Annotated in this window: 104 protein-coding genes, 1 pseudogene and 1 riboswitch (2 of these 106 running past the window's edge); of the genes and pseudogenes, 75 read left to right on the top strand and 30 right to left on the bottom strand. The window is 63.4% G+C overall.

Annotation, left to right across the window (positions count from 1 at the left end; genetic code table 11):
• From rplX to FB466_RS02750, 13 genes are all read left to right on the top strand, one after another.
• Window positions 1–340, top strand: partial view of a 50S ribosomal protein L24 gene (rplX, locus tag FB466_RS02810; protein ID WP_141915663.1) — the 3' portion only. 20 nt of this gene lie to the left of the window's left edge; the window shows 340 of its 360 coding nt (coding positions 21–360); its start codon lies off the left edge, out of view; the stop codon is at window positions 338–340.
• Entirely contained in the window at window positions 340–930 is a 591-nt protein-coding gene (gene rplE / locus FB466_RS02805) for a 50S ribosomal protein L5 (RefSeq protein WP_141915661.1), read from the top strand. The genes rplX and rplE overlap by 1 nt, the downstream gene beginning before the upstream one ends.
• 183 nt (window positions 931–1,113) lie before the next feature.
• Window positions 1,114–1,512 (top strand): 30S ribosomal protein S8, encoded by a 399-nt coding sequence (gene rpsH, locus FB466_RS02800; RefSeq protein WP_141915659.1) that lies wholly within the window; start codon window positions 1,114–1,116, stop codon window positions 1,510–1,512.
• A gap of 7 nt (window positions 1,513–1,519) precedes the next feature.
• Window positions 1,520–2,056 (top strand): 50S ribosomal protein L6, encoded by a 537-nt coding sequence (gene rplF / locus FB466_RS02795; RefSeq protein WP_141915657.1) that lies wholly within the window; start codon window positions 1,520–1,522, stop codon window positions 2,054–2,056.
• A 2-nt stretch (window positions 2,057–2,058) separates the two neighbouring features.
• The gene (rplR, locus tag FB466_RS02790) at window positions 2,059–2,430 is read left to right on the top strand and encodes a 50S ribosomal protein L18 (protein ID WP_141915656.1); all 372 of its coding nucleotides are present in this window, start codon (window positions 2,059–2,061) and stop codon (window positions 2,428–2,430) included.
• Window positions 2,427–3,149 carry a 30S ribosomal protein S5 gene (gene rpsE, locus FB466_RS02785; RefSeq protein ID WP_141915654.1) on the top strand — a complete coding sequence of 241 codons (723 nt, stop codon included), beginning with the start codon at window positions 2,427–2,429 and terminating at the stop codon, window positions 3,147–3,149. Before rplR ends, rpsE begins: the two co-directional genes overlap by 4 nt.
• Window positions 3,149–3,331 carry a 50S ribosomal protein L30 gene (gene rpmD, locus FB466_RS02780; protein WP_141915653.1) on the top strand — a complete coding sequence of 61 codons (183 nt, stop codon included), beginning with the start codon at window positions 3,149–3,151 and terminating at the stop codon, window positions 3,329–3,331. Before rpsE ends, rpmD begins: the two co-directional genes overlap by 1 nt.
• Entirely contained in the window at window positions 3,331–3,978 is a 648-nt protein-coding gene (gene rplO, locus FB466_RS02775) for a 50S ribosomal protein L15 (protein WP_141915651.1), read from the top strand. Before rpmD ends, rplO begins: the two co-directional genes overlap by 1 nt.
• 185 nt (window positions 3,979–4,163) lie before the next feature.
• The gene (gene secY / locus FB466_RS02770) at window positions 4,164–5,486 is read left to right on the top strand and encodes a preprotein translocase subunit SecY (RefSeq protein WP_141915649.1); all 1,323 of its coding nucleotides are present in this window, start codon (window positions 4,164–4,166) and stop codon (window positions 5,484–5,486) included.
• Window positions 5,483–6,055 carry an adenylate kinase gene (locus FB466_RS02765; protein WP_141915648.1) on the top strand — a complete coding sequence of 191 codons (573 nt, stop codon included), beginning with the start codon at window positions 5,483–5,485 and terminating at the stop codon, window positions 6,053–6,055. Before secY ends, FB466_RS02765 begins: the two co-directional genes overlap by 4 nt.
• Window positions 6,056–6,092: 37 nt before the next feature.
• Window positions 6,093–6,926 carry a type I methionyl aminopeptidase gene (gene map, locus FB466_RS02760; protein ID WP_141915646.1) on the top strand — a complete coding sequence of 278 codons (834 nt, stop codon included), beginning with the start codon at window positions 6,093–6,095 and terminating at the stop codon, window positions 6,924–6,926.
• Between the two features lie 34 nt (window positions 6,927–6,960).
• Complete coding sequence (locus FB466_RS02755; protein WP_170205990.1) at window positions 6,961–7,638, top strand: DsbA family protein; 678 nt, start codon at window positions 6,961–6,963, stop codon at window positions 7,636–7,638.
• Between the two features lie 6 nt (window positions 7,639–7,644).
• Window positions 7,645–8,559 carry a polysaccharide deacetylase family protein gene (locus tag FB466_RS02750; RefSeq protein WP_141915643.1) on the top strand — a complete coding sequence of 305 codons (915 nt, stop codon included), beginning with the start codon at window positions 7,645–7,647 and terminating at the stop codon, window positions 8,557–8,559.
• A gap of 33 nt (window positions 8,560–8,592) precedes the next feature.
• Here the strand turns inward: FB466_RS02750 and FB466_RS02745 are convergent, their stop codons facing one another.
• A complete protein-coding gene (locus FB466_RS02745) occupies window positions 8,593–10,596 on the bottom strand; it encodes a BglG family transcription antiterminator (protein WP_141915641.1) in 2,004 nt (667 codons plus the stop codon).
• 212 nt (window positions 10,597–10,808) lie between these two features.
• On the opposite strand from FB466_RS02745, the gene FB466_RS02740 reads away from it, so the two are divergent.
• The 12 genes from FB466_RS02740 to rplQ all read left to right on the top strand — a co-directional run bounded on the left by FB466_RS02740 (window position 10,809) and on the right by rplQ (window position 19,567).
• A complete protein-coding gene (locus tag FB466_RS02740; protein WP_141915640.1) occupies window positions 10,809–11,210 on the top strand; it encodes a PTS sugar transporter in 402 nt (133 codons plus the stop codon).
• Entirely contained in the window at window positions 11,203–11,469 is a 267-nt protein-coding gene (locus tag FB466_RS02735) for an HPr family phosphocarrier protein (protein WP_141915638.1), read from the top strand. The genes FB466_RS02740 and FB466_RS02735 overlap by 8 nt, the downstream gene beginning before the upstream one ends.
• A 4-nt stretch (window positions 11,470–11,473) precedes the next feature.
• Window positions 11,474–13,177 carry a phosphoenolpyruvate--protein phosphotransferase gene (gene ptsP / locus FB466_RS02730; protein WP_141915637.1) on the top strand — a complete coding sequence of 568 codons (1,704 nt, stop codon included), beginning with the start codon at window positions 11,474–11,476 and terminating at the stop codon, window positions 13,175–13,177.
• Window positions 13,174–14,667 carry a PTS mannitol transporter subunit IIBC gene (locus FB466_RS02725; RefSeq protein WP_141915635.1) on the top strand — a complete coding sequence of 498 codons (1,494 nt, stop codon included), beginning with the start codon at window positions 13,174–13,176 and terminating at the stop codon, window positions 14,665–14,667. Before ptsP ends, FB466_RS02725 begins: the two co-directional genes overlap by 4 nt.
• Window positions 14,668–14,779: 112 nt before the next feature.
• Window positions 14,780–15,190 (top strand): PTS mannitol transporter subunit IIA, encoded by a 411-nt coding sequence (locus FB466_RS02720; protein WP_425460895.1) that lies wholly within the window; start codon window positions 14,780–14,782, stop codon window positions 15,188–15,190.
• Window positions 15,187–16,326: a mannitol-1-phosphate 5-dehydrogenase gene (locus FB466_RS02715; protein WP_141915632.1), complete on the top strand. Its 1,140-nt coding sequence runs from the start codon at window positions 15,187–15,189 to the stop codon at window positions 16,324–16,326. The genes FB466_RS02720 and FB466_RS02715 overlap by 4 nt, the downstream gene beginning before the upstream one ends.
• 167 nt (window positions 16,327–16,493) lie before the next feature.
• The gene (gene infA, locus FB466_RS02710; protein ID WP_141915630.1) at window positions 16,494–16,715 is read left to right on the top strand and encodes a translation initiation factor IF-1; all 222 of its coding nucleotides are present in this window, start codon (window positions 16,494–16,496) and stop codon (window positions 16,713–16,715) included.
• Between the two features lie 71 nt (window positions 16,716–16,786).
• Window positions 16,787–16,900, top strand: a complete 114-nt coding sequence (rpmJ, locus tag FB466_RS02705) for a 50S ribosomal protein L36 (RefSeq protein WP_011186712.1) — start codon at window positions 16,787–16,789, stop codon at window positions 16,898–16,900.
• A 182-nt stretch (window positions 16,901–17,082) separates the two neighbouring features.
• Window positions 17,083–17,457 (top strand): 30S ribosomal protein S13, encoded by a 375-nt coding sequence (gene rpsM / locus FB466_RS02700; RefSeq protein ID WP_141915628.1) that lies wholly within the window; start codon window positions 17,083–17,085, stop codon window positions 17,455–17,457.
• A gap of 44 nt (window positions 17,458–17,501) precedes the next feature.
• Window positions 17,502–17,900, top strand: coding sequence for a 30S ribosomal protein S11 (rpsK, locus tag FB466_RS02695; protein ID WP_141915627.1), 399 nt, complete (start codon window positions 17,502–17,504; stop codon window positions 17,898–17,900).
• Window positions 17,901–18,019: 119 nt separating this feature from the next.
• Window positions 18,020–19,009 (top strand): DNA-directed RNA polymerase subunit alpha, encoded by a 990-nt coding sequence (locus FB466_RS02690; RefSeq protein ID WP_141915625.1) that lies wholly within the window; start codon window positions 18,020–18,022, stop codon window positions 19,007–19,009.
• A 39-nt stretch (window positions 19,010–19,048) separates the two neighbouring features.
• Window positions 19,049–19,567, top strand: coding sequence for a 50S ribosomal protein L17 (rplQ, locus tag FB466_RS02685; protein WP_141915623.1), 519 nt, complete (start codon window positions 19,049–19,051; stop codon window positions 19,565–19,567).
• A 102-nt stretch (window positions 19,568–19,669) separates the two neighbouring features.
• On the opposite strand, the gene FB466_RS02680 is transcribed toward rplQ, so the two are convergent.
• Together FB466_RS02680 and FB466_RS02675 are read right to left on the bottom strand one after the other, a co-directional pair.
• The gene (locus FB466_RS02680; protein ID WP_141915621.1) at window positions 19,670–21,205 is read right to left on the bottom strand and encodes an RNA polymerase sigma factor; all 1,536 of its coding nucleotides are present in this window, start codon (window positions 21,203–21,205) and stop codon (window positions 19,670–19,672) included.
• A 74-nt stretch (window positions 21,206–21,279) separates the two neighbouring features.
• Window positions 21,280–23,253 carry an acyltransferase family protein gene (locus FB466_RS02675; RefSeq protein WP_141915620.1) on the bottom strand — a complete coding sequence of 658 codons (1,974 nt, stop codon included), beginning with the start codon at window positions 23,251–23,253 and terminating at the stop codon, window positions 21,280–21,282.
• Between the two features lie 79 nt (window positions 23,254–23,332).
• Here FB466_RS02675 and truA point away from each other — a divergent pair, with 79 nt between their 5' ends.
• The 4 genes from truA (at window position 23,333) to glmM (ending at window position 26,708) form a co-directional block, all read left to right on the top strand.
• On the top strand, window positions 23,333–24,202 hold the full coding sequence (gene truA / locus FB466_RS02670; protein ID WP_141915618.1) for a tRNA pseudouridine(38-40) synthase TruA: 870 nt from the start codon (window positions 23,333–23,335) through the stop codon (window positions 24,200–24,202).
• Window positions 24,203–24,359: 157 nt separating this feature from the next.
• A complete protein-coding gene (rplM, locus tag FB466_RS02665) occupies window positions 24,360–24,806 on the top strand; it encodes a 50S ribosomal protein L13 (RefSeq protein ID WP_141915616.1) in 447 nt (148 codons plus the stop codon).
• Window positions 24,807–24,850: 44 nt separating this feature from the next.
• Window positions 24,851–25,336 carry a 30S ribosomal protein S9 gene (gene rpsI / locus FB466_RS02660; RefSeq protein WP_141915614.1) on the top strand — a complete coding sequence of 162 codons (486 nt, stop codon included), beginning with the start codon at window positions 24,851–24,853 and terminating at the stop codon, window positions 25,334–25,336.
• Window positions 25,337–25,361: 25 nt separating this feature from the next.
• Window positions 25,362–26,708 carry a phosphoglucosamine mutase gene (glmM, locus tag FB466_RS02655; RefSeq protein ID WP_141915612.1) on the top strand — a complete coding sequence of 449 codons (1,347 nt, stop codon included), beginning with the start codon at window positions 25,362–25,364 and terminating at the stop codon, window positions 26,706–26,708.
• Window positions 26,709–26,787: 79 nt separating this feature from the next.
• Here the strand turns inward: glmM and coaA are convergent, their stop codons facing one another.
• Complete coding sequence (coaA, locus tag FB466_RS02650) at window positions 26,788–27,741, bottom strand: type I pantothenate kinase (protein ID WP_211344744.1); 954 nt, start codon at window positions 27,739–27,741, stop codon at window positions 26,788–26,790.
• 33 nt (window positions 27,742–27,774) lie between these two features.
• Between coaA and glmS the strand changes: the two genes are divergently transcribed.
• The 6 genes from glmS to tsaD all read left to right on the top strand — a co-directional run bounded on the left by glmS (window position 27,775) and on the right by tsaD (window position 33,903).
• Window positions 27,775–29,625: a glutamine--fructose-6-phosphate transaminase (isomerizing) gene (gene glmS / locus FB466_RS02645; protein WP_141915611.1), complete on the top strand. Its 1,851-nt coding sequence runs from the start codon at window positions 27,775–27,777 to the stop codon at window positions 29,623–29,625.
• A 33-nt stretch (window positions 29,626–29,658) separates the two neighbouring features.
• Window positions 29,659–30,027 carry a holo-ACP synthase gene (locus FB466_RS02640; RefSeq protein ID WP_141915609.1) on the top strand — a complete coding sequence of 123 codons (369 nt, stop codon included), beginning with the start codon at window positions 29,659–29,661 and terminating at the stop codon, window positions 30,025–30,027.
• 61 nt (window positions 30,028–30,088) lie between these two features.
• Window positions 30,089–31,192: an alanine racemase gene (gene alr / locus FB466_RS02635; RefSeq protein ID WP_141916785.1), complete on the top strand. Its 1,104-nt coding sequence runs from the start codon at window positions 30,089–30,091 to the stop codon at window positions 31,190–31,192.
• Window positions 31,189–31,710 (top strand): tRNA (adenosine(37)-N6)-threonylcarbamoyltransferase complex ATPase subunit type 1 TsaE, encoded by a 522-nt coding sequence (gene tsaE / locus FB466_RS02630; protein WP_211344743.1) that lies wholly within the window; start codon window positions 31,189–31,191, stop codon window positions 31,708–31,710. The genes alr and tsaE overlap by 4 nt, the downstream gene beginning before the upstream one ends.
• 37 nt (window positions 31,711–31,747) lie before the next feature.
• Window positions 31,748–32,359, top strand: coding sequence for a tRNA (adenosine(37)-N6)-threonylcarbamoyltransferase complex dimerization subunit type 1 TsaB (tsaB, locus tag FB466_RS02625; RefSeq protein WP_141915607.1), 612 nt, complete (start codon window positions 31,748–31,750; stop codon window positions 32,357–32,359).
• On the top strand, window positions 32,356–33,903 hold the full coding sequence (tsaD, locus tag FB466_RS02620; protein WP_141915605.1) for a tRNA (adenosine(37)-N6)-threonylcarbamoyltransferase complex transferase subunit TsaD: 1,548 nt from the start codon (window positions 32,356–32,358) through the stop codon (window positions 33,901–33,903). Before tsaB ends, tsaD begins: the two co-directional genes overlap by 4 nt.
• Before the next feature lie 126 nt (window positions 33,904–34,029).
• Here the strand turns inward: tsaD and FB466_RS02615 are convergent, their stop codons facing one another.
• Complete coding sequence (locus tag FB466_RS02615; RefSeq protein ID WP_141915603.1) at window positions 34,030–34,785, bottom strand: SDR family NAD(P)-dependent oxidoreductase; 756 nt, start codon at window positions 34,783–34,785, stop codon at window positions 34,030–34,032.
• Between the two features lie 108 nt (window positions 34,786–34,893).
• Here FB466_RS02615 and FB466_RS02610 point away from each other — a divergent pair, with 108 nt between their 5' ends.
• Complete coding sequence (locus FB466_RS02610; RefSeq protein WP_141915602.1) at window positions 34,894–35,511, top strand: TetR family transcriptional regulator; 618 nt, start codon at window positions 34,894–34,896, stop codon at window positions 35,509–35,511.
• A 259-nt stretch (window positions 35,512–35,770) separates the two neighbouring features.
• Here the strand turns inward: FB466_RS02610 and FB466_RS02605 are convergent, their stop codons facing one another.
• Window positions 35,771–37,042 (bottom strand): class I SAM-dependent methyltransferase, encoded by a 1,272-nt coding sequence (locus FB466_RS02605; protein WP_141915600.1) that lies wholly within the window; start codon window positions 37,040–37,042, stop codon window positions 35,771–35,773.
• Window positions 37,039–37,485: a DUF4190 domain-containing protein gene (locus tag FB466_RS02600; protein ID WP_211344742.1), complete on the bottom strand. Its 447-nt coding sequence runs from the start codon at window positions 37,483–37,485 to the stop codon at window positions 37,039–37,041. Before FB466_RS02600 ends, FB466_RS02605 begins: the two co-directional genes overlap by 4 nt.
• 187 nt (window positions 37,486–37,672) lie before the next feature.
• On the opposite strand from FB466_RS02600, the gene groES reads away from it, so the two are divergent.
• The 3 genes from groES (at window position 37,673) to guaB (ending at window position 40,625) form a co-directional block, all read left to right on the top strand.
• Window positions 37,673–37,969: a co-chaperone GroES gene (gene groES / locus FB466_RS02595; protein WP_141915596.1), complete on the top strand. Its 297-nt coding sequence runs from the start codon at window positions 37,673–37,675 to the stop codon at window positions 37,967–37,969.
• A gap of 93 nt (window positions 37,970–38,062) precedes the next feature.
• Window positions 38,063–38,962 (top strand): EamA family transporter RarD, encoded by a 900-nt coding sequence (rarD, locus tag FB466_RS02590; RefSeq protein WP_141915594.1) that lies wholly within the window; start codon window positions 38,063–38,065, stop codon window positions 38,960–38,962.
• A 160-nt stretch (window positions 38,963–39,122) separates the two neighbouring features.
• Window positions 39,123–40,625, top strand: coding sequence for an IMP dehydrogenase (gene guaB / locus FB466_RS02585; RefSeq protein WP_141915593.1), 1,503 nt, complete (start codon window positions 39,123–39,125; stop codon window positions 40,623–40,625).
• A 509-nt stretch (window positions 40,626–41,134) separates the two neighbouring features.
• Here guaB and FB466_RS02580 read toward each other — a convergent pair.
• Window positions 41,135–41,395 carry a hypothetical protein gene (locus FB466_RS02580; protein ID WP_141915591.1) on the bottom strand — a complete coding sequence of 87 codons (261 nt, stop codon included), beginning with the start codon at window positions 41,393–41,395 and terminating at the stop codon, window positions 41,135–41,137.
• A gap of 556 nt (window positions 41,396–41,951) precedes the next feature.
• Between FB466_RS02580 and FB466_RS02575 the strand changes: the two genes are divergently transcribed.
• The 8 genes from FB466_RS02575 to guaA all read left to right on the top strand — a co-directional run bounded on the left by FB466_RS02575 (window position 41,952) and on the right by guaA (window position 54,143).
• Complete coding sequence (locus FB466_RS02575; protein WP_141915589.1) at window positions 41,952–43,319, top strand: sigma-70 family RNA polymerase sigma factor; 1,368 nt, start codon at window positions 41,952–41,954, stop codon at window positions 43,317–43,319.
• 155 nt (window positions 43,320–43,474) lie between these two features.
• Window positions 43,475–47,863, top strand: coding sequence for a DUF7927 domain-containing protein (locus FB466_RS02570; RefSeq protein WP_141915587.1), 4,389 nt, complete (start codon window positions 43,475–43,477; stop codon window positions 47,861–47,863).
• A gap of 81 nt (window positions 47,864–47,944) precedes the next feature.
• Window positions 47,945–49,054 carry a GuaB3 family IMP dehydrogenase-related protein gene (locus FB466_RS02565; RefSeq protein ID WP_141915586.1) on the top strand — a complete coding sequence of 370 codons (1,110 nt, stop codon included), beginning with the start codon at window positions 47,945–47,947 and terminating at the stop codon, window positions 49,052–49,054.
• A 74-nt stretch (window positions 49,055–49,128) separates the two neighbouring features.
• A complete protein-coding gene (locus tag FB466_RS02560) occupies window positions 49,129–49,665 on the top strand; it encodes a cation:proton antiporter regulatory subunit (RefSeq protein WP_141915584.1) in 537 nt (178 codons plus the stop codon).
• Window positions 49,649–51,253: a cation:proton antiporter gene (locus tag FB466_RS02555; protein WP_425460886.1), complete on the top strand. Its 1,605-nt coding sequence runs from the start codon at window positions 49,649–49,651 to the stop codon at window positions 51,251–51,253. The genes FB466_RS02560 and FB466_RS02555 overlap by 17 nt, the downstream gene beginning before the upstream one ends.
• Window positions 51,216–52,076, top strand: a complete 861-nt coding sequence (locus FB466_RS02550) for an SURF1 family protein (protein ID WP_246054500.1) — start codon at window positions 51,216–51,218, stop codon at window positions 52,074–52,076. Before FB466_RS02555 ends, FB466_RS02550 begins: the two co-directional genes overlap by 38 nt.
• A 5-nt stretch (window positions 52,077–52,081) precedes the next feature.
• Window positions 52,082–52,561, top strand: coding sequence for a DUF3817 domain-containing protein (locus FB466_RS02545; RefSeq protein ID WP_141915582.1), 480 nt, complete (start codon window positions 52,082–52,084; stop codon window positions 52,559–52,561).
• Window positions 52,503–54,143, top strand: a complete 1,641-nt coding sequence (gene guaA / locus FB466_RS02540; RefSeq protein ID WP_141915581.1) for a glutamine-hydrolyzing GMP synthase — start codon at window positions 52,503–52,505, stop codon at window positions 54,141–54,143. The genes FB466_RS02545 and guaA overlap by 59 nt, the downstream gene beginning before the upstream one ends.
• Before the next feature lie 69 nt (window positions 54,144–54,212).
• Here guaA and FB466_RS02535 read toward each other — a convergent pair whose 3' ends face one another.
• Both FB466_RS02535 and FB466_RS02530 read right to left on the bottom strand, forming a co-directional pair.
• Window positions 54,213–56,450 carry a DUF4190 domain-containing protein gene (locus FB466_RS02535; RefSeq protein ID WP_141915579.1) on the bottom strand — a complete coding sequence of 746 codons (2,238 nt, stop codon included), beginning with the start codon at window positions 56,448–56,450 and terminating at the stop codon, window positions 54,213–54,215.
• 60 nt (window positions 56,451–56,510) lie between these two features.
• Window positions 56,511–57,377 carry a Bax inhibitor-1/YccA family protein gene (locus tag FB466_RS02530; RefSeq protein ID WP_141915578.1) on the bottom strand — a complete coding sequence of 289 codons (867 nt, stop codon included), beginning with the start codon at window positions 57,375–57,377 and terminating at the stop codon, window positions 56,511–56,513.
• A gap of 105 nt (window positions 57,378–57,482) precedes the next feature.
• Between FB466_RS02530 and FB466_RS02525 the strand changes: the two genes are divergently transcribed.
• Together FB466_RS02525 and FB466_RS02520 are read left to right on the top strand one after the other, a co-directional pair.
• Entirely contained in the window at window positions 57,483–58,508 is a 1,026-nt protein-coding gene (locus FB466_RS02525) for a glycerophosphodiester phosphodiesterase family protein (RefSeq protein WP_141915576.1), read from the top strand.
• A 57-nt stretch (window positions 58,509–58,565) separates the two neighbouring features.
• A complete protein-coding gene (locus FB466_RS02520) occupies window positions 58,566–61,166 on the top strand; it encodes an ATP-dependent helicase (protein WP_246054499.1) in 2,601 nt (866 codons plus the stop codon).
• A gap of 27 nt (window positions 61,167–61,193) precedes the next feature.
• Here FB466_RS02520 and FB466_RS02515 read toward each other — a convergent pair whose 3' ends face one another.
• On the bottom strand, window positions 61,194–62,408 hold the full coding sequence (locus FB466_RS02515) for a coiled-coil domain-containing protein (RefSeq protein ID WP_141915573.1): 1,215 nt from the start codon (window positions 62,406–62,408) through the stop codon (window positions 61,194–61,196).
• Between the two features lie 396 nt (window positions 62,409–62,804).
• Between FB466_RS02515 and sucC the strand changes: the two genes are divergently transcribed.
• The 7 genes from sucC to FB466_RS02480 all read left to right on the top strand — a co-directional run bounded on the left by sucC (window position 62,805) and on the right by FB466_RS02480 (window position 71,275).
• Window positions 62,805–63,968 (top strand): ADP-forming succinate--CoA ligase subunit beta, encoded by a 1,164-nt coding sequence (sucC, locus tag FB466_RS02510; RefSeq protein WP_141916779.1) that lies wholly within the window; start codon window positions 62,805–62,807, stop codon window positions 63,966–63,968.
• A 14-nt stretch (window positions 63,969–63,982) separates the two neighbouring features.
• Window positions 63,983–64,873, top strand: coding sequence for a succinate--CoA ligase subunit alpha (sucD, locus tag FB466_RS02505; protein WP_141915572.1), 891 nt, complete (start codon window positions 63,983–63,985; stop codon window positions 64,871–64,873).
• 255 nt (window positions 64,874–65,128) lie between these two features.
• The gene (locus FB466_RS02500) at window positions 65,129–66,259 is read left to right on the top strand and encodes a hypothetical protein (RefSeq protein ID WP_141915570.1); all 1,131 of its coding nucleotides are present in this window, start codon (window positions 65,129–65,131) and stop codon (window positions 66,257–66,259) included.
• Between the two features lie 123 nt (window positions 66,260–66,382).
• The gene (locus tag FB466_RS02495; RefSeq protein ID WP_141915568.1) at window positions 66,383–68,131 is read left to right on the top strand and encodes a cell division protein PerM; all 1,749 of its coding nucleotides are present in this window, start codon (window positions 66,383–66,385) and stop codon (window positions 68,129–68,131) included.
• 9 nt (window positions 68,132–68,140) lie between these two features.
• Window positions 68,141–68,731 carry a phosphoribosylglycinamide formyltransferase gene (gene purN / locus FB466_RS02490; RefSeq protein ID WP_141916777.1) on the top strand — a complete coding sequence of 197 codons (591 nt, stop codon included), beginning with the start codon at window positions 68,141–68,143 and terminating at the stop codon, window positions 68,729–68,731.
• Window positions 68,731–70,311 (top strand): bifunctional phosphoribosylaminoimidazolecarboxamide formyltransferase/IMP cyclohydrolase, encoded by a 1,581-nt coding sequence (purH, locus tag FB466_RS02485; protein ID WP_141915567.1) that lies wholly within the window; start codon window positions 68,731–68,733, stop codon window positions 70,309–70,311. The genes purN and purH overlap by 1 nt, the downstream gene beginning before the upstream one ends.
• Before the next feature lie 163 nt (window positions 70,312–70,474).
• On the top strand, window positions 70,475–71,275 hold the full coding sequence (locus tag FB466_RS02480; protein ID WP_141915565.1) for a VOC family protein: 801 nt from the start codon (window positions 70,475–70,477) through the stop codon (window positions 71,273–71,275).
• Here FB466_RS02480 and FB466_RS02475 read toward each other — a convergent pair.
• Together FB466_RS02475 and FB466_RS02470 are read right to left on the bottom strand one after the other, a co-directional pair.
• Window positions 71,272–71,586: an MGMT family protein gene (locus tag FB466_RS02475; protein WP_246054498.1), complete on the bottom strand. Its 315-nt coding sequence runs from the start codon at window positions 71,584–71,586 to the stop codon at window positions 71,272–71,274. The two genes, FB466_RS02480 and FB466_RS02475, sit on opposite strands and share 4 nt — an antisense overlap.
• Window positions 71,587–71,593: 7 nt before the next feature.
• Window positions 71,594–72,064, bottom strand: coding sequence for a GNAT family N-acetyltransferase (locus FB466_RS02470; protein ID WP_141915562.1), 471 nt, complete (start codon window positions 72,062–72,064; stop codon window positions 71,594–71,596).
• Between the two features lie 240 nt (window positions 72,065–72,304).
• On the opposite strand from FB466_RS02470, the gene FB466_RS02465 reads away from it, so the two are divergent.
• Window positions 72,305–73,519, top strand: a complete 1,215-nt coding sequence (locus FB466_RS02465) for an NADP-dependent isocitrate dehydrogenase (protein WP_141915560.1) — start codon at window positions 72,305–72,307, stop codon at window positions 73,517–73,519.
• Between the two features lie 172 nt (window positions 73,520–73,691).
• On the opposite strand, the gene FB466_RS02460 is transcribed toward FB466_RS02465, so the two are convergent.
• Window positions 73,692–74,648 (bottom strand): type IV toxin-antitoxin system AbiEi family antitoxin domain-containing protein, encoded by a 957-nt coding sequence (locus FB466_RS02460; RefSeq protein ID WP_141915559.1) that lies wholly within the window; start codon window positions 74,646–74,648, stop codon window positions 73,692–73,694.
• Between the two features lie 248 nt (window positions 74,649–74,896).
• Here FB466_RS02460 and FB466_RS02455 point away from each other — a divergent pair, with 248 nt between their 5' ends.
• From FB466_RS02455 to nagB, 7 genes are all read left to right on the top strand, one after another.
• Complete coding sequence (locus FB466_RS02455) at window positions 74,897–76,081, top strand: ROK family transcriptional regulator (RefSeq protein ID WP_141915557.1); 1,185 nt, start codon at window positions 74,897–74,899, stop codon at window positions 76,079–76,081.
• 66 nt (window positions 76,082–76,147) lie between these two features.
• Window positions 76,148–77,467: an extracellular solute-binding protein gene (locus FB466_RS02450; protein ID WP_141915556.1), complete on the top strand. Its 1,320-nt coding sequence runs from the start codon at window positions 76,148–76,150 to the stop codon at window positions 77,465–77,467.
• Window positions 77,468–77,595: 128 nt separating this feature from the next.
• Entirely contained in the window at window positions 77,596–78,543 is a 948-nt protein-coding gene (locus tag FB466_RS02445) for a carbohydrate ABC transporter permease (protein WP_141915555.1), read from the top strand.
• Window positions 78,543–79,430, top strand: coding sequence for a carbohydrate ABC transporter permease (locus FB466_RS02440; protein WP_141915553.1), 888 nt, complete (start codon window positions 78,543–78,545; stop codon window positions 79,428–79,430). Before FB466_RS02445 ends, FB466_RS02440 begins: the two co-directional genes overlap by 1 nt.
• Complete coding sequence (gene nagZ, locus FB466_RS02435) at window positions 79,427–80,971, top strand: beta-N-acetylhexosaminidase (RefSeq protein WP_141915551.1); 1,545 nt, start codon at window positions 79,427–79,429, stop codon at window positions 80,969–80,971. The genes FB466_RS02440 and nagZ overlap by 4 nt, the downstream gene beginning before the upstream one ends.
• Complete coding sequence (locus tag FB466_RS02430) at window positions 80,968–81,900, top strand: ROK family protein (protein ID WP_141915549.1); 933 nt, start codon at window positions 80,968–80,970, stop codon at window positions 81,898–81,900. Before nagZ ends, FB466_RS02430 begins: the two co-directional genes overlap by 4 nt.
• Window positions 81,888–82,670 carry a glucosamine-6-phosphate deaminase gene (gene nagB, locus FB466_RS02425; RefSeq protein ID WP_141915547.1) on the top strand — a complete coding sequence of 261 codons (783 nt, stop codon included), beginning with the start codon at window positions 81,888–81,890 and terminating at the stop codon, window positions 82,668–82,670. Before FB466_RS02430 ends, nagB begins: the two co-directional genes overlap by 13 nt.
• Before the next feature lie 70 nt (window positions 82,671–82,740).
• Here the strand turns inward: nagB and FB466_RS02420 are convergent, their stop codons facing one another.
• From FB466_RS02420 to purU, 6 genes and pseudogenes are all read right to left on the bottom strand, one after another.
• Window positions 82,741–83,100, bottom strand: a complete 360-nt coding sequence (locus FB466_RS02420; RefSeq protein ID WP_170205989.1) for a YrdB family protein — start codon at window positions 83,098–83,100, stop codon at window positions 82,741–82,743.
• Window positions 83,101–83,110: 10 nt separating this feature from the next.
• The gene (locus FB466_RS13360) at window positions 83,111–83,296 is read right to left on the bottom strand and encodes a hypothetical protein (RefSeq protein ID WP_170205988.1); all 186 of its coding nucleotides are present in this window, start codon (window positions 83,294–83,296) and stop codon (window positions 83,111–83,113) included.
• Window positions 83,297–83,313: 17 nt separating this feature from the next.
• Window positions 83,314–83,631 (bottom strand): annotated as a pseudogene (locus FB466_RS02415) (formyltransferase family protein); the annotation flags it as partial.
• Window positions 83,632–83,684: 53 nt separating this feature from the next.
• Window positions 83,685–84,077 (bottom strand): hypothetical protein, encoded by a 393-nt coding sequence (locus tag FB466_RS02410; RefSeq protein ID WP_141915543.1) that lies wholly within the window; start codon window positions 84,075–84,077, stop codon window positions 83,685–83,687.
• A 262-nt stretch (window positions 84,078–84,339) separates the two neighbouring features.
• Complete coding sequence (locus FB466_RS02405; RefSeq protein WP_141915542.1) at window positions 84,340–85,011, bottom strand: hypothetical protein; 672 nt, start codon at window positions 85,009–85,011, stop codon at window positions 84,340–84,342.
• A 379-nt stretch (window positions 85,012–85,390) separates the two neighbouring features.
• Window positions 85,391–86,275: a formyltetrahydrofolate deformylase gene (purU, locus tag FB466_RS02400; protein WP_141915540.1), complete on the bottom strand. Its 885-nt coding sequence runs from the start codon at window positions 86,273–86,275 to the stop codon at window positions 85,391–85,393.
• Window positions 86,276–86,360: 85 nt separating this feature from the next.
• Here purU and FB466_RS02395 point away from each other — a divergent pair, with 85 nt between their 5' ends.
• Genes FB466_RS02395 through FB466_RS02385 form a run of 3 tightly spaced genes read left to right on the top strand, consistent with a single transcriptional unit; the run spans window position 86,361 to window position 88,671 of the window.
• Window positions 86,361–87,596: an MFS transporter gene (locus tag FB466_RS02395; protein WP_141915538.1), complete on the top strand. Its 1,236-nt coding sequence runs from the start codon at window positions 86,361–86,363 to the stop codon at window positions 87,594–87,596.
• 19 nt (window positions 87,597–87,615) lie between these two features.
• Window positions 87,616–87,855, top strand: coding sequence for a hypothetical protein (locus FB466_RS02390; protein WP_141915536.1), 240 nt, complete (start codon window positions 87,616–87,618; stop codon window positions 87,853–87,855).
• A gap of 33 nt (window positions 87,856–87,888) precedes the next feature.
• Window positions 87,889–88,671 (top strand): hypothetical protein, encoded by a 783-nt coding sequence (locus FB466_RS02385; protein ID WP_141915535.1) that lies wholly within the window; start codon window positions 87,889–87,891, stop codon window positions 88,669–88,671.
• Here FB466_RS02385 and FB466_RS02380 read toward each other — a convergent pair.
• Together FB466_RS02380 and FB466_RS02375 are read right to left on the bottom strand one after the other, a co-directional pair.
• Window positions 88,668–90,677 (bottom strand): sigma-70 family RNA polymerase sigma factor, encoded by a 2,010-nt coding sequence (locus tag FB466_RS02380; protein ID WP_141915533.1) that lies wholly within the window; start codon window positions 90,675–90,677, stop codon window positions 88,668–88,670. The genes FB466_RS02385 and FB466_RS02380 overlap by 4 nt on opposite strands.
• Window positions 90,678–90,915: 238 nt before the next feature.
• Complete coding sequence (locus tag FB466_RS02375; protein ID WP_141915531.1) at window positions 90,916–91,629, bottom strand: DUF1345 domain-containing protein; 714 nt, start codon at window positions 91,627–91,629, stop codon at window positions 90,916–90,918.
• A gap of 656 nt (window positions 91,630–92,285) precedes the next feature.
• Window positions 92,286–92,367: riboswitch (ZMP/ZTP riboswitch) on the top strand.
• A 71-nt stretch (window positions 92,368–92,438) separates the two neighbouring features.
• Here FB466_RS02375 and glyA point away from each other — a divergent pair.
• Window positions 92,439–93,722 carry a serine hydroxymethyltransferase gene (gene glyA, locus FB466_RS02365; protein WP_141915529.1) on the top strand — a complete coding sequence of 428 codons (1,284 nt, stop codon included), beginning with the start codon at window positions 92,439–92,441 and terminating at the stop codon, window positions 93,720–93,722.
• A complete protein-coding gene (locus FB466_RS02360) occupies window positions 93,716–94,597 on the top strand; it encodes a bifunctional methylenetetrahydrofolate dehydrogenase/methenyltetrahydrofolate cyclohydrolase (protein ID WP_141915528.1) in 882 nt (293 codons plus the stop codon). The genes glyA and FB466_RS02360 overlap by 7 nt, the downstream gene beginning before the upstream one ends.
• 85 nt (window positions 94,598–94,682) lie before the next feature.
• Here the strand turns inward: FB466_RS02360 and FB466_RS02355 are convergent, their stop codons facing one another.
• The 7 genes from FB466_RS02355 to galT all read right to left on the bottom strand — a co-directional run bounded on the left by FB466_RS02355 (window position 94,683) and on the right by galT (window position 107,012).
• Window positions 94,683–96,293, bottom strand: coding sequence for a glycosyl hydrolase family 28-related protein (locus tag FB466_RS02355; RefSeq protein WP_141915526.1), 1,611 nt, complete (start codon window positions 96,291–96,293; stop codon window positions 94,683–94,685).
• Between the two features lie 44 nt (window positions 96,294–96,337).
• Complete coding sequence (locus FB466_RS02350; RefSeq protein WP_141915525.1) at window positions 96,338–98,728, bottom strand: glycosyl hydrolase family 28-related protein; 2,391 nt, start codon at window positions 98,726–98,728, stop codon at window positions 96,338–96,340.
• A 245-nt stretch (window positions 98,729–98,973) separates the two neighbouring features.
• Complete coding sequence (locus tag FB466_RS02345; protein WP_170205987.1) at window positions 98,974–100,623, bottom strand: glycosyl hydrolase family 28-related protein; 1,650 nt, start codon at window positions 100,621–100,623, stop codon at window positions 98,974–98,976.
• Between the two features lie 63 nt (window positions 100,624–100,686).
• Complete coding sequence (locus FB466_RS02340) at window positions 100,687–102,981, bottom strand: glycosyl hydrolase family 28-related protein (protein ID WP_211344741.1); 2,295 nt, start codon at window positions 102,979–102,981, stop codon at window positions 100,687–100,689.
• Window positions 102,982–103,475: 494 nt separating this feature from the next.
• Window positions 103,476–104,654, bottom strand: coding sequence for an N-acetylglucosamine-6-phosphate deacetylase (gene nagA / locus FB466_RS02335; protein WP_141915522.1), 1,179 nt, complete (start codon window positions 104,652–104,654; stop codon window positions 103,476–103,478).
• A 10-nt stretch (window positions 104,655–104,664) separates the two neighbouring features.
• Window positions 104,665–105,897 (bottom strand): galactokinase, encoded by a 1,233-nt coding sequence (gene galK / locus FB466_RS02330; protein ID WP_141915520.1) that lies wholly within the window; start codon window positions 105,895–105,897, stop codon window positions 104,665–104,667.
• On the bottom strand, window positions 105,894–107,012 hold the full coding sequence (galT, locus tag FB466_RS02325; RefSeq protein ID WP_141916774.1) for a galactose-1-phosphate uridylyltransferase: 1,119 nt from the start codon (window positions 107,010–107,012) through the stop codon (window positions 105,894–105,896). The genes galK and galT overlap by 4 nt, the downstream gene beginning before the upstream one ends.
• Before the next feature lie 297 nt (window positions 107,013–107,309).
• Between galT and FB466_RS02320 the strand changes: the two genes are divergently transcribed.
• The 6 genes from FB466_RS02320 (at window position 107,310) to FB466_RS02295 (ending at window position 114,915) form a co-directional block, all read left to right on the top strand.
• The gene (locus FB466_RS02320) at window positions 107,310–108,410 is read left to right on the top strand and encodes an aldose 1-epimerase family protein (RefSeq protein ID WP_246054497.1); all 1,101 of its coding nucleotides are present in this window, start codon (window positions 107,310–107,312) and stop codon (window positions 108,408–108,410) included.
• A 126-nt stretch (window positions 108,411–108,536) separates the two neighbouring features.
• The gene (locus FB466_RS13975; protein ID WP_425460885.1) at window positions 108,537–109,028 is read left to right on the top strand and encodes a peptidase inhibitor family I36 protein; all 492 of its coding nucleotides are present in this window, start codon (window positions 108,537–108,539) and stop codon (window positions 109,026–109,028) included.
• Window positions 109,029–109,094: 66 nt separating this feature from the next.
• Window positions 109,095–109,970: a hypothetical protein gene (locus FB466_RS02310; protein ID WP_141915518.1), complete on the top strand. Its 876-nt coding sequence runs from the start codon at window positions 109,095–109,097 to the stop codon at window positions 109,968–109,970.
• Between the two features lie 44 nt (window positions 109,971–110,014).
• Window positions 110,015–111,247: a peptidoglycan-binding domain-containing protein gene (locus FB466_RS02305; RefSeq protein WP_141915517.1), complete on the top strand. Its 1,233-nt coding sequence runs from the start codon at window positions 110,015–110,017 to the stop codon at window positions 111,245–111,247.
• Window positions 111,248–111,253: 6 nt separating this feature from the next.
• The gene (locus FB466_RS02300; RefSeq protein ID WP_141915516.1) at window positions 111,254–113,230 is read left to right on the top strand and encodes an ABC transporter ATP-binding protein/permease; all 1,977 of its coding nucleotides are present in this window, start codon (window positions 111,254–111,256) and stop codon (window positions 113,228–113,230) included.
• A gap of 209 nt (window positions 113,231–113,439) precedes the next feature.
• Complete coding sequence (locus tag FB466_RS02295; RefSeq protein WP_141915515.1) at window positions 113,440–114,915, top strand: SDR family NAD(P)-dependent oxidoreductase; 1,476 nt, start codon at window positions 113,440–113,442, stop codon at window positions 114,913–114,915.
• A gap of 18 nt (window positions 114,916–114,933) precedes the next feature.
• On the opposite strand, the gene FB466_RS02290 is transcribed toward FB466_RS02295, so the two are convergent.
• Window positions 114,934–115,343, bottom strand: partial view of a DUF58 domain-containing protein gene (locus tag FB466_RS02290; RefSeq protein ID WP_141915513.1) — the end only. 913 nt of this gene lie beyond the right edge of the window; 410 of the gene's 1,323 nt are visible here — the last part of the coding sequence; its start codon lies beyond the right edge, outside the window — the gene reads right to left on this strand; the stop codon is at window positions 114,934–114,936.

Here is a 115,343-nt window from a genome sequence, read left to right as displayed (position 1 = left end):
CGACCTGGTTGAGGTCATCAGCGGAGCCAAGCAGAGCCGTGGTGGATACCGCGGTAAGCAGGGCCGTGTTCTTGAGGTACTGACCGAAAAGAATCGCGTCATCGTTGAGGGCATCAACTACGTCACCAAGCACGTACGTGTGAGCCAGAGTAACCGCGGCAGCAAGGAGGGCGGTCTCGAACAACACGAGGCTCCCATCCACGTGTCGAACGTTGCTCTCGTTGACCCGAAGACCAAGAAGCCTACTCGCGTGGGTTACCGCGTCGAAGAGGTCGAGAAGAACGGTGCTACCAAGACCGTTCGTGTTCGCTACGCAAAGAAGTCAGGTAAGGACCTCTAATGACTGCAACCGAGACTGCCGCGACCGCTGGCAAAATCCAGCCGCGCCTGAAGCAGAAGTATAAGAACGAGATCATTGCTCAGCTCACCACGGACCTGGGGTACACCAATGTGCATCAGGTTCCTGGCCTGGTCAAGATCGTCGTCAACTCCGGTGTTGGTGAGGCTGCCCGCGATGGCAAGATCATCGATGGCGCGATTGCCGACCTCACCAAGATCACGGGTCAGAAGCCCAAGGTCACCAAGGCCCGCAAGTCCATTGCGCAGTTCAAGCTGCGTGAGGGTCAGGCTATTGGTGCGCACGTCACCCTCCGCGGTGATCGCGCGTGGGAGTTCCTCGACCGTCTGCTGTCACTGGCGCTGCCCCGTATCCGCGACTTCCGCGGATTGAGTGATCGTCAGTTCGATGGGAATGGAAACTACACGTTCGGTATTACCGAGCAGAGTGTTTTTCACGAAATCGACCAGGACAAGATCGACCGCGTGCGCGGTTTCGACATCACCGTCGTGACCACCGCGCAGACCGATGATGAGGGTCGCGCGCTGCTTAAGGCGCTCGGCTTCCCGTTCAAGGCGGCAGAGGCAAACTAGTCTGCCGGTGCCGGATTTCCGAAAGTGTGCGGGAATTTGGCAGCGAGCAACTAAGGTAGATCGGGTGGTCTTCGCGCGTGCGTGGGGGCCACCCGATCATCCACAACTCAATAACACATCTACCACCACAGGTCCTCCGTTGTGTAACGGCTGAGGAAACCAGGCGAGAAAGAAGACACACACATGACAATGACAGATCCGGTCGCAGACCTGCTGACCAGACTGCGCAACGCCAACTCGGCGTACCACGACCAGGTGTCGCTGCCCGGCAGCAAGCTGAAGTCACACATCGCAGAGATCCTCAAAAAAGAGGGTTATATCGCCGACTGGAAGGTGGAAGATGCCCGCGTCGGCACCACCCTCACTCTCACGCTCAAGTACGGTCCGAACCGTGAGCGTTCCATAGTCGGGATCAAGCGGGTGTCCAAGCCCGGTCTCCGCGTCTACGCAAAGTCCACCGAAATCCCCACGGTACTCGGCGGTCTCGGCGTTGCAATCCTGTCCACCTCCTCCGGTCTTCTGACAGACCGTCAGGCTGAGAAGAAGGGCGTGGGCGGAGAAGTTCTCGCCTACGTGTGGTAGCCAGAAGATGTCACGTATTGGAAGACTTCCTATTAGCATCCCTGCCGGGGTAGACGTTTCCGTCAGCGGCCAGGATGTCACCGTTAAAGGACCGAAGGGCCAGCTGTCACTGACGGTTTCGCAGCCTATCCAGGTCGTTATCGAAGACGGTCAGGTTCTCGTGAGCCGCCCGAACGACGAGCGCGAGTCGCGTTCGCTGCACGGTCTCACTCGTACCCTGATCAGCAACCAGATCGTCGGTGTGACCGAAGGATACTCCAAGGGCCTTGAGGTCGTTGGAACTGGTTACCGTGTTCAGGCCAAGGGTAGCGGAGTCGAGTTTGCGCTCGGGTTTTCGCACCCCGTCATTATCGAGCCGCCGGCAGGCATCACCTTTGAGGTGGAGGGCAACAACAAGCTCACTGTGCGCGGAATCGACAAGCAGGCTGTCGGTGAGGCAGCTGCTAACATCCGCAAGATCCGTAAGCCCGAACCCTACAAGGGTAAGGGCGTGCGGTACGCGGGAGAAGTTGTTCGCCGCAAGGCTGGAAAGGCTGGTAAGTAACCATGGCCGTTGTTAAGAGTGGCAAGAGCCGCACCGCGGCACGTTCACGTCGCCACACCCGCCTCCGCAAGAAGGTTGTTGGCACGGCAGTACGTCCCCGCCTGGTAGTCACCCGTTCGGCACGTCACGTGTTTGTTCAGGTTGTTGACGACGCACTGGGCCGTACCCTCGTATCCGCTTCAACTATGGAGGCAGATCTGCGCGCTCTTGACGGTGATAAAACCGCCAAGTCACGCAAGGTCGGCGAACTGGTTGCCGAGCGCGCTAAGAAGGCCGGTATTGAGGCCGTTGTATTTGACCGTGGTGGTAGCAAGTACGCGGGTCGCGTAGCTGCTATTGCTGAGGGAGCTCGAGAGGCTGGTTTGAGCCTGTGAGCAACGAAACGAAGGAGCAAGAGGTGACTGCAGAAGCAGCGACCACTGAGGTTGCTGAGGCGCAGACCGCTGCTGAGGCACCCGCGCAGGACAACCGTAACGAGCCCCGTGAGGCTCGCCGCGGTAGCCGTGAGCGTAACCCCAACCGTGGAGATCGCGGTAGCCGTGACAACGACAAGAGCCAGTTCCTGGAGCGCGTCGTGACCATCAACCGGGTATCGAAGGTTGTGAAGGGTGGACGTCGTTTCAGCTTCACCGCCCTCGTGGTTGTGGGAGACGGTAACGGAACTGTCGGCGTCGGCTACGGCAAGGCCAAGGAAGTTCCCCTCGCAATCTCTAAGGGTGTTGAGGAAGCGAAGAAGAACTTCTTCCGCGTTCCTCGCGTCCGCAAGACTATTCCTCACCCCGTACAGGGGGAGGCTGCTGCCGGAGTGGTTCTGCTTCGTCCCGCTGCTGCTGGTACCGGTGTTATTGCCGGTGGACCGGTGCGTGCGGTACTGGAGTGCGCTGGCATCCACGACGTCCTGAGCAAGTCACTGGGTTCGTCAAACACCATCAATATCGTGCACGCCACGGTTACGGCACTGAAGCAGCTCGAAGAGCCTCGCGCGGTTGCCGCACGTCGCGGACTTGATTTCGATCAGGTCGCACCGGCTCGCCTGGTTCGTGCCGAAGCAGATGCGGCAGCCGAGGCTGCCGCGGCAAAGGCAGGTGCCTAATGGCTCAGCTCCGGATTACGCAGATCAAGTCAAAAATTAGTGAGAAGCAGAACCAGCGCGACACGCTTCGCAGCCTGGGTCTTCGCAAGATCGGTCAGGTCACCGTTCGCGAAGACAACAGTGTGAACCGTGGATACGTGAAGACTGTTGCTCACCTGGTCAAGGTTGAGGAGATCGACTAATGGCTGAAGAGAAAAAAGCCGTAAAGACGGAGGCTGTGGCCCCCGCAGAGAAGGCCCCCGCTGCGAAGGCCGCTGACAAGGCAGCCCCCGCAGCTGAGGTGAAGAAGCCCGCAGCTAAGAAGGCAGTCGCCACCGCGGATGCCGAGACGGGCGTTGCCAAGAAGCCCGCAGCTAAGGCTGCGAAGAAGGCTGAGCCCGCCGAGAAGCGCGAGCAGGTGCTGAAGGTTCATCATCTTCGTCCGGCTCCCGGAGCCAAGACCGCACGCACGCGTGTCGGCCGTGGTGAGGGTTCGAAGGGTAAGACGGCTGGCCGCGGTACCAAGGGTACCAAGGCTCGCTATCAGGTTCGCGTTGGATTTGAGGGTGGGCAGATGCCGCTGCACATGCGCACCCCCAAACTGCGCGGATTTAAGAACCCGTTCCGTGTTGAGTATCAGGTTGTGAACCTGAACAAGCTTGCCGACCTGTATCCCGGAGGTGGCGATGTCACGACGAGTGACCTCGTGGCTAAGGGCGCAGTTCGCAAGAACGAGCGCGTCAAGGTCCTTGGTGACGGCGATATCTCGGTCAAGCTCAACGTGTCGGTGGACAAGGTTTCTGGCTCTGCAGAGCAGAAGATTGTTGCCGCTGGCGGTTCAGTAAACTAATAACCGATTGTATGGTGCGGTACCCATTCGGCCCGGTTGCATGAGAGTTATCTCATCACGGTGGGCGTCAGAGTTGGGTATCGCGCCATATAACCGCAATTATGAGGCCTACATACGTGTAGGCTCAATAATCGGTAACCTCACCTAGCCGTTGGGGATAACGGTACACAAAGCAGGAGGCTTTTTTGTTCAGCGCCATTGGCCGAATTTTTCGCACACCGGACCTTCGTCGCAAAATCGGGTTCACGCTCGGTATCGTTGCGATCTTCCGCCTGGGATCCTTTATCCCGGCACCCTTCGTGGACTTTGGAAATGTGCAGGCCTGTCTTAAGCTCAATCAGAGCACCTCTGGCCTCTACGAACTCGTCAACCTCTTCAGCGGTGGCGCCCTCCTGCAACTCTCTATCTTCGCGCTGGGAATTATGCCGTACATTACGGCGTCGATTATCACTCAGCTGCTTCGGGTGGTCATCCCTCACTTTGAGACTCTTCACAAGGAGGGGCAGGCCGGACAGGGTCGCCTGACCCAGTACACCCGATACCTCACCATTGCGTTGGCTGTTTTGCAATCAACCACGTTGATTACTGTTGCACGCAGCGGACTCCTCTTTGGCACGAACACCTCCACCGAGTGTGCAAACCTGCTGACCGATAACTCGTGGTATGCCATTCTGCTGATGGTGATCACCATGACCGCCGGTACCGGGCTCATCATGTGGATGGGTGAGCTCATCACAGAGCGCGGCGTGGGTAACGGAATGTCGCTCCTTATCTTTACCTCGATCTCGGCGCAGTTCCCCGGCTCGCTCGGGGCCATCCAGCAGGCCAAGGGGTGGAACGTGTTCTTCCTCGTGATCGCGGTGGGTATCGTGATCATCGGGCTTGTGGTCTTTGTGGAACAATCACAGCGACGTATCCCGGTGCAGTATGCCAAGCGGGTTGTGGGCCGACGCACGTACGGCGGAAACAACACCTATATACCCATCAAGGTCAACATGGCTGGTGTGGTTCCCGTCATCTTCGCCTCGTCGCTGCTCTACCTCCCCGCATTGATCGCGCAGTTTAACCAGCCCAAACCGGGTGAGGATGCTGCACCCTGGGTGACCTGGATCTCAAACTATCTCACGCAGGGCGATCAGCCCCTGTATATGCTGTTCTACTTCCTTCTGATCGTTGGTTTCACGTTCTTCTACGTCGCCATTACGTTCAACCCGGAAGAGGTTGCGGAGAACATGAAGAAGTATGGTGGGTTCATCCCCGGCATCCGGGCTGGACGGCCCACCGCCGAGTACCTCGACTACGTCCTTACCCGTATCACTTTCCCCGGCTCGCTCTACCTCGGATTTGTGGCGCTCATCCCGCTGCTCGCCCTGGCAATTGTGCAGGCCAACCAGAACTTCCCGTTCGGTGGAGCCTCGATCCTCATCATCGTTGGTGTGGGCCTCGAGACCGTGAAGCAGATTGACGCGCAGCTCCAGCAGCGTCACTATGAGGGATTGCTTAAATGACACACAGCCGGTTGTTGATCGTAGGACCCCCCGGAGCCGGTAAGGGAACACAGGCCGCTATCCTCGCGGATCGCCTGGGTATACCCGCAATTTCTACTGGCGATATCTTCCGTAGCAACATCTCGGCTGGCACGGAGCTCGGTCTTCAGGTGCAATCCATTGTGAGCAGCGGTGGGTACGTCCCCGACTCCCTGACCAACGCGATTGTGGAGGATCGCCTGGGCCAGGAGGACGCCCTCGAGGGTTTTCTTCTGGACGGATACCCCCGCACCCCCGAGCAGGTTGTTGAACTCGACCGTATCCTCTCCGCAACGAGTTCCCGGCTGGACGCTGTTGTCCTGCTGGAGGCTGACGCGGACGAGGTTGTGGCCCGACTGCTGAAGCGAGCACAGGAGCAGGGCCGCGCGGATGATACAGAAGACGTTATCCGCCACCGCCAGGACGTGTACCAGGAACAAACCGCTCCGCTGATCGAGACCTATGACGCCCGCAACCTGGTGGTCCGCGTTAACGGACTCGGCACGGTAGAAGAGGTTTCGGGCCGGATCGCATCCGTGCTCGGAATCTAACGACGCTGCTCTCGGGCGCGCATCAGTAGAGGACACAGTGGGTATCTTTCGTAAGTCGCTATATAAAACACCTGATCAGCTCCGCCAGATGGTGGAACCGGGGCTCGCGACCGCCGATTCGCTCGCTGCTGCCCGCGAACTCATCCGCGCAGGGGCCACCACTTTACGCATCAACGCCGCCGCGGAGGCCGCATTGGCTGCCCGTGGGGGCCACTCCAACTTCAAACTGGTCCCCGGCTACCGGCATATGGTGTGTGCCTCGGTGAACGATGACGTGGTACACGGCATTCCAAACTCTCGTGTGCTGGAGCCGGGGGATATCGTGTCCATCGACAGCGGTGCCGAGATAAACGGGTGGAACGGAGACGCGGCGATCACCGTTGTCATCCCGGATGACTCGCGGCCCGAGGTGGTGGCCGAGCGTCAGCGCCTGAGTGAGGTGACTGAGCAGTCGCTCTGGCACGGCATTGCGCGCCTGGCGAGGGCCACCCACCTCAATGAGGTGGGTGATGCTATCCAAACGTATATTGAGTCGCAGGGTGACTACGGTATCCTGACCGACTACATTGGTCACGGCATCGGCCGTGCCATGCACGAGGACCCGCCTGTGTTCAACTACCGAGTGCGCGAGCGGGGCCCCGCGGTGAAGCCCGGCCTGGTTGTCGCTATTGAGCCGATGGTGGTCACCGGATCTATTGAGACGTTCATCCAGGATGACGATTGGACCGTGACCACGATGGACGGGGGTATGGCTTCACACTGGGAGCACAGCGTTGCCGTGCATACTGGTGGAATCTGGGTTCTCACGGCCCATGATGGCGGTGCGTCCGCGTTGGAACCGCTCGGGATCACCCCGGTTCCGATTCCCTAGCACCGCCACAGATTTCCCGGAGCAAAGGTTGGATATGTCCTCTCTCACGTCACGTTTTATGGGTGCGGTTCTTGCCGGTGCTCTGATTGTTCTCCTGGGAGGTTGTGCACCCGCGACCTCGGAGACGCAATCCACAGACACCGGTGCCGCACCGGCGATTGCGGTGGACGGTGGTTTAGCCGTTGGTGAGGGGTCCGACCGTATCGACATCTGGGTTGATTTCCAGTGCGGGCACTGCAACTCTTTTGAAAATGCCAACGGTGCGTACCTGGCGGGGATGGTCGAGGACGGTGAGGCGACTCTGGTGGTGCATCCGCTGCACTTTATGGACACCGGAAGCGGCAAAACACGTTCGCTCACCGCAGCGAACACCCTGGCCTGTGCGGCAGAGGCCAAACCGGAATCTGTGACCGACCTCATCGCGCTCATCTTTGCCAAGCAGGGTACCGATTGGACCGCAGACGACATGATTGCCCTGGGCGAGAAGGCCGGGGCAGGTGACCTGAGTGACTGTGTTAACGGCGGAACCTTTGTCACCTGGGTGAAGGATTCCCAGGAAGCCGTTTTTGGTGGCGAGATGCCCAAGGGCAGTGAATTGGAGAAGGTGACCGGGACGCCGACCGTGCTGGTGAACGGTGCACTTTACGAGGGTGACCCACGGGACAACGCGGAGTTTAAGCGTTTTGTTAACGGGCAGCTGACCAGTAAATAGGTTGTCGTGTCAGACCAGGGCGCAGGCCTGCGCCGCCGCGACCTGCTGGGTGGGGTGGGCGGAGGGCTAGCTCTTCTGGGCCTGAGCGCGTGTGCCGCCCGGCCGGACCCGACGGCTCAGGTCTCCGTATCGCCGTCGGCTGTGCTGACATCTCCCGGGCCGGTGAGCGCGTCACCGACCCCGGCGATACCCGTGCCGAATATTGACCCCAACGCGGTTTCAGCCCGCTTCGAAGGCCGCGTGCCGACCGAGTGGGGTCTCACCGTGACGGGGGTGGTGACAAGCCTGGCGGTCCCAACAGATGCGACCGGTCGGGAGCGGGTCGCGCTGACCCTCGACGCGTGCGGTGGACCGCACGGCAGCGAGGTGGACTCGGAGTTACTCGCGCTCCTTGACCGGCTGGCGGTGCCCGTGACGCTATTTCTGAACGCACGGTGGATCGAACAGAACCGGGGGGTTGCCGAGAATTTGGCGGCCAACCCGCTCGTTCAGCTCGGAAATCACGGCACGAGGCATCGGCCACTCTCGGTGTCGGGCCGTGAGGCCTATGGGATCGCTGGTACGGCATCCGTTGCCGAGGCGGTTGACGAGGTGTGGGGTAACCACCAGGTGCTGACCGAGCTCTGCGGCCGTCCGCCGCTGTGGTTTCGCTCGGGTACGGCCCACTATGACGAGGTCGCCGTTGCTCTCGTGGAGGCCGTGGGGGAGACCGTGATCGGGTTCAGCACCAACGCGGATGGTGGGGCCACCTTCCCTGCCGAGACGGTGCGGGCCGAGGCGTTGACGGTCTCGGCAGGTGGCATCCTGATTGGGCATATGAATCGACCGGATAGCGGGACGGCCGCGGGGCTTGCTGTGGCCCTTCCGGAACTGCTCACCCAAGGTGTGGTTTTTGCCCACCTCGACGCACCGGGCGGCTAGAGGGGGGCATCGGTGTGGCGCGTTCGCGACCCTCTACGCGTCCATCACGCGTGCGAGTGCGTCAATGAACCCGTCAAAGGTGGCGCTCGATCGGAGGATGTGTTGGACATCCTCACGTGAGCTGAACACCTTTACCAGCTGGTCAAAAACCGATTGAAACTCGTTGCGCTCGCTCTCGGCGAAAGCGATAAAAGCGATCACATGCACCCGGCTGCTGCCCCAGGGCAGAGCCGTCTTGGTAACGGCTATCGCGATTGCTGTGCGTCGTGCGGTCATTGTGAGGGCGTGTGGAATGGCGATGAGGTCGTTAAACGCGGTTGAGGACATCCGCTCACGATCCAACGCCCCCTGAACGTAGGAGTCGTCGATGATGCCTTGTTCGACCATCAGGCCGCCGAGGTGGGTGATCGCCTCACTCTCGTCGGACACGTCAAGGTGGGCGGTGAACAGTTCGGGTGAGAGGTAGCGAAGTAGCCGTTCTTTGAGGGCGGCTCGACGCTTGGTGCGGTGAAAGCGGGAGACGCGGGCGCGGATGCGCTCAGCATCCTCCTCGGTGAGAAAGGGCTGGATTTGGAGAACATTATGCACCGATGTTGGTGCCGGGATGGTCGAGAGAATGAGGTCAACCTCCAGGTGAGCCCAGGCGACATCGGTCCGGGTCACAACCGTGACAACCTCGATGATGTCGGCGAGTTCCTCCTCAATCCGTTCGCGCAGGAACCTGTGCATGCTGTAGTAGTCGGGGCAGACAAACGCGCAGCGGACGCGCTGAGTGCGGGAGGGGCGCTGGGCGAGGAATGAGCCGATGTGTAGGGCGAGGAAAGCGATCTCGTTCTCGTCAACCCTTACTCCGTTGACCCGACTGAGTTCGGTTGCCAGGAAGACAGCTACGTCGTAAACCACGGGGTAGTGGGTCTTGAGTGAGCGGGTCATGGGGTTGGGCGAGGAGAGCTGGTCGCGCATCCGGTCGAGCATATTTGCCACGTGATCGGTGAGCCTGGTGACAAGCTCGTCGTCGGTGAGGGCGATCGCATAGTGGTGGCTGGCCAATTCGACCGCGGCGGCCACCTGGGTGCGCAGGACGCTCAGCGACTCCGCGCTTCGGCGGCGGGTCGCGGCGCGCGCGGGCGGGTCAGCGTGCTCCTCCGCGTCGTCCTCGGGGCTCACGCTACCGCCGCGGGCGACCTGGGTGTGCATCAGCCGGGCGAGGTGGCGCGCCTCCTCGGCGCGTGCTGGCGGGGTGGCGACCTGTTCCAGGAGGGCGGCTGCGAGTGGGATGAGCTGGTCATCCTCGTCGAGCGGTTCCGCATCGCCGGGGGCGAGAAAGTGCCCCGTGCGGATGCGCGAGGCGATGATCGCCAGGCTGAGGAGGACGCTGCTGAGACCGAACTCGTTGACCCGGTAGCCGTAGGATTCGAGTCGATCAATAACGGCCGTCTTGATGGGCCCCAGGGGTGGCACGCCGTAGGTGCGGGCCACATCCGTGAGGTCAATCACGTTATTGTCGAGGTCTTCAAGATAGAGCGTGGCGAGCAGGCGACGCTTATTGGGCTCATGACCCTCGATGCTGATGCCATTCGCCCGGCGGGTGGGCGTGAGGCCCGCGCGCGCGACAACGGGGCGTTGCCGACGGAGGTCGGCCTCCAGCGTGGATTCACTGATGAAGAAGTGGGCGGCTATTTCGTGTGGATCAACGGGGGAGGTGTTGCCGAGGATCCACTCGACGATTGCCCGTTGCCGATGGGCCGGACGCTCGCTGCCGCGGTCAATCCCGGCGCGTGAGATCGCTGTGGACTCGGGGGAGAGGTTGCCGCTGGTGGCCTCGTGGTGGGCCTGGAGGGCGACGCGGTTGATGCGGTAGCCGAGGGGTCCACGAATGAGCACCTCAAAGGGGGCGTAATGGTCGCGCATCTCCGTCGCATAGTTGCGTACCGAGCGGGTGGTGACCCCGAGGGTGTGCGCGAGCTCGGAGGCGGTCACCCAGTCATCTGCCTGAGCGAGGTAGGCCACGAGTGACTTCGCGCGTTCTGTTGACACCTCCCTATTCTAGGCGCTGACGTACCGGGGCACCGGGAGCGAGAATGTCGTTGGGATGGACCGTCAGACCAGTCTGTCAGGCCGTTTCCGGCGCTGCGGAAATGAAACTACTGGAAGTCTCGGGGCGACGGGGTGAGAATGAAGAGAACATGCCACTGGCCTGTCACGAGTTACATAACTGTTGAACACAGAGTTGTGAGGGGGTTACCGCGATGCGGAACATAACGGTCGTGTGTGGAGCGGGTGTCTCCAGCACGTTTCTCGCCCACAGAATCGAGGCGAGTATCCGGGCGACCGGCGACGCTGTGAGGGTACACGTCTCGGCGCTCTCCGGACTGGCCGCGCAGTGTGATGGTGATGTTGTCCTGTTGGGTCCGCACCTGAGTGAACAGCGTGATGCGGTTGCGGTCACGCATCCCCTCGCCGCCGTCGGCGTGGTCCCTGAGGATGTCCTGCGCACGCTCGATGGTGCCGCCGCTGTGGCGCTCGCTCGCTCTGTTCTGGCCGCGCACACCCCCGGCAGGCCCGTCACACGTGAAACATCGTACGGCCCTTCTCAATCGTCCATTCTTCCCACCGATTCATCAACACCGAGGAGGCCATCTCATGGCTGAGAAAACCGTGACCATTCTGTCCCAGCAGGGATTGCACGCCCGCCCGGCATCGCTCTTCGCCCAGACTGCCGCGGCGAGCGGGGCCGAGGTGACCATTGCGAAGCCCGGCGGCGCACCCGTGAATGCGGCGAGCATCCTGGGGGTTATTTCACTCGGCCTTGGCCACGGCGACGAAGTGACCGTGAGCGTGACGGGAGCCAACGAGGATGTCGTTCTGGCTGATCTCGTGACGTTGCTCGAAACCGACCACGACGCGTAACGATATGTCAGAAACACGTACACTGCACGGAATCGGAATTGGCCGCCAGCTGGCGGTTGGTCCCGTTCTCCGCATGCCTGACCCCCTGCCAGCCCCCAGCGACACCGTGAGCGAACTCACCGCAGCTGAGGAGACCGAGCGCGTCAACGTCTCCCTCGCCGCGGTCGCCGCCGATCTGATGGCGCGAGGGGAGCGTGCCGGCGGGACTGCCCGGGACGTGCTGGAAGCCCAGGCCATGATGGCTCAGGATCCAACCCTGAAAGCCTCGATTGCGGATCTGCTCGCCAAGGGTAAGACCGCCGAGATGGCGGTCTGGACCGCTTTTGGCGGGTTCCGAGACATGCTTATTGGCCTCGGTGGCTACATGGCCGAACGCGCCACCGATCTGGACGATGTGTCGGGTCGGGTGCTCGCGCACCTCCAGGGGGTGCCCGCACCCGGTGTGCCCGACTCCGAGACTCCCTTTGTGCTGGTGGCCCGCGATCTTGCGCCTGCCGATACCGCCCTGCTCAACCTCGACAAGGTGATGGCTCTCGTGACGAGCGACGGGGGCCCAACCGCCCACACCGCCATCCTTGCCCGCGATAAGGCCATTGTTGCTGTTGTCGGTGTTGCGGGTGCCCAGGAGCTGGCTGATGGCACGACCGTGATTGTTGACGCCTCGACTGGAATCGTCACGGCCAACCCCGATCGGGCCAGTGTGGCTCGCGCCGAGGATGCCCGCGACGCGAGGCGTTCGGCGGCCGCCGCTCCGATCACCGACGGTGCGCTCGCGGACGGTACCGCCGTACCGCTGTTGGCTAACCTCGGTTCGGCCGGTGGTATCCAGGCTGCGCTCGCCGCGGGGGCCGAGGGCGTTGGCCTTTTCCGCACCGAGTTCCTCTTTCTCGACGCCACGAGCGCGCCAACCGTTGTCGAGCAGCGCGAGAAGTATCGTGAGTTACTCGCGGCCTTTCCCGGCCGGAAGGTTGTTGTCCGGCTCCTGGATGCGGGAGCCGACAAGCCCCTCGCCTTCCTCAACTCTGCCCGCGAGGAGAACCCCGCGCTCGGTGTCCGTGGTCTGCGCGCCCTCCGCGCCAATGAGGATATTCTGCGGGAGCAGCTGACCGCGCTGGCCGAGGCCGATGGCGATACAGAATCCGACCTCTGGGTCATGGCCCCGATGGTGGCGACGGTGGAGGAAACTCGCTACTTCACGGCCCTCGCGCACGAGCTTGGCCTGCGTACGGTCGGTGTGATGGTGGAGGTGCCCTCCGCTGCAATCGGCGCGGCGAATATTCTCCAGCACGCCGCGTTCGCCTCGATCGGCACCAACGATCTCACCCAGTACACCATGGCGGCTGACCGGATGCTTGGCTCGGTGTCCAATCTGCAGGACCCGTGGCACCCCTCGGTGCTGCACCTCGTCAAGATGGTGGGAGATGCCGGGGCCGATCTCGGTAAACCCGTCGGTATCTGCGGCGAGGCCGCCGCCGACCCGCTCCTCGCGGTGGTACTCGTGGGACTGGGGGCAACTACGCTCTCCATGTCTCCCGCGGCACTCGCCGATGTCCGCGCCGAATTGCGCGGGCACACCCGGGAAGAGGCGCGCGCGCTGGCGCTCGTTGCGCTCGCCGCCGACGATGCTGCCGACGCCCGCACCGCCGTGCGCGCCGCGATCAATAATCGCACCCCCCACACCACACAGAAAGAAGAACACTCATCATGACTACGACGTCAACCGACACGGCCGGTAACGGTGCCCGCGTAGGGGTACAAAGGTTCGGTACATTCCTCAGCGGGATGGTGATGCCCAACATCCCGGCATTCATCGCTTGGGGTCTCATTACCGCGTTCTTTATTGACGTGGGATGGACCCCCAACGAGGGCCTTGCCTCCATCGTTGGCCCCACGATCCACTACCTACTTCCGCTGCTGATCGCCAATACCGGTGGTCGAATGGTCTACGACACCCGGGGTGGTGTTGTGGCGACAATCGCCACAATGGGGGCCATCGCGGCCGCCCCCGACATCCACATGTTTATCGGTGCTATGGCGCTGGGACCGCTCGCGGCCTGGATCATGAAGAAGCTGGACGGGCTCTGGGAGGACAAGATTAAGCCCGGCTTCGAGATGCTGGTCAATATGTTCTCGGCGGGAATCGTGGGCTTTGGCCTTGCTATCGGCGGTTTCTACCTCATCGGTCCGGCCGTCACCTGGATCACCCACGTGCTGGGTGGGGGAGTTAACTGGCTGATTGAGACCGGCTGGTTGCCGCTCACGAGCATCATTATTGAGCCGGCCAAGGTGTTCTTCCTGAACAACGCGATCAACCACGGCGTGCTAACACCGCTGGGCACCGAGCAGGCTGACGAAGCCGGCAAGTCGATTCTGTTTCTGCTAGAGGCAAACCCCGGGCCCGGCGTGGGGATCCTGCTCGCGTTTGCGATCTTCGGGGTGGGGATGGCTCGGGCGAGCGCGCCCGGTGCCATGATCATCCAGTTCTTTGGCGGTATCCACGAGATCTACTTCCCGTATGTGCTGATGAAGCCCGCCCTGGTGCTTGCGGCGATTGCTGGCGGCGCGACGGGTGTGGCGACCAACCTGATCTTCCAGACCGGGCTTCGAGCCCCGGCTGCTCCCGGCAGCATCATCGCCATTCTGATCCAGACCGCGAGCGATAGTTATGTGGGTGTGATCCTCTCGGTGATCCTCTCGGCGACCGTATCGTTCCTGGTCGCCGCGGTGATCCTCCGAGCGAGCCGTAGCCGTGATCTTGCGGCAGAGGCTGCGGGTGAGAATAAGCTTGCTGAGGCCGTGTCTCAGAACGCAGCAAACAAGGGCGGCGAGAGCCGTGTGGGTTCGCTTCTCGGCGAGAATGGGGCGGAGGCCACGCCCACAGCGAGCACCGCGACCCTCACCACTGTGGCCCCGGTCACGAGCATCATCTTCGCCTGTGATGCCGGTATGGGTTCCAGTGCGATGGGGGCCTCGGTTCTTCGCAATAAGCTCAAGAAGGCGGGCGTAGCGGGTATTACCGTGACCAACAAGGCCATCGCTAATCTGGTGGACGGTGAGGCTCAGATCGTGATCACGCACAAGGATCTCACGGAGAGGGCCCTGGGTAAGATCCCGAGCGCCCAGCACGTTTCGGTGGATAACTTCATGAACAGCCCTCGGTACGACGAGGTTGTTCAGGCCGTCGCCGACCAGCCCTAGCCGGGTGGGGTGGCGCGGGTGTTCCGCGCCACCCCACTGCTCGTGTGCACCCCCCAGAAATTCAATGACGAGAAGGTACAAGACCGTGAGTAACAGCATTTTGACCGCAGAGATGATCCGTGTTTCCGGCACCGCCGCCACGCGGGATGACGCGATTCGCGAGGCCGGCACCGTGCTGGTAGAGGCCGGGGCGGTGTCGCCCGCCTATGTGGAGGCCATGTTTGAACGCGAGGCATCCGTCTCCACCTACATGGGTAACTTCCTGGCTATTCCGCACGGCACCAATGAGGCCAAAGACAGTATCCTGCGCTCCGGTCTCTCGGTGGTGCGCTACGACGAACCCATCGATTGGGACGGCAACGAGGTGCGTTTTGTGGTCGGCATTGCCGGCCTCAACAACGAGCACCTGGAGATTCTGTCCAAGATTGCCATCATCTTTTCTGAGGAGGATGAGGTGGCCGGTCTGCTCGCCGCGGGCTCGGCCGACGAGGTTTTTGCCCTGCTTGAGGCGGTCAACGAATGAGCACCGCCGTTCACTTTGGGGCCGGGAACATCGGCCGGGGTTTTGTGGGCTTCCTGCTCAACCGTGCCGGTTATGAGATTGTCTTTAGCGATGTTAACGCTGAACTTATCGACGCGCTTGCCGCCGCCGACAGTTACACGGTGCACGAGGTGGGGCAGGATTCCGCCGACCATGTGGTCTCGGGTTTTCGCGCCCTCAACGGTGCGACCCAACCGGATACCGTTGCCCGCGAGGTTGCGGGGGCCGCGATTGTGACCACCGCGGTGGGCCCCAATGTGCTGCGCTTCATTGCGCCCGCAATCATTGCGGGTCTGCGCCTGCGCCCCGCGGAGGCGGAACCGCTTGTGGTCATGGCCTGTGAGAATGCTATCAATGCGACCGATACGCTCGCCGCCCATATCCGGGAGCAGGCGGGAGAGGATGCCGTCCTCCTTGAATCCCGTGTGCTGTACGCCAATACGGCGGTTGACCGCATTGTGCCAGGGCAGGATCCTACGGCCGGCCTGGATGTCACGGTCGAGACGTTCTTCGAGTGGGCGATTGAGGCCGGGCCGTTTGACGGTCGCACCCTCGATATCCCGGGTGTGACGTGGGTGAATGATCTCGCGCCCTACATCGAGCGCAAGCTGTTTACCGTGAACACGGGCCACGCGACGACCGCCTATTACGGTCGCGCCGCGGGGTACCAGGGCATCGCCGAGTCGCTTGCCGACCCGACCGTCCGCGACCGGGTTTACGCCGTGCTTCAGGAGACTAAGGCGCTTGTGGTGGCCAAGCACGGCTTCGATCCCGATGTGCAGGAGGCCTACCTCACCAAGATCCTCACACGCTTTGCCAACCCCTCCCTCACGGATACGGTGCAGCGGGTTGGTCGCCAGCCGCTGCGTAAGGTGTCGCGCCACGAGCGGTTCATTGGCCCAGCCACCGAACTGGCTGAGCGTGGCCTCCCGAGTGATGCCCTCTTGGATGCTATCGGTGCTCTGTTACGTTTCGACGTTGCGGAGGACCCGGAGAGCGTTGAGCTGAGGGCTCTATTGGCCTCGGATCTCGCTCCTGAAGAACTTGCCACGCGGATCACCGGCCTCGAATCGGAACACCCGCTCTTCCCTGCCGTGGTGGCGCTGCTTCGAGGATAGCCTGGGCATCCGGCCTACCGCGTGTGCGCTCCATCCCGTCGGTGGCACCGGTTTCAAGTGGACAAGCAAGCCGACACGCGGTAGGATTTCTCTTTGGCGGTTTGTGCCTTCGCGCCCAGGCCCCACGCAGGACCAGCATCCATTAATACTTTAGCGACAGTGAGGCTATGGCCAAGAAAGACGGCGTCATCGAAATCGAGGGCCAGGTAGTTGAGGCTCTGCCCAACGCGATGTTCCGCGTTGAGCTCACCAACGGGCACAAGGTACTCGCCCACATTTCTGGCAAGATGCGTCAGCACTACATCCGTATCCTCCCGGAGGATCGCGTGATTGTGGAGTTGACGCCGTACGACCTCACCAAGGGTCGTATCGTCTACCGCTACAAGTAAATCTGGATGCTGTAAGTAACGGCCGACGGCATCCCGCCGGCACGAGGACAGCGACACCAAGGAAAAACATTATGAAGGTCAACCCCAGCGTTAAGAAGATCTGTGACAAGTGCAAGGTCATCCGTCGCAACGGTCGAGTGATGGTTATCTGCGAAAACCCGCGTCACAAGCAGCGCCAGGGCTAATCTCGGGTCTGTATCCCGAGAATTCGCGAAAATCGAGAGCAATCTCACACAGCCTCTCGCACGAGAGTATAAAAAAATACGAGCAATACCAGATCCCGCATACGTGCGGGGGACACCCCCGGTTGGAGGCCGGGGCACAGGTGTTGTGACATACCTCCACTCATTTCAGAGGAGAAGCCATCATGGCACGTCTAGCAGGCGTAGACATCCCGCCCAAAAAGCGCGTGGAGGTCGCACTCACCTACATCTACGGTGTGGGTCGTACCCGGGCACTCAAGACCCTTGCCGACACCGAAATTGACGGAAATATCCGTGTTAAGGATTTGACCGACGAGCAGCTCGTTGCGCTCCGCGACTATATCGAGGGTAACTTCAAGGTGGAGGGTGACCTTCGCCGTGAGGTAACCGCCGACATCCGTCGCAAGGTGGAGATCGGTAGCTACGAGGGTATCCGCCACCGCCGCGGTCTGCCCGTTCGCGGACAGCGCACGAAGACCAACGCACGTACCCGCAAGGGACCGAAGCGTACCGTCGCCGGTAAGAAGAAGGCCAAGTAGTAGTTAGCCACTGGGCTATCGCCAAACAGTTTTAGGAGAAAACAATGGCAGCACCAAAAGCGGCTACTCGTAAGCCGCGTCGTAAAGACAAGAAGAATATTGCTGTGGGCCAAGCCCACATCAAATCGACCTTCAACAACACCATCGTGTCGATTACCGACACGACCGGTGCCGTAATCAGCTGGGCCTCCTCGGGTGGGGTGGGCTTCAAGGGCTCGCGTAAATCGACCCCCTTCGCCGCTCAGCTGGCCGCCGAGTCCGCCGCGCGTCAGGCGCAGGAGCACGGTATGAAGAAGGTTGATGTTTTCGTTAAGGGACCGGGATCGGGACGCGAGACCGCGATCCGTTCGCTCCAGGCGGCCGGTCTTGAGGTTGGTTCGATCACCGACGTCACTCCGCAGGCGCACAATGGATGCCGCCCGCCGAAGCGTCGTCGCGTCTAAATCGTTCTTCCGGTGCGTCGAGCCTTCACCCCGTGTGAAGGCTCGACGCACTCCACAACTTAATAACCTCGACAACGCAAGAGTCATATAGCGGACTCTTAGCCGAAAGGAAACACACAGTGCTCATTGCACAGCGCCCCACTCTGACTGAAGAAAACATCTCGGAGTTTCGCTCACGCTTCGTCATCGAGCCCCTGGAGCCCGGTTTCGGATACACGCTCGGAAACTCCCTTCGTCGTACCCTACTGTCATCCATTCCGGGTGCCGCCGTCACCAGCGTTCGGTTTGAGGGTGTCTCACACGAGTTCACCACCATTCCGGGTGTGGCCGAAGACGTGACCGAGATCATCCTGAACATCAAGGATCTGGTTGTCTCCAGCGAGCACGACGAGCCCATCACCGCTTACCTGCGTAAAACCGGTGCGGGCGAAGTGACCGCAGCCGATATCTCGGCTCCGGCCGGCGTTGAGGTGCACAACCCCGACCTGGTGATCGCCACCCTGAACGAGAAGGCTCAGTTTGAGCTGGAGCTCACAATCGAACGTGGCCGCGGCTACGTGTCGGCCACTCAGAACCGTAACGAGGATGCCGAGGTGGGTCGCATCCCGATTGACTCGATTTACTCGCCCGTTCTCAAGGTGACCTACCGCGTCGAGGCAACTCGTGCCGGCGAGCGTACCGACTTTGATCGCCTGGTTGTGGACGTGGAGAGCAAGCCCGCGATCACGCCCCGTGACGCCATCGCATCGGCCGGTAGCACGCTGGTTGAGCTTTTCGGTCTGGCCCGCGAGTTGAACACCGCCGCCGAGGGAGTTGAGATCGGCCCCGCTCCGGTTGACGCCGTACTGAGCAACGAACTGGCTGTTCCGATTGAAGATTTGGACCTCTCGGTGCGCAGCTACAACTGTCTCAAGCGCGAGGGAATCAACACTGTGAGTGAGCTGGTTGCCCTGTCTGAGGCGCAGCTTATGAACATCCGTAACTTCGGTCAGAAGTCTGTTTTCGAGGTTCGGGACAAGCTGGTTGAGCTGGGACTGTCGCTCAAGGACGCCGTGCCCGGCTTTGACGGCGCACAGTTCTACAGCTACGACGAAGAGCCCAACCAGTAATCACCTCCACCACACCTTTTATCCCAGAGAGAAACTAAAATGCCTAAGCCCACAAAGGGACCCCGCCTCGGAGGCGGACCGGCGCACGAGCGCTTGATGCTCGCGAACCTCGCCGCATCGCTGTTTATCCACAAGAGCATTCAGACCACGGAGACCAAGGCCAAGCGCCTGCAGCCGTACGCTGAGCGTCTGGTTACCTTCGCCAAGCGTGGCGACCTGCACGCGCGTCGCCGCGTGCTGCAGAACATCACGCAGAAGGATGTTGTTCACGAGCTCTTCACCGAGATCGCCCCCCAGCTGGCTGAGCGTGAGGGCGGGTACACCCGCATTACGAAGACCGGTTTCCGCAAGGGAGACAACGCGCCCATGGCCGTTATCGAGCTCGTTCTTGAGCCCGTTACCCCCAAGGCGAAGAAGGCCCAGGCGGCTCAGCCCGCCGCTGTTGTCGAGGAAGCTCCTGCCGAGGACGTTCCTGTCGAGGACGTTGTTGCTGAGGAGACCGTAGCCGACGAGGCTGTTGTCGAGGAAGCTGTGGCTGAGGAGACCGAGGACAAGTAGTCCTCCGCTCCGCACGGCACCATCACGAGAGAGCCCCCGAACCGTTCCCGGTTCGGGGGCTCTCTCGTGATGGGAGGGTTCCGTGCCTCCGCGTGTGGCGGATTAGCGGGTGGGCCACACGATGGTGCTCGATGCGCTGCTTCCCGTCGAGGTGACCCCGCTGCCGCTGGGGCTGAGCAGGGCGGTGACTGTGCTTCCGGGATATCCCTCGGCCGCCACGGGGATGGAAACGGAGCTGGTGCTGCCGACCCCCAGGTTGCTGGCGGTGCAGCGGGCCGTCGTTCCCGAGGCCGTGCAGCTCCAGGCGGCTGCGCCGCTTGACTGTGCTGTGCTGCGTGGGAAAGATCCATCCCCGTTGAGTGTCACACTGAACGAGAGTGACCCCGAGGCGGCCGTACCTGAGTTTGTGACGGTCACGACGAGTGAGTCTGAAGACTTTTGTTCAATTGTGGCCGGGGCAGAGAGAGTAAAGCCCACGGTGGGGGTCGGAGTTATCGTCGGGGTGGCCGGAGCTGCGGGCGGTGCTCCGGGGCTGGGTGCAGCCGGAACAGTACCCGGGGGAGTGGCCGAGGGCTTTCCTGGAGTGGCCGCGGCCGGTTCCGTGGGTGCGGCACCTTCGATGGTGACCTCACCCAGGGGAGCGGTGGGGGCGTCACCGGGATCGGGAGCAACGGGTACACCCGGTTGCTCCAGCGATGCTGCTGCGGTGAGCGGCTGGCCCGCATCCTGTTCTCCGGGTTCCGCGTGGGTCAGGCCCAGGATGGCCCCGGTGGTAACGACAGTGGCAACGAGTACCCCCGCCGCAATTTTTGTGAGGGGGAATGCGCCCAGTAGGGCCAGAGCTGAGGCCTGCTGGGTCGGCCAGAGTGCGGCCGCAACGGCAGCGCTGCCCACCGTCAGCGGCGCAACGATTGTGCGGAGGGTGGCCGTGATATCCGCGCTATTGGTGAGTGCCGCCTGGCAGTGGGCGCACGTGCTGATGTGTGGATGCCGACGGAGGGCGCGCGGGGTGTGACCGCGCGACGTGGCGATATCGGCGAGGGCTGGCGCATTCGCCTTGCACTCCTCGGGGAGATCGGAGGCGACTCTGGCCTCCAGGTAGGCGCGTGAGAAACCTTCCCGGGCTCGTAAGAGCAACGCTGAACAGGCGTTGGGTGCCAGGCCGAGAATCGGGGCCATCTCGCGCGGCTTGAGCCCTTCCACGGAGCCGTACCACAGCACTTCTTGCCATCGTTCAGGCAGCCCCGTGAACGCCTGTGCCACAATTGTGTTTTCCCAGTCGCGTTCGCCTGCCAGGTCTGCTGCCTCGACCGCGGGAAGATAGTCGTCAATGTCGCTCACAGAGTGGGTGGGTGCCGACGCCCGCAACGAATCGGTGACGATGTTGCGCATGGTCACGTAGAGATACTGCCGCACACCGCACTGCGGTCCCTTGCCCGCCTTGAGCTGCTCTACCAGCCGAGCGAAGGCTTCCGAGACAAGATCGTCAACCTGGGTGGGGTTCTGCTCCCAGCGGAAGGCGAGGTTGCGCACGGCGAGGTGATGGCGGGAGAAAATCTCGCTGACGGCGTCCAGATCGCCGTCACGGACCCGGTTGAGCAGGTCGTCGTCAGACAGAGCGGGGAGAATATCGGACATCCCACCATCATAAGCGTAAGTTGCCCTGATGCGGGATGGTGTGTGCCGATAACCGTCCGGTCCGTCGGCGGGGTCTAGGAGGGCGGACCCGCGAGCCCGTAGCCCGTGCTGTCGCGGAGGGGTGGCAGATCGGCGAGCCGCTGAAGGGCCGCCTGCACGCTCGATGTATAGAGACTAGCGCCCTGCGCCCCGGGATGGATCTGGTCGCCGGCGAGAAAATTGACACTGCCACTGATCGTCTCGTTCCAGTTGGCGACGTCTACGTTGCGGTAGCGGGCGGCAAAAGCTGTGAGCTGGGCGTTGACCTCGGGAATCCAACTCCGCGGTCCAAACGCGTTCACCAGGACGAGTGGTCGTCCGTTGGCCGCGACCCGGATTGCCTCGAGTGACTCGTCGCTGATAGGGCCGTTGGTGCCGAGGCCCACGATCAGAACGTTGCGGAGGGTGCCCTCGGTGGCCATCCGGGTTACGATCTCCGCGCCGCTGCGCATGGAGCGTGAGACGGCGGCATCCACCGTGATCCCGGGGAAGGCGGCCTGAAGTTCGGGGGCACTCGCGAGCATCACCGAGTCGCCGACGGCCGAGATGTGGTCGCCGGTGGGAAGTGGATGCTGTGGTGGTGGTACACCGGGGGGCGTGTTCCCCGCGCTACCGGGGCCGGGGGCTGTAGCGCTGGGGCTGATACCGTCGGGGGCGGCTCCTTCGAGGTCGGCGTTGTTGACAGCGGTCTGCCCCCGCTCGATGTTGGTTGTTGCCGAGTTTGTGCTGGTGCTCGACATGATTGCAGAGGTGCTGCCACTGGCGGTGAGGACCAGGAGCGCGGCGACCGTGCTCGCCGTTACGGAGCGAATTCCGGTACCACCCACCGAATGCCACGCGGCCACGGCCGCACCGCGCAGACCCAGCCGGCGGATGGGTTGCTCGACAAAGCGGTAGGACAGGTGGGCGCAGATGGCGGTTAGGGCGAGTGCGAGCACACCCGTGAGCCAGGGGTTCCAGTGCGCGCGGTCGAGGGTGTGCGTGGCGCTCTGGAGGAGCACCCAGAGTGGCCAGTGCCAGAGGTAGAGGCCGTAGGAACGCTCGCCAATGTAGCGCAGGGGGCGGATATCCACAAACCGGCCGAGGGCGGTTGTGTGGTTGGTGACGGCCCAGATTAGCGCTGCCGTGGCGAGGCTCACGAGTACTATCCCGCCACGATAGGTGAAGCCGCCCTGTTCCTGTAGCCACACGGCCCCGGCGAAGAGGGCCAGAGTGCTGAACAGGGCAACTCCGTACACGGTGACCGGGCGGGCGAGGAGAGCGGAGCTGGGCCGCTGGTCGGATGTCCGGCCCGGTTGAGTCCGCGTTGCGAGGAACGCGAGTGCGGCCCCAATCGCCAGTCCAAAACTGTGCGAGTCTGAACCGAAGTAGGCGCGTGTAGGGTCTTCACCCGGCACATAGTAGAAAGCCATGAGTGCCGCAGATGCGAGCGCGAAGGTTGCTACTGTGACCACCCGCTGGCGTCGGCTGTGCGCGACGGCGAGAAGCAGGATAACGGCGAGCGGCCACAGGATGTAAAACTGCTCCTCAACGGCGAGGGACCAGAGGTTGCGGAAGAGGTCGGGGGTGTCTCGTGCGAAGTAGCTGCTGTCGTCAATGATGTAGACCCAGTTGCTGCTAAAGGTTGCGGCTCCCAGGAGTTGATTGCTCAGATTGACCAGGGTATCTCCGCCCACCAGGGCACCGAGTGAGCTGCAGGTGAGGGTGACGAGGGCGAGGGCTGGCAAGAGACGGCGGGCTCGGCGCTGCCAGAACCCGCGCAGTGAGATGCGGCCGTGTACGGCGTGTTCCCGCAGGAGCAGGCTCGTGATCAGGAAGCCACTGACCACAAAAAAGATGTCCACGCCGATGAAACCTCCGCGGAGCACACCGGGAGTGAGGTGGTACACCAGCACGAGCGAGACAGCTAGTGCGCGTAATCCGTCGAGCCCGTTGTAGCGGCGCGTCGTGGCAGCGCCGACAGCCCCGGTGGGAACTGTCGCGACGGCGGGAAACGTGTGGTGGATCATCCTACTGTAGGGGTTGGGGAGCGGGGGAAGTCACCCCAGGATACCCGCGGCCCACCGCCCGGTGTGGTTTTATGGAGGTATGCACAGCAACGACTCTCGTCGCTTTCGCGTGGCGCTCGCCTACGACGGAAGCGATTTTGCTGGTTGGGCGAAACAGCCCGGCCTTCGAACGGTGCAGGGAGTCCTCGAATCTGCCCTGGCCACGGTCACCCGACACCTGGGCGGCGTTCCCGTGCTCACGGTCGCCGGTCGCACGGATGCCGGGGTGCACGCCAGGGGTCAGGTTGCACACGTTGATCTCAACGCCGATCAGCTTGTCGCGCTGGGTGACCGGCGGCGTGACAACCGTGATACCCCGCGGGATAGCCAGCTGCGCACGCGGTTGCGCGGGGTCCTGGGCCACACCAATAGCGACATCACTATTACCGAGGTGACCGAGGTGGGCCATGATTTTGATGCCCGCTTTTCGGCCCTGTGGCGGCGTTACGAGTATCGGTTGGCTGATCTGGGGGCCGACCGTGACCCGCTGTCGCGCGCGCACACGGTCTGGGTGGATTATCCGCTTGACCACGAGGCGATGGATGCCGCCGGTCGTGCGCTGGAGGGTCTGCACGACTTTGCGACCTTCTGCAAGGCGCGCGAGGGTGCCACCACCATCCGCACCCTGCAGTCATTTCGCTGGCGGCGCGATGAGCACGGGGTGCTGATCGCCCAGGTGCGTGCTGATGCGTTCTGTCACTCGATGGTGCGCTCGCTCGTGGGTGCCTGCGTGGCGGTTGGCGTGGGGAAGCTCTCGGTGGGGGATATGGCGGATGTTCGCGACTCGGTCACGCGGGGCAGCCGCTTTGTGGTGATGCCGCCGCACGGGCTGTCGTTGGAGCAGGTTGCCTACCCGGAGGCCGCGCAGTGGGCGGAACGGGCCGATCTGACCCGCGCCATCCGCGACTAGGTAGTGCGGAGCTTGTCTGCTAGGATTGACCCTTGGTATCTCTGTCCCTGGGATGGAATGCCCGAAGTTGAGCCCTCCGACAGTTGCTTCCCCCGGGGAAACACCACTGGAGTGGGATTCACGAACACCTCATTTCGACACAGAAAGCAGCACAGTAGTGACTCGCACTTTTTCTCCTAAAGCCTCAGACGTTACGCACGAGTGGGTCGTCATTGACGCCACCGACGTCGTCTTGGGCCGTCTCGCAACCCACGCCGCAGCACTCTTGCGTGGCAAGCACAAGGCAACCTTCGCCCCCCACATGGACATGGGCGATTTTGTCATCATCATCAACGCCGACAAGGTCGTTCTGACGGGAAATAAGGCGCAGAATAAGCGCGCCTACCGCCACTCAGGCTACCCGGGTGGACTCAGCTCCGTGAGCTACACCGACCTGCTGGCCAAGAACCCCGAGCGTGCAGTGGAGAAGGCCATTCGTGGAATGCTGCCCAAGAACTCGCTGGGTGCTGACCAGTTCCGCAAGCTGAAGGTCTACGCAGGCCCCGAGCACCCCCACGGTGCGCAGCAGCCCAAGGCATTCACGTTCACGCAGGTCGCGCAGTAGTCGCGAAGCCTAGAGATATTAGAAAATAAAGGATTTTAGACACCGTGGCTACTATTGCAGACCAGCTTGAGGCAACTCCCGAAAGCTTCACCACCGAAACCCCCGCCGAGGCGGCACCCCAGGCAAGCCGTCCGGCCCTGAGTGTTCCCGGCGCAGCCGTTGGCCGACGCAAGCAGGCTATTGCCCGCGTGCGCCTGATCCCCGGAACCGGCACGATCACCGTCAACGGTCGCGGGATTGAGGACTACTTTCCCAACAAGCTGCACCAGCAGCTGATTAACGACCCGTTCACCCTTCTTGAGCTGGCCGGTGGCTACGATGTCATCGCCCGTATCTCGGGTGGTGGCCCCTCGGGTCAGGCCGGTGCACTGCGCCTGGGCATCGCCCGTGCGCTCAATGAGATTGACGAAGAGAACAACCGCCCCGCCCTCAAGAAGGCCGGCTTCCTGAGTCGTGACGCTCGCGTCAAGGAGCGTAAGAAGGCCGGACTCAAGAAGGCCCGTAAGGCTCCTCAGTACTCGAAGCGTTAATCGACGCGGGATACAGGAACTTATTGTGCGTCGCCTTTTTGGCACGGACGGAGTTCGTGGTCTCGCTGGTATAGACGTGACAGCCGACCTGGCACTCGGGCTTGCTCAAGCAGCAGCCCGGGTGCTGGGTCGTCCTGCACGTGAGGACAGCCGCAGACCCGTAGCCGTAGTCGCCCGAGACCCCCGGGTCTCCGGAGAGTTCATCTCTGCCGCCGTATGCGCTGGCCTCGCCAGTGCTGGCGTAGATGTGCTCGATGCCGGTGTTATTCCCACACCGGCCGCCGCCTTCCTGGTGGCGGATGCGGGAGCCGATTTTGGCGTGATGGTTTCGGCCTCACACAACCCGGCCCCCGATAACGGAATCAAGTTTTTTGCGCGCGGTGGAGTCAAGCTACCCGACGATGTTGAGGACAGCATCGAGGCAGCGCTGGCCGAACCCAAGCTGAGCCCGACGGGCCGCGAGGTGGGCCGCATCCGCCGCTTCGCGGACGCCGAGGACCGCTACGTGGTGCACCTGCTGGGCACACTCACCGAGCGCCTGGATGGTGTGCACGTGGTGCTCGATTGCGCCAACGGTGCGGCCGCGGGCATCTCACCGGATGTGTTTCGGGATGCGGGGGCCACGGTCACTGTCATCGGTAATGACCCAGACGGCTTTAACATTAACGACGGAGTGGGCTCGACCCACCTCGACCTCATTGCGGCGGCTGTGCGTGAGCACGGTGCCGATCTCGGCGTCGCCCACGACGGAGATGCCGACCGCTGTCTTGCGGTGGATCACGAGGGCAACGTCATCGATGGCGACCGGATCATGGCCATCCTGGCACTTTCGATGTCGGAACGCGGGCTGCTCAAGGAGCACACCCTCGTGGCGACGGTGATGAGCAACCTGGGACTACGGGTGGCGATGGCCGACCGCGGCATCGCGATTGTGGAGACCGGGGTGGGTGACCGCTACGTGCTGGAGGCGATCAACGAGGGCAGCTATTCCCTCGGCGGCGAACAATCTGGGCACATTATCATGAGTGAGCACGCGACAACCGGCGACGGTATCCTGACGGGCTTGCAACTGGCCGCGGAGATGGTGCGCACCGGTCGTACCCTCAAGGAACTCGCCTCTGTCATGACGGTCTATCCGCAGATTCTCGTGAATGTGCGCGGGGTTGACCGGAGTAGAGCGGCCACAGACTCGGTGATCGCCCAGGCGGTTAACCAGGCCGAGTTGGTGCTGGGTGAGACTGGCCGTGTGCTGCTGCGTCCCTCGGGCACCGAGCCCGTTGTGCGGGTGATGGTCGAGGCTGCCGAACACTCGGTCGCCGAACAGCTGGCCAACGATCTGGCTGATGTAGTGCGGGCGCGTACGGCACTCTAACCGGAGGCGCCGGTGCGGCGAGCAGGATTTCAGGCAGAGCGCGAGGAGACTATCCTCGCGTTCTGTCGTTAACGGGCGGCTACATCTTGCGTAGCAGCACCTTATTGACGGCATGGTCGGGTCCTTTGCGCAGCATGAGCGTGGCGCGTGAGCGCGTGGGGCGCACATTTTCGAGCAGGTTGGGCTCGTTGATGTTCTTCCAGTACTCTCTCGCGAGTGCGCGGGCCTGATCCTCGTTGAGGTCGGCGAAGCGACGGAAGTAGGAGGAGGGGTCGGTGAAGGCACCCTTCTGCAGGGTGAGAAAGCGGTCCTCGTACCAGCGCGCGATATCGTCGGTGCGGGCATCCACATAGATGGAGAAATCGAAGAGATCGCTCACGGCAAGGGGATGCTCGGCGGAGGCGGGTTGTAACACGTTGAGGCCCTCGACGATCAGGATGTCGGGGCGACGAACCACAACGTGGGCATCCGGCATGATGTCGTAGACGAGGTGCGAGTAGAAGGGCGCGCGGGCTTCAGCGACACCGCTCTTCACCTGGCTGACAAACTTGAGCAGGGCGCGGCGGTTGTAGGACTCGGGGAAGCCTTTACGGTGCGCGATGCCGCGGCGTTCCAGCTCGGCGTTGGGGTACAGGAAACCGTCGGTTGTGACAAGCTCGACGCGGGGGGTGTCCTCCCAGCGGGCGAGGAGCTCGCGCAGCAGGCGGGCAATCGTGGATTTGCCGACGGCGACCGAACCGGCGATGCCGATGACAAAGGGGGTGGCCGTGGGTTCGTCGCCCAGGAACTCTTTGGCGGTGGCGTTGAGCTTCCGAGTACCCGTTGCGTACAGGTTGATCAGGCGGCTGAGTGGTCGGTACACCTCGCCGACCTCCACCATATTGAGCGGTTCGCCCAGACCGCGCAGCTGCACGATCTCGGTTTCGCTGAGGGGGAGGGGGGTCGCCGGTGCCAGGGCGGCCCACTTTTCGCGGCTAATCTCGGTGTAGGGGCTGGCCGCATCTTCGCGCCAGGCACGCATCGCATCACTCATTAGATCTCCCATAGTGCCACTAAACTGTTTCTCATGTGTGGAATCGTGGGTTATACCGGTGCAAATGATACGTTGGCCGTCCTGATGGGCGGGCTGAAACGCTTGGAATACCGGGGCTACGATTCGGCCGGTGTCGCGGTGGTTGCCGCCGATAGCTCGATCGACACGCGTAAGCGGGCGGGCAAGTTGGCGGTGCTCGCGGAGGACCTGATCGAGCATCCCCTCGCCGCCGGTACCACGGGAATTGGCCACACGCGCTGGGCCACACACGGGGGGCCAACGGATGAGAATGCCCATCCGCATCTGGGGGATGACGGCAAGTTAGCCCTCATTCACAATGGAATTATCGAGAACTTTGCGCCGCTGAAAGACGAACTGCTGGCCGAGGGCTACCACTTCGAGAGTGAGACCGATACCGAGGTGGTTGCCGTTGAGCTGGGTCGGGCCTACCGCCGATTGGGTGACCTGCGTCGGGCGTTTAGCGAGGTTGTCAACCGGCTGGAGGGAACCTTCACGCTGCTCGCCGTGCACAGCGACGAACCGGGCGTTGTTGTGGCCGCGCGTCACAACTCGCCGCTCATGGTGGGGCTGGGCACGGGGGAGAACTTCCTCGGTTCAGACGTGGCCGCATTTGTGGAGCACACCCGTCGCGCCGTCGCGATTGGTGAGGACAACATCGCCGTGATTACGCCCGACTCGGTTGAGGTGACCGATTTCGCCGGAAACCGGGTCGAGATCGAAGAGTTTGAGGTCGCCTGGGATGCCTCCTCCGCCGATAAGGGTGGCTGGTCCTCCTTTATGGCGAAGGAGATCGCTGAGCAGCCCGACGCGATTGCCAACACGCTGCGTGGCCGTATCGTTGAGGGTGCCGTGGAGATCCCGGAGCTGGGTAGCCTGGGGCCGGATATCCTGAAGGACATTGATCGCATCGTGATTATCGCCTGCGGCACCGCCGCCTACGCCGCGAGCACGGCCAAGTACGCGATTGAGGCCTGGGCCCGTGTGCCCGTTGACGTGGAGCTCAGCCACGAGTTCCGCTACCGGACCCCCGTGCTGAGCGCGCGTACCCTGCTCATCTCGGTGAGCCAGTCGGGCGAGACCATGGACACCCTGATGGCCGTCAAGTATGCCCGGGATGCCGGGGTCAAGACCCTCTCCGTCTGCAACACCCAGAGCGCCACTATCCCGCGCGAGTCGGACGGAGTGATCTACACTCATGCCGGTCCCGAGGTGGCCGTCGCCTCGACCAAGGCGTTTGTGGCCCAGATTGTTGCCCTCTACCTCTTTGGTCTGCATCTGGGTACCGTGCGTGGCACGCTCAGCACCGAGGGCCTGCACGATATGACCCGCCAGCTCCTGGCCCTGCCGGAGAAGCTTGCCGAGGTGCTTGAGGTGACTGACACGGTGCGTCAGCTGGCACACTGGATGGCCGACACGCGTTCGGTGCTGTTCCTCGGTCGTCACGTGGGGTATCCCATCGCGCTGGAGGGGGCGCTCAAGCTGAAGGAGATCTCGTACATCCATGCCGAGGGCTTCGCCGCCGGCGAGTTGAAGCACGGCCCCATCGCCCTGATTGAGCCCGGCCAGCCCGTGTTTGTGGTCGTGCCGAGTCCGCGCAGTTCGGCCGAGCTACACTCCAAAATCGTGTCCAACATCCAGGAAATCCGTGCCCGTGGTGCCCGCGTGATCGCCATCGCGGAGAAGGGGGATGCCGCCGTGCTGCCCTTCGCCGATGAGGTCATCCCGGTGCCCCTGGCTGAGCCGCTCATCCAGCCGCTGCTGTCGGTGGTTCCGCTGCAGCTCTTTGCGCTCGAGCTCTCGACGGCTAAGGGGCTCGATGTGGACCAGCCGCGCAACCTGGCCAAGTCGGTCACGGTCGAATAGCCGGTCCGGCCCTCCGGGCCGCAGGGTGAAGGCATGATTATCGGTATTGGGGTTGACACGGTTGAGATCGCTCGCTTTGAGCGGTCCCTTGACCGCACCCCCGCGCTCGCTGTGCGGCTCTTTACCGAGGCGGAACGGGGACTGCCTGTGCGCTCGCTCGCGGCCCGCTTTGCCGCCAAAGAATCACTCATTAAGGCGCTGGGCGGTTCGGACGGGGTGAGCTGGCACGACCTGGTGGTTCCGCCGCGCACCGCGGGTCGGCCCGCGTTTGAGCTCAGCGAGGGCCTGCGCGCGGCTCTCGCCGCGGTCGGTGGCGACCGGGTTCATCTGTCGCTCACGCACGATGGCGGGATGGCCACCGCATTTGTTGTTGTCGAAGGAGGCCCGCATGACCGTGAGTGAGACCCCACCGGGCGAGAGCTCGCCGTCGGCACCCGCCGAGACTTCGGGCTTCGGGTCGCCGATGCGCCGCGCCCGGATCAGTACCGCCGCGATCAGTGACAATGTGCGGGAGCTGCGGCGGCGTATCCCGGACACCACGATCATCGCGGTCGTGAAGGCCAACGCCTACGGGCACGGCGCTGTTGAGTCGGCGCGCGCCGCCCTCGACGGGGGGGCCACCTGGCTGGGGGTGGCGGACCTGTGCGAGGCGCTTGAGCTGCGGGAGGCCGGTATCCAGGAGCCGGTGCTGTTCTGGATTCACGCGCCCGGCACCGACTTCGGCGTGGCGATTGAGCGCGGGATTGACGTGGGAGTGAACTCACGCGCGCAGCTCGACGCCGTGACCGAGGCAGCTCGGCGCGTTGGCTCACCGGCCATTGTGCAGCTCAAATGCGACTCGGGGCTGAGCCGCAACGGCATCCCGACGGCCGAGCGTGCCGAGGTTTTTGCGCGGGCGCGAGCCTACGAGACTGAGGGCCTGCTGCGGGTGCGTGGGGTATTTAGCCACCTGTCGAACGCATCGGAGGCGGATGATCGTGCGGCGGTTGAGCTTTTTATGGACATCCTGGCCGAGGCGCGTGCCGCCGGGCTCACCCCCGAACTGACCCATATTGCGGCCTCGGCCGCGGCGCTGAGCTACCCGGGTCTGCCCGTGAACGCGGTGCGGCTCGGCCTCCTCCTCTACGGACTCTCACCCCTGCCCGGCCAGACGAGCGCCGACCTGGGGCTGCGTCCGGCGATGCGCCTGGAGGGCACGGTGCTGCACGTTCGGCGGCTGCCGGCGGGGACGGGCCTGTCCTACGACTATACGTATCACACCGCGGCCGAGACGACCGTGGTGCTCGTGGGTTTGGGCTATGCCGACGGGATACCGCGGGCAGCCTCCTCCGTTGCCCCGGTGAGCATCAACGGTCGCACCTACCGGGTGTCGGGACGCGTGGCGATGGACCAGTTCATCGTGGATGTGGGTGATGACACCGTGCAGGTGGGCGACACCGCGGTGCTCTGGGGTGACCCGGCCGACGGCATACCGAGCGTGGAAGAGTTTGCGTCGGCCTGCGGCACCATCAACTACGAGATGGTCACCCGCGTGGGGCCGCGCGTGACCCGGGTGTACGCGTCATGAGCGCCGCCGAGGAGCGGGTGAGTGTCGTCACCATTACCGACCCCGACCAGATGCACGACCTGGGCATCCGGCTCGGCCGCCAGCTGCGCGCGGGCGACCTGGTGACCCTCACGGGACCGCTCGGTGCGGGTAAAACCACGTTGACCCGCGGTATCGGTGAAGGTTTGGGGGTGCGTGGCCCGGTGACGAGCCCCACGTTTGTGCTGGCCCGAACCCACCCATCGGTGGTGGGCGGTCCGGCCCTCGTGCACGTTGACGCGTATCGGCTCGCGAGCGCCGTGGAACTGGACGACCTCGATATCGACTTCGCGACCTCCGTCGTGGTGGCCGAGTGGGGGGCCGGGATGCTTGACGGTGTCGCGGACTCCTGGCTCGACCTCGTGATCGAACGGCCGACCGGTGCGGCCGGAAGGGCTACCGAGGAACCCACTGAGGGTGAGGAGCCGATCGAGCCGCGCGTGATCACGATCACCGCGGTGGGGCCGCGCTGGGCGGGTGGCGTACACCTGGACCGGTAGGCCGCCGCCGCGCATCCCGAGCGGGTACCCTGTAGACGTGCTTCTTGCGATAGATACCTCACTCGGGACCAGCGTCGGCGTGCTCACCTCCGACGGTCAGCGCTTCGACGCGACCTCACCCAACCCGCTGAAACATGCCGAGGTGATTGGCGAGCTGATCGTGTCGGCACTGTCGCAGTCTGGAGTCTCCGCCGAGGGGGTGACGGGCGTCGTTGTGGGTATGGGGCCGGGACCCTTCACCGGGTTGCGCGTGGGGATCGCCGCTGCCGAGGCTTTTGCCGCCGGGCGCGGCGTGCCGCTGTACCGGGTAGTGAGCCACGACGGGGTTGTTGAGGGGTTCCCGGGGGCCGAGGGTGAGCACCTGCTGGTGGTCACGGATGCTCGCCGCCGCGAAGTCTACTGGTCGCGTTACGTTCGTGAGGGTGACACCTGGCGGCGGGTGCACGGCCCGGCCGTGGGGAAGGCAGCCGAACTTCCCGAGGGGGTGCCCGTGCGGGACGGAAACGAGGCGGGCCTTCTCGCCACGAACCTGGCCGTACTCGCCACCCGGATGCGTGCCGAGGGTACCGACTTTGTCACCGAGGGTGCGCTCTACCTGCGTTCGCCCGATGTGACCCCCTCCACCGGCCCCAAGCGGGTAACCCGATGAGCGCCGCCGAGGGTGCTGCACCCGTGCTGCGTAACGCGACCCGTGACGACCTCGACGCGATCATGCTGATCGAGAACAGCTCGTTTGGGCGGGAGGCGTGGTCGCGCGCGGCGATGACCGAGGAACTGAGCGGTAGCCACCGACACTACATTGTGGCCGTGTTGCCCGCCGATGGTCCCGCACCCGAGCGGGTTGTCGGCTACGCCGGTCTGCTCTCGGCTCGGGGGAGCGGCGAGGGGGACATCCAGACCATTGCGCTCGCCGTCGAACATCGCGGGTATGGGACGGGGCGACGGATGCTGCGCGCCCTCGTCACGGAGGCCCGCGACCGCGGGGCCAGCCGGATTTTCCTGGAGGTACGGGCCGATAACCCCGTGGCGCGTGGGCTGTACGAGAGTGATGGATTTGAACAGATTGGCGTCCGGCCCAGGTACTACCAGCCGGATAACGTGGATGCGATCATGATGAGACTGACCCTGAGGAACCGTTCCGCCCCCCTGGTGCTGGGCATTGAGACGAGTTGTGACGAGACCGGCATCGGAATTGTGCGCGGAGACACCCTACTGGCGAACGCGATTGCGTCGAGCATGGACGAGCACGCCCGCTACGGCGGGGTGGTGCCCGAGGTTGCGGCGCGCGCGCATGTGGAGGCCCTCCGCCCCACCCTTGATCGGGCGCTCGCCGATGCGGGGGTGGCCTACGATGACCTTGACGCGATTGCGGTCACGAGTGGGCCGGGTCTGTCGGGTGCGCTCATGGTGGGGGTGAGCGCGGCCAAGGCGCTCGCTATTTCCCTCGATAAGCCGCTCTACGCCGTCAACCACCTGGTGGGTCATGTGGGGGCGGATGTGCTGCGTACGGGAGACGAGCACGATCCGATTGAGTTTCCCACGGTGGCGCTGCTCGTCTCGGGTGGACACACCTCGCTGCTGTTGGCGCGCGACCTCGTGAGTGACGTGGAACTGCTGGGCGAGACCATTGATGATGCAGCGGGTGAGGCGTTTGACAAGGTGGCGCGCGTGCTCGGGCTGCCCTACCCGGGTGGGCCGCAGATTGATCGGGTGGCGGCATCCGGAAATCCGAAGGCCATTCGCTTTCCGCGCGGCCTCACCCTGCCGAAGGATATGGCGAAGCATCGCTACGATTTTTCGTTTTCGGGTCTGAAGACGGCCGTGGCCCGCTGGGTGGAGAGGGCGCAGGATGCTGGCGAGGAGGTGCCCGTTGCGGATGTTGCGGCGAGCTTCCGCGAGGCTGTCGCCGATGTGCTGATTGGTAAGGCCATCGCGGCCTGCCGAGATACCGGGGTGCCGCGACTGCTGCTCGGCGGGGGCGTTGTGGCCAATGCGCGGGTGCGGGAACTTGCCGTTGAGCGGGCCGCTGCCGCGGGTATTGAGCTGCGGATTCCGCCGCTTTCGTTGTGTACCGATAACGGTGCAATGATTGCGGCGCTGGGCGCGCAACTCATTATGGCCGGGTACAAGCCTTCTGGGGTGGGGTTTGGTGCGGATTCGACGCTGCCCGTGACCGAGATTCAGGTGCGGTAGTCGGTGCCGGGAGCCGGTGCGGGGGAGCAAAATGGGTGAGTTTTGGTCAGAATACCGACAAATAAACGTCGAACTGTGAGGAAAAATCACTCTGGGTGTGGGCGGTGCGCACCGCCCACACTGCGCCTAGATCGCTGACCAGCCGCCGTCGCTGGCCAGGACCTGGCCGTTGACGTTGTCGGCATCGTCGCTTGCGAGCCAGGTGATGGCGGCCGCGAGGCGGTCGGCTTCGGCGGGTGCCGGGACGACAACCTGCAGGAGTGGGCCAACCACGCCGGCCGCGTGCTGCGACTTCATGGGGGCCTCAATGTTGGTTATGACCGCGCCGGGGGCGACAGCATTGGTGCGGATGCCGTGAGCGGCATACATCACGGCCGTGTTCTTGGTGAAGCCGATCACCGCGTGCTTTGAGGCGGTGTAGGCGACGCCGGCGGCCGAGCCGCGGAGACCAGCCTCGGAGGTCACATTGACGATGGCACCGCTGTTGTGCGCGATCATCAGCGGGAGGACCGCGCGCGATAGTCGCATGATCGAGTTGACGTTGACGTTGAAGACGCGCTCCCAGGTGGCGTCGTCGATTTCGGCGGCGGGCAGGAAGCCGTCCATGATGCCGGCAATGTTGGCGAGAACATCCACCCGACCGTCGGCGGCCGCGACGATTTTCTGCACCACCTCTTCGGCGGTGATGTCGCCAGCAATCGTGACGACGTTGTAGGCGCTGAGCTCTGCGGCGAGTTCAACGAGACGCTCGGGGGCGACATCCGCGGCGATGACGCGGGCACCTTCGTGGGCGAGGCGGGTGGCGGTGGCGCGGCCGATGCCGGAACCGGCACCCGTGACGATGGCGGTTTTGCCGGCGAAGCGGTCTGTGGTGATGCTCATCTGAGTAGTCCTCCTTGAAAATGGGCCAGTGGGTGACGGGCCGTGGCAATTTTAGCACTGAGTGACATAAAGACATCCTGTGAGTCGGGGTACCGCTATGCTCTCACTGTGCAGAAACAACGCCGAGGCCGCCCGGCCACAATTGACCCCGACGAGGTGGCCCGCGTGGCCATGCACCTGTTTGTGGAGCGCGGCTTCGAGAGCGTCACAATGGACGATATTGCCGCGGCCGTCGGGGCCAGTCGGCGCAGCATTTTCCGCTATTTTCCGTCAAAAAATCATCTGGTATGGGGTGGGATGACGGAGGCCATCGACCGGTTTCAGGCCGAGCTGGCGGCTCATCTTGCGGCCGGGCCGGGCCGTTCGATTGCGTCACGTGTGGATCTGCGAGCCGCCTATGCGCGGGCCGTAACGTTTTCGGCGGAGAGCGAGGCGGTGACGCGAGAGCGACTCATTTTGATTGATGCCAACCCGTCGCTGATGAGCCACGGGCTGCCACTGCTGGGCGAGGTGCGGGCCCAAATTGCCGAGGTTATTGCGGCCAGTCAGGGGGTGTCGGCTGATGACCTGGGGCCGCAGGTGCTCTCGCAGGCCCTCATTTCAACGAGTCTGGCCGTGCTGACCTGGTGGGCGGTGCACAGTGAGGAGCCACCACGGGTGGTGATGGATCGGGTACTGGACGTGGTGGTGGCCCGGTTGTCCCGCGATCCGGGCGAAGACGCTTAACTGCGGCTGAACAGCCGGGCGAAGAGGCTTTTCCGTGGCTCGTTGGCGTGGCCCTGGCAGCGCTGGGCCTGCGGCACGCCTCGCAGGACCTGGTCGATGTGTTGGCCGCATCCGGCCCAGGTCGTTTTTCCGCATTTTCTACACGTTACTGCTCGGCACATGGTGTTCTTCCGGTGTGGAGGTGTCGGGGGTGATAAATATCAACCCCGTAATGAAAATACCCCCGGGGGTATACTTTGTCAAAGTGAACAGAGGATCTTCAGGCCTCAGAAAACACAGGGTTACCCGCTGAGACGCGATCCGCGAGAAGCGCCACACGTTTCTCACCCATTCGCGTCACGATCAGTGTGGCCGACTCCGGCCCCCGCAGTGCCAGCCTCGTGCGCAATTCGGCGGGGTCAATATCGACCCCGCGCTTCTTAATCTCAAGCGTGCCAATGCGGCGTTCGCGCAGTGCCCTCTTGAGGTCGCGTTCGCGCACGGGGAGAACCTCTCGCACCCGAAAAGCCGCAGCGAAAGGGGTCGTGACCAGCGTGTCGCCCGTGAGGTAGGCAATGCTCTCGCTCAGCATCCCGGCAGTTAACTGACCCGCGAGTGCGCCGATCAGACGGGCCCGGATGACGGCCCCGTCAGGCTCATACAGATAGGTGCCGAGATCGCGCACCTCGGCATCCGTAGCATCGGCCGCTGCGGCGAGTTCGTGGGTGGTGGTGCCCGCCGTAACGAGGGCTGAGCGGCGGATGCCTGGCCGGGCGAGCGGTCCGCTCCAGAGCCCCATCTCGACCACCTGTCCACCGACGGATACCCACTGTGCTTCAACGGCGTCGGGGATGAGCTCGCGGTCGAGCCCGGGGCCGAGCTTAATGCCGACGGGGAGACGTTCGGCGAGGTCAAGCGCAAACGTGAGCGAGGGGGAGTAGTCATTGGGGTCGGTCAGGCGGCGGGTGTTGCGGCGACCGGAGGTGCGGCGGGCTGGGTCGAGAAACACCGCGTCAACGGTGCCGTCGAGATCGCCGTTGCGGCCGGTGAGGAGGGCAGCGATCTGGCCGCTCTCGGCATCCGCCGTGATCACCCGTGCCCGAGGGTACCTGCTGAGGTTGAGGGCGGCCACCCGTGCGGTGTGCTCGTCGCGCTCCACGGCGGTGACGGTGAGCCCGGCGCGGGCGAGGGCGAGGGCATCCGCGCCGATGCCGCAGCCCAGATCGGCCACATGGGTGAGGCCAGCCGTAGCGAAGCGGGCAGCGTGCCGGTCGGCGACCGTGTGTCGCGTAGCCTGTTCCAGGCCGGCCTCGGTAAAGAAGAGCTCGGCGGACTCCGGGCCGAACTTGCCCGTGGCTTTACGCCGTAGTGCGGCCTGACTGACCGCGGCGGAAACCTGTTCGGGAGTGAGACCGCGTTTGCGCAGGCGACTGACCAGCGCGACGGCGTCGTCTCCGGGTGCAGCGGCGAGCTCGGTTAGCAGTGCCTGGCCCTCCTCGCCGCCGAGGAAGGCCAGCTCGTCCCAGAGGGGGGCCGTCGATTCGTCTGTCATACCGTTGCGGTGGTCCCTAACAATGCCAGAAGGAAACCTCCCCAGAGCAGGAGCCCGAGGAGATAGAAGAGGATGACCAGGGTGATGATCCCGGTGAATACATACGAGATAATAAGCCCGGCCACCGCTAACCCCTGGCCGCCCTCACCGGAGGTGCGCAGTTGGCGCAGGGCAATATGGCCCGTGACGATACCGGCGAGGGGCAGAAAAAACGCGGCACACAGCGTGACGATGGCGAGGACGTTGGTGCGCGGCTGGGCGAACTGGGGATAGTAGGAGCCGACGAGCGGCTGGGTGGGGTAGTGCTGTGGGCCCTGGCCGGGTGCCCCGTACCCGGGCTGGCCGTACTGCGGTTGCGGGTAGTGCTGTTGGCCGTAGCCGGGCTGGGTGGGAGACGGGGCGCGGTAACCGGCTGTGGGCCCAGGGGGTGGCTGAATGGTCACGGCGGACATCCTTTGCAATTGGAGAGCCTGCCCAGTATAGCGAGGCCCCTGTTCGGTGTCATGGGACGTCTTCTCATTGGCACTCACCTTGCGTGAGTGCCAATGAGACCCTAAACTCGACTTAGCACTCTCGTCGTGAGGGTGCTAACTCATGCTCTGATATTTACGTTCAAGAAAGAGGTCAACTGTGTCGGTCTCCATTAAGCCGCTCGAGGATCGCATTGTTATCAAGCAGGTAGAGGCAGAGCAGACGACTGCGTCTGGCCTGGTTATCCCTGATACCGCCAAGGAAAAGCCCCAGGAGGGCGAGGTTGTGGCCGTTGGCCCCGGCCGCATTGATGACAACGGAAACCGTGTTCCGCTTGACATCGCCGTTGGCGACAAGGTGATCTACTCCAAGTACGGTGGAACCGAGGTGAAGTACTCGGGTGAGGACCTCCTCGTTCTCTCCGCTCGCGACGTGCTTGCCATCGTCGTTCGCTAAGAACACCGCGTTAGATGAGAGCCCCGGATGCATCGGCATCCGGGGCTCTCACGCGTTCGGGGTGTGCGTGGATTCCGCCCCTAAGATAGGGAGGTGAATGAACGTACCGGGCTGACTTACGCCCTGGGGGCCTATCTGCTGTGGGGTATCCTTCCCGCTTACTTTGTCCTTGTGAGCGCGGCGAGTCCGTTTGAGATTGTGCCCTGGCGGGTCCTTTTTTCACTGATATTCTGCGCGCTGCTACTCACGGTCACGCGTACCTGGCCCGCTCTGATCGCGATCTTTCGGACGCCCCGGGTGCTCTGTGCCGGTGGTGTGGCCGGCCTCGTGATCTACCTGAACTGGCAGGTTTTCATCTACGGGGCCCTCGCCGGTCGCGTGCTGGAGACGAGCCTCGGCTACTTTATTAACCCCATCGTGACGGTGCTGCTGGGCGTGATCCTGCTGCGCGAAAAGCTACGGCCGCTGCAGTGGGCCTCGGTGGGAGTCGCGTGCGTGGCCGTTGTGATCCTCACCGTTGATTACGGTCGGCTGCCCTGGATCTCGCTCGTGCTGGCGTTCTCGTTTGCGCTGTACGGCTATGTGAAGAAGCGCACCGGTGCCCGGGTGGATGCGATCCCCGGTCTCACGATTGAGACCGTATGGCTGGCACCGGTGGCGATGATCCAACTGGCCGTGGTGTCCGGTACGGCTGGTCTCACGATCATCAGCGTTTCGCCCGTACACACCGCCCTGCTGGTGGGCACGGGAGCGGCCACGGCTGTGCCGCTCCTGCTCTTCGCTGCGGGCGCGCGTCGGCTCACCCTCACCCAGGTGGGTTTGACGCAGTTTGTGGCCCCCATTCTGCAGTTTCTGTTTGCCGTGTACATCATGCATGAGGCGATGCCGCCGGCGCGCTGGGTGGGGTTTGGTATCGTCTGGCTGGCGGTACTCATGCTTGTTATCGATATGGTGGGTGCTGGACGCCGACAGCGGGCCGCCGCGGGTCGCTAGCGGGCTCGGCCCCACGGCGCGCGGACTCCGGTTCCCCCGGGCCGGTCTGACTAATTCCTCCGCAGGAACATATTCGGCCCCGGTGTCGTTTACGATTGTTACACTGCGCGCCTCTTGACTAGCGGGGCCTCGCGTTTCGCATTCAATCGAAAGAGGTGAAATGGATCAGCACGATCCGTTTGGATTCACAGGACTGACCTACGACGACGTGCTGCTGCTGCCGGCGCATACGGACGTGATTCCCAGCGAGGCGGACACCACCTCGCGCATCACAAAGCGGGTGTCTGTGGCCACACCGCTGCTGTCAGCCGCGATGGATACCGTCACCGAGTCGCGCATGGCCGTCGCGATGGCGCGACAGGGGGGGATTGGTATTCTGCATCGCAACCTCTCCATCCAGGACCAGGCCGAACAGGTGGACCGGGTTAAGCGGAGCGAGTCCGGAATGATTACCAACCCGGTGACCACCACCCCGGATGCCACCGTGGCCGAGGTGGACGCCCTGTGCGGCGAGTACCGGGTAAGTGGTCTGCCGGTGGTTGACCCCGGGGGTGTGCTCGTGGGTATCATCACCAACCGTGATATGCGGTTTGTGGATGCCGCGGAGAAACTCACCGCCCGTGTGCGCGACGTGATGACCACCACCCCGCTCATTACCGGACCTGTTGGCCTCAGCGCCGAGGAGGCCGTGAAGCTGCTGGGCCACCACAAGATCGAGAAGCTGCCGCTGGTGCACCCGGATGGCCGTCTCGGTGGGCTCATTACGGTCAAGGACTTTGATAAGTCTGAGCAGTACCCTGACGCCACGAAAGATGAGGATGGTCGCCTGCGCGTGGGTGCGGCAATCGGATTCTTCGGCGACGCGTGGCAGCGGGCAACGACTTTGCTCGACTCGGGTGTGGACATCCTTGTGGTGGACACGGCCAACGGCGACAGCAAGGGTGTGCTCGACATTATCGCCAAGATTAAGGCTGACCCGGCGTTTGCCGGGGTTGACGTGATTGGCGGAAATGTGGCCACCCGTGCAGGTGCCCAGGCGCTCATTGACGCCGGTGCCGATGCGGTTAAGGTGGGTGTTGGCCCCGGATCGATCTGCACCACGCGGGTGATTGCCGGCGTGGGGGTGCCGCAGGTCACGGCCGTGTATCAGGCCTCTCTTGCTGCCCGTCCCGCGGGGGTACCCGTGATCGCGGATGGTGGCCTCCAGTATTCCGGTGATATTGCGAAGGCCCTTGTGGCCGGGGCGGATGCCGTGATGCTCGGATCGCTTCTCGCGGGCACCGACGAGAGCCCGGGCGAGCTGGTCTTTGTGGGGGGTAAGCAGTTTAAGAATTACCGTGGTATGGGTTCGCTCGGCGCGCTTCAGACCCGTGGCGAACGCACGTCCTACTCGAAGGACCGTTACTTTCAGGCGGATGTGCCGAGTGACGAGAAGCTGATCCCGGAGGGAATCGAGGGGCAGGTACCGTATCGCGGACCGGTCTCGGCCGTGGCCTACCAACTCATGGGCGGCCTGCGCCAGTCCATGTTCTACGTGGGGGCCCGCACCGTGGATGAGTTGAAGACGCGTGGCAAGTTTGTGCGTATTACCTCGGCGGGGCTCAAAGAGTCGCACCCGCACGATGTGCAGATTGTGGTGGAGTCGCCTAACTATCGGCGCTAGGGGCTGCCGCGCCCGTTGTCCTCGGTGATGCCCGGGGTCACCGCCCGAATGGGTAGTGACCCCGGGCATCCGGCGTATAGTGCCGGATGCCCGGGGTTGAATGAGGCAACCGTGAATTGTTATCAAAACTAAATAATTCATATTTGTTTTGCGGGTTGCTTGTGCAACTTTCTCGCACGGCGTTCATGGGTGGAGAGACGTGTGGCAAAAACCGTCGGAAACGTGCGGTTTATCTGAGAAAAAAGATAAACACTTCTGTACTTATTTAAAAAATAAACAAATTTTTTAGCGAACCTTACACAATTACTTGATTAATAACACTAAAAATCCTTACTGATGTTAGCCTCAGGATTGACTTTCAGGTCGGTGTTATTGTACTTTCTGAACTATCCACTTCGTGACGATATTCGAGCTATGGGGGCTTGGGTTGAGTGAAGGGGGATACAAAATGGGGGTTGGGGATAACTATGAAATCAAGCGGATAATCGAGAGCGTTTTCTGGTGTGCGATTACTCGACCTTCGCGGGCCGAGTTGGCGACTGCGACTCCACTCCTGTCTCGTGTATCTCGACCACGGGAGTGGCGTTTTCTCGCCGGGCGGGCTCGGGCGTAACAAGCGCGTAGCCGCTGCATTTTCGGCGGGGTATGGCCGGTTTCCACGAAATGTGGGCATCGGACCGCAGGAGAAGTTTTTCCTGGAGGCCCACGCCGCGGCCGAACGGGGTGACCCGCTCGCTGATCTCGGCGGGTGTGTCGGCATACTGTGACACCGAATAGAGAGCGTCGCGAGTGGGACGATTCGCCGTGTATGAGTATGTACTCGTTCTCGTCGGTGTGCACAGCCGCCCGCTTCGGATAGCGAGGATAACCTCGCTATCCGAAGCGGTTCCGGTGGCCGTGATGTGATAATCATTCGGCTTCCATGCGGCTCAGCTGGACGGGCCTCTGCGGCTATAAGTGAGCCTTTCCCATTGGACTACAGGTGGGAAATATTAAGTCATAAAGGGATTCTCATGAATAAAAATCTATTTTCTCTCTGGTGAAAACCTCGCCGGGTCGGGCGTGGTGCCGCGTGGGTAGTGAGAAGCGTCCTGGCCTGTCGTGTGTCTGATAAAACTTCCCTCTCCAGGGGCGTTGAGGGTTGGGCATTGGTCGCGAGCGTCGGGATGATCGCTATTCGGCGAGGAAACTCGCTCGCTGAGTATGAATTAAACCCGTGTTCGGGGTGAGATTTGATGATATTTCACGCGAATTTTTACACGTCATGCTTACTATTGGCCCAGCTAGTGAGTGGGGGACGTCATCAGGGGATGAGTGCGGGTTGTTATGAGTGAGTTGACGAGCAACTCGATCAGCGAAGAGGAGTTTTGGGACCTTTTCGTGCGGTCGCAACGGAATCTGGAGCGGTTTGCGGCGTCGTTGATCCGCGACGAGTCGCTGCGTGAAGATGTTGTTGCCGAGACCTCTCTCTCCGTGCTCCGCGCGATACGGGCCGGGGGTGGCCCCACCCGTGCGGCATTCATCTCCTACATGCGCGTGGCTGTCCGTCACGAAGCCCTCAAAGTACTCGCTGTGGAAAACCGGCTCGTTGCGACCCCGGATATCGACCAGATCGCCGAAGAGAGTCAGGACCCCGTCCTTCCCGATGACGACGGCATCGCCGCCGCCCGGGCCGTCCGTCGGGCGTTTCTCCAGTTGTCCGAACGGTCACAGACCATCCTCTACCTGGTTGAGGTTGAGGGGATGCGGCTGGCCGAGGTCGCCCAGCGCCTCGGACTCTCCGAGCGTTCGGTGGGCTCGGCGGTGCATCGGGCCCGCGACCTCCTGCGCACCCGCTACTTACAGGAGCTTGTCGCCGATAATCTCACATGCAGTGAGATGCGCGACGACTACCTAGCCGCGTACGCGCGCGGTCGCTCCACGGCACTGCGCCGCCGCCGAATCGAACAGCACTGCGAGGGGTGCCCGCGCTGCCAGACTCTGCTGCACGCCATGTTGGCCGCCCGCGTGCCGGTTGCGGTTCTGCTGGGGTTGGTCTTTGTGGGCGACCTCGCGGGTATGGCGGGCACCTCCGCTGTGGGGGGATCGGCGTCCGTTCTCGCGGGGAGCGCTCCTGTGTCCACACCGCTGGGCGGTGCGGGGCTGCGGGCAACTCTGCTTAAGATCGGCGTGCCGAGCGTTGGCCTGGTGGTTGCGGCCGGGGTCATCCTGTTTCCACTGCTTCAGCCCGCCCTCGTCGCGCCCACGGTCAGCGGCTCGGGCTCGGCGGTTGAGGTGTCGGCGCGCGTGCCCGCCGAGGAGAACGCTGCTGATACTCCCCCGGAGGCGGACACGACGGCGAGCGTATCGGCCGTACCCGACCGTCTTGCGACCTCGACGCCTTCCTCGTCCGGTGTCGTGAGCGTCGAGTGGCGGGAGGTGCCGCCCGAGTACTGGGCGGGCGGGAGCGGTATTCAGCTTCTGCTCACGGTCACGGTTGAGGGCGAGGGCAGCCCCGGCGATTATGAGGTGACGGTGACCATGCCGGACGGTGTTGCGGTGTCGGCGGTCTCCGCCGGGTGCGTGGTGACCAACCGGGTGAGCGTCTGCACACCCACCCTCAATATGGCGCGATTGCAGGCCTATAACCTGCAATTTGTCGTGGATATTGCGGCCGATGCGCCCCTTCCCGTTGCCACTGTCCGCACCACCTAAATTTTTTCTGCATTACTTTGCGTGATTAAAGCGTCTTACGTCCACTCCTTATTAACGGTGTGAACAGGCAGGTTGCTGTATAACGTGCACCCGGTTATAGGGGTCGGGTCGCGGTTCACACCCCACCCAATTTGAGAAAGTGAATTTCCTCGCACATGATTGACTACACGCTGAACGCTGCGCGGCGGTGGATCGGCCGCACGACAGCAATCGCAGTTGTCGCGGCCCTCCTGGTTGCTGCCCTCGTTTCGACTCCCGGCACCCCGGCTGAGGCCACAGACGGCTTATCGGTCACCGCGACCCCCGCAACAATCCAGAAGCGGCTGTCAGCTGCGGACCCGGGTTTCGTCATTACGGTGACGGACGAGATGGCTACTCCGTCGAGCAGCTATATCTTAGGCGGGGTGCCGGCTGGATGGTCGGTCACCGTGGCGGGAACGACGCTCGCACCGCTCTCACCCGATCCCATCCTGTATAGCCTGGTGGGCACCGCGGCTCGTTCCGGTGCGGTCAGCCTGGTGCCGCCGGTGGGGTTCGAGGGTACGGTGTCGGGTCTGCAGCTCTCGCGGGTGTCAACCTCGGCCGCAAACCTCATCACGGATTTTGACAACGGCACATTTGACTACAACGGCAGCGCATCCGAACCTGCCCAGGCCAAACCGGTGCTTCCGGATCTCAACACGGCGTACCGGTATAAGGACCCCACGGTACTGAACGCGAGCAACGGTACCTGCACGTCGACGCAGTATGGTCCGTGTGACGGGCTGTACACGATCTGGCCGACCGCAAATATGGGCGGCTCCACGTCGCACTTCAATAACCTGTGGGCCGACCTGCGCAGCGTGGGTACCCCGATGACGGTGAACAGTGCAACGGTCTGCTCGGCGAACAACTCCTACCAGGTGCCCACGGCCACGGCTGAACAGGCGGGTAAGTTTCTCATCATTAACGGTTCGGAAAATATGCCGGTGCCGAACAACCTGGTGGTAACCACGGTGACGGGTCTCACCCCCCACACGAACTACACCTTCTCGGGCTACCTGGCCAACCTGAGCTACGATTCGGACCCCATCAACCCCGTGCGCAGCGCTCTATTCGCGGGCAATACCCTCATCGGTTCGAGTGTCAATTCGCCGAAGCAACCTAGCTGCAATAACGCGGCCACCACCTGGACCAGTATGACCTCGACCGTGAATACCGGTTCGGCCACCTCGCTGACGCTGGGGGTACGCAACATGACTATCGGCGGTATTGGTAACGACCTGGGTGTGGACGAGCTCAGCCTGTATGAGATGGAGACAGCAACATTTGCCGTCACCGTCAAGGGGTTCACCGCAGGCCTCGCTGTGGCCACGTCGGCGACCCCCGCGTCGGGCACTGCTGTTTCCGCTGGCGATTATGTCACCTATTCCGTCAGTGCGACAAACACAGGGGATGCCACCCTCACGAATGTGACGCTCACCGATGCCCTGGCGGATGTTCTCGACAACGCCACCGTGGTGGCGGGTTCGCTTGCCGCTACCACCGGCGCGGTTCCTGTCATCTCGGGTAAAAACCTCACCTGGAAAGGAACCCTAGCCCCGGCCGAAAGCGTCACGCTCACCTATCAGGTGCTGCTGGGCGAGGAGTACCGCAGTGGACAGTCTCTTGTACGCGGGGTCGTCGGTAGTGCGACTGACCCGGCGGGAGGGGCGGTCGCATCCGGCTGCACGACCGGTGCTGAGACCGCGTGCTCTACGGTTCATCCAATCATCGCCGGTGATCCCTCCCTCTCGATCGCTCTGCAAGCGGACTCACCCTCTGGGCAGGCCGTCACGCGCGGAAGCACCGTGACCTACACGGTGACGGCCAGCAACACGGGCGAGACTCCGCTCACAGGGGTCACCATTCGGAATGATCTGGCCGATGTGCTCGACGACGCGACGATCCAGGATTCCTCCCTCGCCGCCTCGACCGGCCCAGCCCCCACCCGCGCGGGTAATCTCCTCACCTGGACGGGCCCCCTGGGCATCGGGAAGAGTGTGACTCTCACCTACGCGGTGGTCGTCAAGACAGACTTTGCCGAGGCCACCACGCTTCTCAACCGGGCGACCGCTGAGGCGAGTGACCCCAACGGTGGTTCCGTTCCGGCCACCTGCGTGACCGATACCGGGCGGGGCTGCCTCACGACACATCCCGTTCCTGTTGCGGGCGTGAGTATCGCGAAGAACGACCACACGGAGATTGTGGGTACCGGAGAGGACACCACATACGACCTGGTGGTGACCAACACGGGCGAGGACCGGGCCACGGGCGTGACCGTGACCGACTCGTTGCCGGAAGAACTCACCTTTGTCAGCGCCACGAAGGGGGGTCGATACGATCCAGATACTCGCACCGTGCGCTGGGACGTTGGTACCATCCCGGTCTCCGGGACGCAGACGGTATCGGTGACGGCGACCGTCGATCCCGCGTTGGCTCCGAACCACTCGATCAGCAACACCGCGACCGTTTCCTCAGCCGAGGGGTGCACCGCCATCTGCTCCGCGACCGATGTGGACCGTACTCCCGCGATCTCGGTTGTGGTGGATGACCACCGCGAGGTGGTGCGCTCTGCCGATGTCCTGACGTATGACGTTGTGGTGGCCAATACCGGTGACGGTGCGGTACCCGGCGTGGTCGTGACCAGCATTCTTCCTCCCAACACCGAGTTCGTTTCGGCCACCGGCGGTGGAGTGCCCTCAGAAGACGGGACGACCGTGACCTGGACACTCGGTGAGCGGGGGGCGCACACCACGGAGACTCTCACGGTCACGGTCCGGGTGGGCTCGGTATCCGCGGGAGACTCGGTGGTGCATAACGCCACAGTGACCTCCGATCATGGCTGCACCAATGATCCGGCTACCCCCGGTGACGAGTGCGGTGCCCGCGATACGGATAGCGTTCCCGCGGTCTCGGTGACCACCGACGACCACCTGACCACTGCCGTCCCCGGCGGGCAGAACACCTACGATGTGGTCGTCACCAACCGGATGCCCGGAGTGGCTCCCCGCGTGACGGTTACCCAGGTGCTTTCCGATGACCTCACATTTGTGTCGGCGGATGCGCACGGAACCTACGACCCCACCAATCGCACCGTGACGTGGAACCTGGGTGACCTGCCTGCCGGGGCCCAGACGACGCTGCACGTGACCGGAACGGTTGCGAAGGGGGTCCTGCCTAATGCGACCGTGGTGGCGACCGCGCGCGTGGCCACAGACGGAACATGTGCCGACGACATCACAACCGTGACCAACGAGTGTGAGTCGAGTGACACCGACCGCGTTCCCGCGATCGGCATTACAGTGGATGATGGCCTGACTATCGTGCGCTCTGGGCAAACTGCGGTGTACACGATCACCGCGAGAAACGATGGTGACGACGAGGCTACCGAGGTGATGGTGCGCGACACAATGCCGACGAACGTGGACTTTGTCACGTCGTCGATCACGGCCACCCAATCTATTGATAACCCGCTCGCATTTGAGTGGAATGTGGGCACGATCGCTCCGGGCGCCTCGGTAACTATCACGGTTACGGTGCGCGTGCACGACGACCTCCCGGCTGACACCCGCGTGGTCAACACGGCGTCGATTGCGACCGCGGGCGTGTGCGTCGATAACCCGGCTACTCCGGTTGCGGAGTGCGTCTCGGTTGATACTGATCGCCTTCCCTCGGATGTGTGGATTCTCCTCGACGATCACCTGACCGTGATTGCCCCGGCTCAGGAACTCGTCTACGACATCGTGGTGGGGAACAACTCCGCCACGAACACAGTCGAGGCGGCCGAGGTGACCAACACTCTGCCGGATAACGTCACATTTGTCTCGGCATCCGACGGCGGTGAACTGAACGCGGCGGATGGCACCGTCACCTGGAGCCTGCCCCGGATTGCTCCGGGTGGTACCACAACCGTACAGGTAACCGTCACCGCCGATAAGGACATCGCTCCCGGGGCTCATGTGCTCAGCACCGCCCTGGTACAGATACCGGGCGGCTGTTCGAGTCCAGACGCGTGCGAGTCATTTGACCTGGACGGAGTCGCTGATCTCGGAATCACCCTGGATGACCACCGCACCCAGGTGGACGTTGACGAGCAACTCACCTACGACCTCGTCATCAGCAACCGCAGTACCGTCGCCGCGTCGGAGGTTGTGGCCCGGGATCAGCTCCCGCCCACTCTCACATTCGTGTCGGCTACCGGGGGTGGCACCTACGATGAGAAGACGCGCGAGGTCACGTTTGAGCTGGGTGAGCTGGGTGCCGGGGCGGATGTCACGGTGCAGGTGGTGGCCACGGTCAATGCGGGTGGCTTTGGCGTGGTGCTGAACCCGGCCACGGTCACGAGCGCCCAGGGCTGCACAGATACCGATGCCTGCCAGGCGAGCGACACGGATCTGGTACAGGGTCTTGCCCTGACCGGCTCCTCGCCGTTCCCCCTCGGCCTCGCCGCAGTGTTCCTCCTGGCTTCGGGCGTGTTCCTGGCGATGTGCAACCGGCGCCGCGGTGGCGGACGGGTCGTCTAACCTTCCCTGCTCAGCCCGCGGGCCCTCCGTTCTCTCCCGAGATCGGAGGGCCCGCGACCAGGTAGGGTAGTGAGAGTGAGTATGGAGATAGAAATTGGCCGTGCCAAGCGCGCCCGTCGAGTCTATGGTTTTGACGATATTGCTATCGTCCCCAGTCGCCGCACCCGCGACCCCGAGGTCGTTTCAACCTCGTGGGGCATTGACGCGTTCCGATTCGATACGCCTTTTATCGCCGCACCGATGGACTCGGTAGTCTCCCCGGAGACCGCCATTCAGATCGGCCAGCTCGGCGGCCTGGGCGTGCTCAACTTGGAGGGCCTGTGGACCCGCTACGAGGATCCACAGCCCCTCTTGGACGAAATCCAGCGTCTCCCCGTCACGAGCGCAACGCAGCGGATGCGCGAGATCTACTCGGAGTCGATCAAGCCCGAGCTCGTCACCGCCCGCCTGGCCGAGATTCGCGCCGCGGGCGTTCCCGTGGCCGGTGCCCTCTCGCCGCACCGCACGCAGGAGCTCTACGAGACGGTCGTCGCGGCCGGCGTTGACCTCTTCATTATCCGAGGCAACACCGTCTCGGCCGAGCACGTTTCTACCGAGATCGCGCCGCTTAACCTCAAGAAGTTCATCTATGAGTTGGATGTTCCCGTGATCGTGGGTGGTGCCGCCACCTATACCGCGGCCCTGCACCTGATGCGCACGGGGGCCGCGGGTGTGCTTGTCGGCTTCGGTGGCGGGGCGAGTTCCACGACCAAGGCCACCCTCGGTATCCACGCACCCATGGCAACGGCCATTGCGGATGTTGCCGGTGCGCGCCGCGATTACCTGGATGAGTCGGGTGGGCGTTACGTGCATGTCATCGCTGATGGTGGCCTCGGCAGTTCGGGCGATATCGTGAAAGCCATCGCGTGCGGTGCCGACGCCGTGATGCTCGGTACCGCCCTGGCCCGCGCCACAGACGCCCCCGGCGGCGGCTGGCACTGGGGCCAGGAGGCCTACCACGATGACCTGCCGCGCGGTAACCGAGTGCATGTAGGAACGGTTGCGCCGTTTTCTGAGTTGCTCTACGGCCCGGCCAACGTGGCGGATGGCACGTCCAATCTGCACGGCGCACTGCGCCGCTCGATGGCCACGACGGGCTACAGCGATCTGAAAGAGTTTCAGCGCGTGGAGGTTGTGGTGCGCGGTCGCTAGGTTCGCCACCGTTCAGATGCCCCTCGGCGGGGTAAGATTGTGGACACTGCCAAGAATCCGAACGGGGAGTAATCATGGTTGACGTACGTCGGGTCAAGCTTCCGGGCGTGGGTGTATTGCACACCTTTGTGACCGATGATGGCGGCAAGGTGGGCGTGATTGCTCACCGCTCGGGCCATAGCGACCTCATCACCTTTGCCGATGAGGAGGATACGGCCGAGGCCAGTAAGGTCTCGCTTCGCCTGAGCGAGGATGAGGCGCACACCCTCGCCGAGCTGCTGGGAGGGACGCAGATCACCGAGTCGCTGTCGGCGCTTGATCAGGTTCCCGGTCTCAGCATTGACTGGTTCACGGTCGATTATGAGGATCATATTGCCGGTCAGCCTCTGGGCTCACTCGCCGACCGCGGCATTATCGGCCTGACTGTCGTGGCCGTTGTACGCGGTGAGTCGGCCAACCCTGCACCCTCACCCGACTTCCGAGTCTTCCCTGGCGATACCCTCGTGGTGGCCGGTAGCCCCGAGAAGGTGGCCAAAGCTTTTAACTTCTTCCGCACCGGTGAGCTGATCGCCAAGCCGAAGACGGGAGCCATTGGTGTTCCGCCAGGCTGAGATGCATGTCGGCCCCGACCTGATCAACGTGGGGCTCATCTTCGTTATCGCCTACATTCTGGGGCGGCTGGGTAAACGAATCGGCCTGCCCGCCATCCCGATCTACATGATTGTGGGGCTTCTCTCTAGCCCCTTTTTTCCGTGGTTCCCGATCAGCTTTGCCTCGGACAACATTGCTTTGATCGCCGTGATGGGGCTGGTGCTGTTGCTGTTCAGCCTCGGGCTGGAGTTTGATCAGGACGAGTTTTTTGGCAACGCGGGCAAGCTCATCATCTCGGGCGGTTCGTACATCCTGATCAACATGGGTGTTGGTCTGGCCTTTGGCTTCTGGGTGGGGTGGGGCACTCGCGAGGCGCTCATTATCGCGGGGATGACGGCCACCTCCTCGAGCGCCATCGTCACCAAGATGCTCATCGAGACGAATCGCCTCGCCAACCGCGAGACCCCCATGATTTTGGGGGTCACGGTGGTCGAAGATATTTTCATCGCGATCTACCTGGCCATCGTGTCCGTGGTACTGAGCGGCGAGTCGGAGGTGTGGTCGGTTGTCGGAAAGCTTGCGATCGCATTCACCTTCCTGGTGGTGATGTTTGTCGTCGCGCGCTACGCGGGAACACTCGTCTCCAAGCTCTTCGACACGAAGGATGATGAGCTTTTCACGATCTTCTTCATCGGTCTGGCATTTGCGTTCGGCGGTGTTGGCGAGGTGCTGGGGGTCACGGATGCTATTGGTGCGTTTCTGATCGGCCTCGTCATCGGGGCCACCAAGTATCACGCCAAGGTCGAGCGGATCGCTATCCCCCTGCGCGACGTTTTTGGCGCGTTCTTTTTCCTGAACTTTGGCCTCACCCTCAACCCCACCCATTTTGGCGCGGTGCTTGCTCCCGTGCTCCTCGCGGTGGTGATGACCCTGCTGCTCAACTTTGGGGCCGGGCAATTTGTGGCCTGGCTGAACAAGTTTGGGGTACGCGAGGGTTTCAACACGAGCGTTATCCTGCAGAACAGGGGCGAATTTGCGCTCATTCTCGCCACGCTCTCGTTGAGCGCGGGACTCGACTCGCGTATCCAACCTTTTGCGGGACTCTACGTGCTGATTATGGCCGTCCTGGGTCCCGTTATCGTCGTCTACTCTGACCAGATTTTCCGTGTCATTTTCCCGGGCGAGCGCCGTCGCGCGGCCGCGAAGAAACGGGTCCGTGCGCGTATGATTGCGGCTGAGATTGACCTCGTTGAAGCGGCAACGAACGATGCCGACTCGGTCGCCATCCGGGCGGCTATGGAGCGGATGTCACACGTCACCGCCGAGGATCCCGCAGAGAGTGCCGGGCACAGCGGGGCCATCGATATCCCTGTAGCGGCCACGTGGGAGGTGCCGCGTCCGCTGCTCGACGACGGATTGACGGATGCGCCGCCGCGCCCGCGTGATCGCGACCGTTCCGCCGCTGTCCGGGCCGCCGAGGCCGACAGCGCCACGCGGGAAGCCCCGCCACCCACCGACACACCCCCGGCGGGTACCTCCCCCGCCACGCCAGACCAGGCACCGCCGCGGGATGCGCGGCCAGAACGAGAGCGGGAGCCCGACTATTAGTACCTCACTGCCCACCCTGAGACGCGTCCTGCTCCGCCCCAAGTGGATCGGTGCGCTGCTGCTGGCGATCGCGGTCGCGGGCGGCTTTGCCTGGCTTGCCAACTGGCAGCTTGAGTCTGCGATCACCAACCAGGTGGTTGAGGATGACCTGGCCGAGAAGGTCGTCCCGCTCACGGAGCTGACCGAACCTGGCATCCCGGTGGCCGAGGCGGTGGGCGGGCGCACCGCCTGGGTGGAGGGTGAGTTTGTGCCCGCAGACTTCTCCGTCGTCGGTAACCGCGTCAACGGTGGTAAGAACGGATACTGGGTGGTGGGCCACCTGCTGGTGCCCGCCGGGGGGGAGACAGCTCATGTGGCCGTTGCCCTCGGCTGGACTCCCACCGAGGAGGCCGCCGAGGTCGTGCGTGATCGCCTGCGTGAAGCCCCCGCCACCACTGAGCGCGTGAACGGTCGCTACCAACCGCCAGAGGGTCCGGCGGTGCCCGATCAGGAGGGTGGCGATCCCTCTGCTGTGCTCTCGATGGCCCCCGCGCAGCTTGCGAACCTCTGGGAGTCGGTTGATGGCGCGGTCTACAACGGATTCCTCGTCTCACACGATCAGCTGGAGGGCCTCCAGCTGATTGATTCTGGCCCGCCACTTCCGCAGGAATCTATCAACTGGCTCAACCTGTTTTATGCCGTGGAGTGGGTTGTTTTTGGCGGGTTTGCGATCTACTTCTGGTATCGCCTCGCCCGCGACGGTTGGGAGCGTGAGTGCGAGCTGATTCGCGTGGCGGAGGAGGAGACGGCCCGTGCTCCCGGCGATCCGCAGCCGGTAGACTAGTCGCCATGCCCTTAGAACCCAAACCCTCCGACTACCCGCGTATTCGGCAGGCCGTCAAGCTGTATAAGGTCACCTCGGTGATCACGGGTGTGATGCTTCTATTGCTCACCTTCGAGATGGTTCTCAAGTACGTTTTTCACTACGAGATTTTTGCGTTCAGTCCCAACGGTCTGCTCACTTTGGAGGCGGTGCTGGACGACGGCACGGGCCTCACGAGCACGATGACGAGTGGGGTCAACCTGTCCATGGGCATCCTGATCGCCCACGGCTGGTTTTATGTGGTCTACCTATTCAGTGATTTCCGGCTCTGGAGCCTGATGCGCTGGCCGTTCAGCAAGTTTCTCCTCATCGCCCTCGGCGGTGTCATTCCTTTCCTGTCGTTTGTGATGGAGGTGCGTGTGGCCCGCGAGGTTAACGCTTTCCTTGATGAGCGCGAGGCGCTCGCCATCACCCCAACCGAAACCCCTGCGGAGGCATCCCATTAACACCCACCTCTCATCCGGGCCGCGTCCGGTTCTTGTTGTTGACTTTGGTGCGCAATATGCCCAGCTGATCGCGCGCCGCGTGCGCGAGGCACGCGTGTACTCCGAGATTGTGCCGCACAGCATCACGGCCGCCGAGGTGGCCGCCAAAAACCCGGTGGGCATCGTGCTCAGTGGCGGTCCGGCGAGCGTTTATGCCGAGGGTGCCCCCAGCCTGGACCCCGCCATCTACGAGCTGGGTGTGCCCATGCTGGGCATCTGTTACGGTTTTCAGGACATGGCTCGCGCGCTGGGCGGCACGGTCGCCCACACCGGTACGAGCGAGTACGGGGCCACGGATGCCACTCTCCTCGACACCTCTGCCGTCCTGCTGGCGGGTCAGTCGTCCGAGCAGAACGTGTGGATGAGCCACGGCGACTCGGTGACCGAGGCCCCCGCAGGCTTCACCGTGCTCGCCCGCACGGACGCCACCCCGGTTGCGGCCTTCGCCGACGATGCTCGCCAGTTCTACGGTGTGCAGTGGCATCCCGAGGTGAAGCACTCCGACTTTGGTCAGCGTGTGTTGGAGAATTTCTTGCATCGCGCCGCCGGTATCGCGGAGGACTGGAACCCCGGTCATGTGATTGCCGATCAGGTGGCTGCCATTCGTGCCCAGGTGGGCACGGGTAAGGTCATCTGCGGTCTGTCGGGCGGGGTCGATTCGGCCGTTGCGGCGGCCCTCGTGCACGAGGCCGTGGGCGACCAGCTGGTGTGCGTTTTTGTTGACCACGGTCTGCTGCGTCAGGATGAGCGCCGTCAGGTCGAGGAGGATTACGTGGCCGCCACGGGCGTGCGCCTGGTCACAGTGGATGCTGAGGAACAGTTTCTCTCTGCCCTCGCCGGGGTAACCGACCCGGAGCAGAAGCGTAAGATCATCGGCCGCGAGTTTATCCGCACGTTTGAGCAAGCTCAGGCTGCTCTCATCGCCGAGGCCCAGGAGGCTGATGGCGACCCGATCAAGTACCTGGTGCAGGGCACCCTCTACCCGGATGTGGTGGAATCGGGCGGTGGAAGCGGTACGGCCACCATTAAGAGTCACCACAATGTGGGTGGACTGCCCGACGATCTTACCTTTGAGCTTGTTGAGCCCCTGCGCACGTTGTTTAAGGACGAGGTTCGTGCGATTGGCCGCGAGTTGGGCCTACCCGAGACTATCGTGGGACGCCAGCCGTTCCCCGGACCGGGTCTGGGTATTCGAATCGTGGGTGAGGTGACGGCCGAGCGGTTGGATCTGCTGCGTGCCGCCGATGCTATTGCCCGCGAGGAGTTGACGGCAGCCGGTCTCGACGGTGAGATCTGGCAGTGTCCGGTGGTGCTGCTCGCCGATGTGCGTTCGGTGGGTGTGCAGGGGGATGGCCGCACGTACGGTCACCCGATTGTGCTGCGCCCGGTGTCCTCGGAGGACGCCATGACGGCCGATTGGACGCGGCTGCCGTACGATGTGCTTGCCCGGATCTCGAACCGCATTACCAACCAGGTGCCCGGCGTGAATCGGGTGGTGCTTGACGTCACCTCGAAGCCGCCTGGAACGATTGAGTGGGAGTAGCTCCCCCTCCCCATACAGCGACGGCCCGATCCCACCGGTGAGTGGGGTCGGGCCGTCACTGTATGGCGGTTATCGAAGGACCAGCACGTAGAGAAGCAGTCCCACGACGGTGAGACCGGTGCAGATGGCTCCGATGATGGTGGCATAGTGGGCGAGGTTCCAGCCGCGCTCACCGGTCTGGCTGATTTTGCTCTTGGCGATGAAGCCAAAGACCACGCCGAGGATGTTCATGCAGCAGATGATCGCGACGATTGCCCAGATGCTGTACGGCGGTTCCTGGCCTTGGATACCAATGTAGGAGTCTTCCCATTCGCGGGGGTCGTAGGTTTCCTCGACGAGCGGCTGATCCTGTAGACCGAGGGCAGGGCTGAAACTGGGGATGCTGGAGAAGTCGGGCCGGATGTTCGGCTTGTGCTGCAGACCGGAGGCCTCGTTTTCGTCCTCGTCCGGCGGATGCCCGAATGGGCTATCGGGACGAACACCAAAAGGGCGCGGCTCGCTCGGTTCGCTGGGAGAGTCCACCTCAATGAGGTGCTGCTGACGGCCAAATCGGCTTCCGTCGTTGGTTTTGAAGGGCACCACGTTGGAGGGGCGCTCGTTGGGAAGCGGCACGGGGGTCGTGCCGGTTGGTTGTAGGTGGTCGGTATCGGAGGATCCGCCTGACAGCCCGGAGGGGGCTGTGGCAGAGCCGCCGACGGTCCCGCGGGTGGGGGCTTTGCCCGTGACGTTGCTGCCGGATGCCGTGGTGCCGCGCCCCGTGGTGCCGCGGTCGGACGCGGGCCGGTCAGCGGAACCGGCGCTGGGTGTGCTGCGGTCCGTGGGGGTGGCATGGGCCGAGGTGCGGCCCGCCGCTGCGCTGCGTGAGCTGGGCGCGGGTTCCACAGGTGGAGAGGTCTGCGGGAGCGCAGGTGGTGGGGTTAGCGGAGGCCCTGCGGCGGGGGCGGGCGGAACAGCCTGGGCGGGTGTGGAGGCGGGTGCTCCGGGTGGAACGGTGGGTGGGGCTTTCTGGGGGGCAGCGGGTGCTCCGCTTACCTGCGCCGCGGGTGCCTGTGCTGCCAAGGTGTGTGGTGCGGGTACCTGGGGGGCAGCGGCCTGCCGGGCAGAGGGCTGGTGCGCCGGAGCGGACGGTGCCGCAGCGGGTGCCTGAGTCGGAGGTGCCTGAGTCGGAGGTGCCTGAGTCGGAGGTGCCTGAGTCGGAGCAGAGACGGTGGGCAGCGGTGTGGTGCGAGGGTTTCGACGTGCATCCGGGCTGCTCGGTGCCGAAGTCGGCCGCGGTGCGGTGGGGGCGGCGGGGGAGGGGTTGCTGGGCATCCCAGGCGCGGCTGCGTGAGGCGCAGCCGAGGAGGGAGGGTTCATCGGTGGTGGGTTCAGCGGTGCCGGTGCAACTGGTGCCGGGGGAACCGCTGCGGACGGGGACTCGGCCCGCGGTGGCAGGTGCCCAGGCATCGGTGCGATGGGGGTGCTGCTCGTGGGCGTCAGGCCGCCCGGTGCCGGGAGGAGCGGCGGGGCCAGACCCGGAATGGGCGCGACAGGGGTGGCATCGGTGGTGGGGCGCACCGTCTGGTCAGAGTGGGAGGGCGTGCTGATGCCGCCGGGCATCGGTGCGATGGGTGTGCTGCTCGTGGGGGTCGCGGGTGCTGGTGTCGTGCTGGGCGCGGGCGCGGCAGAGGGTGCGCTGGGTGCGCTGGCGGATGGTGTGGGTGTCGTCGCGGCCGGTTCCGACGGGGCCGCGGTGGGCAGTCGCGTGAGCGGTGTCGCGGTGGCGGGCGGTGTCGCGTGAGCACCAGGGTTGGGGGCTGAGATGTTGTCCTGGGGTGCGGCATGCGTCGGTACAGCATGCGTTGGTGCGGTCTGGGCGGGAGCGGCCAGCGTCGGTGCTGCCGGGGTAGAGGAGCTTTCGTTCTCCGCAGACGGAGCGGTGCGGGGGAGGGGTGTTACCTGCGCGGGAAGTCGCTGAACCTCCAGTGTCTCCGCGTTGTCGGGGATCGTCTGCGGGGCACGTTGCGGTCGGGAGTCTACCGGGGTGTCTACCACCGGTTCCGCCGTCAACGACTCCGTTGTGGCGGGTTCTGTTTTAGACGGTTCCGTTTTAAACGGTTCCGTTTTAAACGGTTCCGTTTTAAACGGTTCAGGAGCCAGCGGCTCACCGTATTCGGCAAGCCACTCCACCAGGCCGGGGTACACATTGGGGTGCCGCTCAATCGCGACACGCATGTTCGGGTGGGCAAACGCGATATCGGCAAGCTCCTCTGCCGACGTCGCGGGGCTGCTGAGCAGGATTCGGGCCTGTTCTGCTGTGATACTCACAAGCGGCTCCTCTGGAGGAAAATGCGACGGGGGCCGCATGTAGTGGGGGGCTAGAAGAATTTAGTCGTTGCCACGCAGAATGGCGATGATGCGCAGGATTTCAAGGTACAGCCACACGAGCGTGACCAGGAGACCAAACGCTCCGGTCCAACCGTAAACGCGGGGCGCGCGCGCCTCAACACCGTTCTTGATGTACTCGAAGTCCATCACGAGGCAGTAGGCGGCCAGGCATACGGCCAGCAGGCCGAGCACGATACCAAAAGGGATACCGGTGCCGGGGATGACCTGGTCACGGGCACCGAACATGGTCTGGAACCCGGGAACGTTGAACATCATCATGCCAAAGTTGAGCAGCGAGAACAGCGCGTAGCCGCCCATCGCGATCAGGACAACCTTGGTGGCCTTGGCGGAGGTGCGCACTTTGCCGCTGCGGAACAGCAGGAGCATAACCGCAAACACCGAGAGGGTGCCGAGGACGGCCTGGACAACGATTCCTGACCACTGGCCCTCAAAGAAGTTGGAGATACCGCCGACGAAGAGACCCTCAAGGGCCGCATAGGCGACATACAGGGGAACAGAGGGCACCTTCTTGAACGAGGCGATCAGCCCCACCACGAAGCCGGCGATAGCGGCAGGGAAGGCGATGACGGGAACCATCCAGCCGACAACGGCGAAGGCGATCAGGATGGCGAAGAGGCCGGCCGTTTTGGCGATCGTATCGTCGTAGGTCATGGGGTCGCTCGACCCGGCAAACGGGTTCTGCGGGGCCGTGGGCTGAACGGCGGGCTGGTCAATGCCGGGGCGGTTCAGAGTGGCGGCGGGTTGCGAATAGATGCGGTTAAGCTCATCCGCGCTCAGCGTGCGATTGGTGTTTGAGCTGCCGCTCAGCGCGGGATTGCGTGAGAAGGCGGGGTTATCAAGCGCCATGGGTGTCGTTCGCTTTCAAGGTCGGCGGATTGTTATTCCTGTACATCGTAGTAGAGAAGGCCTGGGAATGTACTGCGGGAGGGTGCACGATGTTATGGTGACTGCGTGTCAGCCACCCCGTCACTCCTCATCATCGGCCATCGGGGGGCCTCCGGCTACCGCCCGGAGCACACGCGTGAGGCCTACGAACTGGCCATTGAACTGGGGGCGGATGCGGTTGAGCCGGATATTGTGGCGACGCGCGACGGCATCCTGGTCATCCGGCATGAGAACAATATTGCCGATACGACCGATGTCGCCGGTCGCCGCGAGTTCGCCGACCGCCGTACCACCAGGGTGATTGACGGTACCGTGCAGACGGGATGGTTTACCGAGGACTTTACCTGGGCCGAGTTGGCCACCCTGCGCACACGAGAGCGGCTGGGGGAGGCTCGTCCGGAGAGTGCGGCGTGTGATGGGCGTTCGCCCATCCTGCGTCTGCGTGACCTGTTGAGCATTCTCGATGCGCACGAGGCTCGCGGTCGGCGCGTGCTGCTCGTGGCCGAAATTAAGCACGCCACCTACTTTGATTCGCTGGGGTTGCCGCTCGGTGAACTTTTCGCGCGTGAGATCCAATCGGCGGGGTGGGGAGAGTGTGCTCAGCGTGTGATTGTGGAGTCGTTTGAGAGGCGTGTGCTCGGGCAGCTGCGCGAGCGAGGTGTCCCGGCCCGCCTGGTTTTTCTGGTCGAGGCTTCGGGGTCTCCCGCGGATGATGTGGCCCGGCTGGGCGGCACTGCCCGGCCGTTCTCCCACTGGGTAACCGCGGCGGGGCTTGCGGAGCTTGCGGCGGGCTCCGAGGGCTATCCGCCGGTTGACGGTGTGAGCGTGCCCAAAAGCCTACTGCTTCGGCGGGGTGAATTCGCGGCGGGTGACGGTACGAATGCTCTCGTGGAGCGGGCCCACGCGGCAGGACTCACGATTTTTACCTGGACGTTACGTCCCGAAAACACCTATCTGAGCAAGAATTTTCGCCTGGGTAGCGATCCGGTGCAGTGGGGCGATTGGCAGGGTGAGTTTGGGCTGATCCTCAGGTCGGGGGTTGACGGGGTTTTCTGCGATCACCCCGATCTGGTAGCGGCGCTGCGGCGTTAGCGGGGGCTGCCGGGCACCGCTCGGATGTCGGGGGTGGCACGTAGACTGGTGGGCACCATGACGTTGCCTCCCATCTTTAGTGACTCCTCCTCCGACGACCTACTGGCCGGGCTCAATCCGGAGCAGGCGAGGGCCGTTGAGTATCGTGGCCCGGCGCTGCTGATTGTGGCCGGGGCAGGCTCGGGTAAGACGCGGGTGCTCACCCACCGCATCGCGAGCCTGATCCGGTCTCGGGAGGCCTGGCCCAGCCAGATTCTGGCCATCACATTCACCAATAAAGCGGCCGCCGAGATGCGTGAGCGGGTGGAACAGCTGCTCGGGCAGGCAGCCGAGGGTATGTGGATCTCTACATTCCACTCGGCGTGTGTGCGCATTCTGCGTCGTGAGGCCGAACGCTTTGGCTACGTGAAGAGCTTCACTATCTATGACTCGGCCGATTCGCGTGCGCTACTCAAACGCATTATTAAGGACCTTGATCTTGACCACCTGGGACTCACCCCGGCGGGTACCGCGAGCCGTATTTCCAAGCTCAAAAACGAGCTGACAGACGTGGATGCGTTTGCCCGTAGTGCGAGCGCGAATGATCCTCGTGAGCAGGCATTTCTTGAGGTTTTTCGGCGTTACTCGAAGGAACTGGCGCGGGCTCATGCGTTTGATTTTGACGATCTCATCGGCCAGGTGGTGTTTCTGTTTCGGGCTTTTCCCGAGGTGGCCGCGCTCTATCAGCGCCGGTTCCGGCACATCCTGGTAGACGAGTACCAGGACACCAACCATGCGCAATACGCGCTTATTCGTGAGCTGACCCGGCCGGTCGAGCCCGAGGTCGTCGCAGCCGCGACATTTGAGTATGCCCCGCGGGAGGTTGCCGAGGATGGCTCCATCCCGGGGGCCGGTCTCACGGTTGTGGGCGACTCGGACCAGTCAATCTACGCGTTTCGCGGGGCGGATATCCGCAATATTACCGAGTTTGAGCGCGACTATCCGGGGGCCGAGGTCGTCATGTTGGAGCAGAACTACCGCTCCACCCAGAACATCCTGAGCGCGGCCAACGCTGTGATCTCGAACAACTTTGACCGCAAAGCGAAGAATCTCTGGACTGGCCTGGGTGAGGGCGAGAAGATCGTGGGGTTCACGGGCTACTCCGGTCACGACGAGGCGCGTTTCATCGCCGATGAGATCGAGGATCTGCATCGGGATGGTGTGGGCTATAAAGATATGGCGGTGTTCTACCGCACCAATGCTCAGACGCGTGCGCTGGAAGAGATTTTTATTCGGGAGGCGATTCCGTATCGGGTGCTGGGCGGCACCAAGTTTTATGAGCGGGCCGAGATCAAGGATGCGATTGCGTACCTCATTACCGTGGCGAATCCATTTGACGAGTACGCTCTGCGGCGCATCCTGAACTCGCCCAAGCGTGGAATCGGGCCCATGACGGAGGCGCAGCTCGCCGCATTTGCGGAGGGGCAGGAGATTTCGTTTCGCGACGCGATGCGGCGCGCGGCCGAGTTGGGGTATGGGCCGAAGGTGCGCGGGTCGATCCTGACGCTCTCGGGCATCCTGGACCACGCCACGAGTATGGCGCTGACCGCGGAGGGGCAGAAGCCCACGGCGGTGAGCGACATCCTCAACTACATCCTCACGGAGACCGGCTATCTGGACATCCTGCGCGCGAGCAAAGACCCCCAGGATGAGGCGCGGGCCGAGAACGTGGACGAGTTGCTGGCCGTGACCCGCGAGTTCAGCCGGAATAACCCCGAGAGCGGGCTCGTCGATTTCCTCACCGAGGTCTCACTCGTTGCGGCGGCCGACGACCTCGACGATACGAGCGGCACGGTCTCGCTGATGACCCTGCACACCGCCAAGGGCCTGGAATATCGTGCGGTCTTCATCACGGGTGTGGAAGAGGGATTGCTGCCCCACCAGATGTCGGCCGATGAGGCGGGCGGGCCCTCCGAGGAGCGTCGTCTCTTCTACGTGGGCATCACCCGTGCGCGCGAGAAACTGTTCCTCTCGCTCGCGATGACCCGGGCCCAGTACGGTGAGATATCCGTTGCGCTGCCCAGCCGGTTTTTGCAGGAGATCCCGCCGGAGTTGATCTCCTGGAAGCAGTCGCCGGGCATGGTGACGAGCCGGGAGGGTACACAGCCGCGGGCGCTTAACGCCCAGCGCGGCGGACCGGGCGGCGGCCACGGCGGCTACTCGCGGCGGTCGAATGAGCCCTCGTCGAGTTCGGTGGGTTTCCGGGGTGGGTCCTCCGCGGCGGTGTCCGAGCCAGCCTCGGGCAATATGACGAGCAGCCTACAGAAGTGGCGTGAGGCGAAGCGGGCGAAAGCCGCAGCGCAGCGCAGCGGCGGTGAGTCCGCCTTCCCCAACACCATCCTCGGCAGCGTTCAGGATAACGGTGATCTGGAGTTGGCGGCGGGGGATCGGGTGGAGCACAGCGACTACGGCCCCGGGGTGGTGAGCGCCGTTACGGGTGTGGGAACGAAGCGCATTGCGCACGTCGATTTTGAGGAGGTGGGGCCCAAGAAGATCCTGATTAAAATTGCTCCGATCACCAAGGTCAGCACTGATTCAGACGGAACTGATTCAGACGGAACTGATTCAGACGGAATTGGTTCAGGGAGTACCGAGGCGAGCGCCGACGCGGAGAGCTAGCCGACGGGGGATGGACGCCCCCGGGAACTAGTACCAGCCGAGCGCCTGAGAGTGCGCCCAGGCCCCGCACGGGGTGCCGTAGCGCCCCGTGATGTAGCCGAGGCCCCAGATGATTTGAGTCTGTGAATTGGTGCGCCAATCCGCTCCGGCCGAGGCCATCTTGGCCCCCGGCAGGGACTGCGGGATGCCGTAGGCCCCGCTCGATGCGTTGGTGGCCGTGTAACTCCAGCTAGACTCGCGCGTCCAGAGACTGACGAGGCAGTGGAACTGGGCGCTTCCCCAGCCGCGGGCCGCCACCTGCCCAGAGGCGTAGGCCTGTGCCCCCGCCGGGCTGTTGTCAACGCCGCTCGGGGCTGGGCTGTTCACGATGGGCGGTGCGATCACACCGCCGCCCGTGCCGACCCCGCCGGAACCCTGCTGGGCGGCACGGCGAGCTGCTACTGCCGCGGCCTCCGCCTGGCGCTGCTGCTCCTCGTAGGCGAGGCGCGCGGCCTCGGCTTCGCGGTAGTCCTGTTCCACCGTCGCCGAGGTGTTCTTGAGGGTTGCCAGTTTGGCGTACAGTTCGCCTTGTTGCTGCTGGACCACGGCAACGGCGGCGTCTGCGTCCCGGCTGGCCTGCTCGGCGTCCCGGGCTGAGGCATCCGCCTCTTCGGTCAGTTTTTGCTGCTCGGTTCGGGCGGTATGTGCCTGCTCGGTGAGGGCGGATACCGTGTTCTGGCCCTGCTCGGCCCGTTCGGCGAGCTGTGAGTTGCGCAGCGAAAGTCGGTCGAGCGAAGTGAGACGGGCGAGTAAGTCGTCGGGGCTGCTGTTGGTGAGGAGTTCTGCGGTGCTGCTGCCGGAGATGTTGCTCCGGTAGAGGCTCGCGACGGCGGAACTGGCTCCGCTGATCGCGTCGTTGGCCGAGCTCTCAGCGGCCGCGAGTTGCTCGGTGAGCGTCTGCGTGCGCGCCGTGATGGTGTCGAGGCTCGCCTGGGCCTGCGCATCGGCGAGGGAGGCTGCGACCGCCTCATCGCCCTTCGTAGCGGCGGTGGCCTGTAGCGCGTTCAGGTTGCCCTCGAGCGTGGTGATCAGTTTTTGGGTTTGGGTGACGTTGCCGCGGGCAGCGAGGACGTCGTCCCAACTGGGGGAGTCGTCGGCGTGCGCCGGGGCCGCCATCAGCGTGCAGAGCAACAGGGGCGCGGCGAGCGTGATGGCCAGTGCTCGTGCCGTGCCGGATCGGTGATGCCGAGTGAAAATACCCATAGGCCCCTAGGTTAACACCGTTGCCGCGGCACAACTGAGGAATCGCGGGTCAGGGGCAACAACGAGAGGGTTGGCGTCGGCGGGGAAACCTCGCTAGGCGACCACGTCTGTGAGCGAATCGCTTCGGGGCGTCCCGCTCAGGACATTCTCGGGGAAAAATATTACGGCTGTGCGTTGGGGCAGGGTGGGGCCCGCGGGCCATCTCTCGCCGCGTTCCGTTGCCCGCGGTGGCGACCCTGAGGGCGGCGCGGCGGGCGGGGCTGTGCGCAAGGGGTAGTGTTGTACACGCGGTTCGCGCCCCGGCCTCTCTGTCGGCGCGGGCACCGTGACCCCGACATATTAGTGCGCTGCCGCACCACCGTTACTGCGGAGCGCAAGATCACGGATTGGATGAGCGTGGATCTTTACGAGTACCAGGCACGAGACCTATTTGAAAGTTACGAGGTGCCGGTCCTTCCCGGCATCATCGCCGACACCCCCGACGAGGCGCGAGCCGCAGCCGAGAAGCTGGGCGGCGTTGTCGTCGTCAAGGCGCAGGTGAAGGTGGGTGGCCGCGGCAAGGCCGGTGGCGTCAAGGTAGCCAAAAACCCGGAGGAGGCGTTTGCGGCGGCGCAGGCCATTCTGGGCCTCGACATCAAGGGCCACGTGGTGAAGCGTGTGATGGTTGCCGGTGGTGCCCGCATCGCGCAGGAGTTCTACTTCTCCGTGCTGCTTGACCGCGCCAACCGTTCCTACCTGTCCCTCTCGAGCTACGAGGGAGGTATGGAGATTGAGCAGCTCGCCGTCGAGCGCCCCGAGGCGCTGGCCCGCGTTGAGGTCAACGCCAACGAGGGCATTGACCTCGCGAAGGCGCGTGAGATTGCGATTGCCGCCAAGTTCCCGGAGGATCTGATTGACAAGGTTGCTCCCACCTTCGTAAAGCTCTACGCCGTGTACACGGGTGAGGATGCCACACTTGTGGAGGTTAATCCGCTCGTGCTCACCGAGGAGGGCGACATCATTGCGCTCGACGGTAAGGTCTCGCTCGATGAGAACGCCGGTTTCCGCCACACCAACCATGAGGCGCTCGAGGACAAAACCGCGGCCGACCCGCTGGAGGCCAAGGCCAAGCAGTTTGATCTCAACTACGTCAAGCTTGACGGCCAGGTGGGTATCATCGGCAACGGTGCCGGCCTCGTGATGTCCACGCTCGATGTTGTCGCCTACGCGGGTGAGAAGCACAACGGCGTGAAGCCGGCCAACTTCCTTGATATCGGTGGTGGAGCATCCGCTGAGGTGATGGCGAACGGCCTCGATGTGATCCTCGGCGATGCACAGGTGAAGAGCGTTTTTGTGAACGTTTTCGGTGGGATTACGGCCTGCGATGCCGTGGCTAACGGAATTGTGCAGGCCCTGGAGATCCTGGGCGACGCCGCGACCAAGCCGCTCGTTGTCCGCCTGGACGGCAACAAGGTGGAGGAGGGCCGCCTGATCCTGTCCGCCGCCAACCACCCGCTCATCACCCTGGCCACCTCGATGGATGACGGTGCCGACAAGGCCGCCGCGCTGGCCGCACAGTAAAGAAGGATTTTGACATGGCTATTTTTCTGAACAAAGACTCCAAGGTCATCGTCCAGGGCATTACGGGCGGCGAGGGCACCAAGCACACCGCACTCATGCTCAAGGCGGGCACCCAGATTGTCGGCGGCGTGAACGCCCGTAAGGCCGGAACGACCGTCTCGCACGAGGGTGGGGTGGAACTGCCCGTGTTTGGCACGGTTGCGGAGGCCATCACGGCGACGGGCGCGGATGTCTCGATCGCGTTTGTACCCCCGGCCTTCACCAAGGATGCTGTGATTGAGGCGATTGACGCCGAAATCCCCCTCCTGGTGATCATCACCGAGGGCGTTCCCGTGCAGGATTCCGCCGAGTTCTGGGCCTACGCCCAGGAGAAGGGCAATAAGACCCGCATCATCGGCCCCAACTGCCCCGGCATTATCACCCCCGGTGAGTCGCTCGTGGGGATCACCCCCAACAACATCACGCGTAAGGGACCGATCGGCCTCGTCTCGAAGTCGGGCACCCTCACCTACCAGATGATGTTTGAGTTGCGCGATCTGGGCTTCTCGACCGCAATCGGTATCGGCGGTGACCCCATCATCGGGACGACCCACATTGACGCCCTCAGGGCGTTTGAGGCCGACCCCGAGACGAAGGCCATCGTCATGATTGGTGAGATTGGCGGCGACGCTGAGGAGCGTGCGGCGGAATTCATTAAGGCCAATGTGACGAAGCCTGTTGTCGGCTATGTGGCCGGGTTCACCGCTCCCGAGGGTAAGACCATGGGCCATGCGGGTGCCATTGTGTCCGGCTCTGCAGGAACGGCTCAGGCCAAGAAAGAGGCGCTGGAGGCGGCCGGTGTGAAGGTGGGTAAGACGCCCAGCGAGGCTGCCCGCCTCTTGCGTGAGGTCTACGCTGCGCTGTAAAAAGTCAGCAACCATCGCGACATTAGCGCCGTCTCTCCTGGGGAGGGGCGGCGCTTGTGTTATCAAAACGGTATGAAAGCTGAGCGCCTAGTAAACACACTAAAAATGATGAAGTATCCACATCAGTCTGACCTTTTCGTTTATGTTTTCTGTTAGTTTCCCGATAATCTGTGAATGATTGTTTTGTGTCGAGGGAGTCGTGATTCATGTCTCCCTCTTTTTTTGCATAATTCTATGTATTAGGGGGATTTAATCATGATGTTCACAAGGATTGTGGGGGTCGCAATTGCGGCGGCGCTCACCCTCTCCGGATTGGCTCTCGGCGGCTCGGCTGCCCTGGCCGAATCGGGCACCACTCCGGTCGAGTACGTAACGGATGCCACTATCCGTCCGGACGAGACCACATACCTGGGTTGGCACGAGGGCGCTGGTGCCGCGGGAACCTATACGTCTACGCCGGATGGGCTCGCTCTGACGGGCAAGGTGCAGATCCTGAAGGGCACCGCCGCGATCACCGCATCCCTGCCCGACTTCGCCGCGAGCCTCGACAGTGATGCCACGGGGGAGGTATTTGTTCAGGTACCCGTTTTCTATAACGACGGCAAAAACTTCACGACGCTGCACTATCGTGTGGGGGACGATAGCGGTCTGTGGACCACCAGCCGCGCACTCGGCAGCTACGGCCAGCTGGCCGAGGCTCCCCTCGCGGACTTCGTTGCCCAGATGGGCAGCTACCTGATTATTGGTTATGGCTTTTTTGTTGACGAGGGTCAGACCGCGGTGGTGCGTTCGTTCGACGCGCACGGCACCCACTACGTTTTCACCCCGCAGCCCGTGACGGTGCCGACACCGCCGAGCCCCGAGCCCACGGTTGAGCCGACGGTTGAGCCGACAGCCGAACCAACCACCCCCGCCCCGACACTGGCCCCGCCGACACCGACCCTCGACGCGGTTGTCCCGGGCGATGGTGCAACCTCCACCCCGCCCGTGTCCACCGAGACGGATGCCACCACGGCCGGTGCGCGGGTGGCTGTCAGTGCCCCCGTCGGTGTTTTTGCGGTTGGTGAGAGCGTCGAGATCTGGCTGCACTCCACGCCTGTCCTGCTCGGCACGGCAACCGCGGATGCTGCCGGTGCCGTCAACGCCGTCGTGGCGATTCCCGCGACGGTCGCGGCGGGTGTGCATCACATCAGGTTCCAGAGCCCCAGCGGGTACTACTGGTCAACCACCGCGATCGAGGTCGCGTCCGCGTCCGCGTCCGCGAGCACGGTACTGGCCGTCACGGGGGCAGACCAGGGTGTCGTGTACGCCGCCGCCGCTGCCCTCGTGACGGGTGGCGTATCGCTCGCTGTCGTGTCGCTGCGTCGCCGGTCCGCTCTCCGCTAAGCCACACTCGGTGACGCTCTGCCCGGATGCCCACGGCATCCGGGCAGAGTGCGTTCTGAGCTCACCCCGGGGACCCCGTGTCGCGGGTCGGGGCTCACCAAGTCGGGGTACCCTCGTAAACACATGAAACGACTTATTACCGCCATCGTGGTCGCCATCGAGGCGGTCGGTGTCCTGGCTGCCGGTCTGGGCGTCACCCTCATCCCGCTGACCCTCATCTGGATGATCGACTACGAACTCGATTTTCCCTTCAGTACTGCCCTGGGCATTTCCGCGTCCGCCTGGATGCTGGCGCACCTCGTGCCCGTTGCCGTCACCGTACCCGCCGACGCGATGACTGCCCTCGGTCTGGGGAGCGAGCCACTCGCATTTCTCCTATCTCTCGCACCGCTCGGCATCACCGTTATTACGGTGGTCTGCGGGGTGGCCCTTGGCCGCCGCGCGGCCCGGTCATCCACCCCGTTTCTCGGGGTCGGCACGGCGCTCGTGGTTTTTGGTATCGGCTCGTGGCTGCTCGGTTCACAGACGGTCACCGGAAGTGTGTCCGTCACGGCACCCGGGTATATCTTCCGGCCCGTGCTGGTCTACGGGCTCGGGATGCTGGGCGGCTTTGTCGCCGACTCTCTCGGGTCGTCAACGCCCCCTGTGGAGCGGATTGCGCGGGTTCTCCGTGAGAAAGCTTCGTGGTTGTGGGGCCCGGTGATGCGCTCGTTGGGTGTCGCGGCGCGGGGCGGCGCGGTGGCTGCCGTGGGCATCCTGGGGGTGGCTGCGGCACTGCTCACGGTCATGCTGGTACTGAACTACGGCTCGATTATCGCCCTGAGTCAGGGGCTACATGTCACCCTGTGGGGGAGCCTGGGCCTCGCCCTGGCTCAGGCGGCGTTGCTCCCCAACGCGATTATTTGGACGGCATCCTGGCTGGTCGGGCCGGGGTTCGCGGTGGGTGTCGGCACGGCGGTGAGCCCCGTTGCCACGCATGTGGGCCCGCTTCCCGCCTTTCCGCTGCTGGGCGTCCTGCCCGAGGGGGCGCATTCGTGGGGTCTCGTGGGGCTGGTCGTTCCGCTCCTGCTCGGGTGTACCCTCAGCTATCGACTCTGCGGTGCACTGTGTGAGCCGTGGGGTAACCGGGTGCCGCTCTGGCTGCTGCCCCTGGGCGCGGCGGTGACGGGTGGCGTTGCCGGTGCCCTCCTGGGCTGTGCGGCCGGGGTATCGGCCGGGGCGATTGGTCCGGATCGGTTACAGGAGGTGGGTCCGAGCGGCTGGGCCGTGATGGGCTGGACCGCGACGGTTGTGGCGCTGGCGAGCCTCCTGGGCTCCCTCATGGCCGCCGCAGGCGCGCGGGCCGCGCGGGTCGAGATCGACCTGTCGGGTGAGCGAATCGCGAGCGGGTGGGCTGCGGTCTCCCAGCGTGTCACCGCGCGGGCCGGTCGGTTGCGGGCGGAGCGCACGCCAGCGCGGGCGGGAGCTCCGGATGCTCCCGTGCCGGATCCTGAGGTGCCGGATATTTCTGCACCGGATACCGCGTCGCCCCGCGCGCGCGTCGTGATCGCTTGGCTGGCCCGGGTCCGGGACTCCGTCTTTCACGTAACTGAGGAGCGTTTCGTGCACCCCGACCCTGATGCGTCGGCACCGAAGCGTCCGTCTTCGACGCCATCGGGCGGGCTGGTCGGCTCCGGCGACGCCGAGACCGTACCCCTGGGCGAGGCGGGCCGCGGCGTGCGCCAGACGGCGGAGAGCCCCGAGGCCGAAGCGCGCGAGCGGGAACGCCGTCAGCGGGATGCTGAAACCGGCGGCATCCCGCGCTATGGGCAGACCGAGGAACTCAACATCGACGATGTGATTGATGACTACCGCTGGCCCGAACGGGAGTAGGCTCAGATGGTGATTTCTCTCGTTGTGCTGATTTCTGGCAGCGGTTCTAACCTGCGCGCCCTGCTGGAGGCCTGCTCCTCCCCGGAGTTCCCCGCCCGCGTGGTCGCGGTGGGGGCCGATAACGAGGCCGACGGCCTGGCCCACGCCGAGGAGTACGGCATTCCCTATTTCCTGGTTGACCCGCGCGCGTTTCACAGCCGTGAGGAGTGGGGCCGTGAGCTGCTGGCCCAGATCACGCAGTGGACCCCCGACCTGGTGGTCAGCGCAGGCTTCATGCGCATCCTGCCCGCGGATGTTGTCGCCCGGCTCACCCCGCGTCTGATCAACACCCACCCCGCCCTGCTGCCCCGTTACCCCGGAGCACACGCCGTACGCGATGCGCTCGCCGACGGTGCAACCGTCACGGGGGCCACCGTGCACATCATCGACGAGGGCGTCGATACGGGGCCGATCATCCGCCAGCACGCGGTGGACATCGACCCAGCGGATACCGAACATACCCTGCATGAACGTATCAAGACGGTGGAGCGGGACATGCTCGTGGCCACCGTCCGAGACATTGCCACCGGACAGATCAACCTTGAGGAGCTCAGCGCATAATGGCCAACCCCGCACACGACCCCACCCTGTACACCCACCGCGACGCCGTGCCCGTCACGCGCGCACTCATCTCGGTGAGCGACAAGACGGGCCTCACGGAGCTGGCCGCCGCGCTGTCGGCCGCTGGTGTTGAGCTCGTCTCGACGGGCTCAACGGCCGCCACGATTCGGGAGGCCGGCCACGCTGTCACCGAGGTGAGCGAGATTACCGGGTTCCCCGAGTCGCTTGATGGCCGCGTGAAAACCCTGCATCCAGGGGTACACGCCGGTATTCTCGCCGATCTGCGCCTCGAATCGCATCAGCAGCAGTTGAGTGAGCTCGATATTAAGGCGTTTGATCTCGTCGTGGTCAACCTGTACCCGTTCCGGGAGACGGTTCTCTCCGGGGCCGCCCCCGCCGAGGTGATCGAGCAGATCGACATCGGCGGACCGGCCCTCGTGCGAGCCGCCGCGAAGAACCACGCCAATGTGGCGATTGTGGTGTCGCCCACGCGTTACCCCGAGATTGTTGCGGCCCTGGCCACCGGGGGGACCACCCTGGAGCAGCGCACCGGGCTGGCCGCGGAGGCGTTTGGTCACACGGCATCCTACGACTCGGCCGTCGCCGAGTGGTTCTCGGTTGCCAACGCCGCCCCCACCCTGTCGGTCAACGCTACGCTCGTCTCCGAGCTGCGTTACGGCGAAAACTCGCACCAGGATGCGGCGCTCTACGCGGTCAGCGGGGGGTCGGGGATCGCCCAGGCCACGCTGCTGCACGGTAAGGAGATGTCCTACAACAACTACGTGGATGCGGATGCCGCCCTGCGCGCCGCCTTCGACTTCACCCAGCCCGCCGTGGCCATCGTCAAGCACGCCAACCCGTGTGGCGTCGCGGTGGCCGCGCCCAAGGCTCCCGACGCGATTGCCTCGGCCCACCGCCGTGCCCACGACTGCGACCCCACCTCGGCCTTCGGCGGTGTGATCGCGGCCAACCGCCCTGTGACCCTCGCGATGGCCGAGACCGTGCAGGAGATCTTCACCGAGGTGCTCGTGGCCCCCGCCTTCGATGCCGACGCGTTGACCGTGCTTAAGTCCAAGAAGAACCTGCGCCTACTGCAACTGCCCGAGGGGTACACCCGCCCCTCGGTGGAGGTGCGCCAGATTTCCGGCGGGTTCCTGGCCCAAAGCTCCGATGTGGTGTCGAGTCGTGCGGAGGTACCGTGGACACTCGTTTCTGGCGCGGAGGTAGACGCTGAAACCCTGGCTGACCTGGAGTTTGCCTGGACCGCCTGCCGCTCCGTGAAGTCCAACGCCATCCTGCTCGCCCACGGAGGTGCCTCGGTGGGCGTGGGTATGGGGCAGGTCAACCGCGTTGACTCCTGCCACCTCGCGGTCACCCGCGCCGGTGAACGCGCGGCAGGTTCGGTCGCCGCCTCGGACGCCTACTTCCCCTTCGCCGATGGCCTTCAGGTACTGCTGGATGCCGGGGTGAAGGCCGTCGTACAGCCCGGCGGGTCCGTCCGCGACCCGGAGGTGATCGCGGCTGCCCGTGAGGCCGGCGTGAGTATGTACTTCGCCACCGAGCGACACTTCTTCCACTAGACCATTGTGTCTGGCCGGATCGGTCAGGATTCGAGAAGTGCGGATATCCGGGGGCGGCTAGCCTGGTGGGGTACGGGCATCCCGCGGGGCTGTATGGGCCACCGCGCCGCTGCCGGATGCCCAGAAGATCTCTACCCAGACTCCAGGACGCCGAGGAGGCACCATGACACTCTCACTTGATCGCATCACGCTCGCCGTACCGGAGGTGAGCGCCGCACGAGCGTTCTACACCGCGGTACTCTCACCCGATGTCACCGAAGACAGTGCCGGTACCACCCTCGATATGCACGGTACCGGGCGGGTGGCCCTGTCCTCGGATGAGCGGCCGGGAGCGGAGCGGGGTGCCGAATCTGTCGCCACAGGCTTTCCCGGCTTTATCGTGTCGTATATTGTTCCTCAGCCCGGGGAGGTCGAACTGCTGCTGGAGGCGGCCCTTCGGAACGGGGCGACCGTGCTCAAACCGGCTCAGAAAGGATTCTTCGGCGGGTTTTCGGCCACCTTCCGCGCCCCGGACGGTGCACTCTGGAAGGTGTCGGCCCCAACCAAGAAGGATACTGGCCCCGCGGCGCGGCCCCCGGTGCCGACCGAGACCGCGGTGCTCTTGGGCGTCGCCGATCCGAAAGCCTCCCAGGCGTTCTACCGGGCTCTCGGGATGACCGTTGATCGGAACTATGGCCGCACGTACAGCGATTTTGTTCCGGCCCCCGGGTCGGGCCGGTTAGGTCTGATGCCGCGCCGGGCCCTCGCGAAGGATGTGGGGGTTGGCGAGCAGGGCGACAGCCTCAGCCCGCCGGTATTTACCCGGTGTGCTGAAACCCGTGCCGAGGTGGACGCCCTTCTCGCGGCCGCGGTCTCGGCCGGCGGCCGGGACGTTATTGCGGCAGAGGAGACGGAGCAGGGCGGGTACTCGGCGCAGTTTACCGATCCTGACGGATTCTGCTGGCGACTAGCGCACAGGGGTTAATTGGGAGTATCGACGGTGTATGCCGCGAGGCGCATATTTACCCGGTAGGAGTCTCCGGTTGCGGAGAACAGCAAGGGGGTGCCCTCCGCCCGGTAGTGGGCGAGGGCCCTCTCCTCGTGATTCGCGGCCGACCGGCCATCGGCTCGCACCACCCGCCACCAGGGCACGGTAGCGCCGTAGCGGGCCATAATCGTGCCCACCTGCCGGGCTGCGCGGGAGCCGAGGGTGGCCGCGATGCTGCCGTAGCTCATGGCGCGGCCGGGCGGGATCTGGCTGACGACATCCAACACCTCGGAGACAAAGTCGCGCACGCCGTGCCTAGTGGGCGTGCGCCGAATTCAGATCGAGCGCGCCGATGACCTCTCCGTAGGTGGTCTCGCCGATGGGGGTGAAACCCACGCGCAGGAAGAATTCCTCGGGTCCGTCATCCCCACGCTCCCAGAGCACGGTGAGGCGGTCGAAGTTGCGGGCGCGTGCCTCGGCGGCCAGGCCGGCGAGGGCAAACTTACCGACTCCCTTACCCTGGGCATCCGCATCCACGTTGATGCGCCACAGGCAGCAGCGGAATTCTTCTTGGTGGTTCTCGGCATCGAAGTTTCCGTGGATGAATCCCACCACACTGTCACCCTCCAGGACGACACGCTGCCACGCGGTGGCGGGGTTGCTCACGGCCGCGGCGGCTCCATAGGAGACAGGAACAATGTACTGCTCCTGGCCGGGCTTGAGAGTGAGGGCGTTCACGGCAACAATCGTTGCGGCGGATAGTTCTTCAAATCTCAGCTCGCTCATACTGCTTAGGCTATCGCCAAAGAGCGGCTGACGTCATCCCTCTGTGGTACCGGAGGTGCTCTGCGGGTACCCGAGACGCCCGCGGTGGCGGGGCGGCAGGTTTCAGCGCTGGCCCCCGCGGCTAGTAGACTCGGTGCGGGCGTATCTGCCCACCACAATCCGCTCGCGTCTCGGTGCAGCCCCCGCACGTGGTAGGCCAACGATACACAACTGAGACGCCACCAAGGTAACGGGAGTTCCATGTCCAAGATCAAGGTTGAAGGCACCGTCGTTGAGCTCGACGGCGACGAGATGACTCGTATCATCTGGCAGTTCATTAAAGAATCGCTCATCCACCCCTACCTCGATATCACCCTCGAATACTACGATCTCGGCATTCAGAAGCGTGACGAGACGGACGACCAGATCACTATTGATGCCGCCCACGCCATCCAGAAGCACGGCGTTGGCGTGAAGTGCGCCACCATCACACCCGACGAGGCGCGGGTGGAGGAGTTTGGCCTGAAGAAGATGTGGAAGTCGCCCAATGGGACCATCCGTAACATCCTGGGCGGCGTGATTTTCCGTGAGCCCATCATTATCTCGAATATTCCGCGCCTGGTGCCCGGCTGGAACAAGCCGATCATTGTGGGTCGTCACGCGTTTGGTGACCAGTATCGCGCCACCGACTTCCGTTTTCAGGGACCGGGTAAGCTCACCGTTGAGTTTGCGCCCGAGGACGGCTCCGAACCCCTCAAGTTTGAGGTGTACCAGGCACCCAGCGACGGTATTGCCCAGGTTCAGTACAACCTCGACTCCTCCATCCGCGACTTTGCGCGCGCCTCGCTCAACTACGGCCTGTCGCGTAACTACCCGGTGTACCTGTCCACCAAGAACACCATCCTCAAGGCCTACGACGGTCGGTTTAAAGACATCTTCCAGGAGATCTTTGACGCCGAGTTCAAGGAGCGGTTTGACGCCGCCGGTCTCACCTACGAGCACCGCCTGATCGACGATATGGTCGCCTCGGCGATGAAGTGGGAGGGTGGATACGTCTGGGCCTGCAAGAACTACGACGGCGATGTGCAGTCGGACACGGTGGCGCAGGGCTTCGGCTCGCTTGGTCTGATGACCTCCGTGCTGGCCACGCCGGACGGCAAAGTGGTGGAGGCTGAGGCCGCGCACGGCACCGTTACCCGGCACTACCGCCAGCACCAGCAGGGCAAGCCCACCTCGACCAACCCCATTGCCTCGATCTATGCGTGGACCCGCGGTCTCATCCACCGCGGCACGCTTGACGGCAACCAGGAACTCATCGAGTTTGCCAACACCCTGGAGGATGTGGTCATCACGACCGTCGAGAGCGGCAAGATGACCAAAGATCTCGCCCTCCTCGTTGGCCCGGACCAGCCCTACCAGACCACGGAGGAGTTCCTGGAGACCCTCTCCGCCAACCTGAAGGCGCGCCTGGCGTAGGGCGTCCCCGCCAGAACCCCGTGGGGGTCGGATGCGCCGCCGCGCATCCGACCCCCACTCTTACTCCTGCCTCACCCCCACCCTTGCGTTTTGGGTGACTTTTCCTCACACATCGACGTTAATTTCTCTACTTTTTGCACAAAACTCACCCGAAAAAGGATTTTCGGGGTGGTCACGAAGTTCTGTCAATACGAGGACGTGGGACGCCCGCCTCCGTGAGCAGGGTTGCGAGCCGCTGGGGCGACCGGGCTACCGCCCAATCCCACCGGACGAAACGGCGGCAACGGGTCCGCAGCTCATCCTCGCGGCGCTTTTCGCGCCACACGACATCCGCGGGCGAGAGGTCCGCAGGAGACGCACGGGTGACATATTTGATCTGCCCGTCAAACTCGCCGATGACCTGGGCCTCGGGCCACCAGAAATCGACCCGAAAGGGCAGACCCTCAAAAGTCTTTTGGAGGACGGGGTCGGCGAACCCTAGCTCGTGCATCCGCACCCTGCTGATAGATTCTCCGACACTTTCTGCACCCTCCCGAGAGAGCAGCAACGCCCTGTGCATTCGGTGGAAGCCTCGCTGTGAGACCACCAGTGTGTCGGCGTATTCCCTGAGGTGTTCTGGCGTGCACCCGTCGAAGTGTCGGAGGGCGTGATCGATCGCTGGGACGGAATCCACCAGGCTCAGCCGCCGGGCGAGGTCGATCAGGGTTCGTTCGAGTGAGGTGGTGCGCAATCCGTTGTGGACGGTGGAGCCGGGGTCGGGTTCCATCCGGTGGATGGTGAGTCCGCGATAGCCACCGCCACCGCCGGGGTGCGGATCGAGGGCGTGGACGCGGGTGTGACGGGAGTGCGGAACGGGGAGGCCCCAGAGCGCTGCCGCAGACTCGTGAGAAAAGGTGAGCTGTCGTGACACGGTCAGTGAGGTTGCCCGGACGCGCGTTATGTATCGTTCCGTTTCGGACATCTCCTGCCAGAGCGCCCGGGCGATGAGTACTCCTTGGCGCACTCGGATGAGTTCGCCCTGGGCAATGTGTTGGTGGATGCGGTGGGAACTGAGCCCCAGCGAGAGCAGGTCGCGGGAACGAATGAGTCCGTGAGTGTGTGGAGGGTCGAGGGCCAGAATTGATCTCATGGGCTCAGCCTGTCAAGTGAGAGTGGCCGCGCATCCGAAAGCAGGTGGGATGTGGGGAATATCGGATTGCGGATGCCTGTGGGGGAGACTCCAGGTGAGCAGGCCGTCGGGGGGATGGCCTGGTTATTGGCGTTTTGGGTGATTTTTGTGCAAAAAGTAGGGAAATTAACGTCGATGTGTGAGGAAAAGTCACCTGCGGGGGTGGGGAGTACTTGCGTTTAGTTTGTTCGTAAGGTTTACTAACAAACATGCCCCAGGGAAATGAGCAGGGACGCTCGCACACAAACGCCACCGCCGTCGCGCCGCGACGGGCGGGGCGGGTGCTGCGTCCCAGCGTGAAAGTGTTGCCGGAACACGCCCGGCGGCACAACCGTTCGCTCGTGTTGCAGCAGGTGTACCGCACCTCAGGGCTGAGCCGTGCCGATATCGCCCGCCAGACGGGGCTCACCCGGGTCACGGTCTCCGATCTCGTCTCCGAGCTGGTCGCCGAGGGGCTCGTCACCGAGCTGGGGCAGCGCGAGGATGCCCGCCCCGGTAAACCCGCCACCCTGCTCGAAATGAATTTGGACGCGTTCCACCTCATCGGGCTTGACCTCTCCGATAAGTCCGTGTTTCGCGCCGCGATCCTCGACCTCAGCGGCCGCGTACGGGAGCGCGCCGAGGCCCAGCTAGACGGAGCCACGGGAGAGCTTGCGATTGGCCGCCTGATGGATCTGGTTGCCGAGCTCGTGGGCCGCGCATCCCGCCCGCTGCTCGGTATTGGGGTGGGCTCGCCCGGTATTGTTGACCGCGGCGGGGTGGTGCGCAGCGCGCCCAATCTGCGCTGGGCGGAGGTGCCGCTCCAATCGATCCTGGCCGAACGCTTCCGCCTCCCCGTGACCGTCTCGAACGACGCCAACGCGGCCGTGCTCGCCGAGCACAGCTTTGGGCAGTCTGCCGACGACATCATCCTGGTGCAGATCGGGGCCGGTGTGGGAGCCGGTCTGATTATCGACGGCAGCCCCGTCCTCGGCAGCCACTCGGCGGCTGGCGAGATCGGTCACGTGGTGGTCGGCACCGACGGCGGCCCGCTCTGCGCCTGTGGCAAGGAGGGCTGCCTGGAAGTCTGGGTGTCGGTACCCCACCTGACCGCCCAGCTGCTCGACGCACCCACCGAGGCGGCCCGCACCGAGGTGCTCACCCAGGCGGGCCAGCGCCTCGGCATCGCCCTCGCCCCCGTGGTCGGCGTGCTCAACCTCACCGAGATTGTGCTCAGCGGGCCCACCGAACTTGTTGCCGGTACCTTCGCGGAGGCCACCCTCAACACCATCCGTCAGCGCACGATTGCCGGTATTCACGGCGACCTTGCGCTGCGAATGACCGCACTCTCGCGGGACATCGTCCTGCGCGGCGCGGCCGTTCTTGTCCTCTCCGGGCAACTCGGCGTCTCATAGCAGACGACGCCACCACGGCGAGACCGCACGGTCCCGCCGACAGCACCAGAACAAAAGGATCGCATCATGAAGAAGAAATTAGGAGCGTTGGCCCTGATCACAGCTTCGGCCCTGGCTCTGACCAGTTGCGCGGGCAACGGCGGCGGAGCCAGCCAGCTGCCCGATTCCGACCCCGAGTCGAAAAACATCACCCTCTGGCTGATGGGACCCGACACCCCCGACACCCTGCGCGAGTACCTCACCGACGAGTACAAGAAGGCAACGGGCGGTAAGCTCACGATTGAGCAGCAGGACTGGGGCGACGTGGTGGCCAAGCTCACGACCTCCCTGCCCGACGAGAAGAACACCCCGGATGTGGTCGAGATTGGCAACACCCAGTCACCCACGTTCACCACGGCCGGTGCCTTCACCGACCTGACCGATATGTACGACGAACTGGGCGGCGAGAACCTGCTCCAGTCGTTTGTGGAGGCGGGTGCCGTTGACGGCAAGAACTACGCCCTGCCCTACTACTTTGGTTCGCGCTACAACTTCTACCGCAAAGACATCTGGGCGGCGCAGGGTAAGACCGTGCCCACCACCCTGGAAGAGTTCAACGCGACGGTCGCCGAACTGCGCACCGACGACATGAGCGGCTTCTACCTCGGTGGCAGCGACTGGCGCAACGCCATCTCGTGGGTGTTCGCAAACGGCGGGGAACTGGCCGTGCAGAAGGACGGGGAGTGGGAATCCACACTGTCCGACCCGAAGACGATTGAGGGCCTGACCCAGTTTCAGGAGCTCTTTAAGAACGCCTCCAACGCCCCGGCCACCGAGTACGATAGTGCCCCCTGGGTGAACCTCAACAACAACGACGCCACGGGCAAGCCCGAGGCCGCCACGATTATCGCCCCCGGATGGGCGCACTGGTCGATTGGTGACCCAGTAACGGTCAAGGACCCGGAGACGGGCGAAGATAAGCCCGGTGCCGAGTGGAACGACGAGACTTTCGGTACCTTCGTGCTCCCCGGCGTTGACGGTGGCGCGGCCCCCGTGTTTGCCGGCGGCTCCAACATCGCCATCTCGGCGGCGAGCACCAAGCAGGAGGCCGCGAAGGAACTGATGCGTATTATCTTCTCCCCGGAGTACCAGAAGATGCTCGGCGAAAGCGGTATGGGCCCGGCCAACATGGAGTACACCGATTCGTTGGGTGATGACCAGTTTGCTCAGGCTCTGGTCGAGTCGGCTGCCAACTCGAAGCTGACCCCCGCCGCTCCCGGCTGGTCCGCAATCGAGGGCAAGAAGATCCTGGAAGAGTTCTACGGCAAGATCGCGGCCGGCGGAGACGTCATCGAACTCGCCAAGGAGTACGACGCCAAGATCACCCCGCTGCTCAACAGCAACTAGCAAGGCTCGGGAGGGGGCAGCCACACATACCGCCCCCTCCCGTTACCCGGTGGTGGGGATGCCGGCCCCGGCAGGCATCCCCACCACCACCCTCAACACCCCGACCCCGTGCAGAAGAAAGCAGTGGAATGACCACCGTCCAGGCTTCCCCGGCCGAGCGCGATACCGCCCCGGCAACGCCGCCCACACAACGCTCCTCGAAGGTGCCACACGCGCTCATCCTGCCCGCGGTGATTATCCTGCTGATCGGCATGGGCTACCCCCTGATCTGGCAGATCGTCACCTCAACCCAAAAATTTGGCCTGTCCTCGCAGTTCTCCGGCGTGGCCCCGTTTGTGGGTATCGACAACTACGTGACGCTGTTCACCGACCCGGTGATCTGGGCCGTCGTGGGCCGCTCGCTGCTCTTCTGTATTGTGACTGCCGCCATCACGGTGATCTGGGGCGGGCTCTTTGCCCTGCTGATGAAGGCCGCCGGGAAGGTGGGTCGGCTCATCCTCCAGATCTGCCTGCTGTTGGCCTGGTCGATGCCCGTCGTCGCCGCGATGACCGTGTGGATCTGGCTGTTCGACTACCGCCGCGGCGTGGTCAACTACCTACTCAACATGCTGCCCGGCGTGGAGATGGACCGCTACAACTGGCTGGATACGCCCGGCACCTTCTTCCTCGTGGCGAGCATCATCGTGGTCTGGATGTCGGTGCCGTTCGTGGCCTTCTCCCTCTACGCGGGCCTCACCCAGGTCTCCGACGAGGTGATGGAGGCCGCCCAGCTGGACGGGTCCAACGGCTGGCAGCGCGTGCGATTCATTATCCTGCCCATGATTCGCCCCGTGCTCATGATCGTGCTGCTGTTGCAGCTGATCTGGGACCTGCGGGTGTTTGCCCAAATCCAGATGTTGCAGGATGCCGGCTCCGGTGCCGGGGAGTTTGACCTGCTCGGCACCTACATCTACAAGCTCGGCACGGGCGGCGGCGACTTTGGTATGGCCTCGGCGGTCTCCATCTTTGTGCTCGCCATCACCATCGCTATCAGCTGGTACTACGTGCGCAGCCTACTCAAGGAGGACGAGAACTAATGGCAACGCTTGCCCCCACCACGCAGGCCCCGGCCCGCCGCCCGCGCGACCCGCGCCGCATCCGCCGCATCCTGTGGAGCGCCGTGGCCATTATTGCCGCGCTGATCTGGGTGTTCCCGGTGTATTGGATGGTCAGCTCTTCGCTGCTGCCCAACCGCACGCTGATGTCGTTCATCCCCACCTTTTTTCCCGGGGCCGAGACCACGTTTGCGAACTACCGCAACGTGGTCGCCGACGGGTCCTTCTTTAGCGCCCTGGGCATGAGCGTCTCGATCACGCTGATCGTGGTGGTCTGCTGCCTGATTTTCGCGTTCCTGGCCGCCATCGCGATCAGCCGCTACAAGTTTCGGGGCCGTAAATCCTTTGTGCTTGCCGTGCTGCTCGTGCAGATGCTGCCCGCCGAGGGCCTGTTTATCGCCCAGTACAAGATGATCTCCTCGGTGGGGCTGCTCAACAGCATCATCGGGGTGAGTGTCATCTACATCGCCGCCGTGGTGCCCTTCACCATCTGGATGCTGCGCGGCTTTGTCGCGGGCATCCCCGCCGAACTGGAGGAGGCCGCGATGGTGGACGGCCTCAGCCGCCCGCAGGCGTTTATGCGCATCACCTTCCCGCTGCTGGCCCCCGGGCTGGTCGCCTCCGGCGTGTTCGCCTTCCTGCAGGCGTGGAACGAGTTCACGGTGGCCCTCGTGATCCTGCAGAGCAACTCGTCGCAGACCCTGCCGCTGTGGTTGCGCGGCTTCATCCAGAACAGCGCCTCCCGCGAGATCGACTGGGGTCAGGTGATGGCCTCCTCCACGCTTGTGGCCGTGCCCGTGATCATCTTCTTCCTGATCGTGCAGGGCCGTATGACGAGCGGCCTCGTGGGTGGGGCGGTGAAGGGATGATCGCGGACGCATTCTCGGCATCCGCCGATCTCGCCCGTCAGATCAGCACCACCATGCTCCCCGGGTTTGAGGGGCACACGCTGCCCGGGTGGCTGGAGCGCCGCCTGTGCGCCGGTCTCGGTGGGGTGTGTCTCTTCTCGACCAATATCGGCACGCCCGAGCAGGTGCGCGCCCTCACGGACGCGATCCGTCGCGCCAACCCGCGGGCCGTCATCGCGATTGATGAGGAGGGCGGGGATGTGACCCGCCTGCACCACGCCACGGGCTCGCCCTTCCCCGGCAACGCCATCCTGGGTCGGCTGGACGACCCGGAGCTCACACGCCGCGTGGCCGCCCGCGTGGGGGAGGAGCTGCGCGAGGTGGGCTGTACCCTGACGTTTGCGCCGGATGCGGATATCAACTCCAACCCGGACAACCCGGTGATCGGCACGCGCAGCTTTGGCCCCACCGCGGACGTGGTTGCCCGGCACACCGCCGAGTGGGTCCGCGGGGTGCAGGAGGCCGGAATCGCCGCGAGCGCCAAACATTTTCCGGGCCACGGTGACACCGCCCAGGATTCGCACCTGGCGCTCCCCGTGATCGACCGCAGCCTCGACGAACTGCGCGAGCGTGAGCTGGTGCCGTTCCGTGCGGCCATCGCACAGGGCACGCGCACCATCATGACCTCGCACATTCTGCTGCCGCAGCTGGACCCGGAGCGGCCCGCAACCTTATCGCCGACCATTCTTCAGGGGCTGCTCCGCGAGGAGCTGGGCTTCACCGGGGTGATCGTGTCGGACGCCCTCGATATGAGGGGGGCCAGTGCGGTCACGGGGATCCCGGAGGCCGCCGTGCGCGCCCTCGCCGCCGGGTGCGACCTGCTGTGTATCGGCACGGCCAACACCGACGAGGAGATGACTCAGATTGAGGCCCGGGTGGCCACCGCCGTGGCCGAGGGTCGGCTGGAGGCCGCCCGCGTGGCCGAGGCCGCCGGGCGCGTGCTGAGCCTCGCCGGGATGGAGCCGGTGGCCACCCGCGAGGTGCCCGGCCCCGCCGAGACCCTCGTGAGTGTCGCCCGCGTGGCCGAAACGTTTGAGGTGCGGGCGGGGGTGGCCGTTCCCGCGCTGGGCGAGGGGAGCGGTACGCATCTGCTCGTGATTGACGGGGTGCCGAATGTGGCGGTGGGGCCGCTGCCGTGGGGCCCGCTCGCCGCGCGGGACCTGGGCCGTGCCCCCGGGGAGGCCGGACAGCTGCCGCTCCTGACCGAGCAGCGGGTGAGTGCCGGGCCTGTTGACGCGGCCCTGGCGGGCATCCCGAGCGACCGCGACCTGATTGTGGTGGGGCAGAACCACCACCGCGAACCGTTTAACCGTGAGCTGATCACCGCGCTCATCGAGCGCGGCCAGCGCGTGCTGACCGTGGACATGGGGTGGCCAGCCCCCGACCGGGCGTTCGCCGATATCGCCACCTTCGGGGCCTCGCGCACGACCGGCCAGGCTCTGCTTGACCTGCTGGCGGCGGGCCGACCGGCCACCGCCTCGCTGCCGGGCGGTGCGGTGTGAGGATCGGCATTGATATTGGCGGGACAAAAACCGCCGCGGTGGTGCTCGACCCGGGCGACGGTGTTCTCTGCGCGGTGACCCACCCGACGGGCTACGGCCCCGCGGAGGTGCTCGCCACCGCGTTGCGCTGCGTGACGGAGCTGGCCGAGGGGGTCGGCTGCGCGCCGGGCGACTTTCGCTCGATTGGCATCGGGATTCCGGGTGCGGTGAACACCGCGACGGGCCGGGTGGACCACGCCGTCAACCTGGGGCTCGTGGGGTTTGACCTGGGGGCGGAACTCGCCCACCGAATTGGTGCGCCCGTGCGGGTAGAGAACGACGTGAATGCGGCGGCCCTCGGGGCCTACCGCTGGGTGCGGGGGGCCGAGACGGAGCCCGGCACGCCCGGCAGTATCGCCTACCTCAACCTCGGCACGGGGCTTGCGGCCGGCATCATTCTGGACGGTGAGCTGTGGCGGGGCTCCCGGGGGGTTGCCGGTGAGATTGGGCATATCCCGGTGGACCCCGCGGGTGCGCTGTGCCCGTGCGGGCAGCGCGGGTGCCTGGAGACCATCAGCTCCGGCTCGGGGATCGTGCGCCAGTGGCCCGTGCCCGACGGTGAGTCGGCGGTGCGCTCGCTGATGGTCGCGGCAACCGCCGGAAACTCCGCCGCGGTGGGGGTCCGTGATGGTCTGTTTGTGGGCGTGGCCACGGCCATCCGCCTGCTCTTTTTATCGGTGGATGTGCAGCGCGTTGTGCTGGGTGGTGGGGTCACCACGATGGGGGAGCCGCTGCTGAGTGGCGTGCACGGGGTGCTGCGGGAGTGGGCGGCCCGCTCGGCCTTCCTCGGCTCGCTGCGGCTCGACGAGCGCATTCAGATCCTTCCCGACACGTTTCCCGCGGCCGCAATCGGTGCCGCGCTGATTGGAGAAAACTCATGGCAGAAGTAATTATTGTGGACACCCCCGCGGCCGCTGGCGAGTGGGTCGCTCAGCGGATCAGCGCCCTGGTGGCGGGGAAACCGGATGCCGTGCTGGGCCTGGCCACGGGCTCCACGCCGCTGCCCGTCTACGCGGCGCTGGAGCGCCGGGTGCGCGAGGAGGGCCTCAACCTGGGGCATGTGCGCGGCTTTGCGCTCGACGAGTATGTGGGTTTGCCAGCCGAACACCCCGAGAGCTACCGCTCCGTGATTCGGCGCGACGTGGTGGAGCGGCTGGGCATGAACGCCGAACTGGTGTGCGTGCCCAACGGCGACCGTGACGGCATTAACACCGCGGGGGAGCGCTACGAGGCGGATATCCGGGCGGCCGGCGGGGTGGACATCCAGATTCTGGGTGTGGGCACGAGCGGCCACATCGGTTTTAATGAGCCCGGCTCGTCACTCAACTCGGATACCCGGGTGAAGGCACTCACCGAGCAGACCCGCCGCGATAATGCCCGCTTTTTCCCCTCGATTGATGAGGTGCCCACGCACGCCCTGACCCAGGGGGTTGGTACGATCCTGCGTGCCAAACACCTGGTGTTGCTGGCGTTTGGCGCGGCAAAGGCCGAGATTCTGGCGGAGTGTGTGGAGGGTCCGGTGACGGCCTCCGTTCCCGGTAGCGCCGTTCAGCTGCACCGGCACGTGTCGGTGGTGGTGGATGAGGCGGCGGCCACCCACCTGAGGCACATTGATTACTACCGGCGCTCGTATGAACAGCGGCCGGAGTGGTTGGCGTAGGCGGCGCGAACCAACTCAGGCTGAATTAGCTCAGTTTGAATTAGCTCAGTTTGAATCAGCTCAGGCTGAATTAGCTCAGGCTGCGGCGACCGGCCAGAAAGCCGGTGGTCGCAGTCAGCAGCCCCACCACGATGGCCAGCCAGGGCGGCGCGTTGATGGCGATGAGACCCACGACGGCCGCGGCGATCAGCAACAGTTCCACGAGCCCGCGAGCGAAAGCATCCACACCCAGCATGGGGCGGGGCGACAGAAACGCGGCCCACATCAGGATCGCCACCAGGATGCTGCCGATTCCGGTCGCGATGCCGGGCCACGGCATCTCCCACGCGAGGAAACCCCACGCGCCGACACACACGAAGAGCACGAGGTGCATCACGGCGCGGCAGAGGGTGAGAGTGTCGATTTTTGGGGCGGTGGCGGAGTCAGTCACGCGCCCCAGTCTACCGTTTGCGGCGGGTTGCTCGGACGGTGCGGCGGGGCCGTTTCGCGGAGGATAGCGGCACAACATTGGCTGCGGTTGCTCCATTCGCGAGCACGCCGATAAAGATGGTGGCGGCAGTGGCGATAACGTAAAACGTCGATATCGCCGCGATTTTCGCCCCGGCAGACACAATCCGTGGTGACACCGTGCGCCCCACCGGCGCTACTGGAAGATAATCGTGCGGTCGCCGTCGAGTAGGATGCGGTTCTCCGCGAACCAGGTCACCGCCCGGCGCAGGGTGCGGCTCTCCTCATCCTGGCCCAGGGCGACCAGTTCGGCGGGGGCCAGGGAGTGGTCTACCCGCACCACATCCTGCTCGATGATGGGCCCCTCATCGAGGTCGCTCGTGACAAAGTGCGCGGTGGCCCCGATCAGTTTCACGCCGCGGCTGTGCGCCTGTCGGTAGGGGTTGGCCCCCTTGAAACCGGGCAGGAACGAGTGGTGGATATTGATAGCCATGCCGTTCAACTCCGCACACAGAAAATGAGTGATGCTCTCAAATTATGAGGGCAAAACTCATTTCCTGTAGATATTTAGACGGAAGTGCGCGCAGTCAATGCCTTTATTTGCCACGATGAGTTGAAGAACGCAAGGGCAATTAAGCTGTTGATCGATAAGACCACCAGTAACGCGAACGGTTCGATATCTAAAGCCCAGATAGCATTAATTACCTGAAAAGTAAAAATTAATCCTACTATTAAGCTACTTGCGGCTCTCTCGGTCATTCTCCACCACGGCCGCGATTTGGATAAATCTTCGCCGTCTCCTTGAAAGGTGCGGACGAAGAATGCCAGAGCTATTAGTTGCGCCACGGTAAAGGAAACTGCTGCTGCAGTTCCATCCAGCAGAACGCTAACAAATATGGTTGCTGTTATGCCGATAAAGTAAAACGCTGCTATAGTTGCAATTTTTGCCTGGATAGACACTATTCTTATCGACATTTTAGTGTCCCTTTCTGTTTATTTGATGACTGAATATTTGTAGTAATTACAGTAGTTATAGCCACAGTTATAGTAAATTGCTTTGATGCGTTTTTTCTGGTAGTGCGCACTCGAAATAGCGTCAGCAAGTTTCGGAGGAGCGCCGCAGGCTAAGTTTGCGGCGTAGGGCAACGGTACAACTTTGCATGCTGTGCCAGTGTGTCCCAGAACTTTCCACATGTCTTCGACGGTAGTTCTGCTGTAGTAGTTAGGTGTAAGTTTTGTAGCTGGGGTCAGCTACTATGGGATACCGACTTTCGGTTCCATGTGCGACGATCTGGGTGAGTGTTGACCCGTTGATCTCGTAATGCGTTGGAACGGACTGCCCGTCAGCGTCAAAAGCCCAAGGCGCATCAAACTCGCCGATGACATCTCCGGAGTTATCGTCTCGAATCTGAGCACCACCCTGATGCGCGACAAGGCTGCTCCCGGAGGGCAATTCCAGTGGGTACGAATAGGATTTTGGTGCCTGAGGGTCTCTGATGATTGTATTCAACTGAACTGTTCCATCATCATGTATGACTGGAACAGTTTCTGATCCATTGTTGTTGTCGTAAGAAACAATGCCCTGGCGTTCAACCGTGGCGGTATCCGCCTGACGAGCGAACGGTAGCCCGATATTTAGCGTTGTGCCGGAGTTTACGATAACCCCCGCCTGGGCATCTGCAGGAACGGTGATCTGGGTGTTTTCCAGGGAGGCATTTATTGCGTTTTGAGTACCGGGAGTGGTGCTGACGCTTGCAGCAGAATCAAGAACTTCCGGGCTTACCGAGGCGAGGGTCTCTAGTACGTTGTTTTCATCGGCGTAAGCCGGTGAAGCTAGAGTTACTCCACCTAAAAATAGAAGGGTGGCGCAGGCGATTGAAACTGATCTCTTCAAAGAAGACTCCTTTGTTTTGAAACAAAGCATATACGATAATATCTACCGCTACCGTTCCCTCGCCCCTCAAGGCAATGCTCTAGAGACAGGTTTAACCGAATGATCTGTCAGAGACCCATTTACGGTAGCACCATTGGTACGGCGGTAGCAAGTTGTGGTGGCGGGTTGTTCTGTGTGTAGTCGGGGGGCTTTGGCGTTTAAAGCCTTAACTCCTGTTAGCGAGAGGCGTTCTCTTATCTTTAGCGGTCGCATCCAGATGTTGGCTGATGCAGGGTCATCTCAGTAATCTCATGATCGCTCACCCTCGCTGAGACCCACCGAGATCTTCGCCCTCAGCAACGGCTCTCATCTCCCGTTACCGGGCAACGCCCCACCGGCGCTACTGGAAGATAATCGTGCGGTCGCCGTCGAGTAGGATGCGGTTCTCCGCGAACCAGGTCACCGCCCGGCGCAGGGTGCGGCTCTCCTCATCCTGGCCCAGGGCGACCAGTTCGGCGGGGGCCAGGGAGTGGTCTACCCGCACCACATCCTGCTCGATGATGGGCCCCTCATCGAGGTCGCTCGTGACAAAGTGCGCGGTGGCCCCGATCAGTTTCACGCCGCGGCTGTGCGCCTGTCGGTAGGGGTTGGCCCCCTTGAAACCGGGCAGGAACGAGTGGTGGATATTGATAGCCATGCCGTTCAACTCCGCACACAACTCGGGGCTCAGGATCTGCATGTACCGGGCGAGCACCACGAGTTCGATGTGGTGCTCCGCGATCACGGCGCGCACGCGGTTCTCGAATGCGGCCTTGGACTCGGGGTTCGTGACGGGCTGTGACTCAAACGGTACGCCGTAGAACTCTGCCGTGCGCCCCAGCGTGGGGTGGTTGGCGAGAATCAGCGGCACCTCAATGGGCAGCTGGCCCCCGCGCTGCCGGAAGAGCAGGTCATTGACGCAGTGCTCGGCGGTGGAGGCGAGCAGGAGGGTGCGGATGCGGCGACCCACCACATCCAATTTCCAGGTCATATCGTAGCGCTCGGTGATGGGCTGGAGTGTGGCCTCGAAGCGCTCGCGGGTGGCGGGGGACTGCACCTGTAGGCGCATGAAGAAGCGGCCCGTGTCGTGGCTGGAGAACTGCTGGCTCTCGGTGATGTTTCCGCCCGACTCCACCACCGCCCCGCTGATGGCGTGCACGATGCCGGGCTGGTCAACGCAGCTGAGGGCGAGCACCCAGTGGTGGGTGGCTGGGGAATTTGGGCTGGTGTTTTGCTCGTGGGTCACCCGGATAGATTATTCGAGTTGGCGGGTGGATGCGAACTTTCACCTGATCGCCGGTAGGATAGTGCGGTTAGCAGGGGGACGATTCATGGGTACGCAGCCGTCGGTGGTATCGCGGTCCTCCGCCGACCCCCGATTCCCGCTCGCTGGCCTGCTGATCCTGGCCACCGCCACCTTCCTCTCGGTCACGATTGAGATGATTCCCACGGGTCTGCTGCCCGATATGAGCCGCGACCTGGGGGTGAGCGAGGCCCAGATCGGCCTGCTGCTGACCGTTTTTGCCTACGCCGTGGTGCTCTCCGCCGCGCCGCTCACGGCGATCACCGCCCGGATGGGCCGCCGCTCGGTCGTGGTGCTGGCGCTCGCCGTGCTCGCCGTCAGTACGCTGCTCTCTTCGCTCGCCCTCAGCTATGAACTGCTCGTCGTCGCGCGTCTGCTCGGTGGCCTCGCCCACGGGCTGTTTTGGAGTGTGGTGAGCGCCTACGCCGGATACCTCGTGCCGCGGCACCAGGTGGGCCGGGCCGTCTCGCTCATCGTGTCGGGCGGAACCCTCGCGTTTGTGCTCGGCGTGCCGCTGGGCACCGCCCTGGGCCACGCACTCGGCTGGCGACTCGCGTTTGGTGCGATTGCGGGCGTGACCGCCCTCGGCGCGCTGCTCGTATGGCGGCTGGTACCCGAGGCGGTGCGCCCCGCGCGGCTGCCCGAGCCGAGGGACGCTGACGGTGCCCCGGTCCGGCCGCGCCGCAGTGCCTCCTGGCGGGACGAGACGACCGTGCTCACACTGTGCGTGTGTGGCCTCACCGCGTTTCTGATGATCGGCCACTACGCCTTCTACTCCTACATCGCGCCGTATCTGATCGAGGTGGCTGGCATCCCGGAGGACCTGCTCGCCGTCATGCTGTTTGTGTACGGCATTGCGGGTGCGGTGGGGCTGCTCATCTCGGGCACCCTGTTTACGGTGCGCGTGACGCTGGGTCTGCGCTGGTCCATTCTCGGCTGCCTTGCCGGTGTGGCGCTGATGGCCACCCTCTCGGGCACCGCCTGGCTCGTGATCGTGGGTTTTGTGCTGTGGGGGATGTCGTTCGGGATGCTGCCGCCCAGCCTCCAGACCACCATGCTGCACACCGCCTCCGAACGCATCCGCGACGCGGCGAGTGCGGTGTACACCACTGCCTTCAACGTGGGTATCGGCAGCGGCGCGCTCGTGGGGGCCGTGCTGCTGGAAGCCTGGGGCCTCGCCACGCTGCCCTGGTTCTACGGGGGGATGCTCCTGGTGGCGCTCGCGGCGAGCGTGCTGGGCATCCGGTACCTGCGCCGCGGATGACCCTCGCTAGGCTCACACCATGACCTCACCACCCGGGTTGCGGCCCCCTGAACCTCCGAAGCCGGGGCGCACTCCCGAGAAACCGCGGGGTGCCGTCGGGCCGGGCCGTGGGCGGTTGTCACCCTGGGCGGTTGGCCTGTGCGCTGCGGTGGCGTGCGCGGTGGTCCTGGAGCCCGGACAGGCGGTGATCTCGGTGCTCCTCGACATTGTTGCGGATGCTGAGGTGGGCCTGACCCCGTGGATTCTTGCCCCACGTTAGCGCCCAAAACCACGGCCTTGCTATGCTGGCGCGATGACCGTTCCCCCGACGTTCGAGCTGCCCCCGTTCCCCTTTCCGCCCGCCGACCGTCGCGAGCCCCGGGCGGAGCGCTGGTTTGCCGCCCGGTTGCTCTCCGCCGGGCTGCTGGGTGCGGTCTGGGTTGCCGCGGCGTTTGTGTCCCCGACAATCCGGGCCATCCGTCTGTCGTTCACCCCGCTGAGTCCGGCGCTGTCCCCGCTCGGTACGGGCGTAACCGAGGATATTTGGCAGGCCCTTCCCTGGTGGGGTGTGGCCTTTGTGGTCAGCGGGGTCGCCCTCGCCCTGGTGCACTATCAGGTGATGAGCTTCGTGCTCACCCTGCCCCGGTTCCGGGGGTTGTCGCCGTTTGGCTCCCAGGTGGTCGGCTTTGTGAGCGCCTGGGCGGCGACCATCGTGTCGATGATGCTCGTTGCCGGGGTGTGGGCCCTCGGGACCGTGATCGTGTGGTCACCCCTGATGCGGACGCGGGACGCCATGAGCTCCGATGATGCAAGCTACGCGGCGGTCACGGTGGGGGCGGCCATCCTGCACAGTCTGTCCTGGGCCTGCCTCATGGGGCTCGGTGCGGCCCTGGTGCTCGTTGTCGTGCAGGGCATCGTCCGGGCGCGCGGCTACACGGGCGATAGTGTCCCCCGGCCCGAGTGGTTATCACCGTGGGTGCGGCGCTGGCTGGGGAGCATCTTGGCACTGTTGCTTCTCGCGGCCGCACTGGCCGTCGTGGTGGCCGCCAACCGAGGCCTCCTCGATACCTACTTTCCCGGCGGGATGGTGAGCTAGCCGCCCGTGGGCGTGTACACGGTGGTGGTCGCCACTCCGACTCGGCTGCCGTCGTCGCTCACGTAGCGCGCTGCTACGGTGAAACCGTGGGTTGCGCCCCTGGCCGCCCTGGTTCCCGTGATGCGTACGGTGTCGGTGTCCACGGTGCGGGGGATGTTGTGTGTGTAGCCCCCGCCGACCTCTTCCAGCGTGACCCGGGTGCCGGGTTCGGCGGTGACGGTGAGCACGATGTTCGTGGCGGTGACGGTGCTCACCGCGATGGTGGGGGTCATCAGCTGGTAGCTGGTTGCGGGGCTTGCGGCTGACCGGGTGTGGGTGAGGTGGCTGACCTGGGTGGCCGTCACCGTATTGTTGCCGGGGAGTGAGCCGAGACTGCTCTCAATGATCCAGGTGCCGTCGGCGGCCACGGTTGCCGCGTTGGGGATTCCGTTGATGCTCGCGATGATGGCCGAGCCGGGTGCGCCGGTACCGGAGATCAGGGGTGAGTAGAGCCCGCCGCCGCTGTCAACAGCGCTGATGGCCGGTGCCGCAAGGGTGACCAAGCTGTCAACGGAGAAGGTGGTGCTGTTCACCTCGGAGCGCACATTGTCGCTGTCGGTCTGGTAGACGCGGGCCGTGTAGAGGCCGTTGGGAAGGTCCGTGAGCTGTATCTCCCAGCCGCCGCTCGCGCCCGTCGTGGTGGTAAACGTGCCGGGGGCTGAGCCTGCGCCGGAGACCAGGAGGGTCACCGTTGATCCGGGTGCTGCCTGGCCGGTGATGAGCGGCTGCGCGGCCCCAAATGTGGTGGCCGGTTCGAAGTTGAAGATGGGTATGGTGAGGGCGCTGGCGGGTGCCGTGATGGAGGCACCCAGCAGTTGCGTGACGGAGACGGAGGGAGGCGACACGACGGATGCCGGTGTGGTCCCGGTCGCGTTGCTGACGGTGCCGTCGGCGTCGGTATCCGTGGAGTTCGCCTCGGCTTCGGCGGAGCTGCTCGCACCGCCGTTCGGGGCCTCGGTGACGGATTCTCCACCGCCCAGCAGCGGTGGTAGCAGGATGGCACCGGCGGTGACAGCCACGGCCGCCAGGATTCCCCCCACCGTGAGGCCCGCCTTGGACCCGGCAATTGAGGCCACGGATCCCGGGCCGGGCGCGGCGGGCGTGCCGGGCGCGGCGGGCGTGCCGGGGTCGGACAGCATGGCGGAGGCCGGGATCTCGCTCGCGGCACCGACAGCGGAGCCCGCCGAGCTCTGAAGCCAGGCGAGGTAGCCCAGCGAACCGGTCGCTCCGAGGGCGAGCGGGATGAGGGTCACATGCAGGCGCGACTCCACCTGGTCGGCTTCCGACAGCACAATCGTGCAGCGCGCGCAGTTCTCCAGATGTGCCTCGATCTTTGCGCGGTCGCGTGCCGGAGATTTCTCGCGGGTGTAGGCCCCCATCCGCTCGATTGTCCAGCGGCACTCGGGCGGCGAGTTGCGGTCGTTCAGGTGCGCCCGAATCCAGGCTTGACGCAGACCTTCGCGGGCCCGGTAGGCCAGGGCTGCGGCACTGTTGGCGGACATCCCGAGTAGGGGGGCGCACTCGTGCGGTTTCAGCCCCTCCACCTCGATGTACCAGAGCACTTCCTGCCACCGTGAGGGCAGGCTGCGGAATGCACTGACCGTGATGGTACGGTTGAGCGCCGCCACGGTCTCATCCTCGTGGGCCGCGATATCGGCGAGGCTGTCGAGGGTGTCCGAGGAGTCTTCGGCGAGTTTGCGTGCCCACACCATCGCCGTGTTGCGGATGGTGGTTAACAGGTAGGAACGGAAGGATGCGGTGGGCCCGCCGCCCCGCTGAAGTGCGGCAAAAATCTTGGCGAAGGCTTCGGCAACGAGGTCTTCGGGGTCAAAGTCTTTGGAGAACGAGCGGGCGGCGTAGATGCCCGCCTGTGAGTGACGCCGCCAGAGCTCGGCATACGATGAGCGGTCCCCACCGCGCGCCTGCTCGATGAGTGCGGCATCGCTGATCAGGCTGTCAATAGTCATAATAATTATCGCTCTGCACCCTCGGGCAGAACGTACCCCCTTCACACACTTGAGACTCAGACGGGCGCGTTCTATGACGCAGAAACGAATGAGTTACACACTGGCAGCCCTAACTGTCAGCTTTCCCCTTACACCCCATCAAACCATACCCGGCATCCCTACGGTCTGAGAATCCGCTTGGTATCTGCCCGGGTGCCCACCCGCAGCGGTGGGCCTGCGCAGGAGCCAGAGAGAATAGTTAGCCCGAGAAGCCGCCAAAGAGCAGCGAGACCATCATGGCGACGATGACCGTGTTGAAGGTAAAGGCGAAAAGAACATTTGCACGTACAAGCTGCCACGCCCGCCGTGAATGCACTTTCGCAGACACCATCGCCGCCATGGTGGAGAGCAAGATCGCCAGGGTGAGGTAATCGCCAAAGCGAGCCTTCCCGTTTAACCCGAACGTAAAGTGCGTGGTTCCATGTACTGGCGCGCTCGAACCCAATCGAAAGTACTGGAGAGCGAAGGCGTACAACATTGATGCCCATGAACTGGCAACGCTGAGCATCACCAACGTCGTATAGAGCCAGTCGCCGCGATAGGTCGCGTTCTGCGAGATCGTGATAGTCAACACGACGGCAACAGCTGTCGTAGACAGTGTCCAAATCGTGGCATCACCATAGTCGAAGATACGTAACCACCAACGCTGCGGTCTGTGTTGTTGTGCGTGGAGGCCTCCCTGTGGGATAGGTCGCGTAAAAATGATGTGGGTCCACACCAGGTAGATCGCCAGGAATAATGGCCAACCGAGCAGGTAGATGAGTATTGAGGCCTGGGTAATCTCATCTCGGGTGAGCCCGCCGTTTGCCAAAGCAATGGTGCTCGGCAACGAAGCCACAATTGCGATCACGAGAGCCGCCCCTGCGCTCCAATTTACCCGGACAAAATCCCGCACATAGCGCTGTGTGATCACATGGACATGCTACAGGAGGAGTGATTTGCCATTGGCAATGGTCCGGGTGCATCGTTCACGAAATCGTTGAGGTGGTGCCGGTGGGTCCGTTTGTATATCTGCCCCACATGCCTGCTGGCAACTCGACTCACGTGGCCTCAGGCGAGACATCAGATGCCGCCGATCACGCAGGGCAAGAACGAACGCTTCCACCAGACTTCGTTTCGGTATCTTGACAAGCAACCCCTCGCTGATACCCTCGGCAAGCTTCAAGCACAGGTCGATGAGTTCGACTCATTTACAACACCGAACGCCCGCATCACGGTCTTCCTGGGCATATCACTCCACAACAGGCTGGGGACGCTACGCCCACCGCCGAAGCGCCCGGGCCAGGTGTTCTCGAGACCCCGTCAGATGCGCCGGCCGCGGCAACAGGTGTGTTCCTGCCCGAGAACACGCGCCCAGGACTGTCACCGATGTCCTGAGACATCGCAAAACGGACAAACCGGTCGGAACAAAACCCAGGCCAAATTTGTCAACAATCGTCCGAGAAAAGTGCTGGGTTGGGCGACTCTGGCAGGAGTATTTCATGAGCTACGTTCGACGTGATTCATGGAGTGTTGCACTCCAAACTAAAATCCGGGGGCCTGCGCAGGAGCCGGACTGCCTGGTATGCTGACTGCTGTCGTAACTGGCGTACAGATGGTCACCATCGGGAAGCGACGCAATGCAGATCGGCCGCTCGCCTGGGCCGTGTAAATCTGTGTACATTGCCCGGTTTATTTGAGCTGCGAGAGTCGCGTGCCCTCGCATACCTGTCAGGAGCCCGTATGTCAGAAAAGTTGCCCTCCACCTTCACCCAGCCGCTCTCTGAGGTTGATCCAGAGATCGCCGATGTTCTCCGGCGTGAGCTGGGTCGCCAGCGCGACTACCTGGAGATGATCGCGAGCGAGAATTTTGTGCCCCGCGCCGTGCTGGAGGCCCAGGGCTCCGTGCTCACCAACAAATACGCGGAGGGCTACCCGGGTCGCCGGTACTACGGCGGTTGTGAGTATGTTGACATTGCCGAGTCGCTCGCCATCCAGCGCGCTAAGGATCTGTTTGGGGCTGAGCACGCGAATGTGCAGCCCCACGCGGGAGCCCAGGCCAACGCTGCGGCGCTCTACGCGCTCGCCGCGGTGGGGGACACCATCCTTGGTCAGGAGCTGTCGCACGGCGGTCACCTCACGCACGGCATGAAGCTCAACTTTTCGGGGCGCAACTACAACGCCGTCTCCTACGGTGTTGATCCCGAGACCTACCGTGTGGACATGGATATTGTGCGCGAGAAGGCACTGGAGCACCGGCCTACGGTCCTCATTGCCGGGTGGTCGGCCTACCCGCGCCAGCTCGATTTTGCGGCTTTCCGCTCCATCGCGGATGAGGTGGGTGCAAAGCTCTGGGTTGATATGGCGCACTTCGCCGGTCTCGTGGCCGCGGGTCTGCATCCCTCGCCCGTTCCCTACGCCGATGTGGTCACCTCCACGGTGCACAAGACCCTCGCGGGCCCCCGCTCCGGCGTGGTGTTGAGCACGGCGGAGTACCAGAAGAAGATTGACTCGGCCGTGTTCCCCGGCCAGCAGGGCGGGCCGCTGATGCACGTCATCGCAGCGAAGGCTACGGCGTTTATGCTCGCGGGCACCGACGAGTTCCGCGACCGTCAGCAGCGCACCATCAGCGGCGCCCAGATCATCGCCGAGCGTTTGATGGCGAAGGATACCGCCGACAACGGCATCTCGGTGCTGACCGGTGGAACCGATGTGCACCTCGTTCTGGTAGACCTGCGTAACGCGGCGATTGACGGCAAACAGTCCGAAGATCTGCTGCATGAGGTGGGAATCACCGTGAACCGCAACTCGATTCCCTTCGACCCTCGGCCGCCGATGGTCACCTCGGGTCTGCGCATCGGCACGGCAGCCCTCGCCACCCGTGGCTTCGGCGACGCAGAGTTTGCCGAGGTCGCCGAGATCATCGCCGCCGTGCTCACGCCCGGTGCCGACATTGACGCGCTGCGCGCCCGCACCGCCGCGCTGGCGGGTGACTTCCCCCTCTATCCGGGCCAGGAAGAGTGGTAGCCCGGGTTCTTGATGGCACGGCTACGGCCGCCGCCATCAAGGAGGAGCTGCGCGAACGGGTCACCGCGCTGGCTGCCCGTGGGGTCACCCCCGGCCTCGGCACGGTGCTCGTGGGCGATGACCCCGGGTCGCAGTGGTACGTGGCGGGTAAGCATCGCGACTGTGCCGAGGTGGGCATCGCCTCTATCCGCCGCGACCTGCCTGCCGACGCGACGCAGGCCCAGCTGGATGCGGTGATTGCGGAGCTCAACGGCGACCCGGCCTGCACCGGCTATATCGTGCAGCTGCCGCTACCGAAGCATCTGGATACCGACCGCGTGCTGGAACTGATCGACCCGGCGAAGGATGCCGACGGACTCCACCCCACCAACCTGGGGCGGCTCCTGCTCAATGTGAACGACCCCATCGCCTCCTCGCTGCCGTGCACCCCGCGCGGCGTGATTGAGCTGGTGGAGCGGCACGGCATCAGCTGGCAGGGCAAAAACGTGGTGGTGGTGGGCCGCGGTATTACGGTGGGCCGGGCGATTGGCCCGCTACTCACCCGCCGCGAGTACAACGCCACCGTGACCCTCACGCACACCGGAACGGTGAACCTCAGGGAGCACCTGCTGCGCGCCGACGTGATCGTTGCGGCCGCGGGCGTGCCCGGGATCATCGCGGCGGATGCCGTGCAGCCCGGCGCGATTGTGCTCGATGTTGGGGTGAGTCGCATCGTGGACGCGGCCACGGGGACGAGTCGGATTGCCGGTGACGTGGCCCCCGAGGTTGCGGAGGCCGCCGCGTGGGTATCACCCAACCCCGGTGGGGTGGGCCCGATGACGCGGGCGCTGCTGTTGAAGAACGTGGTGGATAGCGCGGAGCGGGCGCTGGGGTAATATCCGGGCGGGCGTGGTGCCCGCAGACACAACGGTGTGGGCCGCGGCGAGTGATCGCTGCGGCCCACAGTTGTGCCCGGGGTGGTTAGCCGAACGCGTTCACATACGCCTCACTCACGGCGAGGACGCTGCCAGCGGTGGTGCCCGTGACCGTCAGGGTGATGGTGGCCCAGCGGTAGAGGTCCGAGTTCTGGGCGAGAGTGTCAAGATTCCACCCCGCCGTGATCGTACTCCAGGCGTTGCTGGAGAGCGCCGTGCCGGGTTTCTCCACGATTTTACGGAGTACCGGCCCGGTGGGGGCATCCACCCCGGCGAAGAAACGCACGGTAACCTGTTTCACCGTGAGCGTGGAGGGTGCCCCCTCTCTGATCAGATCGAACCGATACCCCAACTGCCGGGTGCCGTCGGCGAGCGGAACCGTCACACTCAGCTCACTCTCCGCCGTCCCGGTGTAGGCGACCTTCAGCACGTTCCGGTTCGCCATGATTCCGGTGGTGGGGGCCACCGTCGGTGGGGCGGTGAGGACTCCCGTGGTGCGTGTCCAGGCCGTGGGATTTTTCACCCCGCCGCTCAGCCGGTTGTGCTGGTCGTTCAGGGCCAGGAGGGTACTGAGCGCGTCAGAACCTGTCGTGCCGGAGCCGCCGAGTGCGAGCGGATGGGTGCGCGTGACCCGCACCCGTCCGCCACCCGCGGCGAGTGCCGTGATCTTCTCGGTGTGCACCGTGCACAGGTCAAGCGAGGCCGCGGCCCCCGAGGCGACCTGAATCGCGTGTGTGAGGGTGCCGGTTCCGGCCGTATTGAGTTTTAGCGTGCTGTGCCTCAGGTGCAGCGAGGCTGACTGATCCACCTGTATTGTGGCGGTTGACGTCCCCGCCGGGTAGACGGTGCCCGCGTTTGTAACGATGCATCCGACGAGCGAGACGACGCTCGTATCGCCCGCGTAGAGCAGCTGTGCCGAGGCGGTGAGTGAGCAGTTGTTCAGCAGAACGCTCTGGCCGCCGCGCGCCTCCACCATCCAGGAGGATGCCGCGTTTTTTGTGAAATCACAGCCGTTAAAGGAGACGTGGGCGCCGTGCACCGAGGTTCGGGCGAGGGCAGTGTCTGCGGCATCCACCAGCACCGCGGTGCTGTTCTCGGTAAAGAGGCAGTCGCGGAAGCGCAGAGCGGTTGCCCCCGTTGTGACCCGGCAGGCCACGGCGAAACCCTGGAAAACCATGGCGTTCAGCACCACCTGTGCGGTGAGTGTGGGGCGGATGTCCCAGGACGTTTTCGTGCCGTTGGCCGTTCCCGGACTGCCGCCACAGGTGAGGCCGTTGCTGTTATTGCTGCTGCGGAAGTGAATCCCACGGTTTTTTGCCCAGGTGGGGTGTGGCGATACGGGGGTGGTGCGCGGGAGGTCGGGGGCCGCCGTTGCGCTACTGGCGACCCGAATTGCATAGGTGGCGGGGGTCTTCATCTCGCAGTGGATGGTAGCGGTGTCGCCGCGCAGCTCCACGCGGTAGGGGTCCCAGGTGATCTGGGAGGTGATCTTGTACGTTCCGCGGGGAAAGTACACGCTCACAAAGCCGGTGGTAACGGTGAGGGCTTTCTGGATGGCGGCGGTGTCATCTGCGATGCCGTCGCCGATTGCACCGCAGTTCATCACGTTGCGGGTGGGGCGGGTGGTGGGGGTTATCCCCGTGAGTGGTGGTGTCATGTGATCTGTCCTATGAGCGAGTGTGTGGGTGACGGTGCGGGCGCTTAGCCGTAGCTGTTGACATACGCGTTGCTCAGAAGAACCCAATCCCCCGTCACCCCACCGGTTGTGGTGATCACGAAGCGAACCTTCTCGACCAGGTGGGTGTCCCAGTTGGCGGGAAGTGAGGTGTTCCAGGCTGTGCTCGCGGCGTAGTGCACCAGTTTGAGTTGAGACCAGGCGCGGCGCTTGAGCGTCACCGGGGTAAAGGTTTGCCACTCGTTGAGCCCGGCCACGAAGGCGTTATCAAAGCGGCCGAGGACTCGACCACCCCGATCGAGGTACTCCACGCGGAGCTCTTTCACCGTGATGTTGGAATTGCTTCCGTCGGTGCCGGATCGTGCCGCGTCGTCCCAGCACAGATCAACAACCAGGCCGGTGACCGCGGTGGGGGCCGTCACCGGGGCGGTGACGGAGAGTGTGGAGTTACCATCCTTATCAAACGCGCAGATGATTCCATCCTTCGCGGTGTGATTATTCGCGTCTTTCGCCCCGTTCTTCCATATAGTTCCTGAGCTGGACTCCCAGGCATCCGTCGTAAACACTCCCTCATAGAGCCGGTTGTTTTTACCGTCGAGGCCCAGCATAGGAACCGTGTCACTGAGAATTTCGAACGTGGGGTTGGTGATATTGACCCGGACCCCGCCTCCCGTGAAGGCGGTGACATTGGGCATCCAGAAATACGAATCCGTGATGCTCAGGGCCGCCCAGGCGTTGCCCTGGGCCAGGTACTCTTTCGTCTCGCTGACCGGGTTCGTGGGGCTGTAGTTCATCAGGAAGTACGACTCCGAGATACTGACCTGGGTGCGAGCTGCCAGCTTGATATAGGGGTGGCTGGCCGTGGCGGAGCTGTTGGTAAGGGTAAAATTATTGCTCGTTGACCGGGCAAACTCGTCGGCGGGGGTCTCAAAGTGGCAGCCGAGAAAATCGACGAAGCCGTGCTCTCCCACGGTGAGGAGCTGGGTGATCCAGTCAAACGAGCAGTTGAAAAACCTGACGGTCTGGTTCGCCTCCAGATTGATGGTGTAGTCGCCGGACGTGCTGGCCGAGAAGTCGCAGCCGTCGAAGTAGATGCGTTCACCGCGGTCGTCGAAGCGCTTTGTCGCGAGCGCTGCGGTATCCGGATCGGTAGTCTTCCAGCGGTTGGCCGGCATAAAAGCTGCCGTGTCATTGACGGAGAACACACAATCGCGGAAACCCAGCATGTCGGTGAATGAGCCGAAGAGCACGGCCGTGCCGAAGCCGCGGAACACCATATTGGACAGGGTAAGGTGAGCGTTCTTACGGCGGCCACCCGAGATTAGCTTCCCGCTACTATCCGAGGTCTCAGCGTAGTATCCCGTGCCCTCCCAGCCATCGTGTCCCTCGTAACCCTCAATGTAGAGACCGTTGCACGTCTTCATGACGCCGCTAGCCACGTCCGTCGTGACAAAGGCGATGCCGGAGCTGGTCGCGGTGCGGGTGGAGGTCGGCGAGTTACCCCGCACAAACGGTGCGCTCGATGTTACGCGCACGGCGTAGGTGTCTGGATCCGCCCGGTCGCGCGAGTCACGATTGGCGATCTTCAGGTCGCACAGGATTGTCGCATTCTCGCCCAGCAGGTGCACTCGATAGGGGTCCCAGACGAGCTGGGAGGTAATCCGGTAGGTTCCTGCGGGAAAATACACCGTGGCGGGTTGGGCTGTGGTGCCGATTGTCAGATCGTCAAAAGCCGCCTGGATGGCCGCGGTGTCATCCGAGGTATTGTCGCCCGTGGCACCGTAGTCGCACACATTGCGCACCGGGGCGGCGGCGCGGATGCTTGTTGAGGTCGAGGCGTGCGGCACGCCATCCCAGGTGGCGGTGGGCAGATCGCCATCCAGGTAGTCACCCGTGTAGGTGCCGGCGACGAGGCACACCTCCTTGACCTCGATCCAGTTGCCCTTCTTCGCGCTATGCACAATGAACCCCGTGGTGAGCTCGGCTGGCCCCTGCCACGCGGGGTAGGTGAGTATGATCTTCTTCCAGGTGTTGTTCAGTGTGTACAGGGTTCCGGGCAAGTTCCCGTTAATTTCGGGGGCAATGGTGAACTCGGTCTGCTCCCCGATGACGGGGCCGCCGCGCGCCCAGAAGCTGAGGGTGTAGGTGTTTCCCGTCACGCCAGTAAAGGTGGTGAGACCGATGAAGCCCTGGTCGAGGGGTGCGGTGCTGCCTGCCGCCGGTACCCGCTGTGTCACGAGGACGTCGATGCGGAGTGCGCGACCCGCGTCGGGGAGGGGAGTCGAGGAGAGCTGAAAAGCGTTGAGGACCTGGGAATTATCCGCACTGAATTGGCAGTCGGCTGCGACGCCCACCGGGACGGTGCCGCCGAGGGTGAGCGTGACGAAGCGGGGGTTTGTGGCAAGGTTTGTGGTCATAATCTTCTTCCTGCTGGGGTGTTGCCAGGGGCGACAACGCGGTTGCGGGTGGGGGATCTGGCCCGCAGGAAGAACGATATATCCGACCAATGACACCGGTATTCCCCGGGAATTCGCGGTAAATCGGGGGGAGAAAGACTGTTGTCTGCCCGGGCGTGTCGTGCTCGGTGTGGCGATCCGACGCGTGGCTACTCCGGGGCGATGCGGGGTCGCGACGCTGTTCTCGCCGCGACCCCACTCCGCACCTAGCTGTGTGCCCCGGCGTACGGTCTGCTCACGTGCAGCACGCTGCCCGTGCGGGCACCCCCTATGCTCAGCACCACGCGGGCGCTCCCGTACAGGTCCGGGTTGAGGTCGAGCGTGTCCAGGTTGATGCTTGCCGTGAGGATGTCCCACCGGGTGGATACCAGCTCAACGGGCGTCACGCTCGTGATGATGGTTCGGGCCACGTCCGTCCGTCCGTCGAAGAAGAACTGAACCCGCTCGCCGTGGACGGTGAGTCCACTCGTGCCCTCCCCGGCACACGCCTCGATACGGTACTCGAAGTGTCGCTGTGTGCCAGAGAGCGGCACCAGCACGGACAGTTCCGTCGGTTCATCGGAGGTATACACCGCGGATACAATGTCCCGCTCCGCTGTGATGTCCGCGGAGGATGATTCACCCGCTGCCCGGTACCCGAGGGTGCCCTGCGAGGTAGACCATCCCTCCGTTCCGTTGACCGCCCCCAGGCGGTTGTGCCGGGCGTTCAGGCCGCGCAGCGGGGCCGCGGACGGTTCGAGCCCGTGGATGTTCTCCACGGGTGCCGTGCGCGTCTGCGCCGCGGTGAATCGCCCGCCGCCCGTCGTGAGTGCGGTCACCCGCGGAGCCGCGACGGAGCACAGACGCAGGGTGCACTGGGCCGACAGCCCCACGTAAAAAATGTGGGGGAGGGTGGCGACGGGCGAGACGTTGAGCCGCAGGGTCGTGTGCTTGAACTGGATGGAGGCGGCGTCGGTCAGCACCACGGAGGCCTGGTGTTCCGGGGCGTCTGTGGTGGGCCATCCCGCCTCCCGGTAGTGGTCACCGGTGTTTTCTACTCGGCTGGCGAGCACCTGTACCGAGCTCGTGTCGGCCGCCCGGATGAGCGCCGCAGAGCCCGAGAGTGAGCAGTTGTTGAGCACCAGCTCCTGATTTCCGGTGAGGTCGAACATCCAGTCGGGGGAGTTATTTCCCAGAAATTCGCAACTCGCGTAGGCAGCGTGTGTGCCGCGGCCAACCAGACCGGGGTACAGACTATCGGGTGAGTCGATGAGTACGGCAGCGTTATTATCGGCCAGAATGCAGTCGCGAAAACGCACGGTCGGCGAGTGGCCCTGAATGTGGTGGGCCACCGTGAACCCGCGAAACACCATATTGGCGAGCATCAGGTTGGAGTTGGTCGTGGGCTCCTCCGCCCACGCTGAGCCGTGCGCGGCGAGCACTCCGGGGGTGCCAGAGAACAGGAAACCGGCGCTGGTCCCGTTGGCTGAGACAAACTCAAGGCTCCGATTGCGGGCCCACAGCATGTAGGGCGAGACGAGGCCGTTACGCGGCGAGTCGGCCGCCGCCGAGGCTGAGGGCGTGACGTGTACGGAGTAGGTTCCCGGGGTGGCCATATTGCAGCGGATGACGGCATCCTGCCCACGCAGTTCAACGCGGTACGGGTCCCAGAGGAGGGTATCGGTAATGAGGTAGGTTCCCGGCGGGAAAAACACCGTGATAAATCCGGTCACGGTTGTCAGCGCTCGGCGCAGCGCCTCCGTGTCATCGGTGATCCCGTCTCCGCACGCACCATACTGTCGTACGCTGCGTATGATGCGGGGGGCTGCGGCCTCGGTGGCCGTCGCGGGTGGCGTCGCGGGTGGGCGAGTGGTCATGACGGTGTCCTTTGCTCGGTGTGCGGGTGGGAGCGGTGTGCGGGCGGGTGGGGGCATCGGCGGCTATCCATAGGTGTTGATGTGGGCGTTGCTCATCAACAGCCAGTTGCCAGCGGCCCCGCCCCGGAGCGTGATGACAAAGCGCACCCGCTCGGCCAGCTCAACGTTGTTGAGCGCGACGCCGTGGTCCCAGATAGTGCTGTCGTTGTAGTGCACAAGTGAGACTCGCGACCATTCGTGGTGTTTGAGTGTCACCGGTGTGAACTGCACGTAGGCGGTGTTGAAGCTGTACCGGCCGAGGACGGTGCCCGAGCTATCCAGATACTCCGCGCAGATCCCCGTCGCCGTGATGTTTGTGTTGGGCTGACGCTGTGTGGGAAGGTCGCCGAAACACAGATCGACGCAGAGACCGGCGACCGCTTTGGCCCCGTTGAGGGGAGCCGTGACCGAGAGCGTGGCGAGGTTGTGGGGGCCGGCGACGCTGTACAGGCAGAGCATCCCGTCAACGCCGGTCTGGTTCTCGACATTGTCGATCGTATTGCCGTACATGTTGCCGTTGCTGAACTCCCACGCTCCCGGGGTGTAAATACCCGAGTGCAGTTTGTTGTGCTTGGGAGTTAGTCCGAGCATTGGGATATGTTCGTTATCGACGTGAAATTTGGGGTCTGAGATATTCACCCGCATCCCGCCACCCGAGATCGCGGTGACCTCGGTGAAGAGCATAAAGGATTCCACAATGTTGAGGGTGGCCCAGGCGTCGCCCTCGGCCAGATAGTTAATCGGGTAGTGCGCCTTCTCGGCGCGGTTGTTCAGCAGGAAAAATGATTGTGAGATGGAGACCAGACTTTTGGCCTCAAGCTTCATATACGGATATGGCTGCGGCTGCGACGCGGTTGCCGACACCGGATAGCCGTAGTGGGCTGAACGGTTAAATTCTGCGGTGGGGGTCTCAAAGTGGCACCCGGTGAAGTCGATGAGAGACATATCACCGGCTCGCAAGAGCTGGGCCGTCCAGTCGAATGAGCAGTTAATAAATTTGAAGGTTTGATCGGCCTCCATATCAATCGTGTAGTTGCCGTAGGTCATGGAGGCAAAGTCGCACGTGTCAAAGTAGATGCGCTCCCCCCGGTCGTCGAAGCGCTCGCCGGCCACGGGCACATCCCGACTCCGGTCCCGCGGCAGGTAGACGGCCGTGCGATTGAACATGAAGGCGCAGTCACGGAAACCCATCATGTAGGTAAACGAGCCGATGCACGCCGCCACTCCGAATCCGCGGAAGGTCATATTCGAGAGGGTGAAGTTTGAATTCTTGCGCCGCCCGTCGGCGTAGGTGAGGTCGCCCCAATTGGTGTGGAGGTTGTCATCCACCTGGCCCGCGATGAAGAGGCCGTTGCACGCTTTCGTGCGATTCTGGTCCCGCTCAGGGGCGAGGAATTCGATCCCGGAGTGCACGACTGTCCGGTTCGAGATGGGCGGGTTTCCGAAGAAGAACGGTGCCGTCGAGAGCACCCGGACAGCGTAGGTTCGCGAGTCGAACCGCTCAAACGTGTCGAGGGGCTGATCGCCGGGCAGCGTGAGATCGCAGTAGACGGTTGCGTTTTCGCCCAGCAGGTGTGCCCGGTACGGGTCCCAGGTGAGCTGTTGCGTGATGCGGTAGGTGCCGTGCGGGAAGTGCACGGTTCGGGTCTCGCCGGTGGGTACGTCGAGAGCCCGTTGGATGGCCGCGGTATCGTCCGTGACCCCATCGCCGCGCGCGCCGTAAGAGGTCACGCTGTGCACGGGGAGTGCGGTTCCGGCCAGGGTCGAGGTTGAGTTGTGGGGGATACCGTCCCAGACTCCTGTGTTCATATCTCCGTCGAAGTGTGGCCCCGTATAGTTACCCTCCGGCACGAGGCACACCGATCTCACCTCGATCCAGTCTCCGGGTTGTGCCCCGCTCGCGAGGAGCCCCGTCCCCTGGTCGCTCCCCGCAGCCTGCGAGAGTCGGTACTCGTGCCAGGTCGATGCGGGCCGGGATGGGCGTGCAGGCGCGTTTCCGGTCAGCACGGGTGTGATATTCACGGCGGGTTCCTGGTCGCTGCGGGTGGTGCCACCGCGGGCGAGCACGATCAGTGTGTACTCGTGGCCCGTGACGGTGGGCGCGTCCGTGAGTTCGAGCCGGGCCGCGGTTCCGTCGGGGTGGGCGCTCGTGAAGTCGAAGCGGACGGTTTTGCCGCCCTCAACCACCGTGCGCGAGGAGACGAGCGGTACCGAGACGGAGCTATTGCCGACGCTGTGCGCCTCCGCAGCGACGCCGAGAGGGTGGCCCGCTGCGTTGACGGTGTCAAACTGGGGGTTTGTCGCGAGATTTTGTGTCATGGTATTCCTTACTGCCGTGCCTGTTGTGACATATGAGAGCGCAGACGTGTCTGCGTCTGAGACAGTAAGAGATGCCACCGACACCGCTAGGGGACGGTGCCCCGGGGGTCACCGGTGCTCCCCCGGGGCGGCGTGTCGGTTACGTCCGTGCCCCGGAGCGGCTGCGAAATGCCATCGTTGTGGCTGCTGTTGCGGGAGCTGCCCGCTGCCATGACGGAGTGCAGGGGAATGAAAAAGGCCTGCGCACTGGAGACTGATGCTTCCTCCGGCACGCAGGCCAGTAGCTGTTTCTCTCCGGGGGGTGAGGGGCACAGCTACGGTGTCGATCCCTAACTCGACATCCATGAGACTACGTGGAGCGTGCGCATATTCCGGGAGAATACGATTCACGGGGGTCGAATTAACCCCATAAATAACCCCATACACAAAGATTTAAATATCGTTATTCTTTTTATGAAATAAATAGATAAAGATATTCCCGTAAATGGATAAAACTATTCGCGCACCGCGGCGGCGTACTCGCGTCCGGCTGCCCACACGCGGACCGGTTGGAAGGAGTCGTCCAGCAGCAGGATATCCGCCGCGTACCCCGTGGCGACCCGCCCGTAGCGGTCACCCAGTCCGAGGGCGCGCGCCGGGACGTTGGTGAGGGCGTTGACCGCCAGGTGCACGGGTACCCCGGCCCGGCGCACCGTCTGGTGCAGTGCCCGGTCAAGCGTGAGGGTGGAGCCGGCGATGTTGCCGCCCTCGGTGAGGCGGGCCACGCCCTCCGTCACGGTTACCTCGAGTGCGCCGAGCCGGTAGTCCCCGTCCGGGTTGCCGGTCGCGGCCATCGCGTCGCTGACCAGGGCCACCCGGTCGGGGGCCTGGGCGAAGAGCAGCCCAATGATTTCGGGGCGCACGTGTACGCCGTCGGCAATCACCTCCAGGATCACGCTCTCACGGTCCAGGGCAGCCACGACGGGCCCGGGCGCGCGGTGGTGGATGCCGTTCATTCCGTTAAACGCGTGGGTGAGGATGCTCGCCCCCGCCTCGCACGCGGCGGCAGTTGTCTCGTAGTCCGCATCGCTGTGCCCCACGGCCACGGCCACCCCACGAGCCACGAGCTGCCGGATGGCCTCCCGCGCGCCGGGTAGTTCCGGGGCCAGCGTCACCTGGCGCAGCTGGCCTGCGGCCGCCTCGAGCAGCAGGTCGATGGCCTCCGGGGTGGGGGTGATCAGCGAGTTTTCGTCGTGTGCCCCCTTGTGGCTGTGGCTGAGGAAGGGTCCCTCCAGGTGGATGCCGAGTACCAGCTCGTCGGCGGATGCGCGGCTCGCGGCCTCCCGGGTCGCGGCGAGCATCTCCGCCAGGGGGTTGGTCACGAGCGAGAGGAGGCTGCGCGTGGTGCCGTGCGAGCGGTGCAGGGCGAGGGCTGGGCCGTACCCGCCCGGTCCGTCGTCAAAGTTGTGCCCGGCCGCCCCGTGGCAGTGGATATCGATGAAGCCCGGCGTGAGCAGGGCGTTTCCCGCGTCGATCACGGTGCCCGCGTCCGCTGCGGTCTCGGAGGATCGCCAGCTGTCACCGCTGCCCCTGGCGGTGATGGTGTCGCCCGTGAAGGCGACCCAGGCATCCGGCACAACCCCCTCGGGGGTTACGCGGCGGGCCGAATGGATCACGGTGGTAGTCGAGGCCATACGTGCCAGCCTACCTGTCGCGTGCCGCCCCGGCCGAGGCTGTCACCGGAAAAATGGTGGGGGTGGCGAAGCCCGCCGCGCGGAAGGCGGCGCGTACCTCGCGGGTCACCTGGCCGGTGCGGGTGCCGGGTACGAGCGCGATTGCCGCCCCACCAAAACCGCCCCCCGTCATCCGGGCACCGAGGGCACCGGCGGCGCGGCTCGCCTCGACGGCGAGGTCGAGTTCGGGTACCGAGATCTCATAATCGTCACGCATGGATCGGTGCGAGGCGTCCAGTAGCGGACCGATGGCCGCGGCCCCCCGCTCGCGCACCGTCTGCACGGTGTCGAGTACCCGCTGGTTCTCGGTGATGACGTGCCGCACGCGGCGGAACGTCTCCTGGTCGAGGGCCGCCTCGGCCCGTGGCAGGTCGTCGGGACCCAGGTCGCGCAGGCTGGGCACGCCGAGGGTTAGGCAGGCCTGTTCGCAGGCCGCGCGGCGTGAGGCGTAGCCGCCGGTTGCGTGTGAGTGGCTCACGGTGGTGTCGATCACGAGGAGCTCCAGCCCGGCGGCGGCGAGGCCGAGCGGGATGAGCGTCGCGTCGAGTGAACGGCAGTCGAGGAAAACCCCGTGGTCCGCCACCCCCAGCAGGGAGGCCGACTGGTCCATGATCCCGGTCGGTGCTCCCACCGCCACGTTTTCGGCCCGCTGCCCCACGGCCGCAAGCTCGGGTCGGCTAAGTCCCAGCCCCCACAGCTCGTTGATGGCCACGGCCGTCGCGCACTCGATTGCCGCGGAGGAGGAGAGTCCGGCCCCCACGGGAACGGTGCTTTCCAGGTGGATGTCCACCCCCGGCAGCGTCGTCAGGTCGGCCCCGCGCTCGCTCAACGCCCAGAGCACGCCGAGCGGGTAGGCCGACCATCCGCTCGCCGTCGCGGCGGTGAGCTGTGCACGTGGGACCTCGGCGGCGGGGATGGTGGCTGGCCCCTCGGGGCTGTTCCCCGTACCATCCGTACCACTCAGTCCGGTTGTCACCCGCACGATGCCGTCGGAGCGTAGCCCCACCGCCGCCCAGGTGCGCAGGTTGATGGCGCACGGAAAGACGAAGCCGAGGTTGTAGTCGGTGTGCTCCCCGATCAGGTTGACGCGGCCGGGGGCCGACCAGACTCCGTCGGGCGCACGTCCGGTGAGTTGCTCAAATGTGCGAGCAGTGGAGTCGGCGGTCGCGGTGCGGTCGTCGCCCGGTGGGGTACTGGTGTTCATTGTGGGCTTCCGGGTGAGGTGGGTGGGATATCGGTGTGTTCGGCATCCGCGCGGGCCAGCGCCGCCCGCAGGGTGTCCGCAGCTGTCTCGGGGGGAACGTCGCCGATCCAGGCGCCCATGGCGGCCTCCGAACCGGCCAAAAATTTGAATCGCTCGGCCGCCCGCCGGGGCGAGGTGATCTGTAATGTGAGTCGGATGTCGTCCCGGTGCTCGTGCACGGGGGCCTGGTGCCACGCGGAAATGTAGGGGGTGGGCGTGTCGTAGACGGCATCCACGGCCCGCAGTAGGCGCAGGTACGTGATGGCCAGCTCGTCGCGTTCGGCGAGCGTGGTCGCGGCCAGGTCGGGGAGGTGTCGGTGCGGCATCAGGTGGATTTCGAGGGGCCAGCGCGCCGCAAACGGTACGAAGGCGCTCCAGTGCTCGCCGCGGAGGATCATCCGCGGACCGGCCTGCTCGCTCGCGAGAAGGTCGGCGGCCAGCCCGGGGCCGTACTCCCGCACCGAGCCGATCAGCTGCCGGGTGCGCGGCGTGATGTAGGGGTAGGCGTAGATCTGGCCGTGCGGGTGGTGCAGGGTCACCCCGATGGCCTCGCCCCGATTCTCGAACGGGAACACCTGCCGCACGCCGGGTAGTGCGGAGAGGGCTGCGGTGCGGTCGGCCCAGGCCTCGATGACGGTGCGCGCCCGCACGGGGCTGAGTTCGGCGAAGGACCCGGCGGTCTCGGGGCTGAAACACACGACCTCGCACCGGCCCTCGGCTGGCCGGGTGCGTTCGAGCCCCACGGATGCGGACTCGGTGGGGTCACCGCCGCGCGCGTCCCCCGTCGCCGGCCCAAACGAGGGCGAGCGGTTTTCGAACACAACCACATCGTAGGCGTCGGGTACCTCGGAGGGGTTGGTGGGGGAGGCCGGGGCGAGTGGGTCCCGGTCGGCGGGCGGCAGAAACGCGCGGTTCTGCCGGGCCGCGGCAATCGACACCCACTCGCCGGTGAGCGCGTCACGGCGCATGGTGGCCGTGTCGGGCCGGGGGTCGAGTATCCGGGTATCGGCGGCCCGTTCGACCGGCAGGGTGCTGCCGATATCGTCGAAGTAGATCAGTTCTCGGCCGTCGGCCATGGTGTGGCCGTGGCGGCGTATCCGCGCCTCCCTGACGGTGGGGGTGTCGGAGGTGGCGGGGCGGGGATGCTCGTCTGCGGCGGGTGGGGTGGTCATAACGCCTCTGTGTTGTGTGTTGTCTGCTCTGTGTTGTGTGCTCAGCGGTGTGTGCTCGGTGTGTCTGGCTGGTGTGTTCGATATGCGCGCGGGATCGGTGAGTTGCCGCGGAAACCCGCCCGTGTTCCCCGGGGAACCTGACACCAAAATACTGCTTTCGTCTTGAGTTAAGTAAAGAACAAGGAAAATAAAGTATGGAGAGTGAAGACCCCCGCCGCCGACCTGCCCGCGCCCGCCGCGCCCTCGTCGCCACCGGGCTACCGCTCCTCGCCGCCGAGTAGCTATCGTGGGGGGATGAGTGCTGCACCCACCGGAGAACAGTTTGAGCTAACCGCCCGCCACGATGGTGTGGAGTGGCGGGCCGTCGTCACGGAGCGCGCCGCCGGTCTGCGCATCCTGACCGCCGACGGCATTGACCTGGTTGAGCCGTTCCCCGCCGAGCAGATGCCACCCTTCGCCGCGGGTATCGTGCTCGTGCCGTGGCCCAACCGCGTGCGCGACGGCGTGTGGCACCTCCACGGTGCAGCGCAGCAGCTGGACCTCACCGAGGTGTCGCGCGGCAACGCCATCCACGGCCTCCTGCGCAACGCACCCTACCGGGTGGTAGACCGGTCGGCCGCCTCGCTCACGCTCGGTGCCCCGCTCTACCCGCAGCACGGCTACCCGTTCCGCCTCGACACCCGGGTCACCTACGAGCTGGTCGGCGACGGGATACGTGTGACCCACGCCATCCAGAACCTGTCGGATGCCCCGGCCCCGGTGGCCCTCGGTGCCCACCCCTTCCTCAGGATCGGTGGCGTGCCCACGGGTGAACTCACCCTCACGGTCAACGCACACACGGTCTATACGACCGACAGCCGGATGAACGTGACCGGCAGTCGCCCCGTCGAGGGGAGCGACCGCGACCTGCGCGGCGGTGTGCGGGTGTCTGCTCTCGCCGAGGCGGTGGGGGAGTCGGGTGCCCTGGGTATTGATGCCGGGTTTGGCGGTCTGGAGCAGAGAGACGGCGTCACCGAGCACACCCTGACCGCGCCCGACGGGCGTCGGCTGACGGTGTGGGGCGACCAGAATATCCGCTGTGTGCAGGTCTTTACCACGCGCGCATTTGGCACCGATACGGTGACGGATGTCGCGGTGGCGATTGAGCCGATGACGGCCCCGGGCGGTGCGCTGGCCAGCGGCGAGAACCTGGAGTGGGTGCTGCCGGGGGCCGAGTGGGTTGTGACGTGGGGGATCCGGTTTGCGTCGTCGGCGGTTTGGGGCGGCATAGAACACGCGCCTGAGCTCTCCGAGAACTCGTGACCATTGCAACCAATGAAGTGCTGATGGTTCAGCGCGCCAACTTTTTTCTGCAAAAGGTGTACAAAAATACCTGGTCAATGCCTAAATATCGAAAAAACGGGAGCGGGGTTGCGCTCGCGGTTCAGAGTGAGACGCGTTCTTGCTTTACGTACATCAAAATATCAGGTACGGTTTGCAGGTTCCTTGTTGGCCTTGTTGAAAGTGAGACATTCTGTGCGCAAGAAGCTAACCACAGCAGCCGCTGCGATCTGCCTTGGAGTCGGGTTGAGTGCTGTTATCGCTGCACCTGCCCAAGCTGCACCCGTTAGCACGGGAGTGGTAAATACTAAATGGGAAGATTGCCCCATAGATAAATACTGTGTCTGGACGGACGCAAATTATGTCACAAATTTTGTATCTCTAGCGGTTGGGGTGGGGTCCCATGACGGACCTCACCGTAACAGTGTTTCTTCTCTCTTTAACTTTCGAAACGCAAGCGTTTACTTTTATAAAGGAGCAAATTATAGTGGTGAGGTAAAAATTGTTCCGCCGCCAACCACTGCCAATCATAAAAACTGGGCAAATCTGTGGGGAACCGGCTGGAACGATATTATTAGAAGCTCAAAGCCTAGCAAATAAAAATATTTCAGACGGCCTCTTCGTGTACGTCGGGGCCGTCTGTTACGATAAGCAGTGAGAATAAAAATGAATTTAACTTCCCCCCAATGTCGTGCGTATAAATCTCTCGCAATAACCATAATAGTAGCTTTTGTGGTGATGGGATGCTCGGCGGAAAATAGTGAAACCTCTATCCAGAAAATAGATTTTCCAGCCTTAAGTGAACTTCCCGAAGCAGCTGCACAAATCGATGCAGAGTCGATGCAGATATTTTTTCCAATTGACCAATATGGAATGTCGTTAGAGGATGAACGTACAGTAGATAGAGCAAATAGAACTGTCCTTGACGCGTGTATGAAGAAAAAAGGGTTGAGTGATCCTTATCTCGAGGCGGCAAAATCGGATAGTGCATCGATGCCTAGTTGGCGTTATGGTTACTGGAACGCTGATTACGTCGCTCAATATGGCCCAGAGGGAAACACGCCTGCGCCAATTGAGATCGAAGATGAACAGGTTTCAGCGGAATTAATGAAATGTCAGTTCTCCGTTGATTCAATAGAAATTCTTGATTCGAAGACGTTTCAGAGCGACGAAGAATCCCCTAATGCTCTGTTGGAAGGTAGTAGCGCATCCTATGAGAAAACTCTCAACTCCACTGAAGCTAAAGAGATTATAGAGATCTGGCAAAAATGTGTCGTTGACAAAGGATATCAGCTTGACCCAAGCGCGCATGACGGATTACAGATTCTCAACGATGAATCTCTCTCAGACGAAGCTCTTCGTAAATCATTTGCCACGGCGGCTGAATGCTCGGATCGAAATTTAACTGTGCAAAAATTATCCAATATCGAAGCGCGATATCAAGCATATTTTATCGAAGAAAATCAAGCGATTTTTAACGAACTGCAAGAAACTGCCAAAGAGCGAGTAGCTGCGGCACAAAAAATCTTGCTTGAGGGATAGTGGGACTAGCAAGCAGTGATTTTTGTAAATGGTAGAGGAATAATGTGTCTGATCTGATCAGTGAGGACCAGGATGATGAGCCAAACCTTAGCAGACTAAGATATCCGAAGCGTATTGTACTTTTCCTTATCGTTGTCTTTTTGCTTATGGGGAGTGCGTTTGGAGCTGGTCTGTTTTTTCAGTCACCAAATAATATTGCTTTAGAATCTTCGGATACTGTGCTTGAAGTAACTGCAAAAGTGGAAGAGCGTGTAGTCTCTGCAGGATCAACCGTGACGGGGACTATACAAACTGGTAATGTTCAAATTATTAATGTTACGGAGGTTCCCGCAAGCGCTTCATCGGTTGATGCAAGCGATGATATTGCTACCCAGGAAAAAGTTGACACTTCAGAGATTGAATCTTCATCTAGTCAAAATTCCAGTCGATCCGTTGTTTCGTTACAGACAATAAGTATTGGAGATCAAGTTGGCTATGGTACTTTGTTGGGAGAAGTTTCTGGACGGCCGCTTATCGCTGTTCCAGATAGTATTCCTTTGTATCGAAATATCTCGATGGAGTCACAAGGGAATGACGTTCAAGGAATACAGAAAATGCTTATTAGCATGGGGTATTTGGGCGTGAAGGAAACTGGCCGATTTGACTGGGGTACTTTTGACGCTATGCGACGTCTTTACGCGGCGTCAGGTTACACTTTACCCTACATTTCAGACGGAATTCAGGGAGTCTCTCTTAATGAACTTGTACCAGTTGTTTCAGCGGAGGCAACTGTTCTACAGGCTGCCAGAGTCGGAACAATCTTGACATCCGAAGTTCCGCTTGCAAAATTGCAAACGAGCCCCGACATTATTGTTGGCCGTGTCTCTACCGCGCAAATAGATTCCTATGTTGTTGGTGATCGCGTAAATCTATTGTTTGGTGCCAACGCACCACTTGAATCAACTGTCACATCAATCGGACCATATAAATCTGAATCAGATGGGGTATCTGCCGGATATGACGTTGCAATTCAACTTCCGAAACTAGATGAACCTTTTGATAGATCTATACCTATATCTATCTCTTCGATAACGGAAGAAATTGCGGGCCCGGCTATTCCGCTAGTCGCAATTCACCAAGATAATAGTGGAAGTTATGTGGAGCTTCCAAATACTAATGATGATTCTTCCTCGAGAAATCGTGTTTATGTTGTCGTTCTGAAACAAAATAAAGGGTGGGCGTCTATTGAAGAAAATAAAGATCTGCCCGTAGGCGCTAATATAGTGGTCTCGGGGTAGTTTGGAATGGGTCGAAGTTCTAAAAATCCAATAATTTCTCTTCGAGGTGTTGAGAAAACCTACACGGATTCTGTTCGTACAACGGTTCTAAGATCTATCAATTTTGATATATTTCCTGGTGAGTTTGTTGCTATTGTCGGACCTTCTGGGTCAGGAAAGTCAACGCTTCTGAATATTCTCGGCCTTCTGAGTAGATATAGTGGAGGAAAGTACTTTCTTGACGGAAAAGAAGTTTCTCAATATAGTGAGTCGGAGTTGAATCGTGTCCGTCGAGAAATTTTTGGTTTTGTCTTTCAGTCGTCATATATCATTCCGGAAGATAGTGCCGCGGGGAATATAGCTCTCGGTCTGAGGATTCGGAGGGATCCGCCCGCTGAGCAATTCAGTGCGGTTCGTTCTGTTCTTAACCGGTTTGGTCTTTCGCACAGAGCAAACGTGCTGGGTAAGACGCTTTCTGGCGGAGAGAGGCAAAGGGTTGCCTTAGCAAGGGCTATAGCTCCAGGCCCATTAGTCTTGCTAGCAGATGAACCAACTGGGTCTCTTGACTCTGAGAATAGTCGTATTATTCTTGAACATTTAAAAAAGCTCAGCTTGTCTGGCGTTACTGTTGTTGTAATTACTCATGATCCAACGATTGCGGCTTCGGCTGACAGGTCGATTAAAATCGTCGATGGGATAGTTGGTGATGTAGAAGATTGTATTGAATGGGAATCGAATATCAATGGATTGCTTCCCTTTAAAGAAAAAATACATAATTCACTTCCTAATCGTGTCTCCTTATTCTTTCGTGGTTTCTGGGGTGAGTTTATTGATGCAATCTCTAATCATTCGAGTAAGCCTGCTAGGTCGTTGCTGCTTTTGATTGCTTTTTTACTAGGGGCGGGCGGTCTTGTCGCTTCAGTAGGAATAAGTGAGAGTGCGGCCTCGCAAGTTTCCGAGAGGTTGACGGCAGCTGCTTTGGACGAGATTACATATAGTTGGCGAGGAATTTCGAATACTGATCCTCGTTACGATCCTGATTCCGATGAGAGCGGTGTTCATCGAATTCTTCGGCTGCCTGGAGTTGTCGGTGTCGGCCTCCAAATTCGAGCCGGTGCGGGCGGTAATCATGTTAGCTTGCTGCCATGGGGGTCGGTCTCTGGCCAGGAAGGTGAATTGGGAAATATTAGCATTGTCAATTCAGGATTTTTTGCGATAAACAACATGATAGTTATTCCAAATAACGCACCAATTTTGCTCGACTCTGGCTGGGAGGGAAACAGTGCCGTCCTGGGTCAGAAGATTGCGGAAGATCTTGGAATTTCTGAAGCTGGACCTGATCGAGCTATTTGGATTAATGGTCAAAGTGTTTCGATTGTTGGGATTGTGAAAGGAAAAGCAGGGATGGCCGATATGGATAATTCTATTCTATTGTCTCGTTCTATGCTCGATCATGTAAACAATTATGCAGATTCTAGGTTTATTGTCCGTACCGTACCGGGCTACCCTGCCCCGGTTGCTGAAGCAATTCCCTACGTTCTGAGTCCCGACAATACGGGAATAATTTCTGTGCAGACAGTTGCTGACCTTCGATATTTACAACGTGGTGTGGCGTCGGATTTGGGCGCGTTTATCGCGACAATATCCTGGGTTCTTCTGGCTCTCGTTACTATGAGTGCCGCAACAGCTATGTATTTGTCGGTTCAATCACGCTCTGCTGAGATTGCTCTCAGGCGCGCACTGGGTGCTAGCCGCGCATCCGTGTGGAGGCTTTTTATGTCAGAGGGTTTGGCCATTGGGCTAGCCGGTGGTGTTGCGGGTGGAGCAGTTGGAGTGGTTGCGGTGGTTGCGGTGTGTGCCAGCCAAGGTTGGTCAATCGTTCTTAACCCCCTATCTATCCTTCTCGGGGTGGGGGCGGGTCTTGTTACTGGTGCGCTCTCGGCGACCTACCCGGCTTTCATCGCGGCTATTTGTGATCCTGCAGATGGCATTCGGGGAGGCTAGGCGCGGAAGAAGCCTCGCTGCCTCCGGGGCTCACGCCCGCGGCAACACACACGCACCGCTCACCCGTCCCACGTCCAGTATGGCCGGGTACACTCATCTGGGCGGTGCGCACGGTTGTGCCCGTCCCGCTCGCCGGTCACGCCCCCGTACGAGCCCGCGCCCTGGCCGCTTTCGCGAGCCGTTTCTCAGCAATAAGGACACATCCCGTCATGACCGAGCCCCAGGCATCCGATCTCTTCAGCCCGCAGGACATCGAGACCGCCCTGCGTGTGCTCGGCAGCCTGCACCTGCTTGACCGTGAACACCCCGATTTCATCGCCGTGCGCCAGGCTACCGGCAAGATGTTTAAGGAGGCCAAGAACCACAAGCGCCGCCTCAAGCGCGATGCCGAGGCGGCCGCCGACCGCGCCGTCATCCAGGCCACCGCAACGGGCGCGGCCGACCGCATCGACGATGAGACCCGCGGCCTCGACCTGGCCCCCAGCGTCGAGGCCCCCCTCGCCGGGGAACTCATCACACCGCGCGCCTGCTACATCTGCAAAAACCGGTACACCCTGGTGGACGCCTTCTACCACCAGCTGTGCCCCGAGTGCGCCGCGTTCAGTCACAGCAAACGTCACGCCCACGCCGACCTCACGGGGAAGCGCGCGCTGCTCACGGGAGGCCGGGCCAAGATCGGGATGCACATCGCGTTGCGCCTGCTGCGTGACGGAGCGCACACCACGATTACCACGCGCTTTCCCCGGGATGCGGTGCGTCGCTTCGCGCAGCTGCCAGACTCCGCCGAGTGGCTGCACCGCTTCAAGGTGGTCGGTATCGACCTGCGCGACCCGGCCCAGGTGATGAGCCTGGCCGACGCGGTGGCGGCCGATGGCCCCCTCGATATCCTGATCAATAACGCCGCCCAGACGGTGAAGCGGTCACCGCGCTCCTACGCCCCCCTCGCCGAGGCCGAACTGGAGCCGCTGCCCGCCGGTCCGTTGCCCGAGCTCGTCACCTTCGGGCACACCAACGACCCGCACCCGCAGGCTCTCGCCGCCTCGGTCGCCGCGCAGCCGCTGCTCGCCGCGACCGCCCCCGGGGCCAACCGAATTACCGCGGATTCGCTCGCCACTCTCGCGATGGCGGCCGGGTCCTCCTCCCTGGAGAAACTGGCCGACGGCACCGCGATTGACGCCGGTGGTCTCCTCCCCGACCACCACCACGCCAACAGCTGGACGCACAACGTGGAACACGTTGATCCGCTCGAAATGCTTGAAGTGCAGCTGTGCAACACCACGGCCCCGTTCATCCTGATTAGCCGGTTGCGCTCCTCGCTGGCGGCCTCGGATGCTCGCCGCACGTACGTGGTCAATGTGTCGGCCATGGAGGGCCAGTTTGCCCGCCGCTATAAGGGGTCGGGGCATCCGCACACCAATATGGCGAAGGCCGCCATGAATATGCTCACGCGCACGAGCGCCGAGGAGATGCTGAGCGACGGCATCCTGATGACGAGCGTCGATACCGGCTGGATCACCGATGAGCGCCCTCACCCCACCAAGGTGCGCCTGGCCGAAGAGGGCTTCCACGCCCCGCTTGACCTGGTGGATGGTGCTGCCCGCGTCTACGACCCCATCGTGCAGGGCGAGGAGGGTGTTGACCTCTACGGCGTTTTCCTCAAGGACTACAAACCCGCCGCCTGGTAACCACACCCAGCCGCACGGCTACAGCGCGCCCGAGGCCTTGAGCGCCAGGTAGCGCCGGGCCAGGGCGGGCGGCAACTCCTGGGGGGTCGCGCTCAGCGGGATCGCCCCGCATAGCCGGATCGCGGCGTCAACTCGCCGCCGGTCGGCCAGTGCCTGCTCGGCCGCCGCCGCGCGGTAGGTTTCGTCCCGGTCGGTACGGGCCGCGGCCGCCTCGAGGAGCAGCGGGTCGGTCACCCCGGCGACCACGACCGTGTGCTTCGTCGTGAGCTGCGGCAGCATTGCGAGCAGCGGCCGTGCCGTGCCGGGGGAGTCTGCGGTGGTCAGGAGCACCACGAGTGAGCGCTGGGTGGTGACGTTTCGGACGAGCCCGGGCAGGGCGGCCCAGTCGGTTTCGATGAGTTCGGGGGTGACGGGGGCCAGCGCATCCA

This window comes from Klugiella xanthotipulae (genome assembly GCF_006716695.1).
Lineage (GTDB): Bacteria > Actinomycetota > Actinomycetes > Actinomycetales > Microbacteriaceae > Klugiella > Klugiella xanthotipulae.
Note: the sequence above shows the minus strand (reverse complement) of the source record. Positions and strands in the feature narration are given on the sequence as shown.

Bases quoted from the DNA above. Each gene is read 5' to 3' on its own strand.
- rplE (WP_141915661.1), top strand. From the start codon at position 340: ATGACTGCAACCGAGACTGCCGCGACCGCTGGCAAAATCCAGCCGCGC.
- rpsH (WP_141915659.1), top strand. From the start codon at position 1,114: ATGACAATGACAGATCCGGTCGCAGACCTGCTGACCAGACTGCGCAAC.
- rplF (WP_141915657.1), top strand. From the start codon at position 1,520: ATGTCACGTATTGGAAGACTTCCTATTAGCATCCCTGCCGGGGTAGAC.
- rplR (WP_141915656.1), top strand. From the start codon at position 2,059: ATGGCCGTTGTTAAGAGTGGCAAGAGCCGCACCGCGGCACGTTCACGT.
- rpmD (WP_141915653.1), top strand. From the start codon at position 3,149: ATGGCTCAGCTCCGGATTACGCAGATCAAGTCAAAAATTAGTGAGAAG.
- rplO (WP_141915651.1), top strand. From the start codon at position 3,331: ATGGCTGAAGAGAAAAAAGCCGTAAAGACGGAGGCTGTGGCCCCCGCA.
- FB466_RS02765 (WP_141915648.1), top strand. From the start codon at position 5,483: ATGACACACAGCCGGTTGTTGATCGTAGGACCCCCCGGAGCCGGTAAG.
- FB466_RS02755 (WP_170205990.1), top strand. From the start codon at position 6,961: ATGTCCTCTCTCACGTCACGTTTTATGGGTGCGGTTCTTGCCGGTGCT.
- FB466_RS02740 (WP_141915640.1), top strand. From the start codon at position 10,809: ATGCGGAACATAACGGTCGTGTGTGGAGCGGGTGTCTCCAGCACGTTT.
- FB466_RS02735 (WP_141915638.1), top strand. From the start codon at position 11,203: ATGGCTGAGAAAACCGTGACCATTCTGTCCCAGCAGGGATTGCACGCC.
- ptsP (WP_141915637.1), top strand. From the start codon at position 11,474: ATGTCAGAAACACGTACACTGCACGGAATCGGAATTGGCCGCCAGCTG.
- FB466_RS02725 (WP_141915635.1), top strand. From the start codon at position 13,174: ATGACTACGACGTCAACCGACACGGCCGGTAACGGTGCCCGCGTAGGG.
- FB466_RS02720 (WP_425460895.1), top strand. From the start codon at position 14,780: ATGATCCGTGTTTCCGGCACCGCCGCCACGCGGGATGACGCGATTCGC.
- FB466_RS02715 (WP_141915632.1), top strand. From the start codon at position 15,187: ATGAGCACCGCCGTTCACTTTGGGGCCGGGAACATCGGCCGGGGTTTT.
- infA (WP_141915630.1), top strand. From the start codon at position 16,494: ATGGCCAAGAAAGACGGCGTCATCGAAATCGAGGGCCAGGTAGTTGAG.
- rpmJ (WP_011186712.1), top strand. From the start codon at position 16,787: ATGAAGGTCAACCCCAGCGTTAAGAAGATCTGTGACAAGTGCAAGGTC.
- rpsM (WP_141915628.1), top strand. From the start codon at position 17,083: ATGGCACGTCTAGCAGGCGTAGACATCCCGCCCAAAAAGCGCGTGGAG.
- rpsK (WP_141915627.1), top strand. From the start codon at position 17,502: ATGGCAGCACCAAAAGCGGCTACTCGTAAGCCGCGTCGTAAAGACAAG.
- rplQ (WP_141915623.1), top strand. From the start codon at position 19,049: ATGCCTAAGCCCACAAAGGGACCCCGCCTCGGAGGCGGACCGGCGCAC.
- FB466_RS02680 (WP_141915621.1), bottom strand. From the start codon at position 21,205: ATGTCCGATATTCTCCCCGCTCTGTCTGACGACGACCTGCTCAACCGG.
- FB466_RS02675 (WP_141915620.1), bottom strand. From the start codon at position 23,253: ATGATCCACCACACGTTTCCCGCCGTCGCGACAGTTCCCACCGGGGCT.
- truA (WP_141915618.1), top strand. From the start codon at position 23,333: ATGCACAGCAACGACTCTCGTCGCTTTCGCGTGGCGCTCGCCTACGAC.
- coaA (WP_211344744.1), bottom strand. From the start codon at position 27,741: ATGAGTGATGCGATGCGTGCCTGGCGCGAAGATGCGGCCAGCCCCTAC.
- glmS (WP_141915611.1), top strand. From the start codon at position 27,775: ATGTGTGGAATCGTGGGTTATACCGGTGCAAATGATACGTTGGCCGTC.
- FB466_RS02640 (WP_141915609.1), top strand. From the start codon at position 29,659: ATGATTATCGGTATTGGGGTTGACACGGTTGAGATCGCTCGCTTTGAG.
- alr (WP_141916785.1), top strand. From the start codon at position 30,089: ATGCGCCGCGCCCGGATCAGTACCGCCGCGATCAGTGACAATGTGCGG.
- tsaE (WP_211344743.1), top strand. From the start codon at position 31,189: ATGAGCGCCGCCGAGGAGCGGGTGAGTGTCGTCACCATTACCGACCCC.
- tsaD (WP_141915605.1), top strand. From the start codon at position 32,356: ATGAGCGCCGCCGAGGGTGCTGCACCCGTGCTGCGTAACGCGACCCGT.
- FB466_RS02615 (WP_141915603.1), bottom strand. From the start codon at position 34,785: ATGAGCATCACCACAGACCGCTTCGCCGGCAAAACCGCCATCGTCACG.
- FB466_RS02605 (WP_141915600.1), bottom strand. From the start codon at position 37,042: ATGACAGACGAATCGACGGCCCCCCTCTGGGACGAGCTGGCCTTCCTC.
- guaB (WP_141915593.1), top strand. From the start codon at position 39,123: ATGGATCAGCACGATCCGTTTGGATTCACAGGACTGACCTACGACGAC.
- FB466_RS02575 (WP_141915589.1), top strand. From the start codon at position 41,952: ATGAGTGAGTTGACGAGCAACTCGATCAGCGAAGAGGAGTTTTGGGAC.
- FB466_RS02570 (WP_141915587.1), top strand. From the start codon at position 43,475: ATGATTGACTACACGCTGAACGCTGCGCGGCGGTGGATCGGCCGCACG.
- FB466_RS02565 (WP_141915586.1), top strand. From the start codon at position 47,945: ATGGAGATAGAAATTGGCCGTGCCAAGCGCGCCCGTCGAGTCTATGGT.
- FB466_RS02560 (WP_141915584.1), top strand. From the start codon at position 49,129: ATGGTTGACGTACGTCGGGTCAAGCTTCCGGGCGTGGGTGTATTGCAC.
- FB466_RS02550 (WP_246054500.1), top strand. From the start codon at position 51,216: ATGCGCGGCCAGAACGAGAGCGGGAGCCCGACTATTAGTACCTCACTG.
- FB466_RS02545 (WP_141915582.1), top strand. From the start codon at position 52,082: ATGCCCTTAGAACCCAAACCCTCCGACTACCCGCGTATTCGGCAGGCC.
- guaA (WP_141915581.1), top strand. From the start codon at position 52,503: ATGAGCGCGAGGCGCTCGCCATCACCCCAACCGAAACCCCTGCGGAGG.
- FB466_RS02530 (WP_141915578.1), bottom strand. From the start codon at position 57,377: ATGGCGCTTGATAACCCCGCCTTCTCACGCAATCCCGCGCTGAGCGGC.
- FB466_RS02520 (WP_246054499.1), top strand. From the start codon at position 58,566: ATGACGTTGCCTCCCATCTTTAGTGACTCCTCCTCCGACGACCTACTG.
- FB466_RS02515 (WP_141915573.1), bottom strand. From the start codon at position 62,408: ATGGGTATTTTCACTCGGCATCACCGATCCGGCACGGCACGAGCACTG.
- sucD (WP_141915572.1), top strand. From the start codon at position 63,983: ATGGCTATTTTTCTGAACAAAGACTCCAAGGTCATCGTCCAGGGCATT.
- FB466_RS02500 (WP_141915570.1), top strand. From the start codon at position 65,129: ATGATGTTCACAAGGATTGTGGGGGTCGCAATTGCGGCGGCGCTCACC.
- FB466_RS02495 (WP_141915568.1), top strand. From the start codon at position 66,383: ATGAAACGACTTATTACCGCCATCGTGGTCGCCATCGAGGCGGTCGGT.
- purH (WP_141915567.1), top strand. From the start codon at position 68,731: ATGGCCAACCCCGCACACGACCCCACCCTGTACACCCACCGCGACGCC.
- FB466_RS02480 (WP_141915565.1), top strand. From the start codon at position 70,475: ATGACACTCTCACTTGATCGCATCACGCTCGCCGTACCGGAGGTGAGC.
- FB466_RS02470 (WP_141915562.1), bottom strand. From the start codon at position 72,064: ATGAGCGAGCTGAGATTTGAAGAACTATCCGCCGCAACGATTGTTGCC.
- FB466_RS02465 (WP_141915560.1), top strand. From the start codon at position 72,305: ATGTCCAAGATCAAGGTTGAAGGCACCGTCGTTGAGCTCGACGGCGAC.
- FB466_RS02460 (WP_141915559.1), bottom strand. From the start codon at position 74,648: ATGAGATCAATTCTGGCCCTCGACCCTCCACACACTCACGGACTCATT.
- FB466_RS02455 (WP_141915557.1), top strand. From the start codon at position 74,897: ATGCCCCAGGGAAATGAGCAGGGACGCTCGCACACAAACGCCACCGCC.
- FB466_RS02450 (WP_141915556.1), top strand. From the start codon at position 76,148: ATGAAGAAGAAATTAGGAGCGTTGGCCCTGATCACAGCTTCGGCCCTG.
- FB466_RS02445 (WP_141915555.1), top strand. From the start codon at position 77,596: ATGACCACCGTCCAGGCTTCCCCGGCCGAGCGCGATACCGCCCCGGCA.
- FB466_RS02440 (WP_141915553.1), top strand. From the start codon at position 78,543: ATGGCAACGCTTGCCCCCACCACGCAGGCCCCGGCCCGCCGCCCGCGC.
- nagZ (WP_141915551.1), top strand. From the start codon at position 79,427: ATGATCGCGGACGCATTCTCGGCATCCGCCGATCTCGCCCGTCAGATC.
- nagB (WP_141915547.1), top strand. From the start codon at position 81,888: ATGGCAGAAGTAATTATTGTGGACACCCCCGCGGCCGCTGGCGAGTGG.
- FB466_RS02395 (WP_141915538.1), top strand. From the start codon at position 86,361: ATGGGTACGCAGCCGTCGGTGGTATCGCGGTCCTCCGCCGACCCCCGA.
- FB466_RS02390 (WP_141915536.1), top strand. From the start codon at position 87,616: ATGACCTCACCACCCGGGTTGCGGCCCCCTGAACCTCCGAAGCCGGGG.
- FB466_RS02385 (WP_141915535.1), top strand. From the start codon at position 87,889: ATGACCGTTCCCCCGACGTTCGAGCTGCCCCCGTTCCCCTTTCCGCCC.
- FB466_RS02380 (WP_141915533.1), bottom strand. From the start codon at position 90,677: ATGACTATTGACAGCCTGATCAGCGATGCCGCACTCATCGAGCAGGCG.
- glyA (WP_141915529.1), top strand. From the start codon at position 92,439: ATGTCAGAAAAGTTGCCCTCCACCTTCACCCAGCCGCTCTCTGAGGTT.
- FB466_RS02355 (WP_141915526.1), bottom strand. From the start codon at position 96,293: ATGACACCACCACTCACGGGGATAACCCCCACCACCCGCCCCACCCGC.
- FB466_RS02350 (WP_141915525.1), bottom strand. From the start codon at position 98,728: ATGACCACAAACCTTGCCACAAACCCCCGCTTCGTCACGCTCACCCTC.
- FB466_RS02345 (WP_170205987.1), bottom strand. From the start codon at position 100,623: ATGACCACTCGCCCACCCGCGACGCCACCCGCGACGGCCACCGAGGCC.
- FB466_RS02340 (WP_211344741.1), bottom strand. From the start codon at position 102,981: ATGACACAAAATCTCGCGACAAACCCCCAGTTTGACACCGTCAACGCA.
- nagA (WP_141915522.1), bottom strand. From the start codon at position 104,654: ATGGCCTCGACTACCACCGTGATCCATTCGGCCCGCCGCGTAACCCCC.
- galK (WP_141915520.1), bottom strand. From the start codon at position 105,897: ATGAACACCAGTACCCCACCGGGCGACGACCGCACCGCGACCGCCGAC.
- galT (WP_141916774.1), bottom strand. From the start codon at position 107,012: ATGGCCGACGGCCGAGAACTGATCTACTTCGACGATATCGGCAGCACC.
- FB466_RS02310 (WP_141915518.1), top strand. From the start codon at position 109,095: ATGAATTTAACTTCCCCCCAATGTCGTGCGTATAAATCTCTCGCAATA.
- FB466_RS02300 (WP_141915516.1), top strand. From the start codon at position 111,254: ATGGGTCGAAGTTCTAAAAATCCAATAATTTCTCTTCGAGGTGTTGAG.
- FB466_RS02295 (WP_141915515.1), top strand. From the start codon at position 113,440: ATGACCGAGCCCCAGGCATCCGATCTCTTCAGCCCGCAGGACATCGAG.